Below are 113,380 nucleotides of genomic sequence, written 5' to 3'. Positions count from 1 at the left end.
GTCAGGACCCCCATGACCGACATCACCGCCGACCCCGCGCTGGACGAGTGGCGCACCTACGACGAGTTCGCCGCCGGCATCGACACGTACCGGCTGCCGAACACCGGACTCGCCGGCACCGCGTTCACGCTCACCCTCGACGACGGCGGCAGCCTCGCGCTCCGCTTCGACGAGGAGTCGGCGCACTGGGACGGCCTCGGCGCCTCGGGCCGCGACCCGTACGACGCGGTCCGCGTGCGCGACGACGTCGTGTTCGTCAACCTGCCGCTCACCAGCCGCGAGCGCGAAGCCCTCACGATCGTGTTCTGCACCTCGACCCGTCGCGCGACCGTCGTCCGCTCCCGCATCGCCGCGGAGGCCGTGGAGGGCACGCCCCAGGTCGGGCAGGATTTCTGGGCCGCGACGATCGACGGGGGCGAGGCGACGGGTGAGGTGCCGGGCCCCAGCCGCGACCTGATCGGCAAGCGCAACGTCTACCGCTACAGCCCGCACCACCTGTACGAGCACGTGTACGTGTCGAGCCAGCGCTACGCCTGGCAGTGCCTGGAGGGTGTGCAGCGCGGCCACGGCGACATGGACCTGTCGACCGTGTGGAAGTTCGCCGACGGCCTGTACCTGTTCTGCTTCCGCGAGTTCCGCATCGCGGTCGCGAGCGTGTGGCTGCACGACCTCGGCTATCAGCTGATGACCACGGGCATCTTCCTGGGCCTCAACGGCGACGGCGAGTCGGAGCACTCCCGCGCCGGCGGCCACATCTACCCGCTGGGCGCCGTCGCCTACCCCGACGTGCAGCCCGTCTGACCCGAGGAGACCCCGATGAGCGATGCAGACCTGGTGCGCGAGCACTACGCCGCCAACGACCGCGGCGACCTCGACGGCATGCTGGCCCCGTTCGCCGCCGACATCGAGTGGACGGAGGCCGCCGGCTTCCCCTACGCCGGCACCTACATCGGCCCGGAGGCGGTGGCCGAGAACGTGTTCGGCCGCATCCAGGAGGAGTGGGACGACTACACCGTCGCGATCGACGAGGTGGTCGACGGCGGCGACGTCGTGGTGGGGATCGGCACCTACTCCGGCACCTACAAGCGCACCGGGCGCTTCTTCGCCGCCCGCGTCGCCCACGTCTGGCGGGTGGCGGGCGGCGAGATCGTCGCCTTCGAGCAGTTCACCGACACCGAGCTCGTGAACCGCGCGCTGCGCGACTGACCACCCACGAACGCGACACAGCACCACCGAACACGAGAGGCAGGAAGCACATGAACAGACGAGCAACCGGCACCGCGGCAGTCCTCGCCGTGGCCGCCCTCGCTCTCGCCGGCTGCGCCGGCGGGGACGGCGCAGGCGGGGGCGACGGCGCCCCCATCGTCGTCGGATCCGTGAACACGATCAGCGGCCCGGCGACGTTCCCCGAGGCCTCGCAGGCGGCCGCGGCCGTCTTCGACGCGTTCAACGACGACGGCGGGCTCGACGGCCGGAAGATCGACTACAAGATGCTCGACGACAAGGGCGACCCGGCCACGGCCACCGCCTCGGCGCGCGAGATCGTCGGCAGCGACGGAGCCGTCGCGCTGGTCGGCTCCGCGAGCCTGATCGAGTGCGAGATCAACGCCAAGTACTACGAGCAGGAGGGCATCCTGTCGCTGCCGGGCATCGGCGTCGACACCGGCTGCTTCGACAGCGACAACATCTCGCCCGCCAACGTCGGGCCGTTCAACGACATGACCCTCACGCTGCAGTACGGCTCCGAGGTGCTCGGCCTGGACGACATCTGCATCCTGCTGGAGATCGCCGGATCCACCCGCCCCACGTATCAGGCGGCCATCGACAAGTGGACCGAGATCACCGGCAAGGAGCCGAAGTACATCGACGACACCGTGCCGTACGGCGCGTCCGACTACACGCCCTACATCGTCAAGGCGCGCGACCAGGGCTGCAAGGCCCTCGCGATCAACCCGGTCGAGCCCGACGCGATCGGGCAGGTCAAGGCCGCGAACGCGCAGGGCTGGGACGACGTGACCTGGCTGTACCTCACCAGCGTGTACAGCGAGAACTTCGCCGACGCGATCGACGACGCCGGTGCGGGCATCTACGTCCCCGCGGAGTTCTACCCGTTCACCGACGATAACGAGATCAACGCCGACTGGCGGAAGCTGATGGAGGCCAACGACATCCCGCTCACCTCGTTCAGCCAGGGCGGCTACCTCGCGGCGACGTACTTCATCGAGGTGCTCAAGAGCATCGACGGCGACATCACCCGCGAGAGCGTCTCGGAGGCTCTGAAGAGCATGGAGCCGATCGAGAACCCGATGGTGGGCACGCCCTACGCCTTCGGCACGCAGAACACCGCGGGCTGGCCGATCATCCTGAAGTCCGGCACCAACGCCTGGGAGAAGGTCGCGGACGACTGGCTGCGCATCGGCGAGTAGTCCCCGCGTCGACGGGCTCGGCGACCCGCCCGGTCGCCGAGCCCGTCGGACACCCCTCCCCCTCACCAGAAAGGACGCCTGATGCTGCAAGGCGCCATCGCCGGTCTCGCCGCCGGCGGCCTCTACGCCGTGCTCGGCGTGTGTCTCACCCTCATGTCGCGGCTCGTGCGCGTCGTGAACTTCGCGCAGGCCGCGACCGGCATGTTCGGGGCGTTCACGGCCGTCTGGTTCGTGCGCGAGCTCGGGCTGCCCATCTGGCTCGGCTCCGTGCTGGGCGTGCTGGTGGCGGGGCTGCTGTCCGCCGCGATCGGCTTCATCGCGGCCACCTGGCTCTCCGAGGCCTCCACCACCACTCGCTCCGCCATGACCGTGGGCCCGCTGCTGCTGCTCATCTCGCTGTCGTTCATCCTGTTCGGCAACAAGCCGCAGCCGTTCACGCCCATCATCGCCGGTCCCGCCTTCTCCCTCGGGGGTGTCGTGATCAGCCAGGTCACGGTCGCGACCGTGCTCATGGCGATCGTCACGGCCGTGGTCGTGCGGGTCGTCCTGCGCCGCACCAGGGTGGGCACGCAGCTGCGCGCCCTGTCGGAGCGGCCCACCACCGCCGAGCTGCTCGGCATCCGCTCGCGTCCGCTGTCGATCGCGGTGTGGTTCGTGACCGGGGTGATCAGCGCGATCGCGATCATCATCGTCGCGCCCTCGCAGTCCAACGACGCCACCAGCCTGTCGATGCTGATCGTCCCCGCGGCCGCCGCCGCGCTGCTCGGCGGGTTCCGCCGTCTCGATCTCGCCGTCGTCGGCGGCCTGGTGCTGGGCGTGCTCGGCGGGCTCGTCGCCCAGATCGACGAGGTCGCGCTCGTGCGCAACTTCCTCCCGTTCCTGTTCATCGTCGTCCTGCTGCTCTGGACGCAGCGCAAGGAGGTGTGGGATGCCGCTCGCTGACCGCCCCTGGTTCCGTACCACCTGGCCGTTCGCCGTGGCCGCCCTCGGCATCGGCGCCGGCGCGATCCTCAGCGCCGCCCTGCCGGGGTACTTCGTCTTCCTCGCGATCAGCGCGGTGACCGCCGCGATCGCGATCCTCGGACTCGGCATCGTGACCGGCTCGGCCGGCATGATCGCCCTGTGCCAGCTCACGTTCGCCGCGGTCGGCGCGTGGATCGTGTCGCTGCTGAACGTGATGCAGGCGCCGGGCGGCTTCCTCGTCTGGCTCGTGTGCGGCGGGGTCGCGGCTGGCCTCGTCGGGATCCTCGTCGGGCTGCCGGCGCTGCGCCTGCGGGGGGTGAACCTCGCGGTGGTCACGCTGGGCTTCGCGGCCGCCGCCGACGTGACGCTCGTGCAGATCCAGTTCCCCGGATCGGCCGACGGCATCGCGGTCGAACGCCCCGGGCTGTTCTCCAACGACCGGCAGTTCTTCTTCCTCTCCATCATCGTGCTCGCGGTGTGCGCGCTCGGGGTGTTCTTCCTCCAGCGCGGCCGCTGGGGGGCGAGCTGGAAGGCCGTGGCGTTCTCCGAGCGCGGCACCGCCGCGGCCGGTCAGAGCGTGCGCTCCGCCAAGCTCACCGCGTTCGCGGTCTCGGCGGCCCTCGGCGGCATCTCCGGCGGGCTGCTCGCCGGGCAGGTGCAGCTGCCGTTCGCGTCGAGCTTCACGCCGCTGCAGTCGCTCGCGCTGTACGTGCTGGCGATCATGTCGGGGGCGCACCTGATCGACATGGCCATCTTCGGCGGGCTCCTGTGGGTGCTGGTGCCCGAGCTGCTCAAGCGCTGGGGCGTGCCGCAGGACTGGGGCTTCGTGGTGTTCGGCGTGCTGGGCGTGCAGGCCCTCACCAGCGGCACGAACCTGGGCCAGGGCATCCGCAACCTGATCTACCGCCGCGCCGACCGCCGCACGGCGAACGCCGACCTCACCGCGCTGCCCGACGACGCCGCCGCCGACGCGGCCGCCATCACCACCACGACCACCGCGACCGTCGACGAGGCGGCCCTCGACGGCGCGCCCGTGCTCACGGTCGACGGTCTCACGGTGCAGTTCGGGGCACTCAAGGCCCTCGACGACGTGTCGTTCACGGTGCCCGCCGCGTCGATCATGGGTCTCATCGGGCCGAACGGCGCGGGCAAGTCCACGTTCGTCGACGCCATCAGCGGGTTCCTGCCGCAGCACGACGGCCGGGTGCTGCTCGGCGACCGCGACCTCGCCGGGCTCTCCCCCACGCGGCGCGCCCGGCTCGGACTGCGCCGCACGTTCCAGCAGGACCGCGTGCCGCCCGCGCTCACGGTGGGCGCATACGTGCGCTTCGTCGCGCGACGCCGGCTGGCCGCGGCCGACATCGACGAGGTGCTGGCGTTCTTCGGCTGCCCGCCCGCGCGCTCCCGCCTGTCGAGCGTGGACGTGGGGACGCGGCGGCTGGTGGAGGTCGCGGCGAACGTGGCCGCCCGTCCGCGGCTGCTCATCCTCGACGAGCCCGCCGCCGGGCTGTCGCACGAGGAGCATCTCGCGCTCGCCGCGCGGTTGCGGGAGCTGCCCGCCCGCTACGGCGTGGCGCTCATCATCATCGAACACGACCTCGACCTCGTGCGCTCCGTGTGCCCGACGCTCACGGTGCTCGACTTCGGGCGCGTGCTGGCGAGCGGTCCGCAGGCCGAGGTCCTCGCGAACCCCGACGTCGTGAAGGCGTACATGGGAGAGACGGAGCTGCTGACATGAGCGAACTCGTGCTCGACGGCGTCACGGTGAGCCGCGGCGCCGGACCGGTGATCTCCGACGTGTCGCTGCGGGTGTCCGGCGGCGAGGTGCTCGCCCTGGTCGGCCCCAACGGCGCGGGCAAGACCAGCCTGATCGAGTCGGTGTCGGGTGTGACGCCGCACTCGGCCGGGACGATCACGCTCGACGGCGACCCCATCGACCGCCTGTCCCGGGTGGCCAGGGCCCGCCGCGGCATCGTGCACATCGAGCAGGGGCGGGCCGTGTTCCCGTCACTGACCGTGCGCGAGAACCTCTCGCTCACCGCGCGCACCCCGTCCGAGGTGGACGCCGTGCTCGCCCAGTTCCCCGAGCTCGAGAAGCGCATCGACGCCCCCACCGCGCTGCTCTCCGGCGGCGAGCAGCAGATGGTCGTCCTGGCGAGGGCGTTCGCCGCGAAACCGCGGATCCTGCTGATCGACGAGATGTCGCTCGGCCTCGCCCCCGTCGTGTTCCTGCGGCTCATGCCGATCGTGCAGTCCATCGCGCAGTCCGGGGTGGGCGTGCTGCTCGTGGAGCAGTTCACGCAGCTGGCCCTCGGGCTCGCGCAGGAGGCGGTGGTCGTGGCCGGCGGACGGGTGTCGTTCCAGGGCAGCCCGCAGGCGCTGCAGGACGACCCCGCCCTGCTGCACCGCGCCTACCTCGGCGGCTGAGACGAGCTGCCGGGGGTTAGCCTGAGCGGATGACCGAGATCCTCCGCGCCCGCGCCGCCCTGCTCGACATGGACGGCACCCTCGTCGACTCGACCGCCGTAGTGGAGCGCCTGTGGCTGGCGTGGGCGGAGCCGCACGGGCTCGACCCCGAAACGGTGCTGCGGGTGGTGCACGGACGCCAGGGCCATCAGAGCATGGCGATCCTGCTGCCCGAGCGCGACCACGCGATCAACCTGCACGAGAACGAGATCATGCTCGCCACCGAGGCCGGCGACGTGGACGGCGTGGTCGGCATCGCCGGGGCCGACCGGCTGCTGGCGGCGCTGGAGACGGTGCCGCACGCGATCGTGACCTCGGCGAACGTGGCGCTCATGACCGCCCGGATGCAGGCCGCGGGGCTGACGGTGCCCGAGCTGGCGGTGACCGCGGAGAACGTGTCTGCGTCGAAGCCCGACCCCGAGGGGTTCCTGCTGGCGGCCCGCATGCTCGGCGTCGCTCCGGCCGAGTGCGTCGTGTTCGAGGACTCCGGCGCGGGCATCCAGGCCGGGCTCGCCGCGGGGATGCGCGTGGTCGGGGTGGGCCGGCACGCGGGGGCGCACGCGCCGACCGTGCACGTCGACGACCTCACCGCCGTGACCCTGACGCACCTCGACGACGGCTTCGAGCTGCGCATCGGCTGACGACGCGGCGACGGCACCCGCCGCCGCGCCCCTGGTCACATGCCGGCGTGGTCGAACGCGATCGTGGGGACGTCGACCACGTGCGAGCCGCCGTCCGCGACGATCACGGCACCCGTGATGTACGACGACTCCCCCGAGCCGAGGAACCGCACGACGGAGGCGATCTCCGCGGGGCGGGCCGGACGCCGCAGCGGCACGTCGGCCGTGACCGTCGCATAGGCCTCCTCGCGGGAGCCGAGACCCGCGTGCGACGCGAACTCGTCCATCTCCTCGTCGGCCATCGGCGTCTGCACCCACCCGGGGCAGATGGCGTTGACGCGCACCCCGTGCCGCCCGTAGTCGCGGGCGAGCGTGCGGGTGAGCCCGATCAGCGCGTGCTTGCCGACCGTGTACCCGGCCACGGACGGCCCCGCGAACAGCCCGGCGAGCGACGACACGACCACCACCTGGCCCTTCGCCTCGATGAGCGCCGGCAGGGCCTCGCGGGCCATCGTGAACGCGGTCGTGAGGTTCGCGCGGATCGCGGCCTCCCAGCTCGCGTCGTCGGTCTCGGCCACGGGCGAGAAGCCGTGGCCGCCGGCGTTCGCGACCAGCACGTCGATGCGGCCGAAGCGCGCGAGCACCTCGGCGACCGCGGCCTTCGCGGAGGCGGTGTCGGCCGCATCCGCCACGATCGGCAGGGCGCCGACCGCCCGCTCGACCTCCTGCAGCGGTTCGGGACGACGGCCGACCACGACCACGTGCGCGCCCTCGGCCGCGAAGCGCTCCGCGACGGCGGCACCGATGCCCGTGCCGCCTCCGGTGATGACGACGACGCGTCCGGAGACGCTCGATCCGACCACGGTTGCCATGTGTGCTCCTGTTGTGTGTTCTGGCGCGCGGGGCGCCGCGGGGCCGGACGCGGGTGCGTCAGGCGGGGAAACCCGAACGGGCGGTGAAGCCGAAGTCGCTCAGCAGGGTGGTGCCGTTGATCGCCCTGCTGCGCGGCGACACCAGGTAGGTCACGTGCGCCGCCACCTCCTCGGCGGTCTGCACGGGGAAGGCGGGGTCGTCGAAGGCGTCGGCGCCCAGGTCGCCGCGGCTCATCGGGGTGTCGACCACGGAGGGGGCGACCGCGTTGACCCGCACCCCGGTGCCGGCCAGGTCGACCGACAGCGCCCGGCCGAACTGCACCAGCGCGGCCTTCGAGGCGCAATACGGCGCCATGCCGGGCGAGGCGACGACGGCCGAGTCGCTCGCGAGCAGCACGACCGAGGCCGAGCGGGCGGCCCTCAGCGTCGGCAGGGCGTGCTTGAGCACGAGGAACGCGCCGGTCACGTTGACGGCGAGCACGCGGTTCCAGTCGGCGAGCGCGGTGTCCTCGACCGCGGTGCCGACGGGGCCGGAGACCCCGGCGCAGCACACGACCGCGTCGAGCCCGCCGAGCGCCGCGACTCCGGCCGCGACCGCCGCGGACACCTGCTCCTCGTCGGTCACGTCGGCGGCCAGCAGCACGGGGTCGGCGCTCCCGCGCTCGACGCAGCCGCGGGCGGTGTCGCGCAGGGCGGACACGTCGCGGTCGAGCAGGGCCGTGCGCACCCCCTCCGCGGCGAGCGCGAGCGCCACGGCCCGGCCGATGCCGCTGCCCGCGCCCGTGATGAGGGCCGTCGTCCCGTCCAGCCGCAGCTCCATGTGGTCCTCCCTGCCGCCCGGTGCCCGGCGGTGCGCGGGGAACGGCGGCGGTGTCGTCCCGGTCATCCTGCTCCCCGCGCCACGGCGTCAGCACGGGCGTGTGCGGGGTGTGCACGGTGGCACCATCGTCCTTCGCTCACGGTCAAGTGCGGCGCCGGGCCGACGAGCAGACTCGCTCTATCGACGATTCCCCTCGTCGTCGATGCCGTGTCCGCACGGCCGTCACCGAGCAAAGGAGCCGACGTGGCAGAGCAGCTGTCCGCGTCCACGACGCCGCACCACACCTCCCTCCGACCGGGCGCCCTCGGCGTCGCCGGCATCGTCTTCCTCGTCCTGGCCGCGGTCGCCCCGCTGACCGGGATCGTGGTCGTCGCGTCGCTGGCGATCGCCCTCGGCAACGGCGGAGGGACCCCGATGTCCTTCTTCCTCGTCGCGGCGATCCTGCTGCTGTTCGCGGTGGGCTACGCGCAGATGTCGAAGCAGCTGGTCAACGCCGGCGGGTTCTACGCGTTCGTCGTGAAGGGCCTCGGCCGCACCGGCGGTCTGGTCGCCGGACTCATCGCCACGCTGGGCTACAACTTCTTCGTGGTCGGCACGATCGGCACGAGCGGCTTCTTCATGCAGACGATCATCCGCGACCTCACCGGCCTCGACGTGAACTGGCTCGTGTGGGGTCTGCTGTCGATCGTGGTGTGCTTCGTGCTGGCGCGCATCGGCGTGGACTTCAGCTCGAAGATCCTCGGGGTGTGCCTCGTGCTCGAGGTGCTGATGCTCGTGATCTTCGACGTCTCGGTGCTCGTGCAGACCGGCTACGACGTGTCGGCGTTCAGCCCGGAGGCCGTGTTCTCCGGATCGCTGCCCATCGGCCTGCTGCTGGCGGCGACCGGCTTCCTCGGTTTCGAGGCGACCGCGCTGTTCAGCGAGGAGGCCAAGCAGCCGCTGCGCACGATCCCCCGCGCCACCTACACCTCGATCATCGCGATCGGCGTGATCCTCGGCGTCACCACGTGGGCCGTGGTGAGCGCGACCGGTGTGGCGCAGGCGCAGGCCACGGCACTGGAGCACCTGCCCACCGGCGACCTGATCTTCTCGCTGTCGCAGCAGTACCTGGGCGGCCCGCTGACCACCGTCATGATGGTGCTGCTGCTGGTGAGCCTGTTCGCCGCGATGCTCGCGTTCCACAACTCCGCCACCCGCTACCTGTACTCGCTGGGCCGGGCGAAGATCCTGCCGCAGGCGCTCGCCCGCACCCGAGCGAACGGCGCCCCGCAGCTCGCGGGCATCGTGCAGGCCGGGTTCGCCGGCATCGTCGCGATCCTGTTCGCGATCGCCGGCGCCGACCCCATCCTCACGCTCGTGCCCGCGATGCTGGGCTTCGGCACCCTGAGCGTGCTGATCCTGCAGGGGCTCGCCGCGATCTCGATCGTCGTGTACTTCCGCCGCCAGGGGGACCCGCGCTGGTGGAGCACGTTCATCGCGCCGGGCATCGGCTTCCTCGGCATCGCCGCGATCTCGATCCTCGCGATCGTGAACTTCAACATCGTCGCCGGCTCCGAGGAGCTCGCGATCCGGCTGATGCCGCTGCTGCTCGTGCTCGCGCTGATCGGCGGCATCGTCTACGCCGCCTACCTCAAGCGCTCCCGGCCCGCCGTGTACGACGGGCTCGCCACCGACCTGGAGAGGGTCAGCGCCCGCTGATCCGCTCCGCTCCCCCGCCCTCCGAAGGAAGGAACCCCATGACGACGACGCTGAACCCCGCAGACACCTCCACGTGGCTGCCGCTGGAGGGACTCGCCCCCGGCTTCGACGCCAACAAGGCCCCGCACAGCACGGCGCTGAGCGGCCGCGAGATCACCGTGGTCGACGGCCGCGGCACCCGCATCGTGCACCGCTTCGACGACTCCACCGTCACGTGGGACTACCGCCCCGGCGCCGACGACAGCACCGAGGCCGCGAGCGACACCGACGACTACGAGGCGTTCGAGGTCGACGACGAGCTGTACTTCGTGCAGTTCCACCACCGCTACCTGCCGAACGAGGCCGTGTCGCTGATCCTCGACCTGCGGCACGGGCGCTCGCTGGCCGTGATCTCCGACATCCTCCCCGCCCCCGAGCAGGGCCGCACGCGCGTGCAGCACCACTTCGCGCCGGGCACCATCGAGGGCACGGAGGTGACCGGCGCCGAGGCCGCCCCGACCACGACGCTCATCGGACGTCGCGTGGAGTGGGTGTACAGCGAGGAGCACGCCTACGAGCACGTGTACCTGTCGCCGCGGTGGTACTCGTGGCAGTGCCTCGCCGGCCCGGAGCGCGGCCTGGCCGACACCGACGAGAACAGCGTGTGGGAGGTGCGACCGGGCATCTACGTGTTCGCGTGGCGCGAGAAGGTCATCCCGTGCGCCTCGGTCACCATCGCCGACCACCGTGACGTGAACGCGATCCGCTCGCACGGCGTGCTGTTCGGCCTGGACGAGTCGGGCGAGGTGCCGACGCACTTCACGTTCGGCGCCTACGGACGACTGCTGTCGACCACGCACCACACGCCCGAGCTCGAGCCCGCGACCTTCGGAGACGCCTGACATGACCGACGTCGCCGACCTCATCGTCACCGGTTCCACGATCCGCACGGCCGATCGGACGCGGCCCCGCGCCGAGGCCTTCGCCGTGCGCGACGGGCGGATCCTCGCCATCGGCGACCGCGCCGACGTGGAGGGCCTCCGCGGGCGCCGCACACGGACGCTCGAGGTCGGCGACGCCGCCGTGTATCCGGGCTTCGTCGATGTGCACAACCATCACGCGCTCGCCGGACGCACCGAGCTGTTCGAGCTGTCGCTGGCGCCGTCGCTGAGCCTCGACGAGATCCTGGACCGGGTGCGCGAGAAGGCGGCGACGCTGCCGGAGGACGCGTGGATCGTCGGCGGAGCCGTGGCCACCACCCTGCTGCCGACCCTCGCGAACACCGCGACCCGGCGGCGGCTCGACGAGGCGGCGGGCGGGCGCCCGGTCGCGCTCATGGAGGACTCCCGGCACAACCGCTGGGCGAACAGCCGGGCGCTGGAGCTGGCGGGCATCACCGCCGGCAGCATCCCGGCGGGCGGCGTCACGCTGCTCGACCCCGACGACGGCACCCCGACCGGCGTGCTGCTGGAGGCGGCGGGCATCCCGGTGCAGGAGGCGTACGACCGCAGCGGCGGACTCACCCCGGAGCAGCACGCGGCCGCCTCCCGCCGCGGCGTCGAGCTGCTGAACTCGTTCGGGATCACGGCCTTCCAGGACGCGGGGGTCTCGGTCGACATCCTGGCCGCGCTCGCCGGGCTCGACCGCGCGGACGAGCTGCACGCGTGGGTGGTGTCGTCGCTGCTCATCAACGACGAGATCTTCGGCTTCGACCCGATCGGCAGTCCCCTGCTCGACCGCGGCGAGGAGTATCGCACCGCCCACCACCGGCCGGACTTCGTGAAGATCTTCCTCGACGGCGTGCCGCCCGCGCGGACCGCCTCGTTCCTCGACCCGTACCCCGCCGACCCGGTGCACGGTGCGCACTTCCACGGCGAGACGACCATGACCCTCGACGAGCTCACCGGCTGGCTGCGCACGGTCGCCGCGCGCGGCCTGGGCGCCAAGGTGCACTGCACGGGCGATGGCTCGGCGCGGCTCGTGCTCGACGCCGCGGAGCAGCTCAGGGCGGAGGGGTTCACCACGCCCGTGCAGATCGCGCACGGGCAGTTCCTCGCCGAGAGCGACATCCCGCGGCTGGCGGCGCTCGACGTCTCGGCCGACATCTCGCCCTTCATCTGGTACCCGGGCGTGATCCCGCAGGCGCTGGCCGACGTGCTGGGTGCGCGGGCCGAGCACTCGCAGCCCAACCGGTCGCTGCTCGACGCGGGCGCTCTCGTCGCCGGCGGTTCGGACTGGCCGGTGAGCGAGTCGCCGAACACCCTGGAGGGACTGCAGGGTCTGGTGACCCGCGCCGATCCGCTCCGGCGCGCGCCGGGCACGCTGTGGCCGGAGCAGGCGCTCACGGCCGAGGAGGCGCTGGAGGTGTTCACGATCAACGCCGCGACCGCGATGGGTCTCGGCGCCGAGACGGGCTCCCTCACGGCGGGCAAGTCCGCGGACTTCGTGGTGCTGGAGCGCGACGCGATCGCCGGGCCCGCCGAGGAGATCGTGCACACGGAGGTCGTGTCGACCTGGTTCGCCGGGCGTCCCGTGCACGAGCGCTGAGCGGCGGATGCGCCGCTACGATGAGGCCATGCGCCGCTTCCCCGCCTCCGTCTACCGCGTGGGTGAGGAGCCCGATCCGCGGTTCTCGCTCGCGAACGAGCGCACGTTCCTGGCCTGGACCCGCACCGGCCTCGCGCTGATCGCGGGCGGTGTGGCCCTGGAGGTGCTGGGGCTCGACCTGCACCCGGGATTCCGGCTCGCGGCGTCGCTGCTGCTGATGGTCGCGGGCACCGCGGTCGCTCCCCTCGCGTGGTTCGAGTGGATGCGGGCCGACCGGGCGCTGCGCCAGTCGCGGCCGCTGCCCGGGGCGCTCTCCGCCGTGCTGCTCGCGGTGGTCGTGGTGACGGTCGGTCTGCTTGTCCTCGCGGGCGTGCTGTGGCGCTGACGGGGCGGCGGCCCTGATGCGGCGGGGGGCGGCGGAACCGGATCGCCTGTACGACCCGGGGCTGCAGCCCGAGCGCACGGAGCTCGCCTGGCGGCGCACGGCCCTGGCGATCGCGATCGGCTCGCTGCTGTCGCTGCGGGTGTTCCCTCTCGTGCTGCCCCCGGCCGCGGGGGCCTGGGGCGTCGTGCCGGGGATCCTCGGGGTGGCCACGGCCTGCCTGCTGTGGGTCGCGGCGCGGCGGCGTCAGGCGCGCACGACCGCGGTGCTGACGGAACGCGCGACCGGACCCCTGCCCGGCGGAGGGCTGCCGCTGCTGCTGACCGTGTTCGCGAGCGGCTTCGGCGTGGTGGCGCTCGTGCTCGTCGCGGTCGCGCAGCTCACGGCCTGAGCCGCGGGCACCGGTGGGGCCGGCCCGGATCGTGCCCCTCCCGCCTGCGGTCGGTCCGGTGCGGGCGCCCCGGACGAACCCGATGCGATCGGCGCCGGCGACCCCTCAGACGCCGGCGCCGACCGCGGTCCCGGTCAGTCGGCGACCGCCAGCACGGCCCGTCCGACAGCTCGCAGCTCGGTCGCGTCATGCGTCGACCGCTCCCCGGGCACGTAGCGCACCCGCCGCAGCTCACCGCCGCGGAACGGGAAGGAACGGTGCCGCTCGTGCAGCTCCCAGTCGACCGGGCCGCCGTAGTCGTAGCCGACGCTGATGCCCGTGAACGGCGCCATCCCGAGCAGCATCGGCACGTCGTCGATGCGGGCGACCTCGGCGCCGTCCGCGTCGAGCGCGACCCGCCACCGCAGTCCCGGCCGCTCGTCCACGCGCAGCACCAGCTCGTGCGACCCCGGAGCGAGCCGGGGGCCGTCCGCCCGGCGCATCGCCCCGTACGCGTTGTACGCCAGCAGCGGCGCCCCGTCGTCGAGCGCGAGCAGGTAACCGCCGCCCTGGTCGCCGTGCGCCACGATCACGCCCGCCGCATCGTCGCGCACGAGCACGTCGACCTCGACCAGGAACGACCGCAGCACGGTGAGCTTGGACGACCGGAACCGCTCCAGCGGGGGGCGGAACGGGATGAGGTCGACCGGAGCCGACAGGGGCTCCTCGGTGTCGGGCCGCAGCCGGAACAGGGCGCCCTCGTCGTCGAGCGGGAACACGGTGTTGCGCCAGGCCTCCGCGTGCCACCGCGCCGCGAGGGCCCGGACGCGTTCCGGGTGCAGGGCCGCCACGTCGCGGGTCTCGGTGGGGTCGGCGGCGAGGTCGTACAGCTCCCACACCCCGCCCTCCGGCCCCTCGTCGCGCGTCGGGGGCACGGTCGACAGCGCCTTCCAGCCGCCCTCGACGATCGCCCGCCGTCCGACGCACTCGAAGTACTGCGCCTCCCGGCCGTCGGCCGCGGGGTCGGCGAGCACGGACGCGATGCTGCCGCCGTCCATCTCGAGTGCCGGCCGTCCGTGCCGCTCGTCGAGCGGGGGCACGCCGCACAGCTCCAGGATCGTCGGGGCGAGGTCCGACACGAACACGAATTGATCGCGCAGGCCGCCCGTCATGGGGGCGTCGGGCCACGACACGATCAGCGGCGCGTGCACCCCGCCCTCGTAGGTCGTGGCCTTGAACGAGCGGAACGGCGTGTTCGACACGCGTGCCCAGCCGGTCGGGTACTGCCCGAACAGCCGCGGGCCGCCGATGTCGTCCACGTCGCGCGGCACGTCGCGCACCCAGCCGTCGGGCATCGCCCCGGAGGCGCCGAACTGGGCGAAGTAGCTGCGGGTTCCGGTCGGGCCGCCCTCCGCGGTGCCGCCGTTGTCGCTTGCGAGCACCACGAGGGTGTTGTCCCACTCGCCGCTGCGCTCCAGGCGCGCGCGCAGCCGCCCCACGCTCTGGTCGATCTCGTCGACCGCGGCCGCGTACACCTCCATGTGCCGGGCGAACAGCCGCTGCTCCTCGGGGTCGAGCGCGTCCCACGCGGGGATGCTCGCGCCGTCGGCGAGCGGGTCGGGCGGCAGCTCGGCGTGCGGGGGCACGATGCCGCGCTCGCGCTGCCGGGCGAACCGCTGCTCGCGCATCCGGTTCCAGCCGTCCTCGTAGCGGCCGCGGTACTTCTCGATGTCGGCCTCCTTGGCCTGGATCGGCCCGTGCACCGAGGTGTGCGCGTAGTAGAGGAAGAAGGGGCGGTCGGGCTCGTTCACGCGCAGGTCGTCGATCATGCCGATCGCGCGGTCGGTCAGCTCGTCGGTGAGGAAGAACCCGTCGGGGAACTCGCGCACGTCCACCACGGAGTTGTCCTGCACGAGCCGGTGCGGGTGGTGCAGCGAGGTGAAGCCGTCCATGCTCCCGAAGTACCGGTCGAACCCGCGCTGCAGCGGCCAGGTGCGGCGGTCGGCGCCGTCGTGCAGCCGCGACTCCAGCGTCAGGTGCCACTTGCCGACCATGAAGGTCGCGTAGCCGCCGGCGCGCAGCGATTCCGCGAGGGTGGGGGCCGCCGCGGGCAGCTCGCACGAGAAGCCGGGGTAGCCGGGGTCGACGTGCGCCACGAACCCGAAGCCCGCGCGGTGCGGGTTGAGGCCGGTGAGCAGCGCCGCCCGCGCCGGGGAGCACATCGGCGCGGTGCGGTAGTTCGTGAACACCCAGCCGTCGCCGGCGAGGGCGTCGATGTGGGGCGTGTCGATCTCGCTGCCGAACGGGCCGAGGTCGCTGAAACCCAGGTCGTCGATCAGCATCACGATCACGTTCGGCGCCCCCGGCCGCGCCCGCCGCGGCTCGGGCCACCACGGCTCCGACTCCGACGTGAACTCCGCCGCCGTGCCCTCGAAGCCCTCGTAGCCGCGGGCGTCTGCGGCCGCCATTCAGCCGGCCCTCCGGATCAGCTCGAAGATGCGCGTGCGCAGCTCCGCGAACGCCGGGAGCGCCCGCGTGGTCAGCTGGTCGCGCGGGCCGAGGTCGATGTCGATGATCTCGGTGACCTTGGCCGGCCGCTCGCCCAGCACCACGACCCGGTCGGACAGGTACACGGCCTCGTCGATGTCGTGGGTGACGATCACGATGGTCATGCCGAACTGCTCGCGGATCCGCAGGCACAGGTCCTCCAGCTCGAAGCGCGTCTGCGCGTCGACCGAGGCGAAGGGCTCGTCCATCACCAGCACCTCGGGCCGGTAGGCGATCGCCCGGGCGATGGCGACGCGCTGCTGCATGCCGCCCGACAGCTGCCACGGGAACTTCGCCTCGGCACCGGAGAGGCCGACCGCGGCGAGCGCGGCGCCGATCCGCTCCTCGCGCTCCGCGGCGGGCAGACGCAGGTGCTTCAGGGGCAGCCGCACGTTCTTCTCCACGGTGAGCCACGGCATGAGCGAGCGCGTGTACTCCTGGAACACGAGGGCCATCTCCTGCGGCGGGCCGTCGATGGGCACGCCGTCGATCGCGGCACTGCCTGCGGTGATGCCCTGGAGCCCGGTGAGGCACTTGAGCAGCGTGGTCTTGCCGATGCCGGACGGGCCGACGATGCAGCACACCTCGCCGGCGCGCACGTCGAACGTGAGGTCGGCGATCACCGGCACGAGGCCGTTGCGGGTCTGGTACGACTTGGCGAGTCCGTCGACGCGCAGGCGCACGGGGGCGCTCTCGATGGTGGTCATGCGTTCTTCTCCTGTTGCTGGGAGGCGATGTACCAGCGCAGCACGCGGCGCCGGAAGAGGGTGAACAGGGCGGTGGCGGCGTAGCCGATGATGCCGAGCACGAGGATGCCCGCCCACATGTCGGGGATCGCGAACGACTGCTGCGCGAGCAGGGTCGCCGCTCCCAGTCCGGTGGAGGAGCCGAGCATCTCGCTCGCGATCATCACGACGAACGCGGTGATGAGGCTGACCTGCATGCCGGAGAGGATGCGCGGCCCCGCGGCGGGCAGCATCACGGAGAACAGCCGCTCGGGGCCGGTCAGCCGGTAGACGCGGCTGACCATGTCGAGCGTCGGCTCCCCCGCCCGCACCCCGTCGATGGTCGAGATGAGGATCGGGAACACCGCGGCGAGGGTGATCGAGAGGATGCGGGTCTCGGTGCCGAAGCCGATCAGCGACACGAAGATCGGCACGAGCGCGACGGGCGGGATCGCGCGGAAGAAGTGCACGGTCGGCTCCACCAGCCAGCTGAGCGGACGGATGAGCCCGAGCACCAGGCCGAGCAGCACGCCGATCACGGTCGCCAGCACGAACGACAGCGCGAGGTTGCCGACCGAGGAGGCGACGTCGACCAGGAACGCCGGCGTCTGCGCGAGCTGCCACAGGCGCTGGAGGATCACCTGCAGCGGCGGGAAGAACGCGTTGGTCGAGGCTGCGGAGGCGACCCACCACAGCACGAGCAGCAGCACCGGCACGGCGATCTCCGCACCGATCAGCACGCCCCGCGGGAGGCCGCCCTGGCCGCGCCTCCTGAACAGGCGCGAGGGGGTCTGGATCGAGGTGGTCAGGGTCATCACACGACCTGCTTCCGGTACTGGGGGTGCCAGTGCAGCAGCCGCCGCTCGCCCCACTGGCTCAGTCCCTGCACGAGCAGGCCGAGCACACCGAGGAGGAGCACGTAGGCGAACAGCTGCGCCTGGTTGCCGCTGATCTGCGACAGCAGCAGGCTCTGGCCGAGACCGGGCCCGCCGCCGAGCAGCCCGGCCACGACCGCGACGACGAGCGAGGTGGGCGCCGCGACGCGGATCGCGGTGCCGATGTAGGGCAGGGCGCTGGGCAGCACGATGCGGCCGAGGATCTCGCCGCGCCCCATGCCGTACGAACGCCCGGTCGCCCTGGCCACCGGATCGGTGTCGAAGACGCCGGCGGAGGCCTGCACGGCGATCGCGATGAAGCAGCCGAAGAACACCAGGAAGATCCCCATGCCCAGGGTGGGCCCGAGCACGAGCACCACCACGGGCAGGATCACGATCGGCGGGATCGGCTTGAGGAACTCGAGGGGTACACGCGTGGCGTGCATCGCGAGCGGCGAGGTGCCGATCGCGACGCCCAGCACCACGCCGATCACGATGGCGAGCACGAGCCCGACGAGCGCCATGGTGAGCGTGTCGCCGAGCGCGGTCCAGGTGGCGGGGGTGCCGAGCAGGCGCACGGCCTCGCCGATCGCAGCGGTCGCGGGCGGCAGCGGGGAGTCGGCGAGGGGCCCGGCGGTCGCGGACCACTCCCAGAGAGCCAGCGCCGCGAGGACGCCGACCGCTCCGACGAGGGGTGGGACGAAGGGGGAACGGGTCATGGTGCTCACTCCGCGGCGACGACGACGCCCTCGAGGTCGACCGGGGACGGCAGGAAGCCGAGCTTCCCGAGCTTCTCGTTCACGCGCTCGAGGTCGATCGGGGCGACCTCGGCGGGCCAGAACGGGAGCTTGACCTCGTCGACCGTGAGCGTCGAGCCGGTGGCGTCGATGCCGGCTTGGATCGCGTCCTCCGGATGCTCGTTCGCGTAGGCGTTGCTCTTGGCGATGGCCCGCTGGAACGCGGCGATCGCATCGGCCTTGCCCGAGAGGGTGCTCTCCCCCGTGGTCCACAGTCCGACGGCACCCTCCTCGAAGAAGCCGACCGACGGGGCGGAGACGAACGTCGCCCCGGCCGCAGCGGCCTCGCCGGTGAACGGGCTCACGAGGCCCGCCGCGTCGACGGTGCCGCTCTTGAGCGCCGCGACCGCGGAGGTGAAGTCGAGCACGACCCACTCGACCGAGGAGGGATCGACGCCGGCGCGGTCGAGGGCATCGGTGATCACGACCTCCAGCTGCGCCTTGCGGGCGGGGATGGCGATGGTCGCGCCCTCCAGGTCGGCGACGTCGGTGATGCCGCTCGCCGCGGAGGCGTAGAGGCCGGTGTCGTCGACCTCGGCCGGGTCCTCGGCGTCGGCCGCGCCGTCGACGTAGCCGTCGGCGGGAGCCACGACCTTGAGCGGCACCCCGCTCGCGAGCGCGTTGAGCAGCGGGATGCTGGGGGCGTAGGCGATGTCGACCTGGCCGCTCTGCGCGGCGGCGAGGCCCGCGGGCGGGTTGGCGACCACCGACGTCTCGATCGCCAGGCCCTCGTCCTCGAAGAAGCCCTGCTCCTGTCCGAGCAGCAGCGCCCCGTCGGAGACGAGTCCGATGGTGGCGACCTTGAGGGTGGTCAGCTCGCCGCCCGCGCCCGAGCCGGAGCCGGAGTCGGCCGGGGACGACGTGCACGCGGCCAGCGCGAGCACTCCCGCCGCGGCGACCACTCCGGCCGCCCGTCGTGCGAGTCGATTCATGTTCATGGAGAACTCCTCTTCGAGTTAGTCACCGGCTGGTGATTTTAAAGATCGTACTCGTGCCTTGCAGGGCTGCGGTTACGATCGGGTTACATTAGTCACCGAATGGTGACGAAAAAGGTCATGCAGATGAGGGTTGATGCAGAGGGGGATATCGATGCCGAAGATCGTCGACCACGACGAGCGCCGCGACCACATCGCCGACGCCGCCACGCAGGTCATCATCCGGGTGGGATTCGACAAGCTCACCATGCGGGAGATCGCGACGGAGGCGGGGTACGCGCACGGCGCGATCGCCCGGTACTTCCCCGACAAGCGCAGCGTGCTCACCGCCGCGTTCCTCCGGCTCTACACGCTCGCGAACGACCGCATCCACGCGCGCATCGAGGGCGTGCGGGGGCTGGAGGCCCTGGAGCGCATGTGCCGCGAGATCCTGCCCTACAGCCCGAACGGCCCGCTGTACGCGAAGGTCGTGATCGCTTTCTGGGACCACGCCTCGCAGGACGAGGAGGTCACGCGCATCCACCGCGTGAACAACCTGCACTGGCGCGACCTGTTCCGCCAGTGCCTGATCGAGGCGCGCGACGACGGCGAGCTGGCCGACCACGTCGACATCGAGACGGCGGTCAACGAGATCGCGTCCCGCAACGCCGGCTGGCAGATGATCTCGGTGCTGATGCCGGACTCCGCGGGGGACGGACGGCTGAACGACGCGCTCGACGCACTGCTGTCGATGCTGCGCCGCCCGGCCGCCCCGCCCTCCCGCTGATCGCACCGGACCCTCCCCCGTCAGCCCGCCAGGACGAAGCGCGCGCCGCGCTCCCCGATCATGGCGGCCGGTGCGTTCGTGTTGCCGGTGGGGACCGTGGGCATGACCGAGGCGTCGACGACGCGGAGGCCGTCGATGCCGCGCACCCGCAGCTGCGGATCCACCACGGCCTCGGCGTCGGAGCCCATGCGGCACGTGCCGACCTGGTGGTGGTAGGTGATGGCGGTGCGGCGCACCCAGTCCTCGACCGCGTCGTCGGGCACGTCCGGCCCCGGGTAGACCTCGGTCGCGCCCCACTCCTCGGCGAGCGCCGGCCGGGTGCCGATGCGGCGGCACTGGCGCACGGAGGCGGCGAGGGCGTCGGCGTCGCGCTGGTCTTCGAGGGCCGCGAGGTCGATCGCGGGCGGGTCGGCGAGCCGCGGCCCGGTGAGCCGGAGCGACCCCCGGCTGTACGGCGTGACGAGACCGGCCATGAGGGTGAAGCCGTCGCTGCCGCGCGGCTCCAGCTCGCCCCACATCGGCACGGAGAAGTGGATGGGCTGGGTGTCGGGTTCTGGCAGGCCCTCGCGGCTCCGCCAGAACAGGTGGCTCTGGGTCACGGAGACACCGGGCTGCGGCGGGCCGACGGGCTTCTTCCCGGTGGCGAAGATCACGGGCGACAGCAGGTGGTCGTGCAGGTTCCTGCCCACGCCGGGCGCGTCGAGCACCACGGGGATGCCGAGTGCGTCGAGCTCGTCGGCCGGGCCGATGCCGGAGCGCAGCAGGATCACCGGCGTGCCGATCGCGCCTGCCGCGAGGATCACCTCGTCGGCGCGCACCTCCTCCGTCTCCTCCCCCTCGCCCAGCCGCACGCCGACCGCGCGGCCGTCGTGCACGATCACGGAGTGCACCTCGCGGCCGGTGAGGATGGTGAGCTGCTCGGCGATCGGCTGCGCGTACGCGGTCCACGTGTTCACGCGGCGCCCGTCGCGCATCGTCACCTGCTCCTGCGAGACCCCGTCGAGCACACCGCCGTTGTAGTTCGGGTTGTGCGGCAGGCCCTCCTGCACGGCCGCCTCGATGATCGACGCCTGGATCGGCGAGAGCGGATAGTCGTCGGTGACCGGGAGCAGGTCGTTCTCGATCGCGGCGAACACCGGCTCCACGTCGGCCCAGCTCCAGCCCGTGGCGCCCTCGCGGTCCCAGCGGTCGTAGTCGGACGCGGCGCCGCGCACCCAGATCATCGCGTTGAGCGCGTGCGACCCGCCCGTGACCTTGCCGCGGGGAAGGTGCAGTCGACGCCCTCCCGCATGAGGCTGCGGCACCGTGAAGAAGTCCCAGTCCTCGGCCGAGTGCCACAGCTCCCCCGCACGGGACGGGTCGTGGATGGCCGGGTTGGTGTCGTAGCCGCCCGCCTCGATCAGCGTGACCGCCACGCCCGCATCGCTGAGGCGCCGCGCGACGATCGCGCCCGACGTGCCGGCGCCCACGACGATCGCGGACCGGATCGCGGGCTGCTCCGACTCCGGGTTCACGGCCGCGCCCGGGTTCACGGTCACGCCCGGGTCCTCGGTCACGCCCGGGTCCTCGGTCACGCCCGGGTTCACTGCCGCGCCCGGGTCCTCGGTCACGCCCGGGTTCACTGCCGCGCCCGGGCCCTCGGTCACGCCCGGGTTCTCGGCTGCCACGGTCAGGCCTTGCGCCCGGGGCCGGACACGACCTGGGTGACCGCGACCGACTTGAGGCCCTCGACGCCGAACTCCAGACCGTAGCCGGAGCTCTTGACGCCGCCGAACGGCACCATCGGGTGCAGGCCGCCGTGCGAGTTGATCCACACGGTGCCGGACTGCATGCGCGACGCGGCCTCGCGGGCGGCCTCGGGGTCGCTCGACCACACGGACGCGCCGAGGCCGACGTCGAGCGCGTTGGCGAGCTCGAACGCCTCGTCCACGTCGCTGTAGCGGATGACGGGCAGCGCCGGGCCGAACTGCTCTTCCTGCACGAGCGCGGCGTCGTTGTCGATGTCAGCCACGATCGTCGGGCGGTAGAACAGCTCGCCGAGGTCGGATGCGGGCTCTCCGCCGGTGACGATCCGGGCGCCGCGGCTCTTCGCGTCTTCCACGAGCCGGCTGACGATGTCGAACTGCGGGCGGTTCTGCAGCGGCCCGAGCACGTTGCCCTCGTCGAGACCGTTGCCCATGGGCACCTGCTCGGCGATCGCGGCGAGTGCGTTCACCACGTCGTCGTAGATCGAGTCGTGCACGTAGAGGCGCTTCATGGCGGCGCAGGTCTGGCCGGTGTTGATGAAGGCGCCCCAGAACAGGTCTTCGGCGATCGCGGCGGCGTCGGTGCCGGGGAGCACGATGCCGGCGTCGTTGCCGCCCAGCTCGAGGGTGAGGCGGGCGAGGTTGCCGGCGGAGCTCTCGATGATGCGGCGGCCGGTCGCGGTGGAGCCGGTGAACATGATCTTGTCGATGTCGGGGTGGGAGGCCAGTCGCGCACCGACCTCGCGGTCGCCGGAGATGCCGATGAGCACATCCGCGGGCAGCACCTCGTTCATGACGGCCAGCATCGCGAGGACGCTCAGCGGGGTGTACTCGCTGGGCTTCGCGACGACCGTGTTGCCCATGCGCAGCGACGGCCCGATCTGCCAGATGGTGATCATGAGGGGCCAGTTCCACGGGCCGATCGCGCCGACGACGCCCGCCGCCTTGTACACGAGCTCGGCGTGCAGGGTCTCGTCGTCGACCAGCACCTGCGGTTCGAGCACGGTGGTGGCGTTGGTGCGCAGCCACGCGGAGCAGGCCCCCAGCTCGAAGCGCGCGTTCGGGCCGTTGAGCGGCTTGCCCTGCTCGCGCGACAGCAGATAGGCGAGGCCCTCCGCGTTGGCGTCGATCGCGTCGGCCGCGGCCAGGAGGAGTTCGCTGCGCTTCTCGTGTCCGAGGGCTTCCCATGCGGGCTGCGCTGCCTTGGCGCGGGCGATCGCATCGTCGAGGTCGGCGACCGTCGCGACGGGGGCGCGGCCGATGACCTCCCGGGTCGCGGCGTCCGGGATCTCCCGGCCGGCACCCTCCGGCGCCTGGATGCGGTCGAGCAGAGCGGCGGCTGCGGACGCGGCGGAATCGGTGGATCCCGAGTCGACGGCTACGGGAACGGCGGAATCGGACATCGGTGTCTCTCCTTCGGCGGGTCACGGCGCGGACGCCGGTCTTCTTCTCATTGTCGGTCGGCCCCTCCGACGACACTTGTCGCGGAGCGCGCCGCAGATGTCTCCGCGCGAAGGATGCGCGCGCGGCGGGCGTGCGGCGGCTCCGCACCGGGGCGCGGCCCCCTCGGCGGTGGGGTGCGCCATCGTCGCGCGGGATCCCACCAGGCCGGCCCCCGCACGAGCGGCACTCCGTCTCGCATGCGGATCTGCCAGCCGGAGGTGTCGAGCGTGCGGTGATGGTGCCAGCACAGCGCGACGCCGTTGTCGGTGTGGGTCGCGCCCCCGCGGGCATGCTCCGTGACGTGGTGGATCTCGCACCAGGCGGCGGGGACGTGGCACCCGGGGATGAGGCACTCGCGGTCCCGCGCACAGATCGCCCGGCGCTGCGCGGTCGTGAAGATCCGCTCGCTCGACCCGAGCCCGATGATCCTTCCGCCCGCTCCGAAGACGACACGCTGCACCGTGCCGCCGCAGTCCGTGTGCACGGCGACCCGGGTCGAGACCGGTGTGCCGACGCCCTCGACCTGCGCCCAGCCTCGTCCTCGGGCGAAGTCCTCGGCGGCGACCGTGACCACCAGGGTCGGGGCGCCGCCACCCAACCGCGGCATGTCGTCGTGGCGGGCCGCGATCCCCAGCGCTGCCGCGAGCGCATCGTGCTGCTTCTGTGCGCGGGTCCGCCCATCGACCATCCCTCCGGCATCTCCGGACGGGAGCGCGTCGTCCTCCGGAGAGACCGGCAGGTCGCCGGCGGAGGCGTCATCGAGATCTGCGGACGGCACGAAGTGGACGCCGGGAACCGGCGGTCCCTCGACCTTCGGGTTCAGGTACGCGTCCCAGATCCGCTGCAGCTGCCCCGCGACCTCGGGCAGCAGCGCACCCTGCTCGATCGGCCCGGTCGCGGCCAGCAGCCCCGTCACGCCGATCGCCCCCTCGACGAGGGCGTCGCGCAGCGCCGGCCACCGCGCCGGGAGCCACTCCCCGGAGGAGAGGTCGACCTCGCGGCGCACCAGCCGCGCGGCCTTCAGTGTCCGTGCGGCGGTCGCCGCGTCCACCCGGAGGACGCGTTGCAGGAGCTCGTTCATCGACCGGCAGCCGAACCGCCCGCAGAACGCCGGCTCCCCCGACCCCGCAGGACGCTGATCGACGTTCGCGACCGCTTCCACGACCACGGCCTCCACCCGTCGCTGGATCTCGCCCGCCACCCGCAGCAGCTCCATCATGTCCCCCGCGGCGAGAGCACTCAGGGTGCCGGATCGCAGCACCGCATCGAGGGCGACGACCGTGTCGCCCAGAACCGCTGCCGATGTGCTCTCCATGGGACGATTCCATCGGGGGCCACCGACATTCGGAGCCGGATAACCCCAGGCCAGAGAGATATTCCGGAACACCCGAGCGACACATCCCGTACCAGCGCGGGCTCGCGGACAGCCCTCGACGGCAGCGCACGACGGGCGCACGATCAACCGCCCGCCCCGTCTCCACGTCGTTCACCCGGGCACCACGTCGCCGTGGCTCGAGCCTCAGGTGCGGTCGTCGTCCTCGAAGATCAGGATCGTGCGGGTCGACCGGATCGAGGGGATCGCCTGGATGTCCTCGAGCACGATGCGGCGGAGGTCGCGGGCGTCGTTGGCCCGCACGAGCAGGAGCACGTCGAAGTCTCCGCCGACCAGGGCGATGTGCTCGATCTCGGGGATCGCCCGCAGCCGGGCCCGCACGTCCTGCCACGTGGCCTGCTCGATCGCGAGGGTCACGTAGGCACTCGCGTGGTGACCCAGCAGTACGGGGTCGGTGCGCACGGTGTAGCCGGTGATGACCCCCGCGTCCGTCAGCCTCTTGATGCGCGCGTGCGCCCCGGCACGGGAGATGTGCACGGCCTCGGCGATCGCGGTCATCGACGCCCGCGCGTCCCTTCGGAGCTCGGCGAGGATCGCGCGATCCGTGTCATCCAGGGCCGTCATGGCACCCCTCTCATCCCGGTCTGAATCCTGACATTGTGAACGCCAGATCCGCAACCATCGTGCAATCGTCCACGATCTGACCGGGGATATTGGATGACTGTCGCGACCGGGGCATGCTGTCCTCATCGAGTTCGGCGAGGAAGGCGGACGATGCTGCACACGGACCTGCTGCCGCGGGACACCGCGGTGAATCTGATCACGGCGGACGGCACGACCGTCCACGACGAGGCCTACGCGCTGCCTGACGCGGACACGCTGCTCACCGCCTACCGGGGTCTGGTCGAGGGCCGCCGCATCAACGAGCAGGCCAACGCGCTCGTGCGACAGGGGCGCCTCGCCGTGTACCCGTCCTCGCACGGGCAGGAGGCGTGCCAGGTCGCGGCGGCCATGGTGCTCGGCGACCGGGACTGGCTGTTCCCGACCTACCGCGACTCGGTCGCCGTGATCGCCCGCGGTGTCGCTCCGGCCGAGGCTCTGGTGCTCCTCAAGGGCGACTGGCACTCGGGGTACGACGTCCGCGCGCACCGGGTCGCACCGCAGGCCACTCCCCTGGCCACGCAGCTGCTGCACGCGGTGGGGTTCGCGCAGGCGGCGAAACACCGCGGGGAGGACACGGTCGTGCTGGCCCTGTGCGGCGACGGCGCGACGAGCGAGGGCGACTTCCACGAGGCGATGAACTTCGCCGCCGTGTTCCACGTGCCGGTCGTGTTCTTCGTGCAGAACAACGAGTTCGCCATCTCGGTGCCCCTGTCGCGCCAGACGGCCGCTCCCTCGCTCGCCCACAAGGCGATCGGCTACGGCATGCCGGGCCAGCGCGTCGACGGCAACGACGTCGCGGCCGTGCTGGCCGTGCTGACCGAGGCCGTGGATCGCGCGCGGGCGGGCGGCGGGCCGTCGCTCGTCGAGGCGCACACGTATCGCATGCAGGCGCACACGAACGCCGATGACGACACCCGCTACCGCGAGCGCGACGAGGTGCAGGCGTGGATCGCCCGTGACCCGCTGCTGCGACTGCGCGCACACCTGACCGCCGCTGGCGCGCTCGACGAGGACACCGAGAAGCGCTTCGCCGCCGGGGCGGAGGAGATCGCCGCCGCGATGCGCGAGGCGCTCAACACCGACGCCGACCTCGACCCGGAAGACCTGTTCCGCTTCGTGACCACGAGCCGGTCGCCTCAGCTCGAGGAACAGTGGCAGCTGCTGCACGGCGAACTCGAACGAGACGGGCTCGCCCACGCCGCAGCCGCGACGAACGGAGGACAGCGATGAGCATCGCCGAGCACGACACCCGCCCCGCGGCCCCCGCCGACACGGCCCCCGCCGACATCGCGAACACCGACACCGCGAACACCGACACCGCGAACACCGGCACCGGCGGCACCGACGCACCGGACGCCGCCCCCGCACCGGCCACGATGACGATGGCGGCCGCCCTCAACCTCGCGCTCGCCGACGCGCTGGCCTCCGACGCCGACGTGGTCGTGTTCGGCGAGGACGTCGGTGCGCTGGGCGGCGTGTTCCGCATCACCGACGGCCTCACGGCCCGCTTCGGCGAGGACCGCTGCTTCGACACCCCGCTCGCGGAGTCCGGCATCATCGGCACAGCGGTCGGCATGGCCATGAACGGCCTGCGCCCCGTGGTCGAGATGCAGTTCGACGCGTTCGCCCTGCCGGCGTTCGAGCAGATCGTCAGCCACGTCGCGAAGCTCGGCAACCGCACGCGCGGCGGCATCCGGATGCCCCTCGTGATCCGCATCCCGTTCGGCGGGGGCATCGGCGGGGTCGAGCACCACTGCGACTCGTCCGAGGCCTACTACGCGCACACCCCGGGGCTCACGGTCGTCAGCCCGTCCACCCCGCAAGACGCGTACTCGCTGCTGCGCGCGGCGATCGCCTCGCCCGACCCCGTCGTGTTCCTGGAGCCGAAGAAGCTCTACTGGTCGAAGGGCGAGGTCGACACCACCGTCACGGCCGAGATCGGCTCCGCGCGCATCGCCAGGGACGGCACCGATGTCACCCTGCTGGCCTACGGCGCCTCCGTGCCGCTCGCCCTGGAGGCGGCCGAGGTCGCGGCGGCGGAGGGGCGCAGCGTGCAGGTGGTGGACGTGCGGTCGCTGTCGCCCTTCGACGACGACACCGTGACCGCCGCCGTGCGCTCCACCGGGCGGGCCGTCGTGATCGCCGAGGCCCCGGGCTACGTGAGCGTCGCCTCGGAGATCCAGGCGCGCGTGTTCGAGCGGTGCTTCGAGTACCTCGCCGCGCCCGTGCGACGCGTGACCGGCTTCGACACCCCGTACGCGCCGCCGAAGTTCGAGCACTGGTATCTGCCCGACGTCGACCGCGTGCTCGACGCGATCGACATGCTGCACTGGGACGAGGACGCATGAGCACTCCCGTGAAGACCGCCGTCCGCGTGTTCCGCCTGCCCGATCTCGGCGAGGGGCTCACCGAGGCCGGGCTCGTGCAGTGGCTGGTCGCGGTGGGCGACACGATCGTCACCGATCAGGCGATCGCCGAGGTCGAGACCGCGAAGAGCGTCGTGGAGCTGCCGTCGCCGTTCGCTGGTGTGATCACGGCGCTGCACGGCACCCCGGGCGACACGATCGACGTCGGTGCCCCGGTCCTGGAGGTCGCCGACCCCGGACACGTGCCGCACGACGCCGCGGGCACGCCAGACGCCGACCCCGCCGCGACGACCGAGCAGGAGGCGTACCGGCAGGAGGAGCGCGCCGGCTCCGGCAACGTGCTCATCGGCTACGGCACCTCGGCGTCGACCACGAAGGGCCGGCGCCGCCGCCCCGCTGCCCGACCCGCGCACGTCGGCGCGGCCGCTCCCCGCGGCGCCTCCGCCGGGTCCACCGGCCCCGCAGCCGCGCCTGCCGAACCGCAGCCCGGTGCTCCCGGCGCTCCCGGTGCTCCCACACCCGCCACCGGCGCGGCCGCGGGCGGCTCGGGCTCCGTCGATGCTCCCCCCTCCGCGCCGCGCCGCCCCGTGGCCGTCCGTTCGCCCCTCGTGCGACGCCTCGCGCGAGACCTGGGGCTCGACGTGCACACCATCACCCCGAGCGGAGCCGACGGCGCCATCACCCGGGCCGACGTCCTGCGCGCCGCCGTGGACCATGCGGTCGACGGCGTCACCGCGCCGCATCACACGGCCTCCGACTCCGCGGCCCTCGGCACGACGGCAGGCGCCACCTCAGCCTCCGACACCGCAGCCCCGACCTCCACGACCGGCACCGGCGAGCTCGACGGCCTCCCCGTGCGGTCCCGCGAGCGCCTGTCGCCGCTGCGGCGCGCCGTGAGCGCGAAGCTCGCGCGCAGCCGCTCCGAGATCCCCGAGGCCACGGTCTGGGTCGACGTGGATGCGACGGAACTGTGGGACCTCCGCGGGCAGATGGCCCCGGAGGGCGAGCGGCCGCCGTCGATCACGGCACTGCTGGCGCGGTTCGTGCTGCTGGCGCTGGAGGACTATCCGGTCCTCGCGTCGCGGCTGAGCGAGGACGGCGGCGAGCTGATCTCGTTCGACGGCGTGAACCTGGGCGTCGCGGCCGACACCGAGCGCGGCCTCCTGGTGCCGGTGGTCCCGCGGGCGCACGCGCTCACGGTGGCCCAGCTCGACACGGCGCTGCGCGAACTGGCCGCGACCGCCCGCTCCGGGTCCATGCCGCCCGAGCGCCTGCGCGGCTCGACCTTCACGCTCAACAACTACGGCGGCCTGGGGGTCGACGGCTCCGCGGCGATCATCAACCATCCGGATGTCGCGATCCTCGGCATCGGTCGCATCATCGAACGCCCGTGGGTCGTGGAGGGAGCGATCGTGCCGCGGCGGATCGCCCAGCTGTCGCTCGTGTTCGATCACCGGGTCTGCGACGGCGGTTATGCGGCCGGGTTCCTGCGCCGGGTGACGGAGCTGATCGAGCATCCGCTGCGTGCGTTCGGGAGGGTCTGAGGCCGCAACCTGCTGCGCGCTCTCGTGGCGCGGCGGACGATGCGCTACGCTCGGCGATTACTGACCGATCATTCGGTAAGTAATCGACGGCGCCCCCCGCGCCGCCCGACCCGACGCAGAACAACGGAGTTCGCATGACCTCAGCCACCGCTGCCGCCTCGTCCACCGGAAGGATGCCCGCCGAAGAGCGCCGGGTGCTCGCGGGCACCCTCGTGGGCACCTCGATCGAGTGGTACGACTTCTTCATCTACGCACAGGCCGCCGGCCTCGTGCTCGCGCCGCTCTTCCTCGCCCCGATCGCGGAGTCCAGCCCGGGGCTCGCCCAGGTGCTGTCGTTCGCCACGATCGGCATCTCGTTCCTGTTCCGCCCGCTCGGCGCGATCGTCGCCGGACACCTGGGCGACAAGCTCGGCCGCAAGAAGATGCTCGTCTTCACGCTCGTCATGATGGGCCTGTCCACCTCGCTGATCGGCCTGCTGCCGACGTACGCGGCGATCGGTGTCGCCGCGCCAATCCTCCTCATCCTCCTCCGCATCCTGCAGGGCTTCTCCGCGGGCGGCGAGTGGGGTGGCGCCGCCCTGATGGCCGTCGAGCACGCGCCGACGGGCCGGCGCGGCCTGTTCGGCGCCTTCCCGCAGATCGGCGTGCCGGTCGGCATGATCCTGGCGACGTTCACGCTGTGGGCGCTGACCAGCTCGATGTCGCCCGAGGCGTTCCTGGAGTGGGGCTGGCGCATCCCGTTCCTGCTGTCGATCGTGCTGATCGCGGTCGGTTACGTGATCCGCCGCGCGGTCGACGAGAGCCCCGTGTTCGAAGACCTGCGCCGCCGCCGCAAGGAGGCCTCGGCCCCGCTCGGGCAGCTGTTCCGCTCGAACACCAAGCAGGTCGTGCTGACGGCCGTCATCTTCATCGCGAACAACGCCGCCGGCTACCTGCTCATCGCGTTCTTCGCCACCTACGCGGTCACCGCGCTGGGGATGGAGCGTCCGCCCGTGCTCCTGGCGACCACGCTCGCCTCGTTCGGCTGGCTGATCTTCACGCTGTGGGGCGGGCACCTCTCCGACCGCCTCGGGCGCATCCGCACCTTCCAGATCGGGTACGTCGCCCTGGCGGTGTGGGCGATCCCGATGTGGTTCCTGATCGACACCGCGAACATCGTCTGGTACTTCGTGGCGCTGTTCGTGATGACGTTCGCCCTCGGGCTGTCGTACGGCCCGCAGGCAGCGCTGTACGCCGAGATGTTCCCGGCGAACGTGCGCTACTCGGGCGTCTCGATCGGCTACGCGCTGGGCGCGATCCTCGGCGGGGCGTTCGCGCCGATGATCGCGGAGTCGCTGCTGAACCAGTTCCACGCGGCGTGGACGATCGGCCTCTACATCGCCATCGCCTCGGTCATCTCGCTCATCGGGGTGTCGCTGGTGAAGGAGACGAAGGGCGTGGACCTCTCCGTCTGACGCGCGGGATCCGGGATCGCGGCCGGCCGTGCGCCTGTGCCATAATTACCTTACGATCGGTCAGTAATTCACGGCCGGCCGCTCCCCGGACCACCCGCAGGACGACGATGTCAGGAGATCCGCATGCCAGAGGCCTATCTCGTCGGAGGCGTGCGCACGCCGGTCGGGCGCTACGGCGGCACCCTCGCCACGGTCCGCCCCGACGATCTGGCCGCCCTCGTCGTCGGCGAGGCCGTGCGGCGCGCCGGGCTCGACCCCGCGACCGCGGAGCTCGACGAGGTCATCCTCGGCGCGGCGAACCAGGCCGGTGAGGACAACCGCAACGTCGCCCGGATGGCCGTGCTGCTCGCGGGGCTCCCCGACACCGTGCCCGGCATCACCGTCAACCGGCTCTGCGCCTCCGGCATGTCGGCCGTGACCATGGCCGCCCAGGCGATCCGCGCCGGCGACGCCGACCTCATCGTGGCGGGCGGCGTGGAGTCGATGACCCGCGCGCCCTGGGTGCAGGCGAAGCCCGAGAAGGCCTGGGCCAAGCCCGGAGCCGCGTTCGACACCTCGATCGGCTGGCGCTTCCCCAACCCGCGACTGCTCGCGCGCGACAAGGCCACGTTCACGATGCCGGAGACCGCGGAAGAGGTCGCCCGCGTCGACGGCATCACGCGCGCGGAGGCCGACGCGTTCGCCGTGCGGTCGCAGCAGCGCGCCGCCGCCGCGATCAGCGCCGGCCGCTTCGCCCCCGAGATCGTCGGCGTGCCCGTGCGCGACGGCGAGGTGCTCGTCGACGAGGGCCCCCGCCCCGACACGACCCTCGAGGTCCTGGCCCGGCTGCGCCCCGTGGTCGCGGGCGGCGAGGTCGTGACCGCGGGCAACTCCAGCGCCCTCAACGACGGCGCGTCCGCGGTGCTGGTGGCGAGCGCCGCGGCCGTGGAGCGCTACGGCCTCACGCCCCGCGCGCGCATCGTGGTGGGCACCTCGGCCGGACTCGCCCCCGAGGTCATGGGGCTCGGGCCGGTGCCCGCGACCGAGAAGGCGCTGCACCGTTCGGGGCTGTCGCTGGACGACCTGGGGTCGATCGAGCTGAACGAGGCCTTCGCATCGCAGTCGCTCGCGTGCATCCGCCGCCTCGGACTCGACGAGGACCGGGTGAACGCCGACGGCGGAGCCATCGCGCTGGGCCATCCCCTCGGCTCCTCGGGCTCGCGGCTGCTGGTCACGCTGATGGGCCGCATGGAGCGTGAGGGCTCGCAGTACGGCCTGGCGACGATGTGCGTCGGCGTCGGGCAGGGGGCGGCCACGATCCTGGAGGCCGTGCGATGACCGCGGCGCCGACCGCCGAGACCCCGCCCGCGACGCCGCTGCTGGTCGAGCGCCACGAGGACCGGGTGATCGCGACCCTGAATCGTCCGCACAAGCGCAACGCGATCGACCAGGCCACGATCGACGCGCTGCACGCCCTGTGCGCGGAGCTGGAGGAGACGCCGAAGACGCTGATCCTCACCGGGGCCGAGGGCGTGTTCGCCGCGGGTGCCGACATCGCCCAGCTGCGGGAGCGCCGCGCCGCCGACGCGCTGCGCGGCATCAACGCCCACGCGTTCGTGCGCCTCGCGGAGCTGCCGATGCCCGTGATCGCCGCGATCGACGGCTACGCCCTGGGCGGTGGGGCCGAGCTCGCCTACGCCGCGGACATCCGCCTCGCGACGCCCGCGCTCCGCATCGGCAACCCCGAGACCGGTCTCGGGATCATCGCCGCGGCCGGGGCATCGTGGCGGCTGAAGGAGATCGTGGGTGAGGCCAGGGCCGCCGAGCTGCTGCTCACCGGTCGCACGGTGCTCGCCGACGAGGCGCTGCGCCTCGGGATCGTCTCCGCTCTGCACGAGCCGGACGAGCTGCTCGACGCCGCCCACGCCGTGGCCGACCGCATCGCCCGCAACGACCCCGCGGCCACGATGGCGACCAAGCGCGTGCTGCGCGCCCCGCGCGACCGGCACCCCGCCGTCGACCTGGACGAGCAGTCCGTGCTCTTCGAGAGCCCGGAGAAGTTCCGCCGCATGACCGCCTTCCTGGAGCGGAGAGACCGATGACGACCACCTCACCCTCCCCCTCCGCGGCCGCCCCGACGGCCCCGCCCACCGCCCCGGCGCGCGTCGGCGTGCTCGGCGGCGGGCGCATGGGCGCCGGCATCGCGCACGCCTTCCTGCTCGCGGGCTCCCACGTGACCGTGGTGGAACGCGATGACGCGGCGGCGGAGGCGGCGTCCGCGCGCGTGCTCGGCTCCGTCGACGCCTCGATCGCCCGCGGCTCCGCCACCGACACGGTCGCGTCGTATCGGGCACGCTTCGCGACCGGCACCGACGCGGCCCTCTTCGCCGACTGCGACCTCGTCGTCGAGGCCGTGCCGGAGGACCTGAGCCTGAAGATCGAGGCGCTCACCCGCGTGGAGGCGCAGCTCTCCCCCGCCGCCGCCCTGGCCTCCAACACCTCCTCCATCGCGATCGACGAGCTCGCCGCCGTGCTCGACCGCCCGGCGCGCTTCCTCGGCCTGCACTTCTTCAACCCGGTGCCCGCCTCGACCCTGGTGGAGATCGTGCGCGGCGCGGCGACCGACGCGGCCCTGACCGACGCGGCCCGCGGCTGGGTGCACGCCCTCGGCAAGACGCCGATCGTGGTCGCCGACGCGCCGGGCTTCGCCTCCTCACGACTGGGCGTCGCGCTCGGCCTGGAGGCGATCCGGATGCTGGAGGACGGCGTCGCCTCGGCGGCCGACATCGACGCCGCCATGACGCTCGGCTACAAGCATCCGGTGGGCCCGCTCCGGCTCACCGACCTCGTGGGGCTCGACGTGCGGCTCGGCATCGCCGAGTACCTGGCCGCGCACCTGGGCCCGCGCTTCGAACCCCCCGCTCTGCTGCGCCGTCTCGTCGCCGAGGGCCACCTCGGCCGCAAGAGCGGACGCGGCTTCTACGACTGGGACGACTGATGAAGGGAACCCCCATGACCGAGATCCTCCCCAGCTACGTGCAGGGTGCGTGGTGGACCCCGTCCGCCGACACCGAGGCCACCGAGGTGCGCGACGCCTCCACGGGCGAGGTGGTCACGCGCGTCTCCACGACCGGGCTCGACCTGGGCGCCGCCCTGGACCACGCGCGCACGGTCGGGCAGGCGTCTCTCGGCGCGCTCACCTTCCACCAGCGGGCCGTGCTGCTGAAGAAGCTCGCGCTCGCCCTCACCGCACGCAAGGAGGAGCTGTACGCGCTGTCGAGCCGCACGGGTGCCACGGCGCAGGACTCCTGGGTCGACATCGACGGCGGCATCGGCGTGCTCTTCGCCTACTCCAGCAAGGGCCGCCGTGAGCTGCCCAACGCGAAGGTCTACGTCGACGGCGCCGTCGAGAACCTCTCGCGCGACGGCTCGTTCCTCGGCCGCCACATCTACACGCGCCTGCCCGGGGTGGCCGTGCAGATCAACGCCTTCAACTTCCCGGTGTGGGGGTCGCTGGAGAAGTTCGCGCCCGCCTTCCTCGCCGGTGTGCCCACGGTCGTGAAGCCCGCGACCCCCACCGGCTACCTCACCGAGGCGATGGTGCGCGTGATGGTCGAGTCCGGGCTGCTGCCCGACGGCTCGCTGCAGCTGGTGTCGGGCAGTGTGCCTGACCTGTTCGACCATCTGCGCCTGGGCGACCTCGTGGCGTTCACCGGCTCGGCCTCGACCGCGGAGCGCCTGCGCGCGCACGACGCGGTGCAGACCGGCGGTGTGCGCTTCACGAGCGAGACCGACTCGATCAACGCGTCGATCCTCGGCACCGACGCCGTGAGCGGCACCCCCGAGTTCGACGCCTACGTGAAGCAGCTCGTGACCGAGATGACCTCGAAGGCCGGGCAGAAGTGCACCGCGATCCGCCGCGCCATCGTGCCTGAGGACGCGGTTGACGACGTGATCGCCGCCGTGCGCGCGCGCCTGGAGCAGCGGATCGTCGTGGGCGACCCGCGGGCCGAGGGCGTCACGATGGGCCCGCTCGCCTCCCTCGCACAGCGCGACGAGGTGCGCCGCCAGGTGCGACGGCTGCAGGAGGGCGGCGGCGAGCTCGTGATCGGCTCGACCGACGACCCCGCCGTGCGTCACGCCGACGGCAGCGAGGCGACCGCCCCCGACGGCGCCTTCGTCGCCCCGATGCTGCTGCGCTTCGCCGACGCGACCAGCCCCGCCGTGAACGAGATCGAGGCGTTCGGCCCGGTGTCGAGCATCGTCGGGTACCGGTCGCTGGCCGAGGCGTCGGAACTCGTGGCCCGCGGCGGCGGCTCCCTCGTCACCAGTGTCGCGACCCACGACCCCGAGGTCGCGACGACCCTGGCGGCCGGCATCGCCGCCTACAACGGCCGGGTGCTGTTCCTCGACCGCGACGACGCGCGCAGCTCGACCGGTCACGGCTCCCCCCTGCCCAACCTCGTGCACGGCGGACCGGGCAGGGCGGGCGGCGGCGAGGAGCTGGGCGGCATCCGCGCCGTGCTGCACCACATGCAGCGGACGGCCGTGCAGGGCTCCCCCGAGATGATGACCGCGCTCACCGGCGTGTGGCATCAGGGCGCGACGGCGCGCCCGTTCGAGGCGAACGACGGCGTGCATCCGTTCCGCAAGTCGCTGTCCGAGTTGCGGATCGGAGATCAGGTCGCGAGCCCCTCGCGCACCGTGACCCTCGACGACATCGAGACGTTCGCGGCGTTCACGGGCGACACCTTCTACGCGCACATGGACGAGGCCTCCGCGGCCGCGAACCCGTTCTTCCCCGGACGGGTCGCGCACGGCTACCTGCTGGTGTCGTGGGCCGCTGGGCTGTTCGTCGACCCGGCGCCGGGACCCGTGCTGGCCAACTCCGGCCTGGAGAACCTGCGCTTCGTGACGCCCGTGTCACCCGGCGACGAGATCCGGGTCGAGCTCACCGCCAAGCAGATCACCCCGCGCGAGACCGACGAGTACGGCGAGGTGCGGTGGGATGCGGTGCTGAAGAACCAGGACGACGAGATCGTCGCGACCTACGACGTGCTCACGCTCGTCGCCAAGGAGCTCGCCGCCGTGTGAGCGCCGGGGCGCCGGGCGGGCGGGGTGTCCGGCGCCTCAGCGGCGGCGCAGGCCGTCGAGGGCGATGGCGACCACGTCGTCGGCGAGCCGGTCCGCGCCCTCACGCCCTCCGGGGCGGTACCACTCGACGATCGAGTTGATCATGCCGAACGTGAGGCGGGCCACGACGGCCGCGTCGATGTCGGAGCGCAGCGACCCCTCCGCCTGCGCCTCTCCGACGAGCGCGGTGATGCGCCGGTCGAACGCGCGACGGCGCGTGAGCGCGCGCCGCTCCACGTCGGTGTTCCCGCGCACCCGCAGCAGCAGGGTCACGGCGGGCAGCTGCGACACGAGCACGTGCACGGCGCCGCGCAGCACGTGCTCCAGGCGCGCGACGGCGTCGGGCGCCCGGCCGCCGTCCGTGAGCGGCAGCGGATCGTCGACAACGGCCTCCAGGCCGCTGAGGGCAGCGTCGAGCGCCCGGTCGAGGATGTCGTCCTTCGAGGCGAAGTGGTGGTAGATCGCCGACTTCGACAGGCCAAGGCGCTCGGCCAGCTTGCCGATCGAGGTCGCGTCGTAGCCGTGCTCGTTGAACGCGGCGACCGCGACGTCGAGGATCCCCTGCTGGTCGTACCCGGGGCGGCCGCGCCGCGTGGTCTGCATCTCGGACATCCCCCACAGTCTCCCATCGCGGCGCCCCCGCGCCGTGCAGGCGGCGCGATCTCGACGCCGTGTCAGCGCAGGTCGTAGACGCGCTTGTACTTGCCCTCGCTGCGGGGCAGGGCACCCGGCTCCTCCAGCCGCACCGCGACCGTCGACCCGACGAACACCTTGATGCGCTGCGCCAGCACCTTCGCCGCCGCCGCGCACGTGTCCACCGAGAGGTCGGGGTGACGCTCGATGCGCACGGTCAGGGCGTCCATCCGCCCCTCCTTCGTCAGCTCCAGGATGAAGTGCGGGGTCAGCTGCTCGATGCCCAGCACCAGCTCCTCGATCTGCGTCGGGAACAGGTTCACGCCGCGCAGGATGATCATGTCGTCGTTGCGACCGGTCACCTTCTCCATGCGCCGCATGCCCGGCCGCGCGGTGCCCGGCAGCAGGCGCGTGATGTCACGCGTGCGGTAGCGGATCACCGGGAACGCCTCCTTGGTGAGCGAGGTGAACACGAGCTCGCCGCGTTCCCCGTCGGGGAGCGCCTCGAGCGTGTCGCCGTCGATCACCTCGGGAAGGAAGTGGTCCTCCCACAGGTGCGGCCCGTCCTTGGTCTCCAGGCACTCGTTCCCGACCCCGGGCCCCATCACCTCGCTGAGCCCGAAGATGTCGAGCGCGTCGAGGTCCAGGCGCTGCTCGAGCTCGTGCCGCATCTCGTTCGTCCACGGCTCGGCACCGAGCACCGCCACCTTCAGCGACGTCGACCGGGGGTCGATGCCCTGCGCGGCCATCGCATCCGCGATCGTGAGCAGGTAGCTGGGCGTGCACAGGATGGCGTCCGGCTCGAAGTCGCGGATCAGCTGCACCTGCCGTGCCGTCTGCCCGCCCGACATCGGGATCACCGTCGCGCCCAGGGCCTCGATGCCCGCGTGCGCTCCGAGGCCGCCCGTGAACAGGCCGTAGCCGTAGGCGTTGTGCACCTTCATGCCCCGCCGGATGCCGCTGGCCCGCAGCGACCGCGCCACGAGCGAACCCCAGCGGTCGAGGTCGCCCCGGGTGTAGCCGACCACGGTCGGGCGGCCCGTGGTGCCACTGGAGGCGTGGATGCGGGCGACCTCGTCCATCGGCACCGCGAACATCCCGAACGGGTAGGTCTCGCGCAGGTCGTCCTTCGTCGTGAAGGGCAGGCGGCGCACGTCGTCGAGCGACCGGATGTCGTCGGGGTGCACGCCCGCCTCGTCGAACTTGCGGGTGTAGAGCGGCACGTGCGCGTAGGCGTGGCGCACGGTCCGTTGCAGCCGCTCCAGCTGAAGGGCCTCGAGCTCCGCACGGCTCAGGCGCTCCTCGGGGTCGAGTTCCTCGGCGGCGGGCGGGCGGAGGGCGGAAGCGGGGGCGGTCGTCGTCGACACGGGGGCTCCTCGGGTTTCGGCGGGTCAGTGGGTCTGGGGCGTGGTGCGGGAGCGGCCGCGGAACTCGGCGACGGTGTCGCCCTGCTCGTCGACCACGGTGACGTCGTAGATGCCGGAGCGCCCGGTGCGGGTGCGTCGCACGGCCGTGGCCGTGAGGGTCTGCCCGGCGACGGTCGGCTTGAGGAAGGCGATGTCGGCTCCGGCCGCGACCGTGACCCGGTCGTCCTCGTTGCAGGCGATCGCGAAGGCCGTGTCGGCGAGCGCGAACACGAACCCGCCGTGGGTGATGCGGAAGCCGTTGGTCATGTCGTCGCGCACGCGCATCGAGACGACCGCATGACCGGGGTCGTCGCGCTCGACCGTGAGCCCGAGCATCGCGGACGCGCGGTCGCGCTGCATCATGGCGCGATTGGGCTGCACGGCCTCCGCCGTCTCCGTCGTCACATCCGTCATCGCCGACCTCCTCGTCGCGCTGGGGACGGGACGCCGCGGTCCCGCTCGGCCCATACTAACTGAACGATCGGTCAGTAAGACAGAGCGGGACCGCAGCCCGACGCAGAGCGTGCGTCAGTCGACGGTGAGGGGCGGGGTCAGCGTCGCGTCCTCCACCGTGATCCCGGTGATGACGGCCGCCGGATCCGCGGCGTCGCGGTCCGCGCGGAAGCGAACCACGCCGCCCTCCCTCGTCGCCCACTGATAGAAGTCCTCGCCGGACGAGACGATCTGCAGGAACGTGCCATCGGGGAATGCGGCGACGGCGTCAGCGAGCGGCGCCCCGATGCGCACGCCCTGGGCCGCCGGGAGCAGGTCGCCGTTCGGCTCGACGTCACCGTCCAGGTTCGCGATGCCGGCGGTCACGCCGCTGAGCCGCGCCCCGTCTTCGGTGAAGTGCAGGATGAGCGAGGACTGTCCGTCCGGACTCACCAGGCGCGCGGCCGTGTCCGTCCAGGTGAACTCCTCGGCCGTCGCCCCGGGGACCGCGGCGAGCGCGGCGGCGCGGTCGGCACCGAAGATCAGAGGACCGACGCCCGTCGGCGTCAGCTCCCACGTGCTCCAGTCGGCGGAGGGATCCTGCGCGGACGGCGTCGGCGTGACGGGCGGCTGCGCGGTGAGCTCGTCCACGAGCGCGGTCTTCGCCTCCACCGCACGGTCGCGCAGCAGGAGCGCAGCGGCCTCCGCGTCGAACGCGGAACCGTCCTGCGCCGGCTGCCACGCGTGCACGATCACGTTGCCGACCGCGGCGAACGCGTGGTGTGCACGCCACGGGCTCCCCGAGGAGTCGAGTTCCAGCGTCCCGGCGAAGGCGCGGACACCATCGCCGTCGGGAGCCACGGAGGCCGTGAAGGACCCCGGCCCCTGGGCGTCGAACTGCGCGCAGCTCTCGACCGTCGACACGAGGTCGTCCATCCGAGCGGACGCGTTCTCCTCCGAGGCGAACTGCAGGATCTCCTGCCTTCCGCTGTTCCCGGCGTCTGCGCCATCGACCCACGGCACCGTGCGCGCGCCGACGCTGCGCATCGACGTCTCGCTGATCAGGAGCCTGCAGACGGCCGGAGCGAAGTCGGGACCGCCGCCGTCGGCGTACTGCACGAGCGTGTCCGTGATCGCGGTCGCGGGCGGTGCCCCCGGGAAGAGGCCGGCGACCTCCTGCGGAGTCAGTGCGAACGACTCCAGCTCGTCGCCGACGAAGAGCAGCGGCCCATCGTACGGCTCCGGCGCCGAGGTCGACGGCGCGGCCGAAGGACTCGACGCGGGCTCGGGAGTCGGTGCGCACGCGGACACCCCCGCGAGCGCCCCCACGAGGACGGCCGCGAGGCCGCCTCGCGCGATCGATCTCTTCACGAACGACATGCTGGACATTCGACCCTCCGGTGGTCTCTCACGCGCCGACGGCGCGTCCCCTGCCGCGAGCGTAGTGGTCCGGCCCACCAAAATACTGGCCAGCCGACCACCGTGACGAGAACGATACGGATCGCATGCCCGCATCGGCATACACCGCGCCCCGACCGCAGAAGCCCGCGTCGGGCGCCGTCACCCGGCGCGCGTCACGGCCGCCCGCGCCTCGGCCGCCGTGGGGGCGCCGGCCGCGGCCTCGGCCATCCGACGGCAGTCCTCGACGGTCACCGCGTCCAGCGCCGCGGCCACCCGTCCGAGCGCACGCGGGGTCATCGACAGGGAGGTCACGCCGAGCCCGACCAGCACGGGAGCGAGGGCCGGATCGCCCCCGGCCTCACCGCACACCCCGACCGGCTTCCCCGCCGCGCGGCCCGCCGCACCCACCATGCCGATCAGGCGCAGGACTGCGGGCTGCCACGGGTCGTTCAGCTCGCCGAGGTCGCTCAGCAGGCGGTCGGCCGCCAGCGTGTACTGGGCGAGGTCGTTCGTCCCGAGGCTCACGAAGTCCACGACCTCGAACAGCTCGGCCGCCAGCAGGGCGGCAGCGGGCGTCTCGATCATGATCCCGACGCGGTCCAGCCCGGCGGCGTGACACCGCTCCGCGAACTCCCGCGCCTCCTCGACAGTCGCGACCATCGGCGCCATCACCTCGACCTCGGCCGACTCCGCATCCGCCGCGCGCGCGAGGGCCCGCAGCTGATCGTCGAGCAGGGCGGGGTTCCGCCGGGCGATGCGCAGTCCGCGCACACCGAGGGCCGGGTTGTCCTCGTGATCGGCGTTCGCGAAGGGCAGCGGCTTGTCGCTGCCCGCATCGAGCGTGCGCACCACCACCTTGCGGCCGGGGAACGCGGCGAGCACTCCGCGATACGCCTCGACCTGCTCGTCGATCGTCGGCGCATCGACACGGCCGAGGAAGCAGAACTCGGTGCGGAACAGGCCGACGCCCTCCGCCTGCGCGGCCGCCGCCGACGCGGCATCGCTCGCACCGCCGACGTTGGCGAGCAGCGGGAGGCGCGTCCCGTCCGCCAGGCGCCCGCGACCGTCGAAGGTCACGACGGTGGACGCTGCGCGCGCGGACGCCACGTCGACCTCATCCGGATCGACCGTGACGGTGCCGCGTTCTCCATCCACCAGCACGGTGGTGCCCTCGGAGATCGCGAGGGCGCCGGCGAGCCCCACCACCGCGGGGAGCCCGAGCGACCGCGCGATGATCGCGGTGTGCGAGGTCGGGCCGCCCTGCTCCGTCACCAGCGCCACGCACCGCCCCCCGTCCAGGGTGGCGGTGTCGGCCGGCGACAGGTCGGTCGCCACCAGCACGAACGGCTCGTCGCGCTCCGGCACACCCGGCAGGTCGACCCGCAGGATCTCCGCGATGATGCGATCGCGCACGTCGCGGATGTCGGCGGCGCGCTCGGCCATCCGGCCGCCGAGCGCGAGGAGGGCCTTCTCGTGCGTCGCGGACGTCTCCCAGACGGCGCGCGCGGCCGTGCGTCCCTGCGCGCGCACGAGCTCCGTCGCCTCCGACACCAGCTCCGGGTCGGACGCGAGGAGCCGGGACGCATCGAGGATCGCGCGGGCCTCGCCGGTCGCCTGAGCCGTGCGCGAGCGCAGCTGGTCGGCCACGGCCACCGCGGCCCACTCGATCGCCGACACCTCGGCCTCGCGCTCGTCCGGCGCGACCACCGTCTCGGCGTCGGGCTCCGGCAGCGGCGGCGCCACGTGCACCACCGGCGCCGCGACCCTCCCCGGGCTCACACCGCGCCCCCGCAGCACGGCCCCGGGCTCGATCGGCACCGGTCCGTCCGCATCGCCGTCCACACCCGCTGCGTCCGCAGCCGAACCCGCTCTCTCCCCGTGGGCGTCGTTCGTCTCCGCGCCGGCGCCACGGCTCCCGGTCTCCGCGGCGGCGGCAGCACCCGGGCCGTCCGCCGCGACGGACGCATCCGGACCCCCGACGGTGGCGCGAGCGCCCTCTCCGCCGGCACCGTCCGCGGCTCGGGTGTCGCGCTGTGCGTCCTCCGTGCCCTCGCCGAAGCCGTCGTCGAACAGGGCGACCAGCCGGTCGAGGGCGGCCCCGGCATCGGGACCGCGGCCGATCAGCTCGAACTCCGTGCCCTGCCGCGCTCCGAGTGCGAGCAGGCGCGTGAGGCTGCGCGCCGCCGCCTCGATCCCGTCGGGCAGCCGTCGCAGGCGCACGTCCGCGCCACCGGCGGCCTCCGCGATCAGGGCGGCCGGGCGCGCGTGGATGCCCAGCGGGTTGCGCACCCGCACGCGACGCACACTCGCGCCCTCCTCATGCGCGCCCGACTCCGACGGGTCCGCCGGAGTCCCGCCCGTGGCCGCGGATCCTGACCCGCTCGGCGAGTCCCCCCGCGTCCCTGGCTCCGACTCCGGCACGGTCGCGGACCCGGTCGTCGTACCCGCTCCCACCCCCGTGCTCCCGGCGGCGCCCGCCTCCGCCTCGGGCTCCCCGAGCTGTCCGCTCTTCGCCACCAGCGCTCCGGTCGCCTCCGCGGCCACGGCGTCGAGGTCGGCCCCGGCCGCGGCGGCGACCACCGCGGCGAGCAGCCCCTCCACGAACGGCGCGGGCGCCAGTCGCACCGGCACGTCGCTCGCCCGCAGCTCCAGCGCGAGCTCGGCGCTCAGCACCGCGGACCCGAGGTCCATCAGCACCAGCACCCCGTCGCAGTCCGCGGCGAGGGCATCGATCGCGGTCGCGACGGCCACGGCGTCGGTCCCGAGTACCGGGGCACCGTCGGCGTCGACCCCCGCACCCGCCGCCACCTCGACGCGCACGCCTCCCCCCGGCACCATCTGGAGGGCGAGCTCGAGCGCCGCCTCCCCGAGCCGGGCGCTGTGGGAGACGGCGACGATGCCGATCATCAGGCGCTGTCCGCGATCGCGGCGGCGAGCGTGTCGAACAGGATCGCGGTGGAGGCCGCGCCCGGGTCGAGGTGCCCCGCGCTGCGTTCGCCCAGGTAGCTGGCGCGCCCCTTGCGCGCCACCAGGTCGAGGGTGGCGTCGCGCCCCGCGGCCGCCGCGTCGGCCGCCGCCCGGGCGGCGTCGCCCACCGAGGACCCGTCGGCGAGCGCCGCGTCGAACGCATCGACCGCCGGCGCCATCGCGTCGTACATGGTCTTGTCCCCCGCCTCGGGTTTGCCGCGGGCGACGATGCCCTCGAGTCCGGCACGCAGGGCCGCGGCGAGCGCGGGGCCGTCCAGCTCCGAGACCGCTCCGGCGGACATGCCCATGCGCAGGAAGAAGGTGCCGTACAGCGGGCCGCTCGCTCCGCCCACCGAGCTCACGAGCGTCATGCCGACCGTCTTCAGCAGCTCGTCGGCCGTGGCCGGGGTCCCCGCGGCGAGCTTGTCTCCCACGGCGGCGAAGCCGCGGGCCATGTTGGCGCCGTGGTCGGCGTCGCCGATCGCGGAGTCCAGCTCGGTGAGCCAGTCGCGCTGTGCGGTGACCGCGTCGCGGTAGCGGGTGATCCAGTCCGCGAGCTGCGCGGTGCCGACGGCCGCCATCAGGCGCCCCACCGCAGGCCGGGGGTGACCACGGGTGCGTCCCACAGCCGCAGCAGCTCGTCGTCGGCTTTCAGCACCGTGACCGAGCAGCCGGCCATGTCGAGCGAGGTGATGTAGTTGCCGACGAGGTTGCGGGCGATCTGCACTCCCGACTTCTCCAGGATCGCGGCGACCTCGCCGTACATGAGGTAGAGCTCGATGAGCGGGGTCGCGCCCATGCCGTTGAGCATCACGATCGCGGGACCGGCCGCGTCGATGTCGCCCAGGATGGGTTCGACGAGCTGGCGGGCGATGTCGGACGCGGGCGCGAGCGGCTCGCGGTGCCGGCCCGGCTCGCCGTGGATGCCGATGCCGATCTCCATCTGGTCGTCCGGGAGGTCGAACGTGGGCTTGCCCGCGGCGGGCACGGTGCAGCTCGTGAGCGCCATGCCCATCGAGCGCCCCTGTCCGTTGATGCGCTTCGCCAGCTCGACGACGGACGCGAGGTCGCGCCCCTCCTCGGCGGCGGCGCCCACGAGCTTCTCCAGCAGCACCGTGAGCCCGACCCCGCGGCGTCCCGCCGTGTACAGCGAGTCCTGCACCGCGACGTCGTCGTCGACCACGACCGTGCCCACCTCGATGCCCTCCATCGACGCGAGCTCGGCCGCCATCTCGAAGTTGAGCACGTCGCCGGTGTAGTTCTTCACGATGTGCAGCACGCCGGCGCCACGGTCGACGGCCTGGGTCGCCACCTGCACGCGGTCGGGGGTGGGTGAGGTGAAGACCTCCCCGGCGACGGCCGCATCGAGCATGCCCGTGCCCACGTAGCCGCCGTGCAGGGGCTCGTGTCCCGACCCGCCACCGGACACGACGGCGACCTTGCCCTGCGCCTTGGGCGTGGCCCGCGTGATGACGTGGTTCTCCAGATCCACCGACAGCTCCGGATGAGCGGCGGCGACGCCCCGCAGGGATTCGACGAGGACGTCTTCCGGGGCGTTGATGAGCTTCTTCATCGTGCGATCTCCTTTGATGCATCGTGCGCTGTCCCGAAAATCCGAAAGGAATTCGTTAATGTCGAATATGCTCGGAGCCTGCCGGCTTGTCAAGATCGTTCAGGCGACCGGCGCGACCGGGTCGACGACGACCGGAAGGAGACGCGGATGATCCAGGCGATCGACCGTGCGGCGAAGATCCTCGACCTGCTGCAGGGGGCGCGCCACCTCGGCATCACCGACCTGTCGAGCGCGCTCGGCCTGCCGCCGTCGACCGTGCACGGCATCGTGAAGTCGCTGCGCGCGCACGGCCTGGTCGCCAAGGAGCGCGGAGGGCAGCGCTACATGCTCGGCCCCACCCTGCTGCGCCTCAGCAACGTGTACCTCGACAGCCTCGACGTGCGGGCGCGGTCCATGCGCTGGACCCAGGAGCTCGCCCGCCGCACGCACCTCTCCGTGCGCCTGGGAGCGCCGCACTTCACCGACGTGCTGGTGATCCATCACAACCTGCGCCCCGACGACAGCCAGCAGATGCTCGAGACCGGTATGGCGATCCCCGCGCACGCCTCCGCGATGGGCAAGGTGCTGCTCGCGTACGACCAGGGGTTCCAGCGGACGGTGTTCGACGCACCGCTGCGCAGCCTCACCGGCGACACGGTCACCGACGTCGCGCGGTTGACGCTGGAGCTGCCCGCGATCGCCGAGCGGGGCATGGCGGGCGAGTTCGACGAGGCCGTGCTCGGTGAGTCGTCGCTCGCGGCGCCCGTCGCCGATGCCTCCGACGCGATCGTCGCCGCGGTCGCCGTGGTCCTGCCGACCTCGCAGACCCCCGCCTCGGACGCCGTCGTGAACGCTCTGCGCGAGACCGCGAGGAACATCTCCCGCGAGCTCGGCGCGACCTCCTGGCCCCCGCGCATCTCCCCCGCCGACGACTGAGCCCGGGGCCCCGGCGTCAGCCGCGGAGGGCGAGCGCGAACGGGAGCACCGCGGTGGCCCCGGCACGACGGAGGGTGCGCGCGGCGACCGTCATGGTCCAGCGACTGTCGACGAGGTCGTCGACCAGCAGCACGGGGCCCGCTGGCACCTCGAGGTGCGACGCGTCGAAGCGGTCCCACACGCCCGCGAGCCGGAACACGCTGTTCCCTCCCGACTGGCCGGACGGTCCCCCGCCGCGCAGCTCCAGAGCGCCCAGGTACGGCAGTCGCCCGATGTCGGCCAGTCCTCGCGCCAGCGAGTCCACCAGCAGCGGCCGCGACCGCGAGGGCAGGGCTACCACGGCGACGGGCCGCTCCGCCCACCCCCACCCGGCGAGCACGCGCACGCACGCCTGCACCAGCTGCGGGGTCACCGCGGCATCGGGGGCGCCCGCGGCGAAGGTGTCGCGCAGCGCGCCGCCCCAGCCCAGATCGGTGAGCCGCGCCAGCGCACGCCCCTCCTCGGCCTGCTCGCCCGCGGGGATGCGGCCCTTGACGGGCACGTCGAGGCGGTCGGCGCCGGTCGGCCAGGCGCGCCGCGGCTCGATCGGCACGCCCACGCGGTCGAGCGACTCTGCCGCCTGCGCGCTGGCCGTCGACGCCACCTCGGTCGGGAACCAGACGCCCGCGCAGGTGTCGCAGCGACCGCACGGCGCGGCGGTCTCGTCGTCGAGCGCCCGCTGCAGGAACTCCATGCGGCAGCCGTCGGTCCGCTCGTAGTCGAGCATGTGCTGCTGCTCGGCGACCCGCTCGGCGGCGATGCGCTCGTAGCGCTCGGCGTCGTAGGTCCACGGCGCTCCCGTCGCGATCCAGCCGCCCTGCACGCGCCGCACGGCTCCGTCGACGTCGAGCACCTTGAGCAGCAACTCCAGCGGCGTGCGGCGGATGTCGACCAGGGCCTCCAGCGCCGGGGTCGAGATCGGAGCGTCGCCGAGCGCGGCGATCACCCGTTCGGCGCGCTCACGGTCGGGCATCGACGCGGTCGCGAAGTAGTGCCAGATGTCGCGGTCCTCGACTCCGGGCAGCAGCAGCACGTCGGCGTTGTCGCTCGCCCGGCCCGCACGGCCCACCTGCTGGTAGTACGCGACGGGCGACGACGGCGCGCCGAGGTGCACGACGAAGCCGAGGTCGGGCTTGTCGAAGCCCATGCCCAGGGCGCTGGTGGCCACGAGCGCCTTGACCTCGTTGCGCTTGAGCATGCCCTCCGACTCGGCGCGCTCCTCGGCATCGGTCTGCCCGGTATAGGCGCGCACCTCATGCCCGTGCTCACGCAGCAGTCGCGCGGTGTCGACGGCCGCGGCGACCGTGAGCGTGTAGATGATGCCGGAGCCCGGAAGGTCGTCGAGGTGGCTCAGCAGCCAGGCCAGGCGGCTGGCCGAGTCGCGCAGGCGCAGCACGCCGAGCCGCAGCGACGTGCGGGCCAGGGGTCCGCGGATCGTCAGCACCGGCACGGCTCCCGCACCGGCATCCGCTTCCGCTTCCGCACCCGCACCCGCACCCGCACTCGGTGCAGCGGACGCCACAGCCCCACCGGCCTCCCCGGTCGGCAGCGCTCCGAGCTGCTCGGCGACGTCGGCCACCACGCGGCTGTTGGCGGTCGCGGTCGTGGCCAGGACCGGCACGTCGGTCGGGAGCTGGCCGATCAGGTCGCGCAGACGGCGATAGTCGGGCCGGAAGTCGTGCCCCCAGTCGCTGATGCAGTGCGCCTCGTCGACGACGAGCATGCCGAGGCGGGCCACGAGCGCGGGCAGCTGCTGCTCGCGGAAAGCCGGGTTGTTGAGCCGCTCGGGCGACACCAGCAGCACGTCGACCTCGTCGCGCGCGAGCCGCCCCTCCACCTCCGCCCACTCGTGTGCGTTCGTGGAGTTGATCGCCACGGCCCGCACGCCCGCGCGCTCGGCGGCCGCGATCTGGTCGCGCATGAGGGCGAGCAGCGGCGACACGAGCACCGTGGGGCCCCCGCCCTGCCGTCGGCGCAGCAGCGTCGCGACGAAGTACACCGCGGACTTGCCCCAGCCGGTGCGCTGCACCACGAGCGCGCGGCGGCGCCCCTCTACCAGGGCCTCGATCGCCTCGTACTGCCCGTCGTGGAAGTCGACGTCGGCGCGCCCGACCAGCTCGGCGAGAGCGGCGCGGGCGGTGTCGCGGGCGGTGTCGCGGGCGGTGTCGGCGGGTGCGGAGGTCATGTCCTCCACTCTGCCGCACACCGCCGACAGCCCGGTCGTCGCGGCCCGCGATCGGGGGACGGCTGCCGCATGGCGTCTAGCGTGGAGGGATGATCACGCGCGAACTCGCCGTCGCCCTGCGCGATGCGGGACTCACCTGGCACCCCGCGGAGGGCGACCGTTTCCAGCTGGACCTCCCCGACGAGGTGGAGCTTGAGGCCGAGGCCGACGTGTTCACCGTGAGCGGGATGACGATCGAGGCGCGGCAGACCCCCAGCGGCACCGACCTGGCGTTCAACGGCACGACCGAGTGGGCGCTCGATGCGGTGACCCTAGCTGATGCGGTGTGGTTGCCCCGCGAGGATCAGCTGCGCGAACTTCTCCGCGGTACGTTCCGCGCCCTCGTCCGGCTGCCAGACACGTTCCGCGTGGAGATCGAGATCGCCGGGGAGCCGCTGACGTTCGAGCACCCCGACCCCGCGGAGGCCTACGGCCGGGCCCTGCTCGCGCTCGTGTCGCGCTCGCTCTGATCCGGCACCGGTTGAATACCGACGATCGCTGTGTCAGAATTACCTAACGATCGGTCAGTAAAGAAGGCCGGATGGCGAGGAGTCGACGATGACCAGTCCTGCAGACCTGTCCCTCGTGACGGACGAGGCCTCCGCGGAGGAGCGCCTGTTCGAGGAGCTCATCGCGAACGAGCAGCGCATCGAGCCGCGCGACTGGATGCCGGAGGCGTACCGCAAGACGCTCATCCGGCAGATCTCCCAGCACGCGCACTCCGAGATCATCGGCATGCAGCCGGAGGGCAACTGGATCACGCGCGCGCCCAGCCTCAAGCGCAAGGCCATCCTGATGGCGAAGGTGCAGGACGAGGCCGGACACGGGCTCTACCTCTACTCCGCCGCGCAGACCCTCGGCATCACGCGCGACGAGATGATGGACCAGCTCATCTCCGGCAAGGCCAAGTACTCGTCGATCTTCAACTACCCCACCCCCACCTGGGCCGACATGGGGGCGATCGGCTGGCTCGTCGACGGCGCCGCCATCTGCAACCAGGTGCCGCTGTGCCGCGCCTCCTACGGCCCCTACGGCCGGGCGATGGTGCGAATCTGCAAGGAGGAGTCGTTCCACCAGCGGCAGGGCTTCGAGATCCTCCTCACCCTCATGCGCGGCACGGAGGAGCAGCGGCAGATGGCGCAGGACGCCGTGGACCGCTGGTACTGGCCGAGCCTGGCGATGTTCGGCCCGCCCGACGACCAGTCCCCCAACTCCGCACAGTCGATGGCCTGGAAGATCAAGCGCTTCTCCAACGACGAGCTGCGCCAGCGCTTCGTGAGCATGCTCGTGCCCCAGGCCGAGATCCTCGGCGTCACCCTGCCCGACCCCGACCTGCGCTTCGACGAGGAGACCGGCCGCTACGAGATGGGCGAGATCGACTGGGACGAGTTCTTCCAGGTGCTGCGCGGCAACGGACCGTGCAACGCGGAACGGCTGGAGCGCCGCCGCACCGCCCACGAGGAGGGCGCCTGGGTGCGCGAGGCCGCCGCCGAGTACGCCCGTAAGCAGGCCCTCAAGACGAAGGCGGTCGCGTGATGGCCACCCCCGGCGCCGACGAGCGCGAGCCCTGGCCCCTGTGGGAGATCTTCGTGCGCGCGAACCGCGGCCTGAGCCACGTGCACGTCGGCTCGCTGCACGCGCCAGACGCCGACATGGCGATCCGCAACGCCCGCGACCTCTACACCCGGCGCGGCGAGGGCGTGTCGATCTGGGCCGTGCCGGCCGACGCCATCACCACCAGCGACCCCGACGCCAAGGGCGCCTACTTCGAGAGCCCGGCCGGCAAGAACTACCGGCACGCGGTGTACTACACCGCCTCCGAGGGGGTGCCGCACCTGTGAGCGCGCAGCAGCACGGGCACACCGACGTGCACGGAACCGACGTGCACGGAACCGACGTGCACGGAGACGTCTCGGTCGACGAACTGCGGCTGAGCGAGGAGCTGGCGGGCGCCGGCACCACCGCGACCAGCGCCGACCTCGCCGAGTACGCGCTCTGGCTGGGCGACGACGCCCTGATCCTGTCGCAGCAGCTCGGCGCGTGGATCTCCCGCGCGCCGGAGCTGGAGGAGGACGTGGCGCTCGGCAACATCGCCCTCGACCTGCTCGGGCACGCCCGCTCGTTCCTGCACTTCGCCGGATCCTGGGACGGCCGCTCCGAGGACGACCTGGCCTACTTCCGCGACGAGCCCGAGTTCCGCAGCGCCTGGATCGTGGAGCAGCCCAACGGCGACTTCGCCCAGACCATCGCGCGGCAGTTCGTCGTGTCGGCGTACCTCGTGGAGCTGTACGCCGCCCTGCGCGCGAGCTCGGAGCCCACGTTGGCGGCGATCGCGGAAAAGGCCCTCAAGGAGGTCGACTACCACCGCGACCACGCCGTGCAGTGGGTGCTGCGGCTCGCGGGCGGCACGGACGAGTCTCGCGCGCGGATGATCCGGGCCCTGACCGACGTGTGGCCGTATGTCGACGAGCTGTTCCGCGACGAGCCGCTCATCGATCGACTCGGCGACGCGGCCGTGCGCCCCTCCGCGCTGCGCCCGGGGTTCGACGCGGTCGTGGACACCGTGTTCGCCGAGGCCGACCTCGACGTCCCCGCGGTGTCGGCGTCGTCGGCGGGCGGCCGCCGCGGCGCTCATGCGACCCCGCTGGGCCACCTCCTCGCCGAGATGCAGGTGCTGGCGCGACGGCACCCGGGGGCGTCGTGGTGACCGGCACAGCGGCCGGGTCGCGGGCCGAGGCGTGGCGGATCGCCGCGGCCGTGCCCGATCCCGAGGTGCCCGTGCTCACGATCGAGGACCTCGGCGTGCTGCGCGCGATCGAGGTGCACGGCGACACGGTGCGGGTCGACATCACCCCGACGTACAGCGGCTGCCCGGCGATGGACACCATCCGCGACGACGTCGTGCTGGCGCTCACCGCGGCGGGCTGGGCGCAGGTCGAGGTGCGGCTCGTGCTGTCCCCCGCGTGGACCACCGACTGGATGAGCGACGCCGGCGCGCAGAAGCTCCGGGAGTACGGCATCGCCCCGCCCAGCGGCCGCGCCGCGGTGTCGTCGGGGCCGATCCGGCTCGCGCTGAGCGTGCGGTGCCCGCGCTGCGGCTCGCTCGACACCCGTGAGGTGTCGCGCTTCGGCTCGACCTCGTGCAAGGCGCTGTACGAGTGCCGCGCGTGCCTGGAACCCTTCGACCACTTCAAGGTGCACTGATGTCGCTGTTCTCCCCCGCGCGGGCGACGCCGCCCGCGGCCGCCGCACCCGCCTCCCGCGAGCGCACGCGCGCGCGGTTCCACACGCTCGAGGTCGAGGACGTGCGTCCGCTGACCGAGGATTCCGTCGAGGTCACCTTCACGGTGCCGCCCGAGCTCGCCGACGACTACGACCATCTGCCGGGCCAGTACGTGGCGCTGCGCACGACCCTCGACGGCGAGGAGGTGCGGCGTTCGTACTCGCTGTGCCGCGCTCCCGAGCACCGCACCGACGGACGGCCGACGCGCCTGAGCGTGGCGGTCAAGCGCGACGAGGGCGGGCTCTTCTCCACGTGGGCGCAGACGGGTCTGCACCGCGGCTTCCGCATCGACGTGATGAGCCCGCAGGGCACCTTCACCTCGGGGCTCGACGACCTCGACCAGAAGCACGTGGTGGGCATCGCGGCCGGATCGGGCATCACTCCGCTGATGGCTCTCGCGCACACCGTGCTGACGCGGTCGCGGACCTCGCGGTTCACGCTGCTGTTCACGAACCGCTCGACCCTCGACGTGATGTTCCTGGAGGACCTCGCCGACCTGAAGGACCGCTACCCCACCCGGCTCACGCTGCATCACGTGCTGTCGCGCGAGCAGCGCACGGCCCCCGTGCTGTCCGGCCGCCTCGACGAGCCCAAGCTGCGCACGATCCTCGGATCGCTGATCGACCCCTCCGATGTGGACGAGTGGTTCCTGTGCGGGCCGCTCGCGCTCGTCGACCTGTGCCGCGCGGTGCTCGCCGACGTGGGCGTGCCGCGTGAGCACATCCGGTTCGAGCTGTTCACCACGGGTGACGAGCCGGTGCGGGCCGCGCGCCCCGTGACGGTGAGCGCCGGGGAGAAGACGGTGCGCATCGAGGTGAACCTCGACGGCGTCTCCTCGACGGTGGAGAGCCCCGTGGCGGCACGCGAGTCGGTGCTCAACGCGGCCCTGCGGGTGCGCCCCGACGCCCCGTTCGCGTGTGCGGGCGGCGTGTGCGGCACGTGTCGCGCGCGGGTGATCGAGGGCAGCGTCACCATGACGGAGAACTACGCGCTGGAACCCGACGAGCTCGAGCGCGGCTACGTGCTGACGTGCCAGTCCCACCCCACGAGCGACCGCCTGGTCGTCGACTACGACGTCTGATCCGGAGGGCCCCATGATCGACCTCACCATCGCCGACGACGTCGCCACGGTCGTCCTGAACGCGCCCGCGAAGCTCAACGCCCTCGACGAGACCGCGCTCGACGAGCTCGACGCCGCCTACGACGCGGCGGAGGACGCCGGGGTACGGGCGCTCGTCCTGCGCGGCGAGGGCAGGGCGTTCTGCGCCGGTCGCGACATCTCGGCGGTCGACCCGCGCGACGACGACGTGCTCGGCTACCTCGGCGGCGCGGTGACCCCGCTGCTGCAGCGCATGGCGCGGTTCCCCGCACCGACGTTCGCGGTCGCGCACGGGGCCTGTCTGGGCGTCGGACTCGGACTGCTGATCGCGACCGACGTGGTGTACGTGGCCGAGTCCGCGAAGATCGGCTCCCCGTTCGCGGCCCTGGGGGCCACGCTCGACTCCGGTGGTCACGCGCTGTTCCTCGACCGGCTCGGCGCGCACAAGACGCTCGACCTCATCTATACCGGGCGCCTGATGAGCGGAACCGAGGCCGTGCAGTCGGGCCTGTTCTCCCGCGTGTTCCCCGACGACGAGGTGGTGTCGGCGACCGCGGAGGCCGCCGCCGCTGCCGCCCGGGGCGCGACGGCAGCGTTCCTGGCGAGCAAGGAGCTCGTGGCGCGGATCCGCGACGAGAGGCTGACGCTGTGGGACGCGGTCGGCATCGAGAACGCGGCGCAGGCCGCCCTGTGCGACACCGACGACTACCGCGAGGGTTTCGCCGCGTTCCAGGAGAAGCGCAGGCCGAAGTTCCGCGGGCGCTGAACGAGCGACCCCGCCCCAGGGCGGGCGGTGTCAAGCTCCTTCCGCGGTGTCCGCGGCCGGTGGCATGATGCGGGGATGCTGCTCTCCGAGCTCGTCACCACGACCGAGAAGGTCGCGTCCACCTCGTCGCGCCTCGCCAAGATCGACGCGATCGCCGAGCTGCTGCGCGGTGCGGACGAGGCCGTCGTGCCCGCGCTCGTGGGTCTCCTGCTCGCCTCCCCGCGGCAGGGGCGACTGGGGGTGGGCTGGCGCGGGCTGTCGTCGCTCGACATCGCCCATGCCGCGGAGTCGAGTCTCACGATCGCCGAGGTCGACCACGCGTTCGAGGAGCTGTCCACGGCGTCGGGTGCCGGATCCGCCGGGGTCCGCAGCGACCTCCTGCGCGCCCTGGCCACGCGGTCCACCGCCGCGGAGTGGGACTTCCTCGCCAGGGCCATGCTGGGCGAGCTGCGCACGGGGGCGCTCGGCGGCGTGCTGCTCGACGCGATCGCCCGGGCGTCCGATCAGCCCATCGCGCTCGTGCGACGCGCGGCGATGCTCTCGGGCGACCTCGGGGAGACCGCCCGTCTGGCGCTGACCGGAGACGAGGGCGCGCTGGAGGAGGTCGGGCTGCGGGTGGGCCGCCCGGTGCTGCCCATGCTGGCGGCGACCGCGGCCACGCCCACCGCCGCGCTCGAGATCACGGGCCGCGCCTCCGTGGAGTACAAGCTCGACGGCGCCCGCATCCAGGTGCACCGGCACGGCGACGACGTGGGCATCTACACCCGCAGCCTCGCCGATGTCACGCACCGCCTGCCGGAGATCGTCGAGATCGTGCGGGCGCTTCCCGCACAGGACGTGATCCTCGACGGCGAGACGCTGGCGCTCGACGAAGACGGCGGGCCGCGACCGTTCCAGGAGACCATGTCGCGGTTCGGGGCCGACGCCGCGCGCGAACTCGCCCTGCGACCGTGGTTCTTCGACGTGCTGCACCTCGACGGCCGCGACCTGCTCGACGAGCCGCTGTCCGTGCGCCAGGAGGTGCTCGCGGTCGTCGCGGGCGGCTGGCGCATGCCGGGCATCGTGACGGACGACCCCGAGGCCGCCGAGCAGCTGTCGCGCGAGGCCCTCGCGGCCGGACACGAGGGCGTGGTGGTCAAGGCCGTCGACGCCCCCTACGCCGCCGGCCGCCGCGGCAAGTCCTGGGTCAAGGTGAAGCCCGTCCTCACGTACGACCTGGTCGTGCTCGGGGCCGAATGGGGCTCCGGCCGACGGCGCGGGTGGCTGTCGAACCTGCACCTCGGCGCCCGCGATCCGGAGGGCGAGTTCGGCGACCCCGGCTCGTTCGTGATGGTGGGCAAGACGTTCAAGGGCCTGACCGACGCGCTGCTGGAGTGGCAGACCGAGGAGTTCCCGGCGCACGAGTCGCATCGCACCGCCTCGACCGTGTTCCTGCTACCGGAGCTGGTGGTGGAGATCGCTATCGACGGCGTGCAACGGTCGCCGCGCTACCCGGGGGGACTGGCGCTGCGGTTCGCCAGGGTCAAGCGCTACCGCGACGACAAGACCCCGGCCGAGGCCGACACGATCCAGACGCTGCGGGCGCTGCTGCGCGGCTGAGTCAGGCGGAGGGCGCGAGGCCCTCGTCCTCCTCGCGCACGGTGCCCTGGAACGACCACGGGAAGTTGATCCACAGATCGGTGTCCTTCCAGGCGTAGTCGGGCTGGATAATCGTGGAGGGCTTGGTGTAGATCGTCACCGACCGCACGTCGGCGCCCTTGTCCTTCAGCAGCTGCACCGCGAGGGCGAGGGTGCGGCCGGAGTCGGCCACATCGTCCACGAGCAGCACGCGGCGACCGTCGAGGTACGCCATGTCGAGCTCGGGCGGCAGCACCTCGGGGGCGTCGAGCACCGTGCCGATGCCGGTGTAGAACTCGACGTTGATCGCGCCGCAGTTCTTCGCGCCGAGGCCGTAGGCGATGGCACCGGCGGGGAGAAGTCCCCCGCGGGCGATCGCGACGACCACCTCCGGCTCGAAGCCGCTGGCGAGGATGCTCCGCGCCAGGTCGCGCGTCGCCGCGCCGAAGCCGTCCCAGGTGAGCGTCTCGCGCTCGATCGCCGCATCCGTCATCGGTCCATTCTCGCGCATCCGCGAGGCAGGAGCCGCCGCTAGACTGGGCTGGTCCGGCCCGGCCGGTGCCTGAAAAAGAGGCACGAAGCGCTTCGCGATGTCGCGAAGGCGAGACACATACGGATCCCGCAGTCCCTCCGTCCCTGTCTCTCGAAAGGCACCCCCATGCCCACGGTCTCCGCGCACGTCGCCCTCACCCTCGCCCAGCACGTCGATGCCGTCTTCGGGGTGATGGGCAACGGCAACGCCTACTTCCTCGACGCGATCGAGAAGCACACCGACGCCGTCTTCACGGCCGTGCGGCACGAGCAGGGCGCCGTGGTCGCCGCCGACGCGCACTTCCGCGCCTCCGGGCGCATCGCCGCCGGCACCTCGACCTATGGCGCAGGCTTCACGAACACCATCACGGCGCTGGCCGAGGCCGTGCAGGCGCACGTCCCCCTCGTGCTCGTGGTGGGCGACGAGCCCACGTCGGGCCCCCGCCCGTGGGACGTGGATCAGATCGCGCTCGCCTCGGCCGTCGGCGCCCGCACCTATACCGTCGGCCGCGCGGACGCCGCGGCGACCACGGTCATCGCGGTGGAGCACGCGCTGACCTACCGCGTGCCGGTCGTGCTCGCGATCCCCTACGACGTCGCGGCCCTGGAGGCCGGCGACGTCCCGGCGGCGCCCGCGCCGCGGCTGCCCGATCCCCTCGCGCCCCGTGGCGAGTTCGCGGAGGGCATGCTCGACGAGATCGCGGAGGCGCTGCGCGGCGCCGAGCGTCCGTTCCTCCTCGCCGGCCGCGGCGCGTGGCTCGCCGGAGCGGGCGCCGCCCTGGGCGAGCTGGCCGCCCTGACCGGTGCGCTCACCGCCTCGTCCGCCCTCGGTCGCGGCGTCTTCCCCGAGTCGCGGTACGACCTCGGCGTGACGGGCGGGTTCGGTGCCGACGGGGCCATGCAGCTCGTGCGCACGGCCGACGTCGCCGTGGTCTTCGGTGCCTCGCTCAACCAGTTCACGATGCGGTTCGGCGAGCTGTTCGCCCCGGGCACGCGGGTGTTCCAGATCGACGTCGCCCCGGCCGCGACGCACGCCCACGTCGGCGGGTTCGTGCGGGCCGACGCGCGGCTCGCAGCCGAGGCGCTCGTGACACGGCTCACCGACGCCACTCCCCCGGCCGCCGGGGACGACCTCGGAGACGAGAGCCGGCACTCCGGCACCCGCTCCGCGGTGGAGCACGCGACGCCGGCCCGTCCGTGGCGCGAGAGCGTCGATGTCGCAGCCGCGCGCACGTACGACGCCGGTGACGAGCTCGCGCCAGACGGACGCCTCGACCCCCGCTCGGCCGCGCGCCGCATCGCCGAGTTGCTGCCGGAGGACCGTGTGGTGGTGTCGGACGGCGGGCACTTCATCGGCTGGGCGAACATGTACTGGCCTGTCGCGGCGCCCGACCGCATGATGATGGTCGGCACGGCGTTCCAGTCGATCGGTCAGGGCTGGCCGAGCGTGGTGGGCGCCGCCCTGGCCCGCCGGGACTCCACGATCGTGCTGACCTCGGGCGACGGTGGCGGTCTGATGGCGATCGCCGACCTGGAGTCGGCCGTCCGCGCCGCGGGTGGCCGCGGGCTGGCGGTCGTGTGGAACGACGCGGCCTACGGCGCCGAGGTCAACCTCTACGGCCTGAAGGGACTCGCCGAGGCGCCGATGCGCATCCCCGAGGTCGACTTCGCGGCGTTCGGTGCCGCGGTCGGGGCGGAGGGGCTCGTGGTGCGCACGCTGGCCGACCTCGACCGGCTCGCCGCGTGGACCGCCGAGGACCCGGCGACGCGCCGCTTCCTCGTCGTCGACCTGCGCATCTCCGGCGACGTGATCGCCCCGTATCAGCAGGAGATCATCCGCGTGAACTCCTGACCGGGCCCGCCGCTAGGCTCGCCCTATGACGGATGCCCCCGAGATCCTCCGCTTCAGCGCGTTCGCGGCGACGCCGGACGGCGGCAACCCCGCGGGGGTGGTGCTCGACGCCGGAGGCCTCGACGATGCGGAGATGCAGCGGATCGCGGCCGACGTCGGGTACTCCGAGACCGCGTTCGTGACCGGCGCCTCCGATGACGGGGCGCGGCTGCGGGTGCGGTACTGGTCGCCGGCCGCGGAGGTCCCCTTCTGCGGTCACGCGACGGTGGCGACGGCGGTGGCGCTGGCGGAGCGCGACGGCCCGGGCACGGTGGTGTTCGAGACGGCCGCCGGTGCCGTGACGATGGAGTCGTTCGCCGACGCGGACGGGCAGGTGACGGTGTCGTTCACGAGCGTCGAGCCGCAGGTGCGCGACCTCGACCCGGCGGTGCGCGACCGGCTGCTCGGACTGCTCGGGATGACCGCGGACGACGTCGACCCCCGCTTCCCCGTGCGGGAGGCGTTCGCGGGCAACTGGCACCCGATCGTCTTCGTCGCCGACCGTGAGCTGTTCCACCAGTTCCGCTTCGCCCCGGCCGCGGTCGCCGCCCTCATGCGCGAGCAGGGCTGGCTCGGCACGGTGACCGTGCTGCACGCCGAGGATCCGGCCGACATCGAGGCCCGCAACCTGTTCCCGGTCGGGCGCATCACGGAAGATCCGGCGACGGGTTCCGCGGCGGCCTCGGTCGGCGCGTACCTGCGCGCCCAGGGCTTCCCCGGCGACAGCGTGCGCATCCGCCAGGGCGCCCATGTCGGACGCCCCAGCGAACTGCGCGTGGCCGTGCCCGCGACGGGCGGCATCCTCGTCTCCGGCGGCGCGGTGCGGATCGGGTGACGCCCTCTCCCCGCCCGGCGCGCTTCGAGCGTTCGACGTGCTGTCGTCGGCACGGGTCGGCCGCCCGGACGTCCCGTACCCGCGACGCGAACCCGCGCACGCGCCGAGACGCGCGTGTCCCTCAGCCCTGCGCGCTGTAGTCCGGGAGCTCCTGCAGGGTCCAGGTGTTGCCGTCGGGGTCGTCGAACGACACGAACCGCCCCCAGTCGAGCTCCTGCACCCCGCGCGCCTCGACGCCGAGACCGCGCAGATGAGCCAGCGCCTCGTCGGCATCCGGCACGACCACCTGAATCGAGTTCTGCTGCCCGGGCTCCAGCGCGACGCCGAGGCCCGTGCCGAACGCGATCGAACAGGCCGACCCGGGCGGCGTCATCTGCACGAACCGCAGCCCCTCCGTCGGCGTGTGGTCCCAGTCGGCGTGGAAGCCGACCCTCTCGTAGAACTCCTTCGACCGGTCGACGTCCGACACGGGCACGAAGATGAGCTCGATCTTCCACTCCATCACGCACTCCTCCTGTCCGGGCTCCCTCGCCCGTCGCGGCTCACGGTACGCCGGGGCACCGACACCCGCCACCGCCGCGGCAGGGTCCGCGTCAGATCCAGCCCTTGTCCGAGGCGATGCGCACCGCCTGCGCCCGGTTGACCGCACCGGTCTTGCCGATCGCAGCCGACAGATGGTTGCGCACCGTGCCCGCCGACAGGAAGACCTCCGCGGCGATGGCGGCGGCGGATCGGCCGTCCGCGGCGAGCCGCAGCACCTGTCGCTCCCTGTCGCTGAGGGGATTCGCCCCGTCGAACAGGCTCTCCTCGGCGAGCGCGGGGTCGAGCACCCGCAGCCCGGAGTGCACGCGGCGCACGGCCTCGGCGAGATCCTCCGCGGGAGTGTCCTTCACGATGAAGCCGCTCGCGCCCGCGTCGAGGGCCGACCGCAGGTAGCCGGGCCTGGCGAACGTGGTCACCACGAGCACCCGCGTGCCCGGGCTGACCTCACGAATCCGCCGCGTCGCCTCGACCCCGTCCACGCCCGGCATCTGGATGTCCATCAGGCACACGTCGGGACGCACCTCGGCCGCCAGCCGCACCGCCTCCGCTCCGTCCGACGCCATGCCGCTCACGGTCAGGTCGGCCTCCAGGTCGAGCAGGGCCGCGAGCGCGCCGCGCACGAGAGCCTGATCGTCCGCGATCAGCAGCCGGATGCTGTCGCCCGCTCCCGTGTCCGCGTTCACCACGTCACCTCCACCCGCGTGCCCGACGCCCCCGCGGGTCCGATCGAGAACGACGCTCCCGCGGCCGCGGCGCGCTCGCGCATCCCGCGGACGCCGTTGCCGTCGACGGCGCGGGAGGCGCAGCCAAGGCCGTCGTCCTCCACGACCACCCGCCCCGGCGCGAACAGCACCCGAACCGTGTCCGCCCGCGCGTGACGCAGGACATTCGTGGTCGCCTCGCGAAGGATCCAGCTCGCGGTGATGGCCTGCGCGGGCGAGAGCGCCTCGGGCCCGCCCGTGGTCTCGAGCCGGATGTCGGCCGCGCGCAGGGAGTCCCCCGTCGCGGCGAGCTGCTCGATCAGCGTGGTCGCACGCGCCCCCGAGACGGTCTGCCGCACGCCCGCGATGGCTTCCGCGGTCAGGCGCTCGATGTCGGCGAGCTCGGCCCGCGCCCGCTCGGGGTCCGTGTCCATCAGGCGTCGCGCGAGCTGGGCCTTGAGGCCGACGACGGTCAGCGAGTGGCCGATGAGGTCGTGCACGTCGCGTGCGACCGCCTCGCGCCCCTCGCTCGTCGCCAGCTCCAGTCCGAGGCGCTCCGCCTCGGCAGAGCGCAGGATCAGCCAGGTCGACACCGTGTTGACGACCCCGAGCAGCGCCACGATCGCCAGGACCGACGCGTACGTCAGGTTGCCGGGGATGAGCAGCACGCACCCCGCGGCGACCACGACCGCCGCCACGGTCGCGATCCAGTGCCACAGCCGGGTGAGGCCGTACGACGCGAACGACATGATGAACGGAAGGAAGCTCAGCGCCGAACCGCCGACCGCCGGCACGGTCACGAGTGCGCACGCGATGAGCAGCGCGAAGGTGATCCACTGGCGCGGCGTCGGGGGCCGCCCGAGCCCTCCGCCGCCGCGCATGCCGTGCAGGAACCCCGTGACGTACAGGACGATGAAGGCGACGAGCGCCACCCAGCCGGTGACGACCCACCCGAGCGGTGCGGTCGAGTGCAGCAGGGCGATCACCGGGTACACCAGGAACACGAGCCAGATGACGGCCATCAGCCATCCGAACCGTGCCCACGGCTCCTTCCCGGAGCGGTCCGCGGCGCCGGGAGGCGGCGACGCGACCGGAGCTCCGGCCGCGCCGGACCGGAGGGCGTCGCGGGAGGCTCGGGGGCTGCCGGAGCGCTCCCGCTGCGTGCGCTGCGTCATCCGTCCAACCTACTGTCGGCCGGCGCGGGTCACTGCCGCGCCCGGGAGCGCCGCATGCCCATCGCGACCAGCACCGCGAACACCGCGAGCCACACGGCCACGTTGAGGAAGAGCATCCACAGCGGGTCGGTCTGCCCGGTCGTCAGCACGCCCTCGGTGAGCGGCCAGCGGCTCAGCGCGACGAAGCCGTAGAGCGGCGTGAAGCGGGCGATGTCGAGCATCACCCCGTCGAGCGGCATGAACACGTTGCCGAAGAACGCGAAGAACGTCATCGAGATGGACGCGAGGGCGGCGGCCGAGTCGGAGCTGAAGAACAGGCCGACACCGAGACCGAAGAGCCCGTACATGAGGCCGATGCCGAGGATGATGCCGGCGGTCGCGGCCCAGCGCCACCCGTCCTCGACCTCTGCGCCGGTGAGCATGCCGGCGACGAACACGGCCACGAGGGCCAGAGCCGCGAACGACACCGCGGTCAGCAGCTTCGTGAGCGCGTACCCCGCTGTGGTGAGCGGGGTCATCGCCAGCTGGCGCCCCCACCCCTGCTTGGCCTCGGTGGCGGCGAGAGACGTGAGCGAGCTCATCGCGACCGCCGTGCCGTAGGCGGCCATCGACGTCATGACGTAGAAGGAGACGTTGCCGTTCCCCGCGGACAGGGTGCCGTAGCCCATGCCCGCCCCGAAGAGCAGATACATGGCGACGGGCATCGCCAGGGTGAACGCGAGGGTGTACGGGTTGCGCAGCTGGCGGACGCCTTCGATGCGCAGCATGGTGGGTGAGACGAGCATGGTCAGTCCTCCGTGAGAGCGGTGAAGGCGGTCTCGAGCGTGGGCGCGGCGATCTCCAGGTCGTGCGCACCGCCGTCGAGCAGGATCCGGGCGGCCGCGTCGGAGTCGGTCGCGCGCAGGCTGAGGCGGTCCCCGTCCTGGCGCACCCCGGTCACGCCCTCGGCGGCGGCCACCGCGGCGAGGAGCGCCTCCGCGGTCCCCGGCGCGACGGTCGCGGCGACCGTGCGCTCCCCCAGGCTCGCGCGCAGCAGGGCGGTGGGGGCGTCGGCGACGACGGTGCCCCGGTGCATCACGACGGTGCGGCGGGCGAACTGCTCCGCCTCCTCCAGGTAGTGCGTGGCGAACACGATCGTGCGCCCGGCGTCCGCGTCGGCACGCATCACGTCCCAGAAGTGCCGGCGCGCGGTGACGTCCATCCCCGCGGTCGGCTCGTCCAGCACGAGGATGTCCGGGTCGGACACCATCGCGAGGGCGAACTTCACGCGTTGCTGCTCTCCCCCCGAGCACTTCGCGACCCGGCGGCGCGCGAGGCGCGTGAGGTCGGCCCTGGCCATCACGTCGCCCACCCGCGCGATCGCCTCTCCGCCGTGCAGCGAGGCGATGAGGCGCACGGTCTCGCCGACGGTGAGGTCGCCCAGCAGCCCGCCGGTCTGCAGCACCGCGCCGATCGCTCCGCTCGCGGTCGCCCGCTCCGGGGTCATGCCGAGGACCTGCACCGTCCCGCTGCTCGGGGCCGTGAGGCCGAGCAGCATGTCGAGCGTCGTGGTCTTGCCCGCGCCGTTGGGCCCGAGCAGTGCGACGACCTCTCCGCGGCGGATCGACAGGTCCACGCCGTCGACGGCCTGCACGCGGCGGTCTCCCGAGCCGTAGTGTCGGCGCACGTCGCGCAGCTCCAGCACGATCGGGGCGTCCGCGGGAGCGGCCGCGGGTTCGGTGTCGGGTCCGGGTGCCGGGCGAGAGGCGACCCGCATCGCCGTCGCGCCCGCAGAGGTGTCGTTCATGCCTCCAGCCTCGCGTCCGCCCGGCCGCGGCGCCGGAGCCCGGTGTCATCTCCTCGACATGACACGTGTCATGCGGCGGACCTCAGCGCGCGGGGAGGAAGGCGCCCTCCAGGAAGCCCTCGAGCTCCGCCACCCCGTCGAGCGGGAAGATCGCGGCCACGTACTGGTCGGGGCGCACCACGACCACGACGCCGTCGCGGGACAGCTCGCGCGCCTCGAAGATGTCCGTCGCGCACCACTTGCTGGGACCGGCGGCGTACACCTTCTCCCAGTCGGTGAGCCCGAGGGGACCCGTCTTCGGCTGGAACAGCGCGGGGGCAGAGGTCACCTCGACCTCCTCGAACGGCTGCGGGTACACGGCCTTCACGTCGAACACCGCGTCCTCGTCGCCGTCGGCCGGGGTGAACCGCGCGAACACGGGTGCCGCGGCCTCGGCCCAGGCCGTGAGCGCCTCGCCCGTCCGGTCGCCGAAGGCGTAGACGCGCCACCGGCCGTCGGCCTTCGCGTGGTGTCCGAGGTGCACGACGTTGCCGTCCCCGACCCGCACGACCTCGGCGGACTTGAAGCGCTTGCCCAGCGGATACCCGACCGCGAGCTCCTGGTGCGCGTCGGTGCCCGTGATCATGGAGCCCGTGTACTGCGTCATGAACCCGGAGGGGAACTCGGCCGTCGCGAGGTAGTACGTGGCCAGGTCGTTCGGGTCGGAGATCTCCTCGGGCTTGCGCGCCATGAGGCTCGACCACTCGCGGTCGAAGTCGATCAGCTGCTGCGCGACGGGCCGCCGCTCGGCGCCGTACGTGGCGAGCAGGGACTCGGGCGCGCGGCCGGTGAGCACGGAGCCGAGCTTCCAGCCGAGGTTGAAGCCGTCCTGCATCGAGACGTTCATGCCCTGGCCGGCCTTGGCGCTGTGCGTGTGGCAGGCGTCGCCGGTGAGGAACACGTGCGGCGTCCGCGACTCGCCCTCGTCCACGTCGTCGAAGCCGTCGGTCACGCGGTGCCCGACCTCGTAGACGCTGTGCCAGGCGACCTCGCGCACGTCGAGCGTGTAGGGGTGCAGGATCTCGTTCGCCCTGCGGATGATCTCCTCGATGGGCGTCTGGCGCACGCGGTGGTCGTCGTCGGCGGCGACCTCTCCCAGATCGATGTACATCCGGCTGAGGTAGCCGCCCTCGCGCGGGATGTGGAGGATGTTGCCCGCGGCCGAGTTGATGGCGCACTTGGTGCGCCAGTCCGGGAAGTCGGTGTTGACCAGCACGTCCATGACGCCCCAGGCGTGGGCGGCGCTGGCGCCGACGTGCGTGCGGCCGATCGCCTGGCGCACACCGCTGCGGGCGCCGTCGCAGCCGGCGACGTACTTCGCGCGGATCGTGCGCTCCTCGCCGGCGCGGTCGCCCGCGAGGTAGCGGATCCCGACCTCGACGGGGTACTCGCCCTCGTCGTGCACGGTGAGCCCCGTGAACTCCACGCCGTAGTCGGGCGTGATGCGGCCCGGCCCGTTCGCCGCGGCCTCGGCGAAGTAGTCGAGCACGCGCGCCTGGTTGACGATCAGGTGCGGGAACTCGCAGATGTCGTAGGCGTAGTCGGCGGTGCGGGAGGTGCGCACGATGCGATCGCGGTGCTCGGGGTCGGGACCCCAGAAGTTCATCCAGCCGATGTTGTAGGCCTCGGCGATGATGCGCTCGGCGAACCCGAACGCCTGGAAGGTCTCGACGCTGCGCGGCTGGATGCCGTCGGCCTGGCCGAGCACGAGTCGCCCCTCGCGCTTCTCGATGAGGCGCGTGGAGACGTCGGGGTACTGCGACATCTGTGCCGCGAGGAGCATACCGGCGGGGCCGGACCCGACGATGAGCACGTCGATCTCGTCGGGGAGGTCGGCGGGGCGGTCGGTGCCGATCCCCGCGGCGTCCTGCACGCGGGGGTCTCCGGACACGTAGCCGTGGTGGTGGAACTGCATCGTCGTCGATTCCTTCCGGACGTCGCTGTCGGGTGTCGCTGTCGGGTGCTGCGGGGTCTTGCGTCCGAGACGAGCGTGTTCTATATTCGAACACACCGTTCTACTATTGAACACAGCCTAAACCGGCGCCGCGCGCGCCGCAAGGAGCCGCATGTCCGAGAGCCCGACCGCCGCGCCCGCCTCGCAGACGCTCAGCCGCGGGATCCGCATCCTGGAGGTGCTGTCCGACGCACGCCATGCGCTCACGATCGACGAGATCGCCGCGCGGCTCGACGTGCACCGCTCGATCGCCTACCGCCTCCTGCGCACCCTGGAGGACCACGGGCTCGTCAACCGCGACGCGGCGGGCGCCGTCAGCCTCGGCGCACGCATGGCCGCCCTCGCCGCCGGCGTGGCGCACGACCTGCAGGCCGAGGCGCTGCCCGAGCTCACCGCGATCGCCAACGAGCTCGGCATGACGTGCTTCCTCGCGGTGCTCGACGGCACCGACTGCATCACCCTCGCGAGCGTCGAGCCGCGGCACGCGGTGGCCAGCGTCGCTCAGCGCCCCGGCGCCCGGCACCCGGTGACGGTGGGCGCCCCCGGCAAGGCGATCCTGGCGCAGCTCCCGGTCACCGAGCGGCCGGACGGCATCTCCCCCGCGCTGCGACGCGAGGTCGAGGCCGCCGCGGAGCGCGGGTACGCCACGAGCCACGACGAGGTCATCCCCACCGTGCAGGCCGTCGCCGTGCCGCTGGTGCTGCGCGGGCAGCGCCCGTGCGCGATCGCCGTCGTGCACGTGGCGACCGACCTCGACGACGCCGACATCGCCGCCCGCCTGCAACGCTCCGCCGCCGTGATCCGCGAGGCCCTCGACGGCTGATCCCACCCGGGGCTCACGCCCGCCGCATCCTCGGATCGATCGCCGCGCACCGGCGCGCGATGGCGCCCTCGCCCCGCGAGGGAGAACGCACGGCACCGGCGCGCGAGGGAGAACGCACGGCACCGCGCGCGCGAGCGAGAACGCACGGCACCGGGCACGCGCGAGAGGGCGCACGGCACCGGGCACGCGCGAGAGGGCGCACCGCACCGGCCATGCGAACGGGCGCCCCGTCGCCGTCCGGCAACGGGGCGCCCGCAGGATCGATCCTCGGCGTCAGGCCTTCGCGAGACCGCGGATCGGGCTGACCGCCTGCTCCTCCTCGTGATCCGGCCCCAGCGGGATGCCGGAGCGGTCTCGCAGCAGGAGCGTCGCGATCAGACCCAGCAGGGTCATGCCCACGAGGTACCAGGTGACGCCCGCGGTCGAACCGGTCTCCGCGACGATCGCGGTGGCGATCAGGGGCGCGAACGCGCCGCCCGCGATGGCCCCGATCGCGTACGAGATCGAGACGCCGGAGAAGCGGATGCTCGCCGGGAACAGCTCGGTGTAGAGCGCGGCCTGCGGGCCGTACGTGAAGCCGAGCCCGATCGTGAGGATCGCGAGCCCGGCGAACAGCAGGCCGATCTCGCCGGTGTTCACGAGCGGGAAGAGCGTGAACACGCCGACCAGCTGCAGCACCCAGCCGATGAGGTAGGTGGTGCGACGGCCGAGGCGGTCCGACACCCAGCCCGCCAGCAGCGTCGTGAGCAGCCAGGTGACCGCCGAGCCGGTGACGGCCCACAGCACGGGTCCGCGCTCGAGACCGATCGGGCCCTCCGGGTTGGTGGCGTAACCCTGGATGTAGCCGCCCGTGGTCATGTAGCCGACCGCGTTGTTGCCGGCGAAGACGAGCGCCGCGATGATCACGAGCAGCGCGTGCTTGCGGAACAGCTGCACGATGGGCATCTTCGCCTTCTCCTTGCGCTCGGCGAGCTCGGCGAAGACCGGGCTCTCCTCCACGCGGCGGCGCACGTAGTAGCCGACGAGGATCAGCACCACGCTGAGCAGGAACGGCACGCGCCAGCCCCACGCGAGGAACTGGTCGCCGGGGGCGATCGCCGTCATGAGCGCCATGACGCCGGAGGCGAGCAGCAGTCCGAGCGGCACACCGATCTGCGGCGAGGCGCCGAAGATGCCGCGCTTCTTGCGCGGGGCGTGCTCGACGGCCATCAGCACTGCGCCGCCCCACTCGCCACCGGCCGAGATGCCCTGCACGATACGCAGCAGCACGAGCAGGATCGGTGCTATCACGCCGATGGTCTCGTAGGTCGGCAGTACACCGATCAGCGCGGTCGCGGCGCCCATGAGGATGAGCGTCCACATGAGCACGGCCTTGCGCCCGAGCTTGTCGCCGAAGTGGCCGGCGAGGAACGCGCCGAGCGGACGGAACAGGAAGCTGACGCCGACCGTGGCGAAGCCGACCAGGGCGCTGTTGGCGCCGAGCGGCGCGAAGAAGAGCTGTCCGAAGACGAGCCCGACCGCCGTGGCGTAGATGAAGAAGTCGTACCACTCGACGGTGGTCCCGACGACGGTGGCGAACACGACGCGGCGCCGATCGGCCGCCGTCGCGATGGTTCCGGTGGGCGTGAACCCATCCTGTGACTGCCCGCTCATGGGGTGTCTCCTTTGCTTGTGACCGCATTGTCACGGCGTGCGCGGACGTGAATCCGATGTGCTTGCCGAGGGGTGACACGATGATATATGATTTCGGATACGACGCACAACGCGTCCGGCACGACATGCACCGAGCGCGAGGAGGCGCCCCCGTGACGGAACCCATCACCCGCCCCGGCAAGATCATCGCGATCCACCTGAGCTACGCGTCCCGCGCCGACCAGCGCGGCCGCCGCCCCGCCGCTCCCTCCTACTTCTTCAAGCCCGCCAGCTCGGTCGGCGTCTCCGGCGGCACGGTCGAGCGCCCGGCCGGCACGGAGCTGCTCGCCTTCGAGGGCGAGATCGCTCTCGTGATCGGCACCGCGGCGCGCCACGTCTCGCTCGCCGATGCGTGGGACCACGTCGGCGCGGTCACCGCGTCGAACGACCTGGGCCTGTACGACCTGCGCGCGAACGACAAGGGCTCCAACGTCCGCTCCAAGGGCGGCGACGGCTACACGCCCCTGGGCCCCGAGCTCATCGACGCCCGCACGGTCGATCCCGCCGCTCTCCGCGTGCGCACCTGGGTCAACGGCGAGCTCCGGCAGGACGACACCACCGCCGGACTGATCTTCCCGCTCGCCCAGCTCGTCGCCGACCTGTCGCAGCACTTCACCCTCGAGCCCGGCGACGTGATCCTCACCGGCACCCCGGCGGGCTCGTCCGTGATCGTGCCGGGCGACGTGGTCGAGGTCGAGGTCGACGCGCCGGACGCGCCCGGCGCTCCGAGCTCCGGCCGCCTGGTGACCACGGTGACGCAGGGCGAGGTGCCGTTCGACGGCGACCTCGGCTCCCTTCCCGCCGTCGACGACCTGCAGCGCACCGAGGCCTGGGGCTCCCGCGAGGAGGCGGGCCTGCCGCCGGAAGAGGACACACCCACGCTCACGCCCGAGCTGCGCGCCCAGCTGCTCGAGGCTCCGACCGCCGGGCTGTCGGCTCAGCTGCGCAAGCGCGGCCACCACTCCTGCTTCATCGACGGCGTCTCGGCGAACCTCCCCGGCACCAAGATCGTCGGCACCGCGAAGACGCTGCGCTTCGTGCCGTTCCGCGAAGACCTGTTCCGTTCGCACGGCGGCGGATACAACGCCCAGAAGCGCGCGTTCGACGCGGTCGCCGAGGGCGAGGTCATCGTGATCGAGGCCCGGGGCGACGCCACCACCGGCACGCTGGGCGACATCCTCGCGCTGCGGGCGCAGAATCGCGGGGCCGCGGGCGTCGTGACCGACGGCGGCGTGCGCGACTTCGACGCGGTCGCCGAGATCGGGCTCCCCGTGTTCTCGCAGGGCGCGCACCCCTCGGTGCTCGGCCGCAAGCACGTGCCGTGGGACGTCGATGTGACCATCTCGTGCGGCGGCGCGACCGTGCAGCCCGGCGACATCATCGTGGGCGACGGCGACGGTGTGATCGTGATCCCGCCGGCTCTGGCGGCCGAGGTCGCCGCCGACGCGATCGCGCAGGAGGTCGAGGACGCCTGGATCGCCGAGCAGGTCGCCGCCGGCCACCCGGTCGACGGTCTCTTCCCGCTGAACGCCGAGTGGCGCGCCCGCTACGAGCAGGCCACCGGGGCCGGGAAGGACCAGCGGTGAGCACGGTCGAGAGCGCGAGCAAGTCGGAGCAGGCGTACGCCTGGATCCGCTCGCGCATCTCCGCGCACACCTACGGCCCTGGCTACCGTCTGGTGCTCGGCCCGATCGCCGACGAGCTGGGCATGAGCGTGGTGCCGGTGCGCGAGGCCATCCGCCGACTGGAGGCCGAGGGGCTGGTGACGTTCGAGCGGAACGTGGGCGCCCGGGTGACCCTCGTCGACGAGGGCGAGTACGCCCACACGATGCAGACGCTCGGGCTGGTGGAGGGCGCGGCGACCGCGCTGTCCGCTCCCCTGCTCGACGCCGACGCCCTCGCCGAGGCCGCCGAGGTCAACGACCGCATGGCCCGGCTGCTCGACCACTTCGACCCGCACGCGTTCACGGAGCTGAACCGCCAGTTCCACTCGGTGCTGTTCGAGCCGTGCCCCAACCCGCACCTGCTCGACCTCGTGCACCGCGGCTGGGCCCGGCTGTCCGGCATCCGTGACTCCACGTTCGCCTACGTGCCCGGCCGTGCGCACCACTCCGTGGACGAGCACGCCCAGATCCTCGAGCTGATCCGCGACGGCGCCGAGCCGCTGGAGATCGAGCTCGCCGCCCGCAACCACCGCTGGCGCACGAGGGACGCGTTCCTCGATGCGCTGCACACCCGTTCCGTCCCCGCCGAAGGAGAAGCATCATGACCGACTCCCGCATCCCCGCCGACCTGCCCGACCACATCCAGCATTACATCGACGGCTCCTTCGTCGACTCGGTCGACGGCGACACGTTCGACGTGCTCGACCCGGTGACGAACCAGACCTACACCACGGCCGCCGCCGGCAAGAAGGCCGACATCGACCTCGCCGTCGCCGCCGCCAAGCGCGCGTTCGACGAGGGGCCCTGGCCGCGCATGCTCCCCCGCGAGCGCTCGCGCGTTCTGCACCGCATCGCCGACATCGTCGAGTCGCGCGACGCCCGCCTCGCCGAGCTGGAGTCGTACGACTCGGGTCTGCCGATCACGCAGGCGCTGGGTCAGGCCCGCCGCGCCGCCGAGAACTTCCGCTTCTTCGCCGACCTGATCGTGGCGCAGGCCGACGACGCGTTCAAGGTGCCCGGCAAGCAGATGAACTACGTCAACCGCAAGCCGATCGGCGTCGCCGGGCTCATCACCCCGTGGAACACGCCGTTCATGCTCGAGTCGTGGAAGCTGGGTCCCGCGCTCGCGACCGGCAACACGGTCGTGCTGAAGCCGGCCGAGTTCACGCCGCTGTCCGCCTCGCTGTGGGCGGGCATCTTCGAGGAGGCCGGGCTGCCGCAGGGCGTGTTCAACCTCGTCAACGGCCTGGGTGAAGACGCGGGTGACGCCCTCGTGAAGCACCCCGACGTGCCGCTCATCTCGTTCACGGGCGAGAGCCGCACCGGGCAGATCATCTTCGGCAACGCCGCTCCGTTCCTCAAGGGACTGTCGATGGAGCTCGGCGGCAAGTCGCCCGCCGTGGTGTTCGCCGACGCCGACCTGGAGGCCGCGGTCGACGCGACCATCTTCGGCGTCTTCTCCCTCAACGGCGAGCGCTGCACCGCCGGGTCGCGCATCATCGTCGAGCGGTCGATCTACGACGAGTTCGTGGAGCGCTACGCCGCCCAGGCGAAGCGCGTGAAGGTGGGCTACCCGCACGACCCCGCGACCGAGGTCGGCGCGCTGGTTCACCCCGAGCACTATGACAAGGTGATGAGCTACGTCGAGATCGGCAAGTCCGAGGGGCGTCTGGTCGCCGGTGGCGGCCGCCCCGAGGGCTTCGAGGAGGGCAACTTCGTCGCGCCGACCGTGTTCGCCGATGTCTCCCCCGACGCCCGCATCTTCCAGGAGGAGATCTTCGGCCCGGTGGTCGCCATCACCCCGTTCGACTCCGACGAGGAGGCGCTCGCGCTCGCGAACAACACCAAGTACGGGCTCGCGGCGTACATCTGGACCAACGACCTCAAGCGCGCGCACACGTTCGCGCAGTCGGTCGAGGCGGGCATGGTGTGGCTGAACAGCAACAACGTGCGCGACCTGCGCACCCCGTTCGGCGGGGTGAAGGCGTCGGGCCTCGGCCACGAGGGCGGCTACCGCTCGATCGACTTCTACACCGACCAGCAGAGCGTGCACATCACGCTCGCCTCCACGCCCCACAACCCGACCTTCGGCAAGAACTGACACCCGTCGCACGAGCAAGGACGCTGACATGACCGACAAGACCAAGAAGACGCTGACCTCCTCGGGGTACTACGTGAGCCAGGAGGCTCCGATCGAGTCCGACAACCCCGTCGCGACGCCGAAGAGCACCCCGCCCGACATCCTGCGCTGCGCGTACATGGAGCTCGTGGTGACCGACCTGGCCGCCTCGCGCCAGTTCTACGTCGACATCCTCGGCCTGTACGTGACCGAGGAGGACGACGAGGCCATCTACCTGCGCTCCACCGAGGAGTTCATCCACCACAACCTGGTGCTGCGCCAGGGCCCGATCGCCGCGGTGGCCGCGTTCTCGTACCGGGTGCGTTCGGCCGAGGACCTCGACCGCGCCGTGGAGTTCTACACCGAGCTCGGCTGCGACGTGCGCCGCAAGGAGGACGGGTTTGTGAAGGGCATCGGCGACTCCGTGCGCGTGGTCGACCCGCTCGGCTTCCCGTACGAGTTCTTCTTCGCCACCGACCACGTCGAGCGCCTGTCCTGGCGGTACGACCTGCACACCCCGGGTGAGCTCGTGCGCCTCGACCACTTCAACCAGGTCACCCCCGACGTGCCGCGCGCCGTGCGCCACTACCAGGACCTCGGCTTCCGCGTGACGGAGGACATCCAGGACGACGAGGGCACCGTGTACGCCGCGTGGATGCGCCGCAAGCCCACCGTGCACGACACCGCCGCGACCGGCGGTGACGGCCCGCGCATGCACCACGTCGCCTTCGCGACGCACGAGAAGCACAACATCCTCGCGATCTGCGACAAGCTCGGCGCGCTCCGCCGCTCCGACGCGATCGAGCGGGGCCCCGGCCGTCACGGCGTCTCCAACGCGTTCTACCTCTACCTGCGCGACCCCGACGGCCACCGCGTCGAGATCTACACGCAGGACTACTACACGGGCGACCCCGACAACCCCGTGGTCACGTGGGACGTGCACGACAACCAGCGCCGCGACTGGTGGGGCACCCCGGTCGTGCCGTCCTGGTACACCGACGCGTCGCTCGTGCTCGACCTCGACGGCAACCCGCAGCCGGTCGTCGCCCGCACGGACTCCAGCGAGATGGCGGTCACGATCGGCGCCGACGGCTTCTCGTACACGCGCGCCGACGAGGGCGAGGGCTCGATGCCCGAGTACAAGCAGGGCGAGTACAAGCTGGGCCACCAGCTCTAGGGGGCACGGATGCTGTCTGAGGAGACGATCGCGCAGATCGCGGCGGAGCTCGCCGAGGCCGACCGCACGCACGGCGTGATCCCGCGCATCACCGCGCGGTACCCGGAGGCCACCGTCGAGGACTCGTACGCGATCCAGGGTGTGTGGCGCGACTCGCAGGTCGCGGCGGGGCGCCGACTGGTGGGCCGCAAGATCGGGCTGACCTCGAAGGCCATGCAGCAGGCGACGGGCATCACCGAGCCCGACTACGGCGTCATGTTCGACGACACCGTCTACGAGTCCGGCGCCGAGATCCCGACCGCGCACTTCTCGAACGTGCGCATCGAGGTCGAGCTCGCCTTCGTGCTGAAGGAACCCCTGGAGGGTCCGGACTGCACGCTGGACGACGCCCTGGCCGCGATCGACTACGCGGTCCCCGCGCTGGAGGTGCTCAACTCGCACATCGAGCTGGAGGGCCGCACGATCGTCGACACGATCAGCGACAACGCCGCCTACGGGGCGATGGTGCTGGGGACCGTGCGCAAGCGCCCCGATGAGATCGATCTGCGCTGGGTGCCCGGTGTGCTGTCGCGCAACGGCGAGATCGAGGAGACGGGCGTGGCCGCCGGCGTCCTCGGGCACCCCGCCACCGGCGTCGCGTGGCTCGCGAACAAGTTCCACCAGCACGGCGCGCGGCTGGAGCCTGGCGAGATCATCCTGGCAGGATCGTTCACGCGCCCGATGTGGGTGTCGCGCGGCGACGAGGTGCTGTGCGACTACGGACCGATGGGAACCATCACATGCCGCTTCGTCTAGCCCCGTCGTTCCGCGCACAGCTCGCGGAGTCCGACCGGCCGTTCGTGGGGATGTGGGTGTGCTCCGGCAGCCCGCTGCTCGCCGAGGTGGCCGCGGGCTCCGGCCTGGACTGGCTCCTGATCGACATGGAGCACTCTGCCAACACGCTCGAGTCGGTGCTCCTCCAGCTCCAGGCGGTCGCGGCGTACCCGGTCACCCCGCTCGTGCGAGCTCCCTTCAACGACGCGGTCGCGCTGAAGCAGATCCTCGACCTCGGCGCGCAGAATCTGATCGTGCCGATGGTGTCGTCCGCCGAGGAGGCCCGGGCCGCCGTGTCCGCGACCCGCTACCCGCCGGAGGGGGTGCGCGGTGTCGGCAGCGCCCTGGCCCGCAGCGCCCGGTGGAACCGCGTCGAGCGGTACCTGCAGGAGTCGGCGCAGCACACCTCGCTCACGGTGCAGATCGAGACGACCGCGGGGGTGGAGGCCGCGGCCGACATCGCGGCGGTCGACGGCGTCGATGCCGTGTTCGTCGGCCCGTCCGACCTGTCCGCGTCGATGGGGCTGCTCGGCCAGCAGACGCATCCCGACGTCGTCGCCGCGGTGGAACGGGTGTTCACGGCCGTGCACGACGCCGGGAAGCCGGTGGGCGTGAACGCGTTCGACCCCGCCGCGGCCGACGCCTACCTCGCGGCGGGCGCGGACTTCGTGGCGGTGGGCGCCGACGTGGCGCTGCTCGCCCGGGCGTCCGAGGCCCTGGCCACGCGCTTCATCGGCACGGACGGCACACCGCGCTCCAGCTACTGACCCGCCGCGCCGCGTGATCCGTGGCAGGATGACTCGGTGCACAGCAGCGAGGCGTCCCGATGATCCGCGGTCTCGCGGCGATGCAGGACCGCAACTTCCGCTGGTTCTTCCTGGCGCGGGCGATCACGATGATCACCGGCTCGATGTCGTCGATCGCGCTGGCCTTCGCGGTGCTGGAGATCGACAACGACGCCCGGTCGCTGTCGATCGTGCTGGCCGCGTTCACCGTCAGCAACATCGTGTTCGTGCTGTTCGGCGGGGTCATCGCCGACCGCCTGCCGCGCGCGCTCATCATCCAGTCCTGCTACGTCGTCGACATCCTGTCGATCGGCGCGATGGCGGCCCTGCTCTTCACCGGCACCGCGACGGTCCCCCTGCTGGCGATCCTGTCGGTGGTCAACGGCGCCTCCACCGCGTTCGTGCTCCCGGCGATGCAGGGCATCATCCCGCAGCTGACCACCCCGGAGCACCTGCAGCAGGCGAACGCGATGCTGTCGTTCGTGCGGTCGGCCGTCACGATCGGCGGACCGGTGATCGCGGGTGTCGTGGTCGCGGCCGCCGGCCCCGCGTGGGCCATGGTGGTGCAGGCTGCGGGCTGGCTGGTCGCGATCCCGGTCCTCGCGCTCGTGAAGCTGCCTCCGCCCGCCGCGGAGGGCGGCACCACGATGTTCCACGACCTGCGGATCGGGTGGCACGAGTTCTGGAGCCGCAGTTGGCTGTGGACCATCGTGCTGGCCTTCATGATCATGAACGCGATCCACGTCGGGGCGTGGGGGGTGGTGGGGCCCTACATCGCGAAGAACGACGACCGGCTCGGCATCACCGGCTGGGGGTGGGTGCTCAGCGCGGAGGGCGTCGGCGTGCTGCTGATGACGCTGCTGCTGATGTGGGTGCCGCTGCGGCGTCCGCTGCGCTACGGGATGATCGGGATGGCCGCGTTCGCGATCCCGCTCACCGTGCTCGGCGTGCATCCCGGGGTGGTGCTGCTGGCGATGGCCGCGTTCCTCGCGGGGGCCGGAGCCGAGGTGTTCGCGACGGGCTGGAACCTCGCGATGATGGAGAACGTGCCCGGCGAGAAGCTCTCGCGCGTCGCCAGCTACGACATGCTGGGCAGCTTCGTGGTGATGCCGATCGGCACGCTCGTGTACGGCTGGCTGATCACCCAGGCCGATCCGGCCACCGTGCTGATCGCGTCCGGCGCGGTCTACGGCGCGATCGCCCTCGCGACGCTCGCGGTCCCCAGCGTCTGGCGGATGGGACGACCGGCGGCGGCGGTCGCTCCGGCCCGCGCCGAGGTGGCGGATTCATAGCAATCACGGGGAGACTGGGGGCATGACCTTCGCCGCCCTCCAGCCGCTCGCCGACCGTGCCGCCCTGTTCACCGCGCTCCGCCAGGACGCCCTCTCCGCGGCTGCCGATGCGCTCGGCGAGCACCGCTGGGATGCCGACCTGACTGCGGGCACGCTCACGTTCACGGCGAACGCGGATCCCACGCGGCAGCTGGTGACCCGCGCCCACCTGATCGCGACGATCGCCCCGGGGCCGCGCTCGCTGCTGTGGGCGTGGGCGCACCCGCAGGGCGACCCCCAGGGTGTCGCGGCCCAGCTGCGCGCGTACGGCACCGAGCACGGGGTCGCCGAGCTGACCTCCCCCGAGGTGCCGTTCCCGGCCGAGGCCTCGGGCGACGCGGACTGGATCGCGCAGGCGGCGCACACGATCGGCGGGGTCGCGGTCGAGCTGACCGGGCGCTCCCCGTACTACTCCGCGCCGGTCGACGGCGGCACGCGCGCGGTGTTCCTCCTCGACGCACCGCTGGCGCCGCTCACGGTGGCCGACGCCGTGGTCGCGCTCCCCCGCGTGCTCTCCGGTGCGGCGCTGCCCGACGCCCGGACGTCGGTGTGGGACCTCGCTCGTCTGGCCGGCTGGACGCTCACGTGGACCGACGAGGCGTTTTCCGGTGCGACCGTAGTCGACACGAGCGGCACCGCGACGTTCCGTTTCGACGAGCAGGCGCGCATCAGCGGCGTCGAGAGCTCGCTGCACGGTCGCTGAGCCCAGTCTCCTCCCGCCGGCACCGTCTCCTCGCACCGTCTCCTCGCGCTGCGGAATGGAGAAGGCGCCCCTCCCGGCCGGGTGGGGCGCCTTCTCGATCCCGCGGTGACGGGCCGCCGGAGTCAGACCGCGCGCTCGGCGGCTTCGACCACGTTGGTCATGAGCAGCGCCACCGTCATCGGTCCGACGCCGCCGGGGTTGGGCGACAGGTAGCCGGCGACCTCCGCCACATCGGGCGCGACATCGCCGAACACCAGGCTCTTGCCCGTCTCCGGGTCGGTCTCGCGGGTCACGCCCACGTCGAGCACGGCGGCGCCCGGCTTCACGTCCTCGGCGCGGACGAGGTGCTTCACGCCCGCGGCGGCCACGATCACGTCGGCCTCCCGCAGGTAGCGCGGCATGTCGACCGTGCCGGTGTGGGTGAGCGTGACGGTGGCGTTGAGGTCGCGGCGGGTCAGCAGCAGCCCGATCGAGCGGCCGATCGTGACGCCGCGGCCGACCACCACCACGTGCTTCCCCTTCAGGTCGTAGTCGTTGCGCAGCAGCAGCTCGATCACCCCGCGCGGCGTGCACGGCAGCGGCGTGTGGATGGGCGCGTTGACGTTGAGCACGAGCCGGCCGAGGTTGGTCGGGTGCAGGCCGTCGGCGTCCTTCGCCGGGTCGATTCGCTCCAGGATGGCGTCGGTGTCGAGGTGCTTCGGCAGCGGGAGCTGCACGATGTAGCCGTGGCAGGCGGGGTCGGCGTTGAGCTCGTCGATCAGCGCCTCGACGTCCTCCTGGGTCGCGTCGGCGGGCAGCTCGCGCTGGATCGAGTTCATGCCGATCGCCTCGGACTGCCGGTGCTTCATGCCGACGTACAGCTGCGAGGCCGGGTCGGCACCGACGAGCACGGTCGCGATGCCCGGCGTGATCCCGCGCTCCTTCAGTGCGGCGACCCGCTCGGTCAGCTCGGCCCGGATCTCGGCCGCGGCGGCCTTCCCGTCCAGGATCTTCGCGGTCATGTGATTCCTCTTCTTCTCTCCCCTCCCGCCGGGTGCAGGGCTTCCCGTCGAGTGCACGCCCCGCTCGCGTGAGCAGGCCGTGCACTCGGCAGGATCCGGTGCGCTCGGCGCGAGGGACTACTGCTGCAGGTCGGGGTAGAGCGGGAAGGCGGCGGCGAGCGCGTCCACGCGGGCGCGCAGGGCCTCCACGTCGGCGCCGGGCAGCAGCGCGAGCGCGATGATGTCGGCCACCTCGGTGAACTCCGCGTCGCCGAAGCCGCGCGTCGCGAGCGCCGGGGTGCCGATGCGCAGGCCCGAGGTCACCATCGGCGGACGCGGGTCGTTCGGCACGGCGTTGCGGTTCACGGTGATGTGGATGTCGTGCAGGAGGTCTTCCGCCTGCTTGCCGTCGATCTCCGCGTCGCGCAGGTCGACCAGCACGAGGTGCACGTCGGTGCCGCCGGAGCGCACGGCGATGCCCGCGTCCTGCACGTCCTGCTGCGACAGGCGCTCGGCGATGAGGGCGGCGCCGCGGAGCACGCGCTCCTGCCGCTCCTTGAACTCGGGGGTGCCGGCGAGCTTGAACGCGGTGGCCTTGGCAGCGATCACGTGCATGAGCGGACCGCCCTGCTGGCCCGGGAACACCGCGCTGTTGATCTTCTTGGCGATGTCGGCGTCGTTCGTCAGGATGAAGCCGGAGCGCGGGCCGCCGATCGTCTTGTGCACGGTCGAGGAGACGACGTGCGCGTGCGGGACCGGGTTGGGGTGCAGACCCGCGGCGACGAGGCCGGCGAAGTGGGCCATGTCGACCCACAGCACCGCACCGACCTCGTCGGCGATCGCGCGGAAGGCGGCGAAGTCCATCGTGCGCGGGTACGCCGACCAGCCGGCGATGATCACCTTCGGCTTGTGCTCGAGCGCGAGGCGACGCACCTCGTCCATGTCGATGGTCGAGGTCTCGGGGTTCACGCCGTAGGCGACGATGTCGTACAGGCGGCCGGAGAAGTTGATCTTCATGCCGTGCGTGAGGTGCCCGCCCTGGTCGAGCGAGAGGCCCAGGAGCGTGTCGCCGGGGCGGGCGATCGCGTGCAGCACGGCCGCGTTGGCGGACGCGCCGGAGTGCGGCTGGACGTTGGCGAACTCGGCACCGAAGAGGCTCTTGGCCCGCTCGATCGCCAGCGACTCGGCGACGTCGACCTCTTCGCACCCGCCGTAGTAGCGGCGGCCCGGGTAGCCCTCGGCGTACTTGTTGGTCAGCACGGAGCCCTGCGACTGCAGCACCGAGACGGGGACGAAGTTCTCCGAGGCGATCATCTCGAGGAAGGTCTGCTGACGCTTCAGCTCGCGGTCGAGGACCTGGGCGATCTCCGGGTCGACCTCGGCGAGCGGGGCGTTGAAGTAACGGTCGGTCATGACGTGCTCCTTTGACGACGGATTCGAGGGGTGTTCGCATCGGCCCAGGCGCGCGGTCGAATTCCGTGGTCAGTCGCTCCCCGGTGGTAGTCCACCCAGACGCCAGTCGCGACGGTTACGAGCATAGCGGATCGGCGGAGCGGGACAGCGCGCTGCCGGCGGGTGCCCGACCGGCCACGCAGAATCGTTTCGATTCCGCTGTTCCCCTGGGCGTCCGCGGCCGATAGGTTTTGTTCATGGTCCTTCCTCTCGAGCTCCCCCTCGTGCCCGCCCCCGCCTCCGCCACCGTCGGCGATGGCCGCCTCGCGATCACCTCCACGTCCCGCATCCAGGGCTCCTCCCCCGCCGCCGCGCAGCTCGCCGCCGCGGTCGAGCGCCGCACCGGCCTGCGGCTGGAAACGGCCGCCGAAGAGCCGGCCGACATCGAGCTGCGCCTCGACAGCGGTGTCGCGGCCGCCGAGGGGTACACTCTGCGGATCGACGACCGCGCGGTGGTCACCGGCGCCGACGAGGCCGGACTGTTCTACGGCGTCCAGACGCTGCTGCAGCTGCTGCGCGAGGACGCCGGAGGCTGGGCGCTGCCGCACGTGGAGATCGCCGACACCCCGCGGTTCGCGCGCCGGGGCGTGATGCTCGACGTGGCGCGCCACTTCTTCGGCGTCGACGACGTGAAGCGCTTCATCGACAGCACGAGCGCCCTGAAGTACAACCACCTCCACCTGCACCTGAGCGACGACCAGGGCTGGCGGGTGCACATCGACGCCTGGCCGCTGCTGACCGAGCGTGCGGCCACGACCTCGGTCGACGGTCACCCCGGCGGCTTCTACACGAAGGACGACTACCGCGAGATCGTCGCCTACGCCGCGACGCGGCACATGATCGTGATCCCCGAGATCGACCTGCCGGGACACACGCACGCGATCGGCGTCGCCTATCCGGAGCTCGTCGAGGAGCCGGTGCTGAACGACGCCCTGGTCGCCGACTCCGAGCGGCTCGGGCAGCCGCTCCCGGTCGCCGGCGAGACGTATCTCGGATGGGGCGTCGGCCACTCCAGCGTGCGCATCCACGAGGAGCGCACCTACGACTTCGTGCGCGACGTCGTCCGGGAGCTCGCCGAGATGACACCCGGCCCGTACATCCACATCGGCGGCGACGAGTCGCTCGGCACCCCGCAGGCCGACTTCGACCTGTTCGCCGAGCGCGCGACGGCGATCGTGGTCGCGGAGGGCAAGACCCCCGTCGCCTGGCACGAGATGGGCTCCGCCGCGAACATCGCCGAGGGGACCGTCGGACAGTACTGGGGCAAGACCACGCCGGAGGGCACGCACGCGGCGGAGGCCGCGCACTTCGTCGAGCGCGGTGGCGCGCTGATCATGTCCGCCGCGAACGTGACCTACCTCGACATGAAGTACACCGAGGACTTCCCGCTGGGGCTCACGTGGGCGGCGATCATCGACGTCCGCTCCGCCTACGAGTGGGAGCCGACCGCGGTGCTCGACGTGCCGGAGTCCGCGATCCTCGGCGTGGAGGCGCCCCTGTGGTCGGAGACCACCCGCACGCTCGACGAGGTCGAGCAGCTGGTGTTCCCCCGCGCGGCGGCCCAGGCCGAGGTCGCGTGGTCCCCGCGCGAGGGTGCCGGTCGGAGCTGGGAGTCGTTCCGGGCGCGGGTCGGACGACTCGCGCCGCTGTGGAAGGCTGAGGAGGTCGATTTCCACCCCGCCGCTGACATCCCCTGGAGCGAACGTTGACCACCCACTCCTCCGCGACCGGCTCGCTGGTCGTCCACTCCGCCCGCATCGTCGACCGCGGTGAGGTCACCGACGACGGATGGGTCCGCATCGAGAACGGCGTCGTCGTCTCGCGCGGCACCGGGTCGGAGTGGGAGTCCGCGGACGAGGTGGTCGACGCGGCGGAGGCCGCAGGTCCCGGCGCCGTGCTGACCCCCGGCTTCATCGACATCCACGGCCACGGCGGCGCCGGTGCCGCGTACGACGACGGCATCGATGCGATCCGGACCGGGCGCGACCTGCACCGCGCGCACGGCACGACCCGCGCCGTCATCTCGCTGGTGACCGGAACGCTGGACGCACTGGCGGAGAGCGTCGCGACCATCGCCGACCTCACCGAGACCGACGTCGACGTGCTCGGCTCGCACCTCGAGGGCCCGTTCCTCGACCCCGGCCACCACGGCGCGCACGAGCCGTCGCTGCTGCGCCACCCCTCCGAGCGGGACGTCGCCCGGCTGCTGGACGCGGGGCGCGGCACCGTGCGCCAGGTGACGATCGCGCCGGAGCTGCCGGGTGGGCTGGACGCCGTGCGGCAGATCGTCGCCTCCGGAGCGGCGGCCGCCGTGGGGCACACCGACGCCGACGCCGACATGGCGATCGCGGCGTTCGAGGCGGGAGCGTCGATCCTCACCCACGCGTTCAACGCGATGAACGGCATCCACCACCGCGCCCCTGGCCCCGTGCTCGCCGCGGCCGCCGATCACCGGGTGATCCTCGAGGCGATCGCGGACGACATCCACCTCGACCCCGCTGTCGTGAAGCTCGTGTTCGACGCGGCGCCGACCAGGGTCGCGCTGATCACCGACGCCATGGCCGCCGCGGGCAGCGCCGACGGGCAGTACGACCTCGGCGCCGTTCGCGTGACGGTCCTCGACGGGGTGGCGCGCGCCGACAACACGGGCTCGATCGCCGGGTCGACGCTCACGCAGGATGTGGCACTGCAGCGCGCCGTACGCGCGGGGGTGCCCCTGACCGAGGCGGTGCGCGCGCTCACCGAGACACCGGCGAGGGCCGTCGGACGGCACACGCGTCTCGGCGCGCTGCGCGCGGGCATGCTCGGTGACGCCGTGCTGCTCGATGCGAGGCTGCGCGTCGCGCGGGTCTGGACGGGCCAGGCACTGTCCGCCTAGAAGGACAGCACTCCGCGCGACGCGCAGCGCTGCGGCCTCCGATCGAACAGGTCGTGACACCCGCCGGACTCCCCAGATCGGCGACTGTCTCTCCCGTAGAGCGGGATGGTGGGCCGCCGTTCTCCCCAGATCGGCGGCCCCTCTCCCATAGAGCGGGAAAGACCGGCGCCGGACTCCCCAGATCGGCGACTGTCTCTCCCGTAGAGCGGGATGGTGGGCCGCCGTTCTCCCCAGATCGGCGGCCCGTTCCCTCCCGTGTCGAGCGGGCGGGGCCGAGGGCTCCTCCCCCGAGGACCTCGACCCTTCCCCTGATGCAGAACCCCCCGCATCAGAGCCTGAACTCCGCCCCCCGGTGGAGTTCGCATGGCTGTCTCTACGGGATGAGACGAAGCGATCTCCAGTTCATTACGCGACTTCGGAAAAAGTTTTCGGGGCTGGATGCCGAATGACAGAACCCGATGGATCTCCTTCGAACAGAGCACGAAGGGGTGGCCTTATCAGGACTTTCGCGGGACAATCGTCGTACCGCGTAATGAGACGCGCGCTCGCGCGTCTCTTCCCCTGAGGGCCGATCCGCGCCCCGGGACAGATGGATGATTGTGCACCGAGAGAACACCACACCTGACGAGCCCATCGGCGATGCCGACCTGATCCTCCGCACCCGCTCCGGCGACACGACGGCGTTCGGCGAACTCTGGAAGCGTCACTACCCGTCCGGCATCGCCGTCGCACGATCGGTGACCTCGTCGATCGACCCGGACGATCTGGTGCAGGAGGCGTACACCCGCATCTACCAGGCGATCGCCAAGGGTGGTGGGCCCAACGGGTCGTTCCGCGCCTACCTGTTCACGAGCATCCGCAACACCGCCGCCGCGTGGGGACGCTCGCGCCGCGAGACCGCGATCGACGAGCTCGACACGGTGGCCGACCCGAGCAGCACCGAGAACGCCTCCAACGAGGCGCTCGACCGCAGCCTGACGGCGCAGGCATTCCGCAGCCTTCCCTCGCGCTGGCAGGAAGTGCTCTGGTACACCGAGATCGAGCAGATGAAGCCGCAGGAGGTCGCACCGCTGCTCGGCATGAAGGCGGGCGCCGTCTCCCAGCTCGCGTTCCGCGCGCGCGAGGGTCTGCGCGAGGCGTGGATCCAGGCGCACCTGCGCAGCGCGACCCCCGGGTCGGACTGCCAGTGGACGATCGAGCACCTCGGCGCGTACTCCCGCGGCAACCTCGGCACGCGCGACCACAAGCGCCTCGAACTCCACCTCGACGAGTGCGCGCGCTGCATGATCGTCGCCGCCGAGGCCAAGGACGTCTCGATGCGCCTCGCGCTCGTCATGCTCCCGCTGGTGCTCGGCGTCGCGGGTGCCGGTGGCTACCTCGCGACCCTGCAGGGCGGTGGCGCTCCGATCGTCGCGATGGCGGCCATGCCGTCGAGCATCGCCGGCGGCGTGCTGGTCGGCGATGGCGGGGCGGGGCACGCGGCAACGGGTGTCGCCGCGTCCGGTTCCGGCGCGTCCGGTGGGTCCGGCTCCGCGGGGGGCAGCAGCGCTGGCGGTGGAAGCGCGAGCACCGGAGGGGCGTTCACGGGCATGGGAGCGCTGGTCGGCGCGGGGTCGGCCGCACTGGTGGTCGCCGGGGTCGTCACCGCTGCCGCGATCGTTCCCGGTCTCGCCGGCGCCAGTCCCGCGACGTCGCTCCCGAGCGCCGCGGACGGCGACTCCTCGATCACGACCGACATCGCGCCCGACACGTCGCTCGGGCTCGACGAGCCCATCGTGATCGAGGCGCCCGCGGAGGAACCTCCCGCTCCTCCGGCCGCCGAGGTGCCGACACCGCAGCCGACCGAGCAGTCCGGCACCGTCGTCGTCCCGTCGGCGGAACCCGTCGCACCGATCGCGCCGCCCGAGCAGGTGGACCCGACCGACCCCACCGACCCGACCGATCCGACCGACCCCACGGACCCGACCGATCCCACGGACCCCACGGACCCGACCGATCCCACGGACCCGGTCGAGCCCGCGAAGCCGACGGAGGGGCCGCAGTGGAGCGCCGCGACCCTCTCCTTCACCGGGATCCAGCTGCACTACACGGTGCCCGTCTCCGGAGCCCCGGGTCTCCAGGTGGAGGCGCTGATCGACGGCGCCACCGGTGGCGGCGACAGCATCACGCTGGATGATGCCGGCACGGGGACCATCGATCTCCGCCCGACCGCGCGTCAGCTGTGGAACGCGGACACCACCACGGTCACCTTCCGCTACGTGTTCCCGGACGGACCGGGGGCCTCGACAGACACCACGCTGCTGTCCCTCGCGCTCGAGACGCCCGTCGTCCCGGAGCAGCCCGCCGAGGACACCGCGCCCGTCGGCGACACGACGGCCGCGGCGGATGCGGCCGTCGTCCCCGACGCGGCAGCATCCGCTCCGGCACCGGCTGACGCAGAGCCCGCTCCGGCCGAGCCCGCTCCGGCCCCCGTCGAGCCCGCTCCGGCCCCCGTCGAGCCCGCACCGGCCCCCGTCGAGCCCGCGTCGGTTCCGGCCCCGGTCGAGGCTGCACCGGCCGAGGCTGCACCGGCTCCCGTCGAGGCCGTCGCGACCCTCTCCGAGCCCGTCGCTGCGGCGGCAGAGGGCTCGACGATCGCCGAATAGACTGGAGTCATGACTCCGGATCCCGCCCCCGTCCCCGGCGTCGAACGTCAGGCGCTGACCGCGCTCGACCTCGTGCGCGTCGTCGTCCTGATCGCGGCGATCGCCTCTCTCGCCCTGTGGGGCTTCGCGAGCTGGGACCTGCCGTGGAACATCGTGATCGGCATCGGCGCGCCGGTCACGGCCCTGCTGCTGTGGGCACTGTTCCTGTCGCCCCGCCCCGTGCTGCGCGTGCACCCGTTCCTGCGTGCGCTGGTCGAACTGCTCATCTACGTGGGTGTGACGATCGCGTGGTGGTCCATGGGCCAGGCCCTGATCGGCACCGCCTTCGCCCTCGTCGCCGTGGTCGCCGGTGTTCTCAGCGGTCGCCGCGCCCTGACGTGAACTCGCCGTCGTGAGCATCCCGTCGTGAGCGTCGTCCCGCTGCTGCAGCAGGCGCTCAGCGCGCTCGTCGACACCGACGAGGACGCGCTCGAACGGGCGCGCTCCGACCGCTCCGGCCATGCCGCCGCGGGGCGCCCGCTGGCGATCGTGCATGCCGAGCGCGTGGAGCACGTGCAGGAGACCCTGCGCATCGCCTCGGCGACGCGCACGCCCGTGGTGGTCCGCGGCGCCGGCACGGGCCTCGCCGGGGCGGCCAACGCGGGCGAGGGCGAGATCGTGCTCTCGCTGCGACGCATGACGGCGATCCACGAGGTCCGCCCCGACGATCTGCTGGCCGTGGTCGAGCCTGGCATCCTCAACGCCGAGCTCAATGCCCACCTCGCGTCCTTCGGCCTGTGGTGGGCACCCGACCCCGCGAGCCGCGACATCTCGACGGTCGGTGGCAACATCGCCACGGGCGCGGGAGGACTGCTCTGCGCGAAGTACGGCGTCGTGCGGGATGCCGTCCTCGGCGTCGACCTCGTACTGGCCGACGGGCGGCTTCTGCACCTGGGGCATCGCAGCGTCAAGGGCGTCACGGGCCTCGACCTGACGGCTCTCGTCGTGGGTTCGGAGGGCATCCTCGGCGTCGTGGTCGGCGCGACGCTCAAGCTCCGGCGGCTCGTCCCCGGCGAGAGCTGCACTGTGACGGCTCTGTTCCCCGGTGTCCGCGCCGCGGCCGCCGCCTCAGCCGCCGTGACCGCCGCCGGGGTGCAGCCCGCGATCATGGAGCTCATGGACGCCCCGAGCCTCGCGGCCGTGCACGCTCTGCTCGGCCTGCCGGCGCCGACGCCCGGCACCGCGCAGCTGACCATCCAGACCGACGGGCCTGCGGCGGCCGCCGAGGCCGACGCGATCGACGCCATCCTGCGCGCCAACGACGGCGTCACCGAGGTGTCGCACGATCGCGCGGAGGGCGAGCGGCTGCTTGCGATCCGCCGGTCCATGCACGCCGCGATGGCCTCCCTCGGCACCACCCTGATCGAAGACGTCTCCGTGCCGCGGAGCGCCATGCCGGCGATGTTCGACGAGATCGCCCGCATCGAGCGCGAGTACGGTCTCGTGATCCCCACGGTCGCGCACGCGGGGGACGGCAATCTGCACCCGAACTTCGTGTTCGAGGGACCCGAGACCCCGGCACACGTCTGGGCCGCCGCCGACGAGCTGTTCCGCGCGGCGATCCGCCTGGGCGGCACTCTCACGGGCGAGCACGGCATCGGGGTGCTCAAGCGGCGCTGGCTTGCGGAGGAGCTCGGCGACGACCAGTGGCGGCTGCAGCGCGAGATCGCCGCCGTCTTCGATCCGCTCGGGATCCTCAACCCAGGGAAGGTGTTCGTCCCCGATGCCTGACATCCACGTGAGCGCGGCGGTGATCGTCGACGACCAGGGCCGCGTGCTGGTGGTCCGCAAGCACGGCACGACCAGGTTCATGCAGCCTGGAGGCAAGCCGGAGCCCGGCGAGAGCGCCGCGCAGACCCTCATCCGCGAACTGCACGAGGAACTCGGCGTGGCACTGCGCGAGAGCGACCTCCGTCCGCTCGGACGGTTCGTGTCCGCCGCCGCGAACGAACCGGGTCACCGGGTCGTCGCCGATGCTTTCACCGCAGCGATCGACCCGGCCGGGGTGCGGGTGCAGGCCGAGCTCGCGGAGCTGCGATGGATCACCCCGGAAGACGCGGAGACGCTGCCGCTGGCGCCGCTGAGCGTGGAGCACCTGCTCCCCCTCGCCTGGCCGGCCGCGACCCGGTGAGTCGGGGTCAGATCCCCTGCCAGGCCGGCTTGTTCGCGAACGTGTACCGGTAGTAGTCGGCGAGCTGCAGCCGGGAGGCCGCCGCCTCGTCGACCACGATCGTCGCATGCGGGTGGAGCTGGATCGCCGAGCCGGGCAGCAGGGCCGTCAGCGGACCCTCGACCGCTCCGGCGACCGCCTCCGCCTTGCCCTCGCCGAACGCGAGGAGCACGAGGTGCCTGGCCTGCAGGATCGTGCCAAGACCCTGCGTGATGCAGTGCATGGGGACATCGTCGATCGAGTCGAAGAAGCGGGCGTTGTCCTCGCGCGTCTGCTCGGTGAGGGTCTTCACCCGGGTGCGCGACGCGAAGGAGGAGCCGGGCTCGTTGAAGCCGATGTGCCCGTCGGTGCCGATGCCGAGGATCTGCAGGTCGACGCCGCCCGCCTCCTGGATGGCGGCCTCGTAGTCCTCACCCGCGTGCTGGATGGTCGCCTCCGCGCCGTTGGGCACGTGGATGCGCTGCGGGTCGAGGCCCAGGGGCTCGACGACCTCACGGGTGATCACGGAGCGGTAGCTCTCGGGGTGGGCGGGGTCGATGCCGACGTACTCGTCGAGGGCGAAGCCGCGCACCCGGGAGACGTCGCGCCCGGCGAGCTGCGCTCGCAGGGCCTGGTAGACCGGCAGCGGCGTGGAGCCCGTGGCCAGGCCGAGGACGGCGTCCGGACGACGGTCGATCAGCTCCACGATCTCGGTGGCGACCAGCGCACCGGCGGCCTCGGGACTCTCGACGATGACGACCTCAGCCATGCGGAACGATCTCCTTCTCAGAAATGGATGCGCCCACCAGAGCGGCGCCGAGTGCGGCGGCGGGGGAACCCGCGGGGAGCAGTTCGATTCTCTCATCCAGGCGCAGAGACCTCGCGAACGGTGACGCCTCGGCGCCGGCGTGCAGTGCGGCCCTGATGCCTTCGTCGAGGCGGCTTCCCATGGCCGTGAGGCCGCCCCCGATCACCACCGTCTCGACGTCGGCCGACAGCACCAGCACGCGGACCGCGGCGGCCGCGCCGAAGAAGAGGTCGTCACGCAGCGCGAGCGCCAGCGGGTCGCCGTCATCGGCGGCGTCGAAGATGTCCCTGACCGGCAGCGCGCCGGGTCGACCCCAGGCCTTGGCGAGTGCGCCGCCGCCGCAGAACGTCTCCACGCAACCGCGCTGTCCGCACCCGCACAGGCGTCCGTGCGGGTCGACCGAGATGTGGCCGACCTCGCCGGCGGTCCCGCGCGATCCTCGCCAGATGCGACCGTCCACGACGATGCCCGCGGCCACACCGGTGCCGAGGTTCAGGTACGCCATCGAACCGCTCACGCCGCTGAGCACGGCGGCTCCGAGCGCCGCCGCCTTCACGTCGTTCTCGACGCGGAACGGCACGCCGAGCGCTCGCTCCGCCCGGTCGGCCAGGTCGAGCGACTCGACCCCGAGGTTGACGGCGTGCACGACGCGCCCCGCGTCCGCATCGACCAGCCCGGGGATGCCCACACCGACGGACCCGACGGCCGACAGCGGGCCCCCGGTCTCATCGGCGAGGGCGACGACGGTCGACACGATGCTGTCGACGACGGCGTCCTCGCCCCAGCCCGTGGCGCGGCGCAGGCGTCCGAGGATCTCACCGGCGGGGTCGACGGCGACGGCGTCGATCTTGGTTCCGCCGACATCCAGGCCAACACGAATCGGCCGACCGGGGAGGTCGGCGGCAGCGGTTCCGGTCATCGGATGCCGGTCTCGGTCGTGGTCGCGGAGGTCACGACACCCCCAGCTGCCCGGAGAGCACCATGACCGCGGCTCCGCGGAGCACGATGTCGTCCTGATGCGTGAGCCGCACCATCACGTCTTCGAACACGCCCTCCAGGGTGCGCGCGTGCAGGGTCTCGACCGCGGCGTCGATCAGCGTGCCGTCGAGCAGTTCCGCCGGGCCGGAGAGGACGACTTCGGACAGGTCGAGCGCGGCGACGATCGGGGCGATGGCGATGGCCATGCGCGTGCCGGCGTCGCGCAGGATGTCCTCGCGCGCCGAGGGGTCGGCGTCGAGGGCCTCCCGCATCCGGCTGACGCTGAGCCAGGCCTCCAGGCAGCCGATCTTGCCGCAGGCGCAGCGCGGGCCGCCATCGGTGCCGACGACCACGTGTCCGATCTCCCCCGCGGCGAAGCGACTGCCCAGCAGCGGCTGGCTGCCCGTGATGAGGCCGGCACCCACGCCTCGGCCGATCTTGATGAGCATGAAGTCGGCCTTCGCCTCGCCGAAGGTGTATTCCGCGAGGACAGCGGCGTTCGCGTCGTTGCGCGCGAGGACGGGCAGGTCGAGCTCGGCGCCGAGCTTCGCCTCGAGCGGGAAGTCGGTCCAGCCGAGGTTGGGCGAGCTCAGCACCAGACCGTCCGGTCGCACGACGCCCGGCGTGCCGATGCCGACGCCGAGCACGGGGCGCGTGGCGGCGTCGACGAGGCTCTGTGCGAGCTCGCGGAGGGCGGCGTACGCGGCCTCCCCGTCCGGGCGCTCCGGGCGAGGCACCTGGCGGCGCTCCAGCACGTCGCCGTCGAGGCTCAGCACGGCTCCCTCGAAAGCGTTCGGACCCGACAGGTCGAGGCCGACGATCTGGTGCCCGGCGCGGTCGATGTCGATGAGGATCGGCGGCTTCCCCGGACCCACCGCCTCGCGGACGCCCATCTCGATCACGATGCCGTCGGCGATGAACTCCGCGACGAGGTCGGAGATCGTGACCCGGGTCAGTCCGGTCTCCCGGGAGAGGTCGGCGCGACTCATCGCTCCGGAGTGGTACAGCGTCTGCAGCACGAGGGCGCGGTTGTGTCCGCGGGCGTGCTCGGGGAGCACCTTGGTGCGCGAGCGCAGGTGCCGCGCGGGCCCGAAGGCGTGCGCGTTCGCGGCGACGAAGTCTGTCGTCGCCGCGGGGCGCTGATCATCCGAAACGGACATGTTTGTTAGTAGACCTTACGAACAAAAATTGCGCAACCTCTGCCCGCGGGGCCGCGGCCAGGGTTACCGAAACGTTACATTACTTTCGAGCCGCGCGGGCCCGTGCCGCAGAACCGTCCAGGAGCCGCTCCACCAGCCCCGCGACGATGGCCTCGCGCGCCTCCACCGTCAGCGGCTTTCCCGGAACGCCGGGGCGGCGCTGATCCGGGGACGGGCCATCCAGCGGACGATACCGCACCCCCGCCGCCGCCAGGCGACGCAGATGCGTCGGAAGCCGCCGCATGAAGTCCGCGAACGGCCGCGGCTCTCCGCCCTCCCACAGCCGCTCGGCGATCGCGGCGAGCCGCGGGAACATCGCGAAGTCCACGCGGTCCCGGCTGGGCAGGTGCTCGCTCCACACGTTCGCCTGACCGCCCACCGCACCGTCCTCGATCCGGAGCGAGTACGCGCGGGCGAGCGGCAGCGGGGGTCCCACCCTGATCGGCTCCTCGGGCGACTCCGACTGCGGATAGTCGAGGTAGACCTCCAGGTCGGGGCACGCCACCACGGGGATCCCGCGGCTCAGTGCCTCCCGCATCGCGACGGGTCCGCGCCACGCGAGGATGCGCACGCCCTCCGGCACCTCGCCCTCCAGCACCTCGTCCCACGCGAGCGCCGTGCGACCCCGCGCGCGCACGTGCGCCACGAAGTGCGCGGTGAACCAGGGCTGCACGTCATGCGGCGTCGCCAGGCCCAGCGCGCGCATCCGCTCCGCTGCCGCCTCGCTCTGCGCCCACTCCGTCACGGGCACCTCGTCCCCGCCGATCCCGATCCACTCCGCGTCGAACACGTCGCAGAGGGCATCGATCGCCGCACGGCCGAAGGCCAACGCCGCCTCCGTCGGGGCGAGCGTGCGCGCGTTCACGCCGAACCGCTCCCACGGGCCGCTCGCCGGCACGCCCACATCGGTGTTGCCGAGCTCGGGGTACGCGGCCAGCGCGGCCTGGATGTGCCCGGGCAGCTCGACCTCCGGCACCAGGGTCACGCCGCGCTCCGCCGCATAACGGACGAGGTCGCGCAGCTCGTCCGTCGTGTAGAAGCCCTCGTGCACGCCGGGCTCGACCGTGGCCTCGGGCCCGTGCCCGCGCTGGGTGGCCTCCCGTCGCGCGCCGACCTCCGTCAACCGCGGGTAGCCGGGCACTTCGAACCGCCAGCCCTGATCGTCGGTGAGGTGCAGCTGCAGGATGTTCAGGTGGTGCAGCGCCAGCAGGTCGATCAGACGCCGCACGTCGTCGACCGGGCGGAAGTGCCGCGCCACGTCGAGCATGACGCCGCGCCAGCCGTACGCCGGCGCCCCCTCCCACACACCGGCCGGAAGCAGCACCTCGGCCTGCGCAGGGGCGTCGGGGTCGCGCAGCTGCCGCAGCACGGTGGCGCCGCGGAAGACCCCGAGCGGACTCGCACCGCGGATCTCGACCCCGTCGGCGGACACGGTCACGCGGAACGCCTCGTCCCCCACGCGGCCGGCGCGAGCGGCCGCGGCCCCGAGGGCGTCATCCAGCGTGAGACGGATGCCCTGACCGGTCCCCTGGCCTCCCCCGCCCAGCCAGTCGACGGACGCGGACAGCTCGGGCACCGCGTCGATCGGGGTGTCCGGCCGCCACGCGAACCGAGCAGCCGCGGCATCGACGTGCGCCGCGATCGCCGGCACGGTCGCCCGGTGCGCGGGCGGCGGCAGGCGCAGGGCCCGTCCGGCGACGGCACCGGTCACGACGCCGTCCAGGACCACGGGCACGCCCGCCACCAGCACCTCGTGGACGCCGATCGGCGGCCGATGCGGCTCCTCGAACGTGGCGCCCGCGGCGACCGTGAGCGGATCGAACAGCACCAGGTCTGCGGTGGCGCCGACGCGGATGATCCCGCGAGGCGCATCGCCGCGGTCGAGTCCCAGACGGGCCGCGGGGTTGCCCGAGAGGTGGCGCACGGCCTCCTCCAGCGTCAGCACCCCGAGCTCGCGCACGTAATGCCCCAGGTAGCGCGCGAACGTGCCGCGGCCGCGAGGGTGCGGACGGGCCCCGATCAGGATGCCGTCACTGCCGCCGGAATGCCGCGGGTGCCGCATGATCGCGCGCACGTTGTCCTCGTCGCCGATGTGCATCAGCACGCCGGTCGCCCCGGCGTCCTCGAGGATGGTGTCGAGCACCACGTCGACGGCCCGCCGCCCCGAGTCGTTCGCGATCTCGGCGACCGTGCGGCCGACGAGGCCCGCGAGAGCCGGATTCGCGGTGCCGGAGATCTGGATGGCCGACCAGTCGGCACGCTCCCCGTGGAAGCCGTCGCAGCCGAGCTCCTCCAGCTCCACGCGGACGGCCTCGCGCCCCTCGGCATCCAGCCCGGCGATGGCGGCCAGCAGGTCGCCCGACGCCGCCAGCCGGCTGGGCAACAGGGCAGAGAGCGTGGTCGCGCCGGGGAGATACGGATAGGTGTCGAGCGTCACGTCGACGCCGTCCGCGATCGCCGCGTCGACGATCTCGAGCAGCTCGTCGGCCCGGCCGCGGTTGGGGGCGAAGTTCATCGTGGCGTGCGTCAGGTGCACCGGGCAACCCGTGCGACGGCCGATCTCGACGGCCTCGCGGTACGCATCCAACGCGGCCGCGCCGTAGCTGCGGGTGTGCGGCGCCCAGTATCCCCCGCGCTCGGCGACCACACGGCACAGGGCCTCGAGCTCCGCGGTGTCGGCGTACATGCCCGGTGTATAGGTCAGGCCGCTCGACATGCCGAACGCCCCTGCGTCCAGAGCCTCGCCGAGCAGCGCGGCCATCGCCTCGATCTCCTCCGCGGTCGCCGCGCGGTTCTCGTGCCCGACCACCATCATCCGGAGGTTCCCCTGCGGAACGAGCACCGCGGCGTTCGCGACCGCGGCGGCGTCGATCTCTGCCAGCAGATCGCTCATCGACCGCCACGGCACCGTGGTGGGCAGGCCGTTCCACCCCGCGATCTGCGCGGGGATCACCGCGGCTGTCGCGTCGTCGAGCGGCGCGTACCCGAGGCCGTCCTGACCGAGCACCTCGCAGGTCACGCCCTGACGGATCTTCGCGTCGTGCGCGGCACCGCTCAGCACCGCGAGGTCGCTGTGCGCATGCATGTCGATGAAGCCAGGCGCGAGCACGAGGCCGGAGGCCTCCACCTCCACGCCGCCCTCGGGCAGCTCGAGCTGCGCGTCCTCCCGTTCGGGCACGACCGCGACGATCCGCGCGCCCTCCACCGCCACGTCGGCCGTGAACCGCGGCGCACCGGAGCCGTCGACGACCGTGGCCGAGCGGTAGACCCTGACCAGCCCGGCCGCTGCCTTCTCCGCACTCAGAAGCACGTCGCCACCGCTCCGATCACTCGAGGGTCGTCCGCGTCGGGATCGTCGATCACCGCGACCACCCGCCACTTGTCGAACGCGGTGCACGGGTGCGAGAGCCCGAGCCGCACGACCTCGCCGACCGCGGCCGCGGCGCCGTCCGCGAGCCGCAGGAAAGCATGTTGATCGTTGAGCGCCGTGATCTCGCCCTCGACGCTCTGCGGCACCGGCAGGTCGAGGTCGAACGGCACGTCACGGCGTCCGGCGTCGAGCAGCGCCAGGGCATCCTCGGGCTGGGAGACCACGCGCGACCAGGCGTGCATGGCCGACCGCAGCGGTGCCGTACCGGTCAGCGGGCCGAAGGGCGACATCCGGGCGTAGAACCCGTCGTCGTGGATCTGGAACGCTCCGGAGCGCAGCACCACGTCGGCTTCGGGAGCGAGCGGCGACAGCACGGCGGCGGCCCGGTCGGGGAAGGAGCTCCCGCCCGCGCTCACGACCGGACGAGGCCCCTCCGGGTAGTCGAGTCGGCGGTGCAGCTCGACCAGAGCGTCCAGGTAGGCGTCGACCGCGGCGACCGACGCCGCGGACCGATCCGGCCCGAACGGCCCCTCGTATCCGGTCACTCCGGCGAGGCGCAGGCCCGGTGCGGCGGTGATCGCGGCGGCGATGCGCTCGCCCTCCTCCACGCTGCGGGCACCCGTGCGTCCGTGCGCGCCGCCCAGCTCCACGAGCACGTCGAGGGGGCGGGCAGCATCGGAGAGGGCATCGGCGAGGATGCGGACGCCGTCGACCGCGTCCGCCCAGCACAGGATCCGCAGGTCGTGGTCGGCGGCGAGCAGTTCGCCGAGGCGACGGGCGGCAGCGGCATCCGTGACCGCGTTGGCGATCAGGACGGTCGGCACTCCGGCGGTCACGGCCACTTCCGCTTGCCAGGGCGTCGCGACGGAGATGCCCCAGGCGCCCGCGTCGAGCAGCCGCTGCCACAGCGCGGGGGCCATCGTGGTCTTGCCGTGCGGGGCCAGGCCCACGCCCTGCTGTGCGGCCCACGCGAACACGGTCTGCTCGTTGTGCGTCAGCGCGTCGGCGTGCACCGTGAGCACCGGCGTGACCAGGTCGGAGAGGTGCAGTCCGGCCTGCCCGACCTCGGAGAGCCGCAGCCCTGCGGCGCGCGCCGGGAACCCCTTCGCCCAGGCGCCGAGAACGGGATCCGGAATTTGTAGAGGCATCTAACAAGGCTACTAGGCTGGCGGCATGACCGCGAAGACACGAGTTTCGACCGACGCCGCCCCCGCCCCCGCCCACACCTTCTCGCAGGGAGTGCGCAAGGGCCCGATCGTGCAGGTCTCCGGCCAGGGCCCGGTCGACCCCGTCACGAACGAGTACCTCCACCCCGGCGATGTCGCGGCACAGACCACCCGCACGCTCGAGAACGTCAAGGCGATCGTCGAGGCGTCCGGCGCCACGTTCGACGACGTCGTGATGCTCCGCGTCTACCTGACCAAGCGCGAGGACTTCCCCATCATGAACGAGGCCTACGGCGCGTTCGTCGAGGCGCACACGACGAGCGGGGTCCTGCCCTCGCGCACCACCGTCTTCACCGGCCTTCCGCGCGAGGAGATGCTCGTCGAGATCGACGGTCTCGCCGTCATCGACTGACCGCGCAGCCGGACGTGTCCGGAGAACGGGGAGCCAGGGTAGCAGACCGTTGCCTCCCCGTTACCTGCCATCCCGTACCATTGAGAGACTGGATGCGTCAGAACCGCGGGGGGTGTAGTTCGTGACCGATGTGATTTCCGTACCGGGCGCTGCGACGGGAGCTCCTGCCGACGACGGCACGCCCACCAGCGTGCTCGCGCCCGCGGATACGCCCACCGAGACGGTTCCGCCGCACACCGGTGAGCAGCCCCTGGCCTGGGCTCCGATCGAACCGTCTCCCAAGAAGCGCCGCCTCGGCCTGTGGATCGGTCTCGGCGTCGGAGTCGTCCTGCTCGGCGCGGGAGCGGCCTCCGCGATCCTCATCGCACCCGGGACGACCGTCGCGGGCATCCCCGTCGGATGGATGACGCCGGGCGCCGCCGCCGACGCGATCAGCACGCACCTGGCGCAGACGGAGGTCACGCTCACGGGTGAGGGCGATGGCGCGGTCCTCACGGGCGCCGACCTGGGCGCCACGGCCGATGCCACCGCCCTGGCCGATGCCGCCTTCGCCGCCCACCCGCTCTGGAACCTCGGGTCCTGGATGGGAGACCCGGTACCGGCCGACATCACCCTCGACCCCGAGAAGGCCACGGCCGCCCTGCGGGACGCCGTTCCCGCGAGTTTCGTCGACCCGGTCGATGCGGGAGTCGTGTTCGACGCCGCGACCGGCGCGTACACGATCACGCCTTCGGAAGCCGGCACCGGCATCGACCTCGGCGACCTCGGCACGGCGTTCGTCGACGCGGTCGGCGACGGTCGCACCTCCTTCGAGTATCCGGGCGGCCCCGCCGAGGCCCTTCCCGCCGTGAGTGACGCCGACGCGACCGCCACGGCGAGCGAACTCAACACCATGCTCGCCACGATCGGCTTCTACGTCGGCGAGGAGCGCACGGTCCCGATCGACCCCGCCACGGCCGCCTCCTGGCTGACCGTCGTGGACGACGAGGGTCAGCTGCGCATCCAGGCCGACCCGCAGGCGATCCAGGGGACCGTCGACGCGCTTCCGGCCGCGGTCGACCGCGCCCCGGTCAATGCGACCGTCATCGTCGACTCGGCCGGCACTGTGCTGCGCGCCGAGCAGGAGGGCGTCACCGGACGCGCGCTGGGTGACACCTCCCAGATCGCGGAGCAGTTCGCGACCCAGCTCGCCGCCGGCGACGGTGTGTTCGCGCTGACCGTCACCGAGACGCCGTTCGAGACGGTCAACCTGTTCCGTCGCATCGACATCGACCTGGGCTCGCAGCGGGCCACGCTGTACGAGAACAATGCGGTCGTGAAGTCGTGGGCCGTCTCGACCGGGCTGCCGGGCACTCCGACGCCGACGGGCAACTTCAAGGTCTTCGCCCACACGCGCATGCAGGACATGGGCTGCTACCCCGGCGCCCCGTACTGCACCGAGAACGTCCCGTGGATCACCTGGTTCACCACGAACATCGGCTTCCACGGCACGTACTGGCACAACAACTTCGGCAACCGCATGAGCCACGGCTGCGTGAACCTGCCGATCGACCTCGCGAAGTACGTCTACGACTGGTCGCCCGTGGGCCTTGAGGTCTCCGTCCACAACTGACGCACCTCGGGTCCGCGGATACGAGAAGGGGGCGGATGCCGCAGCATCCGCCCCCTTCTCGTCGTCTCAGCGCAGGGCGTCGACGATCTCGTTCAGCGTCGCGGACGGGCGCATGACAGCGGCCACGAGCTTCTCGTCCGGGCGGTAGTAGCCGCCGATCTCGGCCGGCTTGCCCTGTACCGCGTTGAGCTCGGAGACGATGGCCTCCTCGTTCGCGGCGAGCTTCTCGGCGACGGGGGCGAATGCCGCGGCCAGCTCGGCGTCCTTCGTCTGCTTCGCCAGCTCCTGCGCCCAGTACAGGCCGAGGTAGAAGTGGCTGCCCCGATTGTCGATCGTGCCGAGCGCCCGACCGGGCGAACGGTCCTCCTCGAGGAAGGTGCCGGTCGCGGCGTCGAGCGTCTCGGCGAGCACGCGGGCCTTCTCGTTGCCCGTGCGGTCGGCGAAGTGCTCGAGCGAGGCCGCGAGCGCGAAGAACTCGCCCAGCGAGTCCCAGCGCAGGTAGTTCTCCTCGACGAGCTGCTGCACGTGCTTCGGGGCGGAGCCGCCGGCGCCGGTCTCGAACAGCCCGCCGCCCGCGAGCAGCGGGACGATCGAGAGCATCTTGGCGCTCGTTCCGACCTCGAGGATCGGGAACAGGTCGGTCAGGTAGTCGCGCAGCACGTTGCCGGTCACCGAGATGGTGTCCAGGCCATGACGCATGCGGGCGAGCGTGTAGCGCGTCGCCTCCTCCGGCGCGAGGATCGTGATCGTGAGCCCCTTGGTGTCGAGCGTCGCCAGACCCTGGTGCACCTTCGCGATGATCTGCGCGTCGTGCGAGCGGTTGGCGTCGAGCCAGAACACGGCGGGCGCTCCGGTCGCACGGGCGCGCGAGACCGCGAGCTTCACCCAGTCCATGACCGGGATGTGCTTCGTCTGGGTCGCACGCCAGATGTCGCCCTTGCCGACCTCGTGCTCGATGAGCACGGTGCCCTCGCTGTCGAGCACCTGGACGATGCCGTCCTCCGCGATCTCGAAGGTCTTGTCGTGGCTGCCGTACTCCTCGGCCGCCTGCGCCATGAGCCCGACGTTCGGGACGGTGCCGATCGTGGCCGGGTCGAGCGGGCCGTTCGCGATCACGTCGTCGATGACCGCCTGGTAGACGCTCGCGTACGAGGAGTCGGGGATCACGGCGATCGTGTCGGCCTCCTCGCCGTCCTTGCCCCACAGCTTCCCGCCGTTGCGGACCAGCGCGGGCATGGACGCGTCGACGATGACATCGCTCGGCACGTGGAGGTTCGTGATCCCCTTGTCGGAGTTCACGTACGACAGGCGCGGCCCCTCGGCGATGGCCTTGTCGAACGCGGCGGCGATCTCGTCGCCGTTCGCGACGTCGGCCAGCCCCGCGAGGATCGAGCCGAGGCCGTCGTTCGCGCTGAGTCCGGCTTCGGCCAGCTGCGTGCCGTACTGGTCGAAGACGTCCTTGAAGAACGCCTTCACGACGTGGCCGAAGATGATCGGGTCGCTGACCTTCATCATGGTGGCCTTGAGGTGCACCGAGTACAGCACGTCGTCCGCCTTGGCGGCCTCGAGCGTCTCGGCGAGGAAGGCGTCGAGCTCCTTCGCGGACAGGAAGGTGGCGTCGATGATCTCGCGCGGGAGGACCTTGAGGCCTTCCTTCAGGATCGTGACGGTGCCGTCCTTCGCGGTGTGACGGAACGAGAGGACGTCGTCATGGGCGGCGACCCACGAGCGCTCGTTGTGCTTGAAGTCGTCGTGACCGAGCGTGGCCACACGAGTCTTCGACCCCTCCGCGAACGGCTTGTTGCGGTGCGGGTGCTTCTTGGCGTAGTTCTTCACGGCCAGCGGGGCCCGGCGGTCGCTGTTGCCCTCGCGCAGCACCGGGTTCACCGCGGAACCCTTGATGCGGTCGTACCGCGCCCGCACGTCCTTCTCCTCGAGCGACGTGGGCTCGTCGGGGAAGTCGGGGATGTCGTATCCCTGCTGCTGCAGCTCGGCGATGGCGGCCTTGAGCTGCGGGATCGACGCCGAGATGTTCGGCAGCTTGATGATGTTGGCCTCGGGAAGAGTGGCCAGGCCACCCAGCTCGGCCAGCGCGTCGCCGACCTGCTGCTCCGGCGCGAGCTTCTGCGGGAAGGCGGCGAGGATACGGCCGGCCAGGGAGATGTCCCGCGTCTCGACCTCGATGCCTGCCTGGCCGGTGTAGGCCTGGATGATGGGCAGGAACGAGGCGGTGGCCAGTGCCGGTGCCTCGTCGGTGTACGTGTAGATGATGGCGTCGTCGGTCACCGGGAGGTTCTCCGTTCACGGGGCGATTTGTCTCGATACCAAGATACCCCGAGCGCGCTCGACGCCCCGCCCGCCCGCTGGACGCCTCCCGCCGACGGTGTGCGCCCGCCTCCGCCGGTCCGAAAATGTTCAGCCGGGACGTGTCGAGTCCGCCGGGAGGGGCTAGCCTGGGGGCATGTCCGAACTGCGCATGGTCGAACTCTCCGCTGCGACGATCGTCGCCGTGAACAACCTGTCGCTCAAGCCCGGACAGGAGCAGTTCCTCGCTCCGGTGTCGTACGGCATCGCGGCAACCGTGATCAACCCGCAGACGTCGTGGCAGCGCGTCATCCTCGACCGCAACGAGGTCGTCGGCTTCGTCAGCGCGAACTTCGACGACGAGGCCCCCGAGGAGCACTTCCGCTCCGTGCTGTGGCGCATCAACGTCGACGCCGACGACCAGGGCCGCGGGGTCGGTCGCTTCGCGGTCGAGAGCCTCATCGAGGAGGCCCGCCGCCGCGGCGTCGACCACGTCAACGTCATCTACGAGGCGGGCGAGGAGGGGCCGGAGGCCTTCTTCCGTCGCGTCGGCTTCACCCCGGTCGGCGAGACGGCCTACGGCGAGGTCATCGCCGAGATCCGCGTCGAGCCCTGAGACCGGCGGCGGGGTCTCGAATCCCCTCCCCCATCGAGACCCCGTCGCCCCCGGCTGAGCCACCTCCCGTAGCGACTCAGCCGCTCCTCAGTAACGTGTTACCCCTTAGTTGGTATCGTTGTCGAGCCGCAGCTGCGGCCCCCCTCGAAGAAAGCGATACCCATGCTCACCATGCCTCTCTGCCTCTGCGCGCCCATCGAGACGACGGGAGCGACGCGATGATCACGCACGCCCTCGCTCCCGCGGCACTCGACGCCCTTTCCGCCCTCGCCGTGGGGCGCCGCGGCATCTACCGCGACGACGCGGCCTTCGACGACCTGCTGGCGTCGGCGACCGCCGCACTCGCCGCGGAGGACCCCGACACCGTCGCGGTCATCCGGCGCTTCGCGGCCGCCGACGTCCCCGACGGCGCAGTCCTCTTCACCGGCTTCACCGTGGACCAGGAGCAGATGGGGCGCACCCCGGAGGGGTGGCAGCTCGAGTTCCAGAATCAGGACCGGGACCCCGTCACGGAGGCCACGCTGCTCGCGCTCGCCGGAACCGCGGGGGAGATCTTCGCGTTCGCGCGCCAGCACGCCGGCGCCCAGATCCAGAACGTCGCGCCGGTGAAGGGCCACGAATACGACGCGGTCGGCACGGGCAGCCGCGGCTTGCTCGACTGGCACACGGAGGACGCGTTCGACGACGCCCACCCGCACTACGTGGGCCTGCTGTGCGTGCGCGGCGATGTGAACGCCGACACGGCCCTCGCTCCGATCGACCGCGTGGTCCTGAGCCCGGAAGACGAGCGGATCCTGCGCGAGCCCCGATTCCTGCACGGCATCGACAAGGCATCGGGCGGCACGGGACGCCCCGAGGACGGGGTCCGTGGACCGGTCCTGTACGGCGAGGACGGCGAGCGCTTCGTGCGCGTGGACATGGACTGCGCGGCCGCCGTCGAGGGCGACGAGGAGGCGGCCGCCGCGCTGCGGCGCTTCCACGACGCGGCGGACGCCGCCCGTATCGCCGTGAATCTGAAGGCGGGCGACCTGCTGCTGTTCGACAACCGTCGCGTGCTCCACGCCCGGACCAGCTTCGAGCCGCGCTACGACGGCACCGACCGCTGGCTCCAGCGCGTCATCATCACGGGTGACCCCGGCGCGTCGGCCGGACGCCGCACCCGTCGCCCCCGCGTCGTCGAGAACGACCCCGCCGGGCAGTGAGCTCGACCGTTCACGCCGGCGTGATCCGCCTCCGCTATCTGCTGGGTCGCGCACGGCGCATCGACGTGGGTTCGTTGATGCGCCGTGCGCGTGCGGTGGCGGCGCACCATGATCAGCGCACGGTTGCGGTGCTCGTCGACATGCTCAGGGAGGCGGCCTTCCACCAGGTCGGCTTCCAGGACTACGTCGACTACGACTTCGCGATGCTCACGGCGGCGGAGCGCCGCACCATGATGACGCATCCGCTGTCGAATCGGCTGTCCTACCTGTTCGACCACGCCGACTACCGGCACATCTTCCACGACAAGTGGGAGTTCGTGCGCGTGTTCTCTGATCTGTTGGGGCGGGAGTGGATGCTGCTGGACGACGACAATGCGGACGCTCTGCGCTCGTTCGCGGACCGGCACCAGACGCTGATCACCAAGCAGCAGCTCGGGCGCTCCGGCCATGCGATCCACCGGTACCACGGCGCAGACGTCTCCGACTGGGACGCGTTCCACCACCGGCTGATGGAGAACGGCGAGCTGCTCGTCGAGGAGAACATCGTGCAGCACGACGCGCTGTCGGCGGTGTGCCCGGGGACCGTCAACTCCACGCGCATCACGGCGTTCTTCGACGGCCATCGGACGCATATCCTGTCCATCGCCCAGAAGTTCGGTCGCGGCCAGGCCGCCGACCAGATGGACTGGGGCGGCTTCTACACCATGCTCGACGCGGACACCGGGCGCGCCCTCGGCGACGGCTACGACTCGCACGGCAACGTCCACCGATTCCATCCCGACACGGGCTACCGGATCGCCGATTTCCAGTTGCCGCTGTACGACGAGGTGATCGCGCTGATCGACCGGGCTGCCCGCCGCGTGCCGCAGGTGCAGTACGTCGGATGGGACGTGGCGGTCACCCCGACGGGTCCCGTGATCATCGAGGGGAACTGGGGCACGGGAGTGTACGAGGTGAAGCCGAGCGTGCTCGGCATCCGCACCGGCCACCGGCCCCGGTTCCAGAAGGCGATGGGATTCTGAACGCCCTGATCCGTGCCCGCCTCTCCCGCGCCGCGCTCGCCTCGAACGCGCACCGTCAGGCGGCCGCGAGCATCGGCGTCCCGGTGATCGACCTGCGCCGGGACGCGTGGGGACACGGCCTGACCTGGGTCGCGGGGACCGCGCACGACGCCGGTATCCGCCACGCGATCTTCGACGCCTCGGCCGGGCGCAGCGCGGCCCGGTCGGGCCTGACCCCGTGCGACGAGCCGGCGACGATCGATCCCGCGCGCCTGTTCGGCTGGCCCGGTGCGGACACGGAGCCCGTGATGCGCGTCGCCGGGCGCGTCCTCTCCACCAAGGAGCTGCGGGCGGGCGAAGGGGTGTCGTACAACCACACGCACCATGCGGGCACCGACACCCGTGTGGCGCTCGTGACCGGCGGGTTCGGCCACGGCATCCCCCGGGCGCTCGGGAACGAGGCCGACGTCGAGATCCGCGGCCGGCTGTTCCCGATCATCGGACGGGTGGCGATGGACGTGTGCGTCGTCGACATCGGTCACGCGCCGATCCGGCACGGTGAGGAGGTCGTGTACTTCGGCGGGCCCGGTCCCGCGCGGCACGCACTGGCCGACTGGACCCGCATCACCGGCTGGACGGCCGCCGAGCTCGTGTGCGCGCTCGGGCTGCGCGCCGCGCGAGAGGAGACACCATGACCCTCCCCCGACTGGTCGTGGATCTGCGTCGACTGCGCGCCAACATCCGCGAACTGCAGCGCCGGAGCGCGCCGGCCGAGGTCATGATGATCGTGAAGTGCGACGCGTACGGACACGGGCTCGAACGGGTCGTCACGGCTGCGGCCGCCGAAGGGGTGCGCTGGTTCGGGGCGTTCGACAGCGCCACCGCGGTGCGCGCGCGCGCCGCCGCCGGCCCCGACGCGCGGGTCTTCGCGTGGGTGACCATGACCCGGAGCGAGATCGCGGCGGCGGTGCGCGCGGGCGTCACCCTGGGGGTGGGTGACGCCGACTACCTGGAACGCATCGTCGAGGTGAATCAGCGTCGCCCGCAGCCCGTGCACCTCAAGATCGACACGGGTCTGCATCGCAGCGGCATCCGCCCCGAGCACTGGACCGAGGTGGTCCGACGGGCGGCGGAGCTGGAGGCTGCGGGAGCGATCAGGGTCGAGGGCATCTGGAGCCACATCGCCGAGGTGAGCGACCGCGACGACGATCTGGCGCGAGCCGCGTTCCGGGAGGCGGTGCAGCGGGCGGAGGCGCTGGGCCTCACGCCGACCGTGCGGCATCTGGCTGCCAGCGCCGCGGGGGCCGCCCGCTCCGAGTTCCGCTTCGACCTGGTGCGCTTCGGGGCCTTCGCGTACGGGATCCGGTCGGTGGGGGCGCCGCCGCCGGACGACATCGCCCTCGCCTCCACGCTGCTCGCCCCGGTGATCCGCGTGGACGCCGAGGCCGTCACGATCGGGATCGGCAGTCTCGACGGCCTCCCCTCGACCCTCGCCGGCTGCTTCGAGGTCGGGACGGCCGCCGGCGCCAGACGCGTGCTGCGGATCGGGCCGACCGAGAGCGTGGTGCGCCCCTGGCCGCGGGCGGCGATCGGCGAGGAGGTGGCCGTGTGGGGGCCGGGCGCCCGCGGGGAGCTCGACGCGACGAGCCTGGCCGAACTCATCGGCACGGTCGGTGAAGAGCTCCTGGTGCGGCTCTCCCCGCTGATCACGCGCGAGTACCGAGCCGGGCGTCGACCCGGTGCGGGCTGATCAGGCGTCGTCGTCCGACCGGGGGCGGCTGCGGCGGCTGCTCCACGCGGCCAGTGCCGAGGCGGCGGCTCCCGCGGCTCGGTCGATCGCCTCGACCGAGCGGTTCACCATGTCGTGCGCGGCGTCCTGCCACGCGGGAGTGGTCGGCGCCTCCCCCGCGTGCACCCTGGCCGCATGCTCCGCCGCCTCGAACGCGCGCTCCAGCTCCGCGACCGCGTCGCGGTAGGCGGCGAACTCCGCCGCCGTGATCCGCCCCGTGGTGCCGCGGCGCGCCTCCACCGCCGTGCCCGCGGCACGCAGGTAGGCGGCGGTCTCCGGGCGCTTGACGTCGGTCATCGCCGGATACGCGATCTGCAGCGCAGGGTCGGTCTCGTACCGCATCCACCGGGCCGTGACCGCGTCGTGCTCGGCGTACAGCCGCTCCAGCGGCCGCGGCGCCGAGCCGGCCGGGATCGCCGCACGGGCCGCGTTCACCCGCACCCGCCGAGCCCGCACCTCCGCCGACGCCGCACGTGCGTCGCGCTCCCGCTCCCGCAGCATCCGTCGCGCCCCCGCGACCTGCTCGGCCGTGGCCCGCTGCGCGGCGCGCTCCGCCGTGACCCTCGCGAGATCGGCGCGCGCGATCTTCAGCGTCGTGCGCCGAGCGACCGCCGTCTGCTGCGCGATCCGCAGATCGTGTCGGGCCGCGTCGTACTCGAGCCGCCGCCCGCTCCGTGTGCTGCGGCGGCGCAGCCCGATCGCACCAGCGGTCGCGCCGGCGGCGGCGGTCGGCGCGATCCACCACCACTCGGCGAGGAGCAGCACGGGGTCCATACCTCGATGCTACCGACCCGTACCGACGGCGGCGATGCGCCGAGGGCCCGGCCTCCACGGGGAGACCGGGCCCTCCGCGCACGCGGACGCCGTCAGACGAGCGTCTCCTGCCACGCGGCATGCAGCTGCGCGAACTTGCCGGAGCCGCCGATGAGCGCCTCCGGGGTGTCGTCCTCGATGATGCGGCCGTGCTCCATCACGAGCACCCGGTCGGCGATCGCGACCGTCGACAGCCGGTGCGCGATGATGATCGCCGTCCGGTCAGCGAGCAGCGTCTGCAGCGCGTCCTGGATCAGCCGCTCCGACGGGATGTCGAGCGAGGCGGTGGCCTCGTCGAGGATGAGCACCGCCGGGTCGGCGAGGAAGGCGCGCGCGAACGAGATCAGCTGCCGCTGCCCCGCCGAGACGCGCCCACCGCGCTTGTTCACGTCGGTGTTGTAGCCGTCGGGCAGCGCCGAGATGAAGCCGTCGGCGCCCACCGCGCGGGCGGCGGCCTTGATCTCGTCGAGCGAGGCGTCCGGCTTGCCCAGGGCGATGTTGTCCGCGACCGTCCCGCTGAACAGGTACGCCTCCTGCGTGACCATCACGATCGCACGACGGAGGTCCTTCGGGTGCAGCGAGCGCAGGTCGACGCCGTCGAGGGTCACCCGACCCTCCGAGGGGTCGTAGAAGCGCGAGATGAGCTTGGCCAGCGTCGACTTGCCCGCACCGGTCGTCCCCACGAGGGCGATCGTCTGCCCGGCCGGGATGTCGAGCGAGAAGTTCGGGAGGATCGTCTTCTCGCCGTTGTACCCGAACGTGACCTCGTCGAACTCGACGTGTCCGCGCGACTCCCACAGGTCCACCGGCTTCTCGGGGTCGGGCACCGTCGGCACCTCCTCGAGCACGCCGGACACCTTCTCCAGCGCCGCGGTCGCGGACTGGTAGGAGTTCAGGAACATCGCGATCTCCTGCATCGGCGCGAAGAAGTTGCGCACATACAGCACGGCGGACAGCAGCACGCCGACCGTAAGGGCCCCCGTCGACACCCGGATGCCGCCCCACAGCACGACGATCCCGAGCACCAGAGCCGCGACGCCCATGAGCCCCGGCTCGAACGTGCCGAACAGCAGCATCGAGCGGCGGTTCACGTCGCGGTAGTCGCCGGCGACCTGCTGGAACGCCTCGTCGTTGCGCGGCTCCTTGCGGAACGCCTTCACCGCGCGGATGCCGGTCATGGTCTCCACGAACTGCACGATGACCTTGGCGCTGATCACGCGCGACTCGCGGTACACCAGCTGCGAGCGCGAGTAGAACCAGCGCATCAGGAAGAACAGCGGCACCCCGCCGAGCGCGAGGATGAGGCCGGACTGCCAGTCCCACACGCACAGCGCGATGAACGTGAACAGCCCGAACAGCACGCCCGACACGAGCTCGTTCAGGCCGCCGTCCAGCAGCTCCCTGATCGAGTCGAGGTCGCTCGTCTGTCGCGAGATGATGCGCCCCGAGGTGTACGACTCGTGGAACTCCAGGCTCAGCCGCTGGGTGTGCAGGAAGATGCGCTTGCGCAGATCGAGCAGGATCGCCTGCGTCAGCTTCGCCGCGATGATCACGTACCAGGCGATCAGGGCGGCCGCGAGCGCACCGGCCAGCAGGTAGATCCCGCCCACCACGAACGTCGGCATCCAGTCGGCGTTCTCGATCACGGCCGGCAGTGCACGGTCGAGCCCGATGCTGATCAGGATCGGACCGGCGACCTGCAGCGCCGTCGAGATCACGAGCACCACCGCGGCGAGCACGATCTGCGGCTTGAGCGGCCGCACGAGCGAGCCGAGCAGGCGCAGCGACCGCTTGCGGATCGCCCTGCTCTCCTCGCGGGTCAGGCGGGAACGGTCCTCGTCCTGGGTGCCGGTGAGGGTGGAGCTCATCGCTGCACCTCCTTCTCGCTCATCAGATCGTCGTCGGCGGCGTCCTCCCGGAGGCCGTCCTGCACCGCATCGTGGATCTCCGCCTCGGTGTCGCGGATGACCGGGATCGCGCCGGTGCGCGCCGCCTCCTCGGCCTCCAGGCTCGAGATGACGTGACGGTAGTGGCGGCTGGTCTTCAGAAGCTCCGCGTGCGTGCCGACCGCGGTGACCCTGCCGGCCTCCAGCAGCGCGACCCGGTCGGCCAGGGCGACCGTCGACGGGCGGTGCGCCACGATCAGCGCCGTGGTCTCGGCCAGCACGTGCCGCAGGGCCTCCTCCACCAGGGCCTCGGTGTCGACGTCGAGCGCCGACAGCGGGTCGTCGAGCACGAGGACCTTGGGCGCGGCGGCGACGGCACGCGCGAGCGCCAGACGCTGCCGCTGCCCGCCGGACAGGCTCAGGCCCTCCTCGCCGATCACCGTCTCGACCCCCTCCGGCAGCGTGTCGACGAACGACGCCTGGGCGACGTCGAGGGCCTCGCGCAGCACGCGCTCCCCCTCGTCGCTGTGCATGTCGAGGTCGGCGCGTCCGAGCAGCACGTTCTCGCGCACCGACGCCGAGAACAGCGTCGCGTCCTCGAACGCCATCGCGATGTGCCGACGCAGCTCCGCGAGCGGCAGGTCGCGCACATCGACGCCGTCGAGAGTGACCCGTCCGCCCGTCACGTCGTACAGCCGCGTGGGGAGCGTCGTGAGCGTGGTCTTGCCGCTTCCGGTCAGACCGACGAGCGCCATGGTCTCGCCGGGCCGCAGCACGAGGTCGATGCCGTCGAGCAGGTCGCGCTCCTCGGCACCCGCGTCCTGGTAGCGGAAGTGCGCGCTCTCGAACGCGAGCTCGCCCCGCGGCTCGTCGATGTGCACCGGGTGCTCCGGGTCCGTGATGGTGTTGGTCTCGGAGAAGATCTCGAACACGCGGTCGGTCGCCGTGCGGGCGTCGAGCATGAACGAGAACAGGAAGCCGATCGACTCGATGGGCCAGCGCAGCACCACGGCCATCGCGAAGAAGGCGAACAGCTCGGCCTCGGTGATCGCGCCCTGCGAGATCAGCCAGATGCCCGACATCAGGCTCAGGCCGAACGCGATTTGCGGCATTAGGTCGAGCCAGAACCAGATGGACGCGATCGCGCCGGCCTTGCTCATCTCGGTCTCGCGCAGCGTCTCCGCCTGACGGCTGAAGCGACGCAGGGCGTGCTTGCCGCGGCCGAACGCCTTCAGCACGCGGATGCCGTGCACGCTCTCCTCGACGCTCGTGGCGAGGTCGCCCGCCTGGTCCTGACTGCGGCGGGTGAGGGCGCCGTAGCGCTTCTCGAACAGGTAGCCGCGGATCCACAGCGGGATCGCGGTCACCAGGAAGATCGTGCCCAGCAGCCAGTGCCAGCGGAACAGCAGCACCGAGCCGATGATGATCGTGAGCACATTGACCACGAGCAGCACGAGGCCGAACGCGAGCCAGCGGCGGATGAGACCGATGTCCTGCATCATGCGGCTCAGCAGCTGACCCGACTGCCAGCGGTCATGGAACGCGACCGGCAGCGTCTGCAGCCGCGAGTACAGCTCCGTGCGCATCGTGTACTCGACCTGCGTGGCGGGGAACAGCACGAACTGACGGCGGAGCCACACCATGAGCGCCTCGCCGAGCGCCAGGGCGAACACGGCGGCCGCGCCCCACACGATCGCATCGATGTGACCGGAGCGGACCGGTCCGCCGATGATCTGCTCGAGCACGATCGGGATCATCAACGCGATGAGAGCGGCGGCGAGAGCGCTCGCGGCCCCTCCGGCGAGACGCCAGACGACCGGCTTCACGAAGGGCTTGAGCCGCCACAGCGCGGCGGGGGTGGACAGGGTGGACGACGGATTGTGCGCGGAAGACGAGGAAGACATGTCTCTCAGAGGAGTCGAGGCGAAACGAAGAGGAAGAGGGACGGATGCGAGAGCGGGCTCCTGGAGCCCGGCATCCGGTGCAGAACGGGGGCGGCGGCTCTAGGAGAGCGGGCGCACCGGGGTCGAGCCGAGAGTGGCGATCTGCGCGGCGGCGATCGTGGTCATGGTGTCCTCCTCATGGGCTCGGCGAGGTCGTCCGGTTGGCGCGACAGCCCATCAGCCTATTCCTGTGAACCAGCTGGGCGCAAGAGGAATTCCCGCGGCAGCCGAAAGCCCCGTCCCGCGCGGAGACGGGGCGGGGCTTCGGACGGCTCAGCGCGCGGCGCTCTCACGGGCCAGGAGGCTCTGCTTCACGGCGAGACCCCACGCGAAGCCGCCCAGCGAGCCGTCGGTGCGCAGCACCCGATGGCACGGGACGAACAGGGCCGGGGCGTTGCGGGCGCAGATCGACGCCGCCGCGCGCACCGCGTTCGGATTGCCGAGGCGCGCGGCGAAGCCCGTGTAGGTGAGCGGCCGACCCGGCTCGATGCCGCGCAGCGCATCCCACCCCGCGCGCTGGAGGGCGGTTCCGGTCTGCTTCACCGCGACGGCGTCGATCGCCGACACGTCACCGGCGTAATAGGCCAGGGCGGCAGCCGCCGCGTCGGTCTCGGCGTCGCGCAACTCCTCCGGACGGGCGGCGGCGGAGAGGCGACCGAGGATCGCCTCCACGTCGTCGGTCCACCCGGAGGCGAGGACGCGCTGCTCGGCGTCGGCCAGGATCGTGAACGGGCCGTCCGGGGTGTCGATGGTCTGGATCAGGGCGGTCATGGCGTCTCCTTCGTCTGGGTCTCGTCGTCGGTCGCGGCCGCGCGGGCGGCAGGCGACCGCGGCCCCGCGGGGCGCTGGGGTGCCGCACGCCACAGGTGCGCGCTGAGGTAGCTCCGCCAGGGGGCCGTGCGCTCGGCCCAGGCGACCAGGGGCTTCGGCTCGCCGGGGAGTCCCACCGCCGCCGCGCCCGCGCGCAGCGCGACATCGCCGGGGAGCAGGATGTCGGGGTCGCCGAGCACACGCATCCGCACGTAGTCCGCCGTCCACGGTCCGATCCCCGGCATGGCCAGCAGGGCCGCGCGCTGCTCCGCGCCGTCATCGCCTACGGTCAGCGTGAGGCTGCCGTCGGCGAGGGCCGCGGCGGCCCCCGTGACCGCGCGGATCCGGGCCGCGGGGCCCCGCAACACCTCGGCCCCGTGCTCCGCGATCGCGGTCATGGTGGGGAACAGCAGCCCCTCGGGTGTCCTCTCCCCCAGCGCCTCGGTGAGTGCGGTGAGCGCGGTGCGGGCGGCGACGACGGTGATCTGCTGCCCGATCATCGCCCGGATCAGCATCTCGTGCGGATCCGCGGCACCGGGCACCCGGATCCCCGGCGTGCGTGCGACCAGCGCCGCCAGCGACGGATGCGCGGCCAGGGCCTCGTCGATCGCGAGGGGGTCGGCGTCGAGGTCGAACAGGCGCCGCGCGGTCGACACCAGCGGCGCCAGGTCGCTCAGGCGTGCGACGCGAGCCCGCAGCCGCAGCCGCTCGCCGTCCTGCCGCACCTCGAACCACGCGGGGCCGCCCGGCATGCGCAGGTGGCGCGCGAACGCGTCGGACCGCGCCTCCTCGACCCCCGCGACCGCCCTGGCCGCCATCCACGCGAACACCCCGGCCGCGTCGAACGGGCCGCGGTACGGCAGGGCCAGGTCGATCGCCCCCGGCACGTCGGACGCCGGAGTGCGTCGCCGCGCCCGCAGCTCGCCCGGCGTGAGGCCGAACACCTCGCGGATCGTGTCGTTGCACTGGCGGATGCTCTGGAACCCCGCGGCGAACGCCACATCCGCCACCGGCATGTCCGTGCCCACGAGCAGCATGCGGGCCGTGTGCGCGCGGTGCGCCCTGGCGAGCGCGAGCGGGCCGGCGCCGAGCTCGGTCGTCAGCAGCCGCGTGAGGTGCCGGCTGGAGTAACCCAGGCGGGCGGCGAGGCCCGGCACGCCCTCACGCTCCACGACCCCGGTCGCGATCAGCCGCATGGCGCGCGCCGCCGTGTCTCCGCGCACGTCCCACGCGGGCGACCCCGGTGCGGCCTCGGGCAGGCAGCGCTTGCAGGCGCGGTAGCCGGCCTCGTGCGCGGCCGCACTCGTGGGATAGAACGTGACGTTCTGCGGCTTCGGGGTGCGGGCAGGGCAGCTCGGCCGGCAGTAGATCCCGGTCGAGCGGACCGCGGTCACGAACTGCCCGTCGAAGCGGGTGTCGCGCGCACTGATGGCGCGGTACCGCTCGTCGAAGTCGATCACGGGGAGGCTCATGTCCTCCACTCTGCCACCGACCACCGACCACGGCTGGCGGAAATCGGACACGACAGTGAAGGCCCCGGAGACGACGGAACCCGCCCTCCCGAGGAGAGCGGGTCCCGGACGCGGATGCGCGGAGGTCAGTGGAAGAAGTGACGCTCCCCGGTGAAGAACATCGTCACGCCGGCCTTGCGCGCGGCGTCGACGACCTCCTCGTCGCGCACCGACCCACCCGGCTGCACGATCGCGGTGACACCCGCGTCGATGAGCACCTGCGCACCGTCGGCGAACGGGAAGAAGGCATCGGAGGCGGCGACCGATCCGGCCGCCCTGTCGCCCGCTCGCTCGACCGCGAGGCGGCACGAGTCGACGCGGTTGACCTGACCCATGCCGACGCCGACCGTGGCGTTGTCCTTCGCCAGCACGATCGCGTTCGACTTCACGGCGCGGCAGGCCTTCCACGCGAAGATCAGGTTCTCCATCTCCTCGTCGCTCGGACGCTCACCCGACACCAGCTCCCAGTCCTTCGCGACCGACACGATGTCGTCGGGGAAGCGGTCGGCGTCCTGCAGCAGCAGCCCGCCCGACACCAGCCGCACGTCCATGCGCTCCTGCTGCCAGTCTTCGGGCAGCTGCAGCAGACGCAGGTTCTTCTTGGCCTTGAACACCTCGAGCGCGGCGGGCTCGAACGACGGCGCGACGATGACCTCGGTGAAGATGTCCTTCAGGTTCTCGGCCATCTTCAGCGTGACGGTGCCGTTCGCGGCGATGACCCCGCCGTACGCCGAGACCGGGTCGCACTCGTGTGCGCGCAGGTGGGCGCTGGCGATCGGGTCGAGCGCGTTCGGCGCGGTCGTGGCGATCCCGCACGGGTTCGCGTGCTTGATGATCGCGACGGCGGGCTTGATCATGTCGTACGCGGCGCGCAGCGCGGCATCCGCGTCGACGTAGTTGTTGTACGACATCTCCTTGCCCTGCAGCTGCGTGGCCTGGGCGATGCCGTGGCCGCCGGCGCGGGTGTAGATGGCCCCGCGCTGGTGCGAGTTCTCGCCGTAGCGGAGGGTCGCGAGGCGCTCGGCCTGGATCGTGAGGTGTGCGGGGAGATCGCCGGGCTCGGTGAGCGTGCCCTCGGCGAACCATTGCGCCACGGCCGTGTCGTAGGCGGCGGTGTGGGCGAAGGCGCGCGCGGCGAGCTCACGGCGCTGGCCGAGCGTGGTGCCGCCGTCGGCGACGGCCGACACGATCGCCGGGTAGGACTCGGGCGAGACCACGATCGCGACGTTCGCGTGGTTCTTCGCCGCAGCGCGGACCATGGCGGGCCCGCCGATGTCGATCTGCTCCACGACGTCGTCGCCCACGGCGCCGGAGGCCACGGTCTCCACGAACGGGTACAGGTTCACCACCACCAGCTCGAACGGGGCGATGTCGAGCTCCTCGAGCTGGCGCTCGTGGTCCTCGAGGCGCAGATCGGCGAGCAGGCCGCCGTGCACCTTGGGGTGCAGCGTCTTCACGCGGCCGTCGAGCATCTCGGCCACGCCCGTGACCGCGGCCACGTCGGTGACCTCGAAGCCGGCGTCGCGGATGGTCGAGGCGGTCGAGCCGGTCGACACGATCTCGACCCCGGCGTCGGCGAGGGCCGCGGCGAGCACGAGCAGATCGGTCTTGTCGCTGACCGAGACGAGGGCGCGCCGGATCGGCACGGTGTCGCGATCGCGGTAGAGCGTGGGGTCGTGGCGGGGGCCGGCCATGATGGGCTCCTTCGTGCGGGGGCGTGCGGGGGTTCGGGGGGGTTCAGGTCAGGACGAGATCGCCGGTCGCGATGCGACGGACGACGTCGATGAGCAGGCGGCGCTCGACGGGCTTGATGCGCTCGTGCACGGTGTGCTCGGTGTCGTCGGCGCGGATCGGGACGCGCTCCTGCGCCAGGATCGGCCCGGTGTCCACGCCGTCGTCGACCACGATCACGCTCGCCCCGGTCTCGCGCACCCCGGCCGCGAGGGCGTCGCGCACTCCGTGTGCGCCGGGGAACTCCGGGAGGTACGCGGGGTGCGTGTTGATGATCCGCGGGGCGTACGCGGCGACCAGCGACGCGGGCAGCAGACGCATGAGGCCGCTGAGGACCACCAGGTCGGGGTTCCACACCGCCAGCTGCCTGCCGAGCTCCTCGCCCCAGGCCTCGCGGCTCTCGTGCTCGTGCCACGGGACGGTGAAGCTGGGGATGCCGAACTCCTCGGCGTGCGCCAGCCCCTCTGCTTCGCGATCCGCGCCGACGACGACCACCCTGGCCGGGAAATCGGGGTGACGAGCGGCCTCGAGGAGGGCGCGAAGGTTCGAGCCGGCGCCCGAGATGAGAACGGCGACCGTGAGCACGCGCCCAGTCTACCGGCGCATGCGGACCGCCCTGCGCGGGCGGCTGCGCGGGCGGCGAGGATCAGCCGCGCCGGTCGCGGTCGTCGCCGTCGGGCAGCGGCGGGACGCGCAGGTCGCCGAGTGGCGCGGTGTCGTCGGGCAGGGACGGCCACGCGGTCGGCTCGGCGGGAAGCGGACCGCCGTCGCGCTCGGCCTCGGTCATCTCGGCGAGCCAGCGGTCGGTGCGCTCCTCCGCGAGTTCCTCACGGTTGCGCGGTGCGAGCAGCAGGATCGCCGCGCCCACCAGCACCTCGGCGCCGAGCGCGAGGGCGAAGGGAAGCACGGCGGGACCGACGACGCCCAGGCGCCCCGGCCCCATCGACCCGTTCGCGAGCTCGGCCGCGAGCCCCGCGACTCCCGCCGTCACCGCGGCGATGCCCACCGCGATGACGGCGCGCTGCAGCAGCCCGAGCGGTGTGCCCTCCCAGACGAGCCGGGAGCGCACGGCCCAGCCCGCGAACGCGCCGGCCGCGACGGGGACGAGCACCACGATCAGCATCCACATGGAGGTGTTCTCCGGCAGCAGCCCGAACACGGGGATGCCGGGGACCACGCCGAGCTGGGTGCCGGCGGGCGACACCGCGGTGCCGGCGCCGACCGCGAAGCCGGGACCGGCGAGCCACGCCGCCGCCCACACGATCAGGGTGGGCAGATACGCCAGCTGCGCGAGCGTGAGCACGGTGGCGCCGAGCGCGTCGACGCGCGCACCCTGGAACAGCGCGACCACGTCACCACCGCGGGTCAGCACCGACAGGGCCACGGCGAGCGCCGCCGCTCCGGTCACGCCGACCAGGGCGAAGGCCGCACCCCGGACGATCGCCGCGGGCACGGGAGCCCAGTCCTCCCGCGCGTCGAGGCGGTCGTGCAGGCGGTCGAGGAGGCCGCCGTCGCCGTCGTCCCAGGCCACCCGGACGGCGCCGCAGACGGCGCCCACCAGATAGACGGCGGCGGGCAGCAGGATCGCGAGCGGCAGCGGCGTGCGCACCGCATCGAGCCGTGCCGTCAGCGCGACCAGTGTGGAGATCGCGGCGAACACGGCGGAGCCGGACAGGGCACCCAGCAGCCACGCCCCCGCGTGGGCGGCGCGCGCTCCGGAGCGCGCGGCGAACAGGAGCGTGAAGAACAGCAGCAGCAGGGGCGTGATCGACACCGCGAACGATGCGGCCTGCGCGGGGATGCCCAGCGTGACGAGGAGCTCGTCCGGGATCGTGACGTCGAGCGGGACGCCGTGCCCGAACTCCCAGAGCGTGCCCGTAAGGGGCCAGAGCGCACCCCAGTCGGCCGTGACGCCGAACGCGACCGTCCACAGCAGCGTCAGCGGCGCCAGGAGCACGGCCAGTCCGACCGCGGCCGCGATGGCGGCGTCGAAGGCGGCGAGGAGCGCGACGAGGAGGCGTTGCATAGCGATTCGAGACTACGACGAGTTGCCGTGCGGCTCCTCGGGGCGCGCGCGGGGCGGGCGACACGGTAGCGTTTCTCCGGAGGTTACCCGATGACAACTGCCCCGCCCGCCCCGGCGACCGCCGAGCCCACCGGCGCCCTGGACCGCTTCTTCGAGATCAGCAAGCGCGGATCGACGATCGGCACCGAGATCCGAGGGGGCCTGGTGACGTTCGTCACGATGGCCTACATCGTGATCCTCAACCCGATCATCCTGTCCGGCAAACCCGACGTCGCCGGGAACATGCTGGACTTCAACGCGGTCGGTGCCGCGACCGCCCTGACCGCCGGCGTCATGACGATCCTGTTCGGGCTCGTCACGCGTCTGCCGTTCGGCTTCGCCGCCGGACTCGGCATCAACGCGTTCGTCGCGTTCTCCGTGGTCGGCCAGGTGACCTGGCCCGAGGCCATGGCGCTGGTGATGATCAACGGCGTCGTGATCGTGCTGCTCGCCGCCACCGGACTGCGCAAGGCGATCTTCGACGCGGTGCCGTTCCAGCTCAAGATCGCGATCACGGTCGGCATCGGCCTGTTCATCGCGTTCATCGGCTTCGTCAACTCCGGCTTCGTCACCGCGACCGGTGCCTCCTCGCCGCCCGTCGGGCTCGGGGTCAACGGCTCCGTCGCGACCGTGCCGAGCCTGCTGTTCGTGATCACGCTGCTGCTGACGGGCATCCTCGTCGCGCTGCGCATCAAGGGCGGCATGCTGATCGGCCTGATCGGCGGCACCGTGCTCGCCGTGATCGTCGAGGCCGTCTGGCACATCGGCGCCCGCGGCTTCGACGACGAGGGCAACGTGGTCAACCCGGGCGGCTGGGGTCTGACGGTTCCCGCGCTGAACGGCTCCCCCGTGGGCGTGCCCGACCTGAGCCTGATCGGGGCGGTGGACTTCTCGTTCGACCTCGGCAAGGTCAGCCTCGTCGCGCTCGTGATGATCGTCTTCACCCTGCTGTTCACGAACTTCTTCGACGCGATGGGCACCATGACGGGCCTCGCGAAGGAGGCGAACCTGGCCGACGACAACGGCGACTTCCCGCGCATCAAGTCGGCGCTGGTGGTCGAGGGCGTCGGTGCGATCGCGGGTGGCGCGACCTCGTCGTCGTCGAGCACGGTGTTCATCGAGTCGGGCGCGGGGATCGGCGAGGGTGCCCGCACGGGCCTGGCCAACGTCGTGACCGGCGTGGTGTTCCTGATCGCGATGTTCCTGACCCCGCTCACCTCGATCGTCCCGACCGAGATCGCCGCGGCGGCCCTGATCATCGTCGGTGCCATGATGATGGCGCAGATCCGGCACATCGACTTCGGCGACTTCCGCGTGCTGCTGCCGGTGTTCCTCACGGTCTCCGTGATGCCGCTGACGTACTCGATCGCGAACGGCATCGGTGCGGGCTTCGTGAGCTGGGTGCTCATCCACGCGTTCTCCGGCCGGGCGAAGACCATCAGCCCGCTGCTGTGGGTGGTCGGTGCCGGCTTCCTGATCTTCTTCGCACGCGGACCCATCGAGGCGCTGTTCGGCGTCGGGATCTGACGAGCGGATCCACGGAGGGGCGGGGGGTGTGCGGCCCCCCCCCCCCCCTGTTTCCCCTGGCCCCAGAACGCAAGGGGGGGAAACCGCTAGAGAGACCTCCCTAGTTTCGCCCATCCCCCCCACCCCCCC

At 72.3% G+C, this 113,380-nt stretch carries 98 protein-coding genes, 1 pseudogene and 1 riboswitch; of the genes and pseudogenes, 55 read left to right on the top strand and 44 right to left on the bottom strand.

Features of this window, described 5'->3' with window-relative positions; all coding sequences use genetic code 11:
- From ACWGQ1_RS12615 to ACWGQ1_RS12585, 7 genes are all read left to right on the top strand, one after another.
- A partial coding sequence (locus ACWGQ1_RS12615) for a MoaF C-terminal domain-containing protein (protein ID WP_452313066.1) occupies positions 1 to 801 on the top strand: 801 nt, incomplete at its 5' end.
- A gap of 15 nt (positions 802 to 816) precedes the next feature.
- On the top strand, positions 817 to 1,206 hold the full coding sequence (locus tag ACWGQ1_RS12610; protein WP_136034188.1) for a nuclear transport factor 2 family protein: 390 nt from the start codon (positions 817 to 819) through the stop codon (positions 1,204 to 1,206).
- 50 nt (positions 1,207 to 1,256) lie between these two features.
- Positions 1,257 to 2,426, top strand: coding sequence for an ABC transporter substrate-binding protein (locus tag ACWGQ1_RS12605; protein WP_136034190.1), 1,170 nt, complete (start codon positions 1,257 to 1,259; stop codon positions 2,424 to 2,426).
- A gap of 81 nt (positions 2,427 to 2,507) precedes the next feature.
- Positions 2,508 to 3,368: an ABC transporter permease subunit gene (locus ACWGQ1_RS12600; protein WP_136034191.1), complete on the top strand. Its 861-nt coding sequence runs from the start codon at positions 2,508 to 2,510 to the stop codon at positions 3,366 to 3,368.
- Positions 3,355 to 5,127 carry a branched-chain amino acid ABC transporter ATP-binding protein/permease gene (locus ACWGQ1_RS12595; protein ID WP_136034193.1) on the top strand — a complete coding sequence of 591 codons (1,773 nt, stop codon included), beginning with the start codon at positions 3,355 to 3,357 and terminating at the stop codon, positions 5,125 to 5,127. The genes ACWGQ1_RS12600 and ACWGQ1_RS12595 overlap by 14 nt, the downstream gene beginning before the upstream one ends.
- Positions 5,124 to 5,816 (top strand): ABC transporter ATP-binding protein, encoded by a 693-nt coding sequence (locus ACWGQ1_RS12590; protein ID WP_378803512.1) that lies wholly within the window; start codon positions 5,124 to 5,126, stop codon positions 5,814 to 5,816. Before ACWGQ1_RS12595 ends, ACWGQ1_RS12590 begins: the two co-directional genes overlap by 4 nt.
- 29 nt (positions 5,817 to 5,845) lie before the next feature.
- Complete coding sequence (locus ACWGQ1_RS12585; RefSeq protein ID WP_136034197.1) at positions 5,846 to 6,496, top strand: HAD-IA family hydrolase; 651 nt, start codon at positions 5,846 to 5,848, stop codon at positions 6,494 to 6,496.
- A gap of 35 nt (positions 6,497 to 6,531) precedes the next feature.
- Here ACWGQ1_RS12585 and ACWGQ1_RS12580 read toward each other — a convergent pair whose 3' ends face one another.
- Entirely contained in the window at positions 6,532 to 7,347 is an 816-nt protein-coding gene (locus tag ACWGQ1_RS12580) for an SDR family NAD(P)-dependent oxidoreductase (protein ID WP_136034199.1), read from the bottom strand.
- Between the two features lie 58 nt (positions 7,348 to 7,405).
- Positions 7,406 to 8,233 carry an SDR family oxidoreductase gene (locus ACWGQ1_RS12575; RefSeq protein WP_452313065.1) on the bottom strand — a complete coding sequence of 276 codons (828 nt, stop codon included), beginning with the start codon at positions 8,231 to 8,233 and terminating at the stop codon, positions 7,406 to 7,408.
- A 177-nt stretch (positions 8,234 to 8,410) separates the two neighbouring features.
- Here ACWGQ1_RS12575 and ACWGQ1_RS12570 point away from each other — a divergent pair, with 177 nt between their 5' ends.
- From ACWGQ1_RS12570 to ACWGQ1_RS12550, 5 genes are read left to right on the top strand one after another with little or no spacing between them, the layout of a single operon-like run.
- Positions 8,411 to 9,865 carry an APC family permease gene (locus tag ACWGQ1_RS12570; RefSeq protein ID WP_136029148.1) on the top strand — a complete coding sequence of 485 codons (1,455 nt, stop codon included), beginning with the start codon at positions 8,411 to 8,413 and terminating at the stop codon, positions 9,863 to 9,865.
- Positions 9,866 to 9,903: 38 nt separating this feature from the next.
- Positions 9,904 to 10,746 (top strand): molybdenum cofactor biosynthesis F family protein, encoded by an 843-nt coding sequence (locus ACWGQ1_RS12565; RefSeq protein ID WP_136036980.1) that lies wholly within the window; start codon positions 9,904 to 9,906, stop codon positions 10,744 to 10,746.
- Position 10,747: 1 nt separating this feature from the next.
- The gene (locus ACWGQ1_RS12560) at positions 10,748 to 12,391 is read left to right on the top strand and encodes an amidohydrolase (RefSeq protein WP_136044700.1); all 1,644 of its coding nucleotides are present in this window, start codon (positions 10,748 to 10,750) and stop codon (positions 12,389 to 12,391) included.
- 28 nt (positions 12,392 to 12,419) lie between these two features.
- Positions 12,420 to 12,776 (top strand): DUF202 domain-containing protein, encoded by a 357-nt coding sequence (locus ACWGQ1_RS12555; RefSeq protein ID WP_452313064.1) that lies wholly within the window; start codon positions 12,420 to 12,422, stop codon positions 12,774 to 12,776.
- A gap of 16 nt (positions 12,777 to 12,792) precedes the next feature.
- Entirely contained in the window at positions 12,793 to 13,164 is a 372-nt protein-coding gene (locus tag ACWGQ1_RS12550) for a DUF202 domain-containing protein (RefSeq protein ID WP_452313063.1), read from the top strand.
- Between the two features lie 134 nt (positions 13,165 to 13,298).
- Here the strand turns inward: ACWGQ1_RS12550 and ACWGQ1_RS12545 are convergent, their stop codons facing one another.
- From ACWGQ1_RS12545 to ACWGQ1_RS12525, 5 genes are read right to left on the bottom strand one after another with little or no spacing between them, the layout of a single operon-like run.
- On the bottom strand, positions 13,299 to 15,611 hold the full coding sequence (locus tag ACWGQ1_RS12545; RefSeq protein WP_452313062.1) for a sulfatase-like hydrolase/transferase: 2,313 nt from the start codon (positions 15,609 to 15,611) through the stop codon (positions 13,299 to 13,301).
- Positions 15,612 to 16,397, bottom strand: a complete 786-nt coding sequence (locus ACWGQ1_RS12540; RefSeq protein ID WP_136029137.1) for an ABC transporter ATP-binding protein — start codon at positions 16,395 to 16,397, stop codon at positions 15,612 to 15,614.
- Entirely contained in the window at positions 16,394 to 17,230 is an 837-nt protein-coding gene (locus ACWGQ1_RS12535; protein ID WP_136035327.1) for an ABC transporter permease, read from the bottom strand. Before ACWGQ1_RS12535 ends, ACWGQ1_RS12540 begins: the two co-directional genes overlap by 4 nt.
- On the bottom strand, positions 17,230 to 18,009 hold the full coding sequence (locus tag ACWGQ1_RS12530; protein WP_136035328.1) for an ABC transporter permease: 780 nt from the start codon (positions 18,007 to 18,009) through the stop codon (positions 17,230 to 17,232). The genes ACWGQ1_RS12535 and ACWGQ1_RS12530 overlap by 1 nt, the downstream gene beginning before the upstream one ends.
- Before the next feature lie 5 nt (positions 18,010 to 18,014).
- On the bottom strand, positions 18,015 to 19,025 hold the full coding sequence (locus ACWGQ1_RS12525; RefSeq protein WP_136035329.1) for an ABC transporter substrate-binding protein: 1,011 nt from the start codon (positions 19,023 to 19,025) through the stop codon (positions 18,015 to 18,017).
- A gap of 151 nt (positions 19,026 to 19,176) precedes the next feature.
- Between ACWGQ1_RS12525 and ACWGQ1_RS12520 the strand changes: the two genes are divergently transcribed.
- A complete protein-coding gene (locus ACWGQ1_RS12520; RefSeq protein ID WP_136035330.1) occupies positions 19,177 to 19,788 on the top strand; it encodes a TetR/AcrR family transcriptional regulator in 612 nt (203 codons plus the stop codon).
- 20 nt (positions 19,789 to 19,808) lie between these two features.
- Here ACWGQ1_RS12520 and ACWGQ1_RS12515 read toward each other — a convergent pair whose 3' ends face one another.
- From ACWGQ1_RS12515 to ACWGQ1_RS12500, 4 genes are all read right to left on the bottom strand, one after another.
- Positions 19,809 to 21,275 (bottom strand): GMC family oxidoreductase, encoded by a 1,467-nt coding sequence (locus tag ACWGQ1_RS12515; RefSeq protein ID WP_136035332.1) that lies wholly within the window; start codon positions 21,273 to 21,275, stop codon positions 19,809 to 19,811.
- Positions 21,276 to 21,457: 182 nt separating this feature from the next.
- Positions 21,458 to 22,936 (bottom strand): aldehyde dehydrogenase family protein, encoded by a 1,479-nt coding sequence (locus tag ACWGQ1_RS12510; RefSeq protein WP_206251592.1) that lies wholly within the window; start codon positions 22,934 to 22,936, stop codon positions 21,458 to 21,460.
- A gap of 47 nt (positions 22,937 to 22,983) precedes the next feature.
- On the bottom strand, positions 22,984 to 24,291 hold the full coding sequence (locus ACWGQ1_RS12505; RefSeq protein WP_136035331.1) for an HNH endonuclease signature motif containing protein: 1,308 nt from the start codon (positions 24,289 to 24,291) through the stop codon (positions 22,984 to 22,986).
- Between the two features lie 204 nt (positions 24,292 to 24,495).
- Positions 24,496 to 24,933, bottom strand: coding sequence for an Lrp/AsnC family transcriptional regulator (locus ACWGQ1_RS12500; protein ID WP_205812604.1), 438 nt, complete (start codon positions 24,931 to 24,933; stop codon positions 24,496 to 24,498).
- Positions 24,934 to 25,083: 150 nt separating this feature from the next.
- Between ACWGQ1_RS12500 and pdhA the strand changes: the two genes are divergently transcribed.
- The 8 genes from pdhA (at position 25,084) to paaZ (ending at position 35,409) form a co-directional block, all read left to right on the top strand.
- Complete coding sequence (pdhA, locus tag ACWGQ1_RS12495; protein WP_136029125.1) at positions 25,084 to 26,202, top strand: pyruvate dehydrogenase (acetyl-transferring) E1 component subunit alpha; 1,119 nt, start codon at positions 25,084 to 25,086, stop codon at positions 26,200 to 26,202.
- Entirely contained in the window at positions 26,199 to 27,320 is a 1,122-nt protein-coding gene (locus ACWGQ1_RS12490; protein WP_452313061.1) for a transketolase C-terminal domain-containing protein, read from the top strand. Before pdhA ends, ACWGQ1_RS12490 begins: the two co-directional genes overlap by 4 nt.
- The gene (locus ACWGQ1_RS12485; RefSeq protein ID WP_452313060.1) at positions 27,317 to 28,882 is read left to right on the top strand and encodes a 2-oxo acid dehydrogenase subunit E2; all 1,566 of its coding nucleotides are present in this window, start codon (positions 27,317 to 27,319) and stop codon (positions 28,880 to 28,882) included. The genes ACWGQ1_RS12490 and ACWGQ1_RS12485 overlap by 4 nt, the downstream gene beginning before the upstream one ends.
- A 134-nt stretch (positions 28,883 to 29,016) precedes the next feature.
- On the top strand, positions 29,017 to 30,336 hold the full coding sequence (locus ACWGQ1_RS12480) for an MFS transporter (protein ID WP_206251595.1): 1,320 nt from the start codon (positions 29,017 to 29,019) through the stop codon (positions 30,334 to 30,336).
- A 123-nt stretch (positions 30,337 to 30,459) separates the two neighbouring features.
- Complete coding sequence (locus tag ACWGQ1_RS12475; protein WP_136045811.1) at positions 30,460 to 31,653, top strand: thiolase family protein; 1,194 nt, start codon at positions 30,460 to 30,462, stop codon at positions 31,651 to 31,653.
- Positions 31,650 to 32,417 (top strand): enoyl-CoA hydratase-related protein, encoded by a 768-nt coding sequence (locus ACWGQ1_RS12470; RefSeq protein WP_452313059.1) that lies wholly within the window; start codon positions 31,650 to 31,652, stop codon positions 32,415 to 32,417. Before ACWGQ1_RS12475 ends, ACWGQ1_RS12470 begins: the two co-directional genes overlap by 4 nt.
- The gene (locus tag ACWGQ1_RS12465; RefSeq protein ID WP_452313058.1) at positions 32,414 to 33,313 is read left to right on the top strand and encodes a 3-hydroxyacyl-CoA dehydrogenase NAD-binding domain-containing protein; all 900 of its coding nucleotides are present in this window, start codon (positions 32,414 to 32,416) and stop codon (positions 33,311 to 33,313) included. The genes ACWGQ1_RS12470 and ACWGQ1_RS12465 overlap by 4 nt, the downstream gene beginning before the upstream one ends.
- Positions 33,314 to 33,327: 14 nt before the next feature.
- The gene (gene paaZ, locus ACWGQ1_RS12460) at positions 33,328 to 35,409 is read left to right on the top strand and encodes a phenylacetic acid degradation bifunctional protein PaaZ (protein ID WP_136032117.1); all 2,082 of its coding nucleotides are present in this window, start codon (positions 33,328 to 33,330) and stop codon (positions 35,407 to 35,409) included.
- A 36-nt stretch (positions 35,410 to 35,445) separates the two neighbouring features.
- Here the strand turns inward: paaZ and ACWGQ1_RS12455 are convergent, their stop codons facing one another.
- The 8 genes and pseudogenes from ACWGQ1_RS12455 to dhaK all read right to left on the bottom strand — a co-directional run bounded on the left by ACWGQ1_RS12455 (position 35,446) and on the right by dhaK (position 43,860).
- Positions 35,446 to 36,060 carry a TetR/AcrR family transcriptional regulator gene (locus ACWGQ1_RS12455; protein WP_136035420.1) on the bottom strand — a complete coding sequence of 205 codons (615 nt, stop codon included), beginning with the start codon at positions 36,058 to 36,060 and terminating at the stop codon, positions 35,446 to 35,448.
- Between the two features lie 62 nt (positions 36,061 to 36,122).
- Positions 36,123 to 37,448 carry a phenylacetate--CoA ligase PaaK gene (paaK, locus tag ACWGQ1_RS12450; protein ID WP_247638495.1) on the bottom strand — a complete coding sequence of 442 codons (1,326 nt, stop codon included), beginning with the start codon at positions 37,446 to 37,448 and terminating at the stop codon, positions 36,123 to 36,125.
- A 24-nt stretch (positions 37,449 to 37,472) separates the two neighbouring features.
- A complete protein-coding gene (gene paaI, locus ACWGQ1_RS12445) occupies positions 37,473 to 37,901 on the bottom strand; it encodes a hydroxyphenylacetyl-CoA thioesterase PaaI (RefSeq protein ID WP_136035418.1) in 429 nt (142 codons plus the stop codon).
- A 114-nt stretch (positions 37,902 to 38,015) separates the two neighbouring features.
- On the bottom strand, positions 38,016 to 39,290 hold the full coding sequence (locus ACWGQ1_RS12440) for a sensor domain-containing protein (RefSeq protein ID WP_366627200.1): 1,275 nt from the start codon (positions 39,288 to 39,290) through the stop codon (positions 38,016 to 38,018).
- Positions 39,291 to 39,479: 189 nt separating this feature from the next.
- Positions 39,480 to 41,132 (bottom strand): phosphoenolpyruvate--protein phosphotransferase, encoded by a 1,653-nt coding sequence (gene ptsP, locus ACWGQ1_RS12435; RefSeq protein ID WP_452313067.1) that lies wholly within the window; start codon positions 41,130 to 41,132, stop codon positions 39,480 to 39,482.
- A gap of 264 nt (positions 41,133 to 41,396) precedes the next feature.
- Positions 41,397 to 42,227, bottom strand: a pseudogene (locus tag ACWGQ1_RS12430) (HPr family phosphocarrier protein); the annotation flags it as partial.
- On the bottom strand, positions 42,227 to 42,868 hold the full coding sequence (gene dhaL / locus ACWGQ1_RS12425; protein ID WP_206251602.1) for a dihydroxyacetone kinase subunit DhaL: 642 nt from the start codon (positions 42,866 to 42,868) through the stop codon (positions 42,227 to 42,229). The gene dhaL and the pseudogene ACWGQ1_RS12430, both read right to left, overlap by 1 nt.
- Complete coding sequence (gene dhaK, locus ACWGQ1_RS12420; RefSeq protein ID WP_136030276.1) at positions 42,868 to 43,860, bottom strand: dihydroxyacetone kinase subunit DhaK; 993 nt, start codon at positions 43,858 to 43,860, stop codon at positions 42,868 to 42,870. The genes dhaL and dhaK overlap by 1 nt, the downstream gene beginning before the upstream one ends.
- Positions 43,861 to 44,007: 147 nt before the next feature.
- On the opposite strand from dhaK, the gene ACWGQ1_RS12415 reads away from it, so the two are divergent.
- A complete protein-coding gene (locus ACWGQ1_RS12415; RefSeq protein ID WP_136030274.1) occupies positions 44,008 to 44,775 on the top strand; it encodes an IclR family transcriptional regulator in 768 nt (255 codons plus the stop codon).
- A 16-nt stretch (positions 44,776 to 44,791) separates the two neighbouring features.
- Here ACWGQ1_RS12415 and ACWGQ1_RS12410 read toward each other — a convergent pair whose 3' ends face one another.
- On the bottom strand, positions 44,792 to 46,999 hold the full coding sequence (locus ACWGQ1_RS12410; protein ID WP_452313057.1) for a DEAD/DEAH box helicase: 2,208 nt from the start codon (positions 46,997 to 46,999) through the stop codon (positions 44,792 to 44,794).
- Positions 47,000 to 47,088: 89 nt separating this feature from the next.
- On the opposite strand from ACWGQ1_RS12410, the gene ACWGQ1_RS12405 reads away from it, so the two are divergent.
- The 8 genes from ACWGQ1_RS12405 (at position 47,089) to ACWGQ1_RS12370 (ending at position 53,785) form a co-directional block, all read left to right on the top strand.
- Entirely contained in the window at positions 47,089 to 47,508 is a 420-nt protein-coding gene (locus tag ACWGQ1_RS12405) for a pilus assembly protein CpaE (RefSeq protein WP_136030270.1), read from the top strand.
- Between the two features lie 88 nt (positions 47,509 to 47,596).
- Positions 47,597 to 48,574, top strand: coding sequence for a 1,2-phenylacetyl-CoA epoxidase subunit PaaA (paaA, locus tag ACWGQ1_RS12400; RefSeq protein WP_136030268.1), 978 nt, complete (start codon positions 47,597 to 47,599; stop codon positions 48,572 to 48,574).
- Positions 48,574 to 48,879, top strand: coding sequence for a 1,2-phenylacetyl-CoA epoxidase subunit PaaB (gene paaB, locus ACWGQ1_RS12395; protein ID WP_042539384.1), 306 nt, complete (start codon positions 48,574 to 48,576; stop codon positions 48,877 to 48,879). Before paaA ends, paaB begins: the two co-directional genes overlap by 1 nt.
- Entirely contained in the window at positions 48,876 to 49,745 is an 870-nt protein-coding gene (paaC, locus tag ACWGQ1_RS12390; RefSeq protein ID WP_452313056.1) for a 1,2-phenylacetyl-CoA epoxidase subunit PaaC, read from the top strand. The genes paaB and paaC overlap by 4 nt, the downstream gene beginning before the upstream one ends.
- The gene (gene paaD, locus ACWGQ1_RS12385) at positions 49,742 to 50,242 is read left to right on the top strand and encodes a 1,2-phenylacetyl-CoA epoxidase subunit PaaD (protein WP_452313055.1); all 501 of its coding nucleotides are present in this window, start codon (positions 49,742 to 49,744) and stop codon (positions 50,240 to 50,242) included. Before paaC ends, paaD begins: the two co-directional genes overlap by 4 nt.
- On the top strand, positions 50,242 to 51,402 hold the full coding sequence (gene paaE, locus ACWGQ1_RS12380) for a 1,2-phenylacetyl-CoA epoxidase subunit PaaE (RefSeq protein WP_452313054.1): 1,161 nt from the start codon (positions 50,242 to 50,244) through the stop codon (positions 51,400 to 51,402). The genes paaD and paaE overlap by 1 nt, the downstream gene beginning before the upstream one ends.
- A gap of 13 nt (positions 51,403 to 51,415) precedes the next feature.
- Positions 51,416 to 52,186, top strand: coding sequence for an enoyl-CoA hydratase/isomerase family protein (locus ACWGQ1_RS12375; RefSeq protein WP_136030010.1), 771 nt, complete (start codon positions 51,416 to 51,418; stop codon positions 52,184 to 52,186).
- 75 nt (positions 52,187 to 52,261) lie between these two features.
- The gene (locus ACWGQ1_RS12370) at positions 52,262 to 53,785 is read left to right on the top strand and encodes an ATP-dependent DNA ligase (protein WP_452313053.1); all 1,524 of its coding nucleotides are present in this window, start codon (positions 52,262 to 52,264) and stop codon (positions 53,783 to 53,785) included.
- Between the two features lies 1 nt (position 53,786).
- On the opposite strand, the gene ACWGQ1_RS12365 is transcribed toward ACWGQ1_RS12370, so the two are convergent.
- Complete coding sequence (locus ACWGQ1_RS12365) at positions 53,787 to 54,296, bottom strand: phosphoribosyltransferase (RefSeq protein WP_136035815.1); 510 nt, start codon at positions 54,294 to 54,296, stop codon at positions 53,787 to 53,789.
- Between the two features lie 165 nt (positions 54,297 to 54,461).
- Between ACWGQ1_RS12365 and ACWGQ1_RS12360 the strand changes: the two genes are divergently transcribed.
- Positions 54,462 to 56,186 (top strand): thiamine pyrophosphate-binding protein, encoded by a 1,725-nt coding sequence (locus ACWGQ1_RS12360; protein WP_452313052.1) that lies wholly within the window; start codon positions 54,462 to 54,464, stop codon positions 56,184 to 56,186.
- 25 nt (positions 56,187 to 56,211) lie between these two features.
- The gene (locus tag ACWGQ1_RS12355) at positions 56,212 to 57,060 is read left to right on the top strand and encodes a PhzF family phenazine biosynthesis protein (protein WP_247981371.1); all 849 of its coding nucleotides are present in this window, start codon (positions 56,212 to 56,214) and stop codon (positions 57,058 to 57,060) included.
- Between the two features lie 121 nt (positions 57,061 to 57,181).
- On the opposite strand, the gene ACWGQ1_RS12350 is transcribed toward ACWGQ1_RS12355, so the two are convergent.
- The 6 genes from ACWGQ1_RS12350 to ACWGQ1_RS12325 form a co-directional block, all read right to left on the bottom strand.
- Positions 57,182 to 57,562 (bottom strand): VOC family protein, encoded by a 381-nt coding sequence (locus ACWGQ1_RS12350; protein ID WP_136045970.1) that lies wholly within the window; start codon positions 57,560 to 57,562, stop codon positions 57,182 to 57,184.
- Positions 57,563 to 57,653: 91 nt separating this feature from the next.
- A complete protein-coding gene (locus ACWGQ1_RS12345; RefSeq protein ID WP_136028503.1) occupies positions 57,654 to 58,289 on the bottom strand; it encodes a response regulator transcription factor in 636 nt (211 codons plus the stop codon).
- Positions 58,283 to 59,479, bottom strand: coding sequence for a histidine kinase (locus ACWGQ1_RS12340; RefSeq protein ID WP_452313051.1), 1,197 nt, complete (start codon positions 59,477 to 59,479; stop codon positions 58,283 to 58,285). The genes ACWGQ1_RS12345 and ACWGQ1_RS12340 overlap by 7 nt, the downstream gene beginning before the upstream one ends.
- 29 nt (positions 59,480 to 59,508) lie before the next feature.
- The gene (locus tag ACWGQ1_RS12335) at positions 59,509 to 60,264 is read right to left on the bottom strand and encodes an ABC transporter permease (protein ID WP_136028501.1); all 756 of its coding nucleotides are present in this window, start codon (positions 60,262 to 60,264) and stop codon (positions 59,509 to 59,511) included.
- Positions 60,265 to 60,266: 2 nt separating this feature from the next.
- Positions 60,267 to 61,265: an ABC transporter ATP-binding protein gene (locus ACWGQ1_RS12330; protein WP_240745269.1), complete on the bottom strand. Its 999-nt coding sequence runs from the start codon at positions 61,263 to 61,265 to the stop codon at positions 60,267 to 60,269.
- Positions 61,266 to 61,347: 82 nt separating this feature from the next.
- Positions 61,348 to 63,219: an FAD-dependent monooxygenase gene (locus ACWGQ1_RS12325; protein WP_452313050.1), complete on the bottom strand. Its 1,872-nt coding sequence runs from the start codon at positions 63,217 to 63,219 to the stop codon at positions 61,348 to 61,350.
- 151 nt (positions 63,220 to 63,370) lie between these two features.
- On the opposite strand from ACWGQ1_RS12325, the gene ACWGQ1_RS12320 reads away from it, so the two are divergent.
- Entirely contained in the window at positions 63,371 to 64,081 is a 711-nt protein-coding gene (locus tag ACWGQ1_RS12320; protein ID WP_206251614.1) for an IclR family transcriptional regulator, read from the top strand.
- Between the two features lie 273 nt (positions 64,082 to 64,354).
- Here ACWGQ1_RS12320 and ACWGQ1_RS12315 read toward each other — a convergent pair whose 3' ends face one another.
- Positions 64,355 to 65,734 carry an MFS transporter gene (locus ACWGQ1_RS12315; RefSeq protein ID WP_452313049.1) on the bottom strand — a complete coding sequence of 460 codons (1,380 nt, stop codon included), beginning with the start codon at positions 65,732 to 65,734 and terminating at the stop codon, positions 64,355 to 64,357.
- A gap of 125 nt (positions 65,735 to 65,859) precedes the next feature.
- Between ACWGQ1_RS12315 and ACWGQ1_RS12310 the strand changes: the two genes are divergently transcribed.
- From ACWGQ1_RS12310 to ACWGQ1_RS12275, 8 genes are read left to right on the top strand one after another with little or no spacing between them, the layout of a single operon-like run.
- Positions 65,860 to 67,359 (top strand): fumarylacetoacetate hydrolase family protein, encoded by a 1,500-nt coding sequence (locus ACWGQ1_RS12310; RefSeq protein WP_206251615.1) that lies wholly within the window; start codon positions 65,860 to 65,862, stop codon positions 67,357 to 67,359.
- Positions 67,356 to 68,042, top strand: coding sequence for a GntR family transcriptional regulator (locus tag ACWGQ1_RS12305; protein ID WP_136033966.1), 687 nt, complete (start codon positions 67,356 to 67,358; stop codon positions 68,040 to 68,042). Before ACWGQ1_RS12310 ends, ACWGQ1_RS12305 begins: the two co-directional genes overlap by 4 nt.
- A complete protein-coding gene (hpaE, locus tag ACWGQ1_RS12300) occupies positions 68,039 to 69,538 on the top strand; it encodes a 5-carboxymethyl-2-hydroxymuconate semialdehyde dehydrogenase (protein ID WP_136033965.1) in 1,500 nt (499 codons plus the stop codon). The genes ACWGQ1_RS12305 and hpaE overlap by 4 nt, the downstream gene beginning before the upstream one ends.
- 28 nt (positions 69,539 to 69,566) lie before the next feature.
- A complete protein-coding gene (gene hpaD, locus ACWGQ1_RS12295; protein ID WP_136036961.1) occupies positions 69,567 to 70,733 on the top strand; it encodes a 3,4-dihydroxyphenylacetate 2,3-dioxygenase in 1,167 nt (388 codons plus the stop codon).
- 9 nt (positions 70,734 to 70,742) lie between these two features.
- Complete coding sequence (locus ACWGQ1_RS12290; protein WP_136033960.1) at positions 70,743 to 71,528, top strand: fumarylacetoacetate hydrolase family protein; 786 nt, start codon at positions 70,743 to 70,745, stop codon at positions 71,526 to 71,528.
- A complete protein-coding gene (locus tag ACWGQ1_RS12285; protein WP_136036959.1) occupies positions 71,513 to 72,313 on the top strand; it encodes an HpcH/HpaI aldolase family protein in 801 nt (266 codons plus the stop codon). Before ACWGQ1_RS12290 ends, ACWGQ1_RS12285 begins: the two co-directional genes overlap by 16 nt.
- A gap of 59 nt (positions 72,314 to 72,372) precedes the next feature.
- The gene (locus ACWGQ1_RS12280; protein ID WP_452313048.1) at positions 72,373 to 73,623 is read left to right on the top strand and encodes an MFS transporter; all 1,251 of its coding nucleotides are present in this window, start codon (positions 72,373 to 72,375) and stop codon (positions 73,621 to 73,623) included.
- Between the two features lie 22 nt (positions 73,624 to 73,645).
- Positions 73,646 to 74,365, top strand: coding sequence for a DUF6882 domain-containing protein (locus tag ACWGQ1_RS12275; protein ID WP_136044387.1), 720 nt, complete (start codon positions 73,646 to 73,648; stop codon positions 74,363 to 74,365).
- 122 nt (positions 74,366 to 74,487) lie between these two features.
- On the opposite strand, the gene ACWGQ1_RS12270 is transcribed toward ACWGQ1_RS12275, so the two are convergent.
- A complete protein-coding gene (locus tag ACWGQ1_RS12270) occupies positions 74,488 to 75,366 on the bottom strand; it encodes a bifunctional methylenetetrahydrofolate dehydrogenase/methenyltetrahydrofolate cyclohydrolase (protein WP_136044386.1) in 879 nt (292 codons plus the stop codon).
- Between the two features lie 117 nt (positions 75,367 to 75,483).
- On the bottom strand, positions 75,484 to 76,758 hold the full coding sequence (glyA, locus tag ACWGQ1_RS12265; protein WP_136033951.1) for a serine hydroxymethyltransferase: 1,275 nt from the start codon (positions 76,756 to 76,758) through the stop codon (positions 75,484 to 75,486).
- A gap of 35 nt (positions 76,759 to 76,793) precedes the next feature.
- A riboswitch (ZMP/ZTP riboswitch) is annotated at positions 76,794 to 76,878 on the bottom strand.
- 116 nt (positions 76,879 to 76,994) lie between these two features.
- On the opposite strand from glyA, the gene ACWGQ1_RS12260 reads away from it, so the two are divergent.
- The 6 genes from ACWGQ1_RS12260 to ACWGQ1_RS12235 all read left to right on the top strand — a co-directional run bounded on the left by ACWGQ1_RS12260 (position 76,995) and on the right by ACWGQ1_RS12235 (position 84,490).
- Positions 76,995 to 78,506 carry a family 20 glycosylhydrolase gene (locus ACWGQ1_RS12260; protein WP_452313047.1) on the top strand — a complete coding sequence of 504 codons (1,512 nt, stop codon included), beginning with the start codon at positions 76,995 to 76,997 and terminating at the stop codon, positions 78,504 to 78,506.
- On the top strand, positions 78,503 to 79,675 hold the full coding sequence (locus ACWGQ1_RS12255; protein ID WP_452313046.1) for an amidohydrolase family protein: 1,173 nt from the start codon (positions 78,503 to 78,505) through the stop codon (positions 79,673 to 79,675). The genes ACWGQ1_RS12260 and ACWGQ1_RS12255 overlap by 4 nt, the downstream gene beginning before the upstream one ends.
- A 593-nt stretch (positions 79,676 to 80,268) precedes the next feature.
- On the top strand, positions 80,269 to 82,320 hold the full coding sequence (locus ACWGQ1_RS12250) for a sigma-70 family RNA polymerase sigma factor (RefSeq protein WP_452313045.1): 2,052 nt from the start codon (positions 80,269 to 80,271) through the stop codon (positions 82,318 to 82,320).
- Positions 82,321 to 82,329: 9 nt separating this feature from the next.
- Positions 82,330 to 82,701 carry a YrdB family protein gene (locus ACWGQ1_RS12245; protein WP_136030984.1) on the top strand — a complete coding sequence of 124 codons (372 nt, stop codon included), beginning with the start codon at positions 82,330 to 82,332 and terminating at the stop codon, positions 82,699 to 82,701.
- Positions 82,702 to 82,725: 24 nt separating this feature from the next.
- Complete coding sequence (locus ACWGQ1_RS12240) at positions 82,726 to 84,090, top strand: FAD-linked oxidase C-terminal domain-containing protein (RefSeq protein ID WP_452313044.1); 1,365 nt, start codon at positions 82,726 to 82,728, stop codon at positions 84,088 to 84,090.
- Positions 84,083 to 84,490 (top strand): NUDIX hydrolase, encoded by a 408-nt coding sequence (locus ACWGQ1_RS12235; RefSeq protein WP_136030988.1) that lies wholly within the window; start codon positions 84,083 to 84,085, stop codon positions 84,488 to 84,490. The genes ACWGQ1_RS12240 and ACWGQ1_RS12235 overlap by 8 nt, the downstream gene beginning before the upstream one ends.
- 7 nt (positions 84,491 to 84,497) lie before the next feature.
- Here ACWGQ1_RS12235 and nagB read toward each other — a convergent pair whose 3' ends face one another.
- The 5 genes from nagB to ACWGQ1_RS12210 all read right to left on the bottom strand — a co-directional run bounded on the left by nagB (position 84,498) and on the right by ACWGQ1_RS12210 (position 92,011).
- A complete protein-coding gene (gene nagB / locus ACWGQ1_RS12230; RefSeq protein WP_136030990.1) occupies positions 84,498 to 85,277 on the bottom strand; it encodes a glucosamine-6-phosphate deaminase in 780 nt (259 codons plus the stop codon).
- The gene (locus tag ACWGQ1_RS12225; protein WP_452313043.1) at positions 85,270 to 86,235 is read right to left on the bottom strand and encodes an ROK family protein; all 966 of its coding nucleotides are present in this window, start codon (positions 86,233 to 86,235) and stop codon (positions 85,270 to 85,272) included. The genes nagB and ACWGQ1_RS12225 overlap by 8 nt, the downstream gene beginning before the upstream one ends.
- A gap of 31 nt (positions 86,236 to 86,266) precedes the next feature.
- On the bottom strand, positions 86,267 to 87,454 hold the full coding sequence (locus ACWGQ1_RS12220) for an ROK family transcriptional regulator (RefSeq protein ID WP_136030992.1): 1,188 nt from the start codon (positions 87,452 to 87,454) through the stop codon (positions 86,267 to 86,269).
- 79 nt (positions 87,455 to 87,533) lie between these two features.
- Positions 87,534 to 90,803 carry a family 20 glycosylhydrolase gene (locus ACWGQ1_RS12215; RefSeq protein WP_452313042.1) on the bottom strand — a complete coding sequence of 1,090 codons (3,270 nt, stop codon included), beginning with the start codon at positions 90,801 to 90,803 and terminating at the stop codon, positions 87,534 to 87,536.
- Entirely contained in the window at positions 90,794 to 92,011 is a 1,218-nt protein-coding gene (locus ACWGQ1_RS12210; protein ID WP_452313041.1) for an alanine racemase, read from the bottom strand. The genes ACWGQ1_RS12215 and ACWGQ1_RS12210 overlap by 10 nt, the downstream gene beginning before the upstream one ends.
- Positions 92,012 to 92,036: 25 nt before the next feature.
- Between ACWGQ1_RS12210 and ACWGQ1_RS12205 the strand changes: the two genes are divergently transcribed.
- Positions 92,037 to 92,441, top strand: a complete 405-nt coding sequence (locus tag ACWGQ1_RS12205) for a RidA family protein (protein WP_136030997.1) — start codon at positions 92,037 to 92,039, stop codon at positions 92,439 to 92,441.
- Between the two features lie 121 nt (positions 92,442 to 92,562).
- Positions 92,563 to 94,053, top strand: coding sequence for a L,D-transpeptidase family protein (locus tag ACWGQ1_RS12200; RefSeq protein WP_452313040.1), 1,491 nt, complete (start codon positions 92,563 to 92,565; stop codon positions 94,051 to 94,053).
- Positions 94,054 to 94,119: 66 nt separating this feature from the next.
- Here ACWGQ1_RS12200 and ACWGQ1_RS12195 read toward each other — a convergent pair whose 3' ends face one another.
- Complete coding sequence (locus tag ACWGQ1_RS12195; protein WP_452313039.1) at positions 94,120 to 96,339, bottom strand: NADP-dependent isocitrate dehydrogenase; 2,220 nt, start codon at positions 96,337 to 96,339, stop codon at positions 94,120 to 94,122.
- A gap of 175 nt (positions 96,340 to 96,514) precedes the next feature.
- Here ACWGQ1_RS12195 and ACWGQ1_RS12190 point away from each other — a divergent pair, with 175 nt between their 5' ends.
- From ACWGQ1_RS12190 to ACWGQ1_RS12170, 5 genes are all read left to right on the top strand, one after another.
- Positions 96,515 to 96,973 (top strand): GNAT family N-acetyltransferase, encoded by a 459-nt coding sequence (locus ACWGQ1_RS12190; RefSeq protein ID WP_136031001.1) that lies wholly within the window; start codon positions 96,515 to 96,517, stop codon positions 96,971 to 96,973.
- 218 nt (positions 96,974 to 97,191) lie between these two features.
- Positions 97,192 to 98,175 carry a TauD/TfdA family dioxygenase gene (locus tag ACWGQ1_RS12185; protein ID WP_136031003.1) on the top strand — a complete coding sequence of 328 codons (984 nt, stop codon included), beginning with the start codon at positions 97,192 to 97,194 and terminating at the stop codon, positions 98,173 to 98,175.
- A complete protein-coding gene (locus ACWGQ1_RS12180; RefSeq protein ID WP_240745310.1) occupies positions 98,172 to 99,197 on the top strand; it encodes a sugar-transfer associated ATP-grasp domain-containing protein in 1,026 nt (341 codons plus the stop codon). Before ACWGQ1_RS12185 ends, ACWGQ1_RS12180 begins: the two co-directional genes overlap by 4 nt.
- 83 nt (positions 99,198 to 99,280) lie before the next feature.
- The gene (locus ACWGQ1_RS12175) at positions 99,281 to 99,871 is read left to right on the top strand and encodes an alanine racemase C-terminal domain-containing protein (protein WP_136035735.1); all 591 of its coding nucleotides are present in this window, start codon (positions 99,281 to 99,283) and stop codon (positions 99,869 to 99,871) included.
- On the top strand, positions 99,868 to 100,926 hold the full coding sequence (locus ACWGQ1_RS12170; RefSeq protein WP_136035733.1) for an alanine racemase: 1,059 nt from the start codon (positions 99,868 to 99,870) through the stop codon (positions 100,924 to 100,926). Before ACWGQ1_RS12175 ends, ACWGQ1_RS12170 begins: the two co-directional genes overlap by 4 nt.
- Here the strand turns inward: ACWGQ1_RS12170 and ACWGQ1_RS12165 are convergent, their stop codons facing one another.
- The 8 genes from ACWGQ1_RS12165 to ACWGQ1_RS12130 all read right to left on the bottom strand — a co-directional run bounded on the left by ACWGQ1_RS12165 (position 100,927) and on the right by ACWGQ1_RS12130 (position 111,685).
- The gene (locus ACWGQ1_RS12165) at positions 100,927 to 101,739 is read right to left on the bottom strand and encodes a hypothetical protein (protein ID WP_136031008.1); all 813 of its coding nucleotides are present in this window, start codon (positions 101,737 to 101,739) and stop codon (positions 100,927 to 100,929) included.
- Between the two features lie 92 nt (positions 101,740 to 101,831).
- On the bottom strand, positions 101,832 to 103,646 hold the full coding sequence (locus ACWGQ1_RS12160; RefSeq protein ID WP_136031010.1) for an ABC transporter ATP-binding protein: 1,815 nt from the start codon (positions 103,644 to 103,646) through the stop codon (positions 101,832 to 101,834).
- A complete protein-coding gene (locus tag ACWGQ1_RS12155) occupies positions 103,643 to 105,568 on the bottom strand; it encodes an ABC transporter ATP-binding protein (protein ID WP_136037202.1) in 1,926 nt (641 codons plus the stop codon). The genes ACWGQ1_RS12160 and ACWGQ1_RS12155 overlap by 4 nt, the downstream gene beginning before the upstream one ends.
- A gap of 312 nt (positions 105,569 to 105,880) precedes the next feature.
- Entirely contained in the window at positions 105,881 to 106,378 is a 498-nt protein-coding gene (locus ACWGQ1_RS12150) for a methylated-DNA--[protein]-cysteine S-methyltransferase (RefSeq protein WP_136031014.1), read from the bottom strand.
- Positions 106,375 to 107,889 (bottom strand): DNA-3-methyladenine glycosylase 2 family protein, encoded by a 1,515-nt coding sequence (locus ACWGQ1_RS12145; protein WP_378803479.1) that lies wholly within the window; start codon positions 107,887 to 107,889, stop codon positions 106,375 to 106,377. The genes ACWGQ1_RS12150 and ACWGQ1_RS12145 overlap by 4 nt, the downstream gene beginning before the upstream one ends.
- A gap of 125 nt (positions 107,890 to 108,014) precedes the next feature.
- A complete protein-coding gene (gene purH / locus ACWGQ1_RS12140; protein ID WP_136036784.1) occupies positions 108,015 to 109,622 on the bottom strand; it encodes a bifunctional phosphoribosylaminoimidazolecarboxamide formyltransferase/IMP cyclohydrolase in 1,608 nt (535 codons plus the stop codon).
- Positions 109,623 to 109,665: 43 nt separating this feature from the next.
- On the bottom strand, positions 109,666 to 110,244 hold the full coding sequence (purN, locus tag ACWGQ1_RS12135; protein ID WP_452313038.1) for a phosphoribosylglycinamide formyltransferase: 579 nt from the start codon (positions 110,242 to 110,244) through the stop codon (positions 109,666 to 109,668).
- Positions 110,245 to 110,305: 61 nt separating this feature from the next.
- Entirely contained in the window at positions 110,306 to 111,685 is a 1,380-nt protein-coding gene (locus ACWGQ1_RS12130) for a cell division protein PerM (RefSeq protein WP_452313037.1), read from the bottom strand.
- Positions 111,686 to 111,775: 90 nt separating this feature from the next.
- On the opposite strand from ACWGQ1_RS12130, the gene ACWGQ1_RS12125 reads away from it, so the two are divergent.
- Positions 111,776 to 113,251, top strand: coding sequence for an NCS2 family permease (locus ACWGQ1_RS12125; RefSeq protein ID WP_136044566.1), 1,476 nt, complete (start codon positions 111,776 to 111,778; stop codon positions 113,249 to 113,251).
- Positions 113,252 to 113,380: the final 129 nt, after the last annotated feature.

The organism is Microbacterium sp. NPDC055599, assembly GCF_053618975.1.
Note: the sequence above shows the minus strand (reverse complement) of the source record. Positions and strands in the feature narration are given on the sequence as shown.

Excerpts from the sequence above, each read along its gene's own strand:
- ACWGQ1_RS12535 (WP_136035327.1), bottom strand. The coding sequence starts at position 17,230 with ATGACCCTGACCACCTCGATCCAGACCCCCTCGCGCCTGTTCAGGAGG.
- ACWGQ1_RS12290 (WP_136033960.1), top strand. The coding sequence starts at position 70,743 with ATGCTGTCTGAGGAGACGATCGCGCAGATCGCGGCGGAGCTCGCCGAG.
- pdhA (WP_136029125.1), top strand. The coding sequence starts at position 25,084 with ATGCTGCACACGGACCTGCTGCCGCGGGACACCGCGGTGAATCTGATC.
- ACWGQ1_RS12170 (WP_136035733.1), top strand. The coding sequence starts at position 99,868 with ATGACCCTCCCCCGACTGGTCGTGGATCTGCGTCGACTGCGCGCCAAC.
- ACWGQ1_RS12285 (WP_136036959.1), top strand. The coding sequence starts at position 71,513 with ATGCCGCTTCGTCTAGCCCCGTCGTTCCGCGCACAGCTCGCGGAGTCC.
- ACWGQ1_RS12540 (WP_136029137.1), bottom strand. The coding sequence starts at position 16,397 with ATGACCACCATCGAGAGCGCCCCCGTGCGCCTGCGCGTCGACGGACTC.
- ACWGQ1_RS12280 (WP_452313048.1), top strand. The coding sequence starts at position 72,373 with ATGATCCGCGGTCTCGCGGCGATGCAGGACCGCAACTTCCGCTGGTTC.
- paaB (WP_042539384.1), top strand. The coding sequence starts at position 48,574 with ATGGCCACCCCCGGCGCCGACGAGCGCGAGCCCTGGCCCCTGTGGGAG.
- ACWGQ1_RS12405 (WP_136030270.1), top strand. The coding sequence starts at position 47,089 with ATGATCACGCGCGAACTCGCCGTCGCCCTGCGCGATGCGGGACTCACC.
- ACWGQ1_RS12205 (WP_136030997.1), top strand. The coding sequence starts at position 92,037 with ATGACCGCGAAGACACGAGTTTCGACCGACGCCGCCCCCGCCCCCGCC.
- ACWGQ1_RS12130 (WP_452313037.1), bottom strand. The coding sequence starts at position 111,685 with ATGCAACGCCTCCTCGTCGCGCTCCTCGCCGCCTTCGACGCCGCCATC.
- ACWGQ1_RS12340 (WP_452313051.1), bottom strand. The coding sequence starts at position 59,479 with ATGACGCAGCGCACGCAGCGGGAGCGCTCCGGCAGCCCCCGAGCCTCC.
- ACWGQ1_RS12320 (WP_206251614.1), top strand. The coding sequence starts at position 63,371 with ATGTCCGAGAGCCCGACCGCCGCGCCCGCCTCGCAGACGCTCAGCCGC.
- ACWGQ1_RS12270 (WP_136044386.1), bottom strand. The coding sequence starts at position 75,366 with ATGACCGCGAAGATCCTGGACGGGAAGGCCGCCGCGGCCGAGATCCGG.
- ACWGQ1_RS12575 (WP_452313065.1), bottom strand. The coding sequence starts at position 8,233 with ATGACCGGGACGACACCGCCGCCGTTCCCCGCGCACCGCCGGGCACCG.
- ACWGQ1_RS12350 (WP_136045970.1), bottom strand. The coding sequence starts at position 57,562 with ATGGAGTGGAAGATCGAGCTCATCTTCGTGCCCGTGTCGGACGTCGAC.
- ACWGQ1_RS12585 (WP_136034197.1), top strand. The coding sequence starts at position 5,846 with ATGACCGAGATCCTCCGCGCCCGCGCCGCCCTGCTCGACATGGACGGC.
- ACWGQ1_RS12500 (WP_205812604.1), bottom strand. The coding sequence starts at position 24,933 with ATGACGGCCCTGGATGACACGGATCGCGCGATCCTCGCCGAGCTCCGA.
- ACWGQ1_RS12470 (WP_452313059.1), top strand. The coding sequence starts at position 31,650 with ATGACCGCGGCGCCGACCGCCGAGACCCCGCCCGCGACGCCGCTGCTG.
- ACWGQ1_RS12555 (WP_452313064.1), top strand. The coding sequence starts at position 12,420 with ATGCGCCGCTTCCCCGCCTCCGTCTACCGCGTGGGTGAGGAGCCCGAT.
- ACWGQ1_RS12520 (WP_136035330.1), top strand. The coding sequence starts at position 19,177 with ATGCCGAAGATCGTCGACCACGACGAGCGCCGCGACCACATCGCCGAC.
- paaZ (WP_136032117.1), top strand. The coding sequence starts at position 33,328 with ATGACCGAGATCCTCCCCAGCTACGTGCAGGGTGCGTGGTGGACCCCG.
- ACWGQ1_RS12250 (WP_452313045.1), top strand. The coding sequence starts at position 80,269 with ATGATTGTGCACCGAGAGAACACCACACCTGACGAGCCCATCGGCGAT.
- ACWGQ1_RS12455 (WP_136035420.1), bottom strand. The coding sequence starts at position 36,060 with ATGTCCGAGATGCAGACCACGCGGCGCGGCCGCCCCGGGTACGACCAG.
- ACWGQ1_RS12210 (WP_452313041.1), bottom strand. The coding sequence starts at position 92,011 with ATGCCTCTACAAATTCCGGATCCCGTTCTCGGCGCCTGGGCGAAGGGG.
- ACWGQ1_RS12485 (WP_452313060.1), top strand. The coding sequence starts at position 27,317 with ATGAGCACTCCCGTGAAGACCGCCGTCCGCGTGTTCCGCCTGCCCGAT.
- ACWGQ1_RS12505 (WP_136035331.1), bottom strand. The coding sequence starts at position 24,291 with ATGGAGAGCACATCGGCAGCGGTTCTGGGCGACACGGTCGTCGCCCTC.
- ACWGQ1_RS12160 (WP_136031010.1), bottom strand. The coding sequence starts at position 103,646 with ATGAGCTCCACCCTCACCGGCACCCAGGACGAGGACCGTTCCCGCCTG.
- ACWGQ1_RS12330 (WP_240745269.1), bottom strand. The coding sequence starts at position 61,265 with ATGAACGACACCTCTGCGGGCGCGACGGCGATGCGGGTCGCCTCTCGC.
- ACWGQ1_RS12465 (WP_452313058.1), top strand. The coding sequence starts at position 32,414 with ATGACGACCACCTCACCCTCCCCCTCCGCGGCCGCCCCGACGGCCCCG.
- ACWGQ1_RS12245 (WP_136030984.1), top strand. The coding sequence starts at position 82,330 with ATGACTCCGGATCCCGCCCCCGTCCCCGGCGTCGAACGTCAGGCGCTG.
- ACWGQ1_RS12545 (WP_452313062.1), bottom strand. The coding sequence starts at position 15,611 with ATGGCGGCCGCAGACGCCCGCGGCTACGAGGGCTTCGAGGGCACGGCG.
- ACWGQ1_RS12605 (WP_136034190.1), top strand. The coding sequence starts at position 1,257 with ATGAACAGACGAGCAACCGGCACCGCGGCAGTCCTCGCCGTGGCCGCC.
- ACWGQ1_RS12235 (WP_136030988.1), top strand. The coding sequence starts at position 84,083 with ATGCCTGACATCCACGTGAGCGCGGCGGTGATCGTCGACGACCAGGGC.
- ACWGQ1_RS12525 (WP_136035329.1), bottom strand. The coding sequence starts at position 19,025 with ATGAACATGAATCGACTCGCACGACGGGCGGCCGGAGTGGTCGCCGCG.
- dhaK (WP_136030276.1), bottom strand. The coding sequence starts at position 43,860 with ATGAAGAAGCTCATCAACGCCCCGGAAGACGTCCTCGTCGAATCCCTG.
- ACWGQ1_RS12220 (WP_136030992.1), bottom strand. The coding sequence starts at position 87,454 with ATGTCCGTTTCGGATGATCAGCGCCCCGCGGCGACGACAGACTTCGTC.
- ACWGQ1_RS12475 (WP_136045811.1), top strand. The coding sequence starts at position 30,460 with ATGCCAGAGGCCTATCTCGTCGGAGGCGTGCGCACGCCGGTCGGGCGC.
- ACWGQ1_RS12610 (WP_136034188.1), top strand. The coding sequence starts at position 817 with ATGAGCGATGCAGACCTGGTGCGCGAGCACTACGCCGCCAACGACCGC.
- ACWGQ1_RS12600 (WP_136034191.1), top strand. The coding sequence starts at position 2,508 with ATGCTGCAAGGCGCCATCGCCGGTCTCGCCGCCGGCGGCCTCTACGCC.
- purH (WP_136036784.1), bottom strand. The coding sequence starts at position 109,622 with ATGGCCGGCCCCCGCCACGACCCCACGCTCTACCGCGATCGCGACACC.
- ACWGQ1_RS12165 (WP_136031008.1), bottom strand. The coding sequence starts at position 101,739 with ATGGACCCCGTGCTGCTCCTCGCCGAGTGGTGGTGGATCGCGCCGACC.
- hpaD (WP_136036961.1), top strand. The coding sequence starts at position 69,567 with ATGACCGACAAGACCAAGAAGACGCTGACCTCCTCGGGGTACTACGTG.
- ACWGQ1_RS12325 (WP_452313050.1), bottom strand. The coding sequence starts at position 63,219 with ATGCAGTTCCACCACCACGGCTACGTGTCCGGAGACCCCCGCGTGCAG.
- paaE (WP_452313054.1), top strand. The coding sequence starts at position 50,242 with ATGTCGCTGTTCTCCCCCGCGCGGGCGACGCCGCCCGCGGCCGCCGCA.
- ACWGQ1_RS12185 (WP_136031003.1), top strand. The coding sequence starts at position 97,192 with ATGATCACGCACGCCCTCGCTCCCGCGGCACTCGACGCCCTTTCCGCC.
- ACWGQ1_RS12370 (WP_452313053.1), top strand. The coding sequence starts at position 52,262 with ATGCTGCTCTCCGAGCTCGTCACCACGACCGAGAAGGTCGCGTCCACC.
- ACWGQ1_RS12410 (WP_452313057.1), bottom strand. The coding sequence starts at position 46,999 with ATGACCTCCGCACCCGCCGACACCGCCCGCGACACCGCCCGCGACACC.
- ACWGQ1_RS12490 (WP_452313061.1), top strand. The coding sequence starts at position 26,199 with ATGAGCATCGCCGAGCACGACACCCGCCCCGCGGCCCCCGCCGACACG.
- hpaE (WP_136033965.1), top strand. The coding sequence starts at position 68,039 with ATGACCGACTCCCGCATCCCCGCCGACCTGCCCGACCACATCCAGCAT.
- ACWGQ1_RS12375 (WP_136030010.1), top strand. The coding sequence starts at position 51,416 with ATGATCGACCTCACCATCGCCGACGACGTCGCCACGGTCGTCCTGAAC.
- ACWGQ1_RS12260 (WP_452313047.1), top strand. The coding sequence starts at position 76,995 with ATGGTCCTTCCTCTCGAGCTCCCCCTCGTGCCCGCCCCCGCCTCCGCC.
- ACWGQ1_RS12565 (WP_136036980.1), top strand. The coding sequence starts at position 9,904 with ATGACGACGACGCTGAACCCCGCAGACACCTCCACGTGGCTGCCGCTG.
- paaA (WP_136030268.1), top strand. The coding sequence starts at position 47,597 with ATGACCAGTCCTGCAGACCTGTCCCTCGTGACGGACGAGGCCTCCGCG.
- ACWGQ1_RS12560 (WP_136044700.1), top strand. The coding sequence starts at position 10,748 with ATGACCGACGTCGCCGACCTCATCGTCACCGGTTCCACGATCCGCACG.
- ACWGQ1_RS12550 (WP_452313063.1), top strand. The coding sequence starts at position 12,793 with ATGCGGCGGGGGGCGGCGGAACCGGATCGCCTGTACGACCCGGGGCTG.
- nagB (WP_136030990.1), bottom strand. The coding sequence starts at position 85,277 with ATGGCTGAGGTCGTCATCGTCGAGAGTCCCGAGGCCGCCGGTGCGCTG.
- ACWGQ1_RS12595 (WP_136034193.1), top strand. The coding sequence starts at position 3,355 with ATGCCGCTCGCTGACCGCCCCTGGTTCCGTACCACCTGGCCGTTCGCC.
- ACWGQ1_RS12355 (WP_247981371.1), top strand. The coding sequence starts at position 56,212 with ATGACGGATGCCCCCGAGATCCTCCGCTTCAGCGCGTTCGCGGCGACG.
- paaI (WP_136035418.1), bottom strand. The coding sequence starts at position 37,901 with ATGACGGATGTGACGACGGAGACGGCGGAGGCCGTGCAGCCCAATCGC.
- dhaL (WP_206251602.1), bottom strand. The coding sequence starts at position 42,868 with ATGGCGGCCGTCGGCACCGCGCAGCTCGCGGACTGGATCACCCGCTAC.
- ACWGQ1_RS12275 (WP_136044387.1), top strand. The coding sequence starts at position 73,646 with ATGACCTTCGCCGCCCTCCAGCCGCTCGCCGACCGTGCCGCCCTGTTC.
- ACWGQ1_RS12530 (WP_136035328.1), bottom strand. The coding sequence starts at position 18,009 with ATGACCCGTTCCCCCTTCGTCCCACCCCTCGTCGGAGCGGTCGGCGTC.
- ACWGQ1_RS12315 (WP_452313049.1), bottom strand. The coding sequence starts at position 65,734 with ATGAGCGGGCAGTCACAGGATGGGTTCACGCCCACCGGAACCATCGCG.
- ACWGQ1_RS12510 (WP_206251592.1), bottom strand. The coding sequence starts at position 22,936 with ATGTCCGATTCCGCCGTTCCCGTAGCCGTCGACTCGGGATCCACCGAT.
- ACWGQ1_RS12310 (WP_206251615.1), top strand. The coding sequence starts at position 65,860 with ATGCACCGAGCGCGAGGAGGCGCCCCCGTGACGGAACCCATCACCCGC.
- ACWGQ1_RS12150 (WP_136031014.1), bottom strand. The coding sequence starts at position 106,378 with ATGACCGCCCTGATCCAGACCATCGACACCCCGGACGGCCCGTTCACG.
- ACWGQ1_RS12155 (WP_136037202.1), bottom strand. The coding sequence starts at position 105,568 with ATGTCTTCCTCGTCTTCCGCGCACAATCCGTCGTCCACCCTGTCCACC.
- ACWGQ1_RS12590 (WP_378803512.1), top strand. The coding sequence starts at position 5,124 with ATGAGCGAACTCGTGCTCGACGGCGTCACGGTGAGCCGCGGCGCCGGA.
- ACWGQ1_RS12225 (WP_452313043.1), bottom strand. The coding sequence starts at position 86,235 with ATGACCGGAACCGCTGCCGCCGACCTCCCCGGTCGGCCGATTCGTGTT.
- ACWGQ1_RS12415 (WP_136030274.1), top strand. The coding sequence starts at position 44,008 with ATGATCCAGGCGATCGACCGTGCGGCGAAGATCCTCGACCTGCTGCAG.
- ACWGQ1_RS12360 (WP_452313052.1), top strand. The coding sequence starts at position 54,462 with ATGCCCACGGTCTCCGCGCACGTCGCCCTCACCCTCGCCCAGCACGTC.
- ACWGQ1_RS12480 (WP_206251595.1), top strand. The coding sequence starts at position 29,017 with ATGACCTCAGCCACCGCTGCCGCCTCGTCCACCGGAAGGATGCCCGCC.
- ACWGQ1_RS12335 (WP_136028501.1), bottom strand. The coding sequence starts at position 60,264 with ATGCTCGTCTCACCCACCATGCTGCGCATCGAAGGCGTCCGCCAGCTG.
- ACWGQ1_RS12365 (WP_136035815.1), bottom strand. The coding sequence starts at position 54,296 with ATGACGGATGCGGCGATCGAGCGCGAGACGCTCACCTGGGACGGCTTC.
- ACWGQ1_RS12125 (WP_136044566.1), top strand. The coding sequence starts at position 111,776 with ATGACAACTGCCCCGCCCGCCCCGGCGACCGCCGAGCCCACCGGCGCC.
- glyA (WP_136033951.1), bottom strand. The coding sequence starts at position 76,758 with ATGACCGACCGTTACTTCAACGCCCCGCTCGCCGAGGTCGACCCGGAG.
- ACWGQ1_RS12580 (WP_136034199.1), bottom strand. The coding sequence starts at position 7,347 with ATGGCAACCGTGGTCGGATCGAGCGTCTCCGGACGCGTCGTCGTCATC.
- ACWGQ1_RS12145 (WP_378803479.1), bottom strand. The coding sequence starts at position 107,889 with ATGAGCCTCCCCGTGATCGACTTCGACGAGCGGTACCGCGCCATCAGT.
- ACWGQ1_RS12190 (WP_136031001.1), top strand. The coding sequence starts at position 96,515 with ATGTCCGAACTGCGCATGGTCGAACTCTCCGCTGCGACGATCGTCGCC.